This is a genomic window from Sulfobacillus thermosulfidooxidans, assembly GCF_001280565.1.
GTDB classification, from domain to species: Bacteria; Bacillota; Sulfobacillia; order Sulfobacillales; family Sulfobacillaceae; genus Sulfobacillus; species Sulfobacillus thermosulfidooxidans_A.
Genome location: NZ_LGRO01000001.1, coordinates 115,344 through 230,686, shown reverse-complemented (window position 1 = coordinate 230,686; position 115,343 = coordinate 115,344). Strand labels below are relative to the sequence as shown.

116 protein-coding genes, 2 pseudogenes and 2 riboswitches (2 of these 120 cut by a window edge) are annotated in these 115,343 nt (G+C 49.8%); of the genes and pseudogenes, 44 read left to right on the top strand and 74 right to left on the bottom strand.

Going from position 1 to position 115,343, the window contains the following annotated elements; all coding sequences use genetic code 11:
- The 5 genes and pseudogenes from AOA63_RS01155 to AOA63_RS01135 form a co-directional block, all read right to left on the bottom strand.
- Positions 1-77: the 5' portion of a carbohydrate ABC transporter permease gene (locus AOA63_RS01155; RefSeq protein WP_053957987.1), read on the bottom strand. Its footprint begins 784 nt before the window's first position; the window shows 77 of its 861 coding nt (coding positions 1-77); it begins with the start codon at positions 75-77; its stop codon lies beyond the left edge, outside the window.
- Entirely contained in the window at positions 74-1,402 is a 1,329-nt protein-coding gene (locus AOA63_RS01150) for an extracellular solute-binding protein (RefSeq protein WP_053957986.1), read from the bottom strand. The genes AOA63_RS01155 and AOA63_RS01150 overlap by 4 nt, the downstream gene beginning before the upstream one ends.
- A gap of 247 nt (positions 1,403-1,649) precedes the next feature.
- The gene (locus AOA63_RS01145) at positions 1,650-2,804 is read right to left on the bottom strand and encodes a hypothetical protein (protein WP_053957985.1); all 1,155 of its coding nucleotides are present in this window, start codon (positions 2,802-2,804) and stop codon (positions 1,650-1,652) included.
- Positions 2,805-3,543: 739 nt separating this feature from the next.
- The gene (locus tag AOA63_RS19185) at positions 3,544-3,675 is read right to left on the bottom strand and encodes a helix-turn-helix domain-containing protein (RefSeq protein ID WP_171822562.1); all 132 of its coding nucleotides are present in this window, start codon (positions 3,673-3,675) and stop codon (positions 3,544-3,546) included.
- Between the two features lie 445 nt (positions 3,676-4,120).
- Positions 4,121-5,440 (bottom strand): annotated as a pseudogene (locus AOA63_RS01135) (IS256 family transposase).
- Positions 5,441-5,911: 471 nt separating this feature from the next.
- Here AOA63_RS01135 and AOA63_RS01130 point away from each other — a divergent pair.
- Together AOA63_RS01130 and AOA63_RS19180 are read left to right on the top strand one after the other, a co-directional pair.
- Positions 5,912-6,637, top strand: coding sequence for a polysaccharide deacetylase family protein (locus AOA63_RS01130; RefSeq protein ID WP_053957983.1), 726 nt, complete (start codon positions 5,912-5,914; stop codon positions 6,635-6,637).
- A 66-nt stretch (positions 6,638-6,703) separates the two neighbouring features.
- Positions 6,704-6,883 (top strand): hypothetical protein, encoded by a 180-nt coding sequence (locus tag AOA63_RS19180; RefSeq protein WP_139061432.1) that lies wholly within the window; start codon positions 6,704-6,706, stop codon positions 6,881-6,883.
- A 54-nt stretch (positions 6,884-6,937) separates the two neighbouring features.
- Here AOA63_RS19180 and AOA63_RS01125 read toward each other — a convergent pair whose 3' ends face one another.
- The 3 genes from AOA63_RS01125 to AOA63_RS01115 form a co-directional block, all read right to left on the bottom strand.
- Positions 6,938-7,681 (bottom strand): glucosamine-6-phosphate deaminase, encoded by a 744-nt coding sequence (locus AOA63_RS01125; protein ID WP_053957982.1) that lies wholly within the window; start codon positions 7,679-7,681, stop codon positions 6,938-6,940.
- A 94-nt stretch (positions 7,682-7,775) separates the two neighbouring features.
- A complete protein-coding gene (locus AOA63_RS01120; RefSeq protein ID WP_053957981.1) occupies positions 7,776-8,696 on the bottom strand; it encodes an ROK family protein in 921 nt (306 codons plus the stop codon).
- Complete coding sequence (locus tag AOA63_RS01115) at positions 8,696-10,102, bottom strand: APC family permease (protein ID WP_053957980.1); 1,407 nt, start codon at positions 10,100-10,102, stop codon at positions 8,696-8,698. The genes AOA63_RS01120 and AOA63_RS01115 overlap by 1 nt, the downstream gene beginning before the upstream one ends.
- A 211-nt stretch (positions 10,103-10,313) precedes the next feature.
- Here AOA63_RS01115 and AOA63_RS01110 point away from each other — a divergent pair, with 211 nt between their 5' ends.
- From AOA63_RS01110 to AOA63_RS01095, 4 genes are all read left to right on the top strand, one after another.
- Positions 10,314-11,333 (top strand): SIS domain-containing protein, encoded by a 1,020-nt coding sequence (locus AOA63_RS01110; protein WP_053957979.1) that lies wholly within the window; start codon positions 10,314-10,316, stop codon positions 11,331-11,333.
- The gene (locus AOA63_RS01105) at positions 11,314-12,147 is read left to right on the top strand and encodes a DeoR/GlpR family DNA-binding transcription regulator (RefSeq protein WP_053957978.1); all 834 of its coding nucleotides are present in this window, start codon (positions 11,314-11,316) and stop codon (positions 12,145-12,147) included. Before AOA63_RS01110 ends, AOA63_RS01105 begins: the two co-directional genes overlap by 20 nt.
- Positions 12,144-13,016, top strand: a complete 873-nt coding sequence (locus AOA63_RS01100; RefSeq protein WP_053957977.1) for a 1-phosphofructokinase family hexose kinase — start codon at positions 12,144-12,146, stop codon at positions 13,014-13,016. The genes AOA63_RS01105 and AOA63_RS01100 overlap by 4 nt, the downstream gene beginning before the upstream one ends.
- Positions 13,017-13,204: 188 nt before the next feature.
- Positions 13,205-14,029, top strand: coding sequence for a class II fructose-bisphosphate aldolase (locus AOA63_RS01095; RefSeq protein WP_171822561.1), 825 nt, complete (start codon positions 13,205-13,207; stop codon positions 14,027-14,029).
- 18 nt (positions 14,030-14,047) lie between these two features.
- Here the strand turns inward: AOA63_RS01095 and AOA63_RS19175 are convergent, their stop codons facing one another.
- The 3 genes from AOA63_RS19175 to AOA63_RS20010 form a co-directional block, all read right to left on the bottom strand.
- Complete coding sequence (locus AOA63_RS19175) at positions 14,048-14,263, bottom strand: hypothetical protein (RefSeq protein WP_139061429.1); 216 nt, start codon at positions 14,261-14,263, stop codon at positions 14,048-14,050.
- A 31-nt stretch (positions 14,264-14,294) separates the two neighbouring features.
- Positions 14,295-14,432, bottom strand: a complete 138-nt coding sequence (locus AOA63_RS19505) for a hypothetical protein (protein WP_171822560.1) — start codon at positions 14,430-14,432, stop codon at positions 14,295-14,297.
- Positions 14,433-14,642: 210 nt separating this feature from the next.
- Positions 14,643-14,942 (bottom strand): hypothetical protein, encoded by a 300-nt coding sequence (locus tag AOA63_RS20010; RefSeq protein ID WP_139061428.1) that lies wholly within the window; start codon positions 14,940-14,942, stop codon positions 14,643-14,645.
- Between the two features lie 225 nt (positions 14,943-15,167).
- Here AOA63_RS20010 and AOA63_RS19940 point away from each other — a divergent pair, with 225 nt between their 5' ends.
- The 9 genes from AOA63_RS19940 to AOA63_RS01055 all read left to right on the top strand — a co-directional run bounded on the left by AOA63_RS19940 (position 15,168) and on the right by AOA63_RS01055 (position 23,110).
- A complete protein-coding gene (locus AOA63_RS19940; RefSeq protein WP_197648370.1) occupies positions 15,168-15,806 on the top strand; it encodes an RRXRR domain-containing protein in 639 nt (212 codons plus the stop codon).
- 15 nt (positions 15,807-15,821) lie between these two features.
- The gene (locus AOA63_RS19935; RefSeq protein ID WP_347474795.1) at positions 15,822-16,580 is read left to right on the top strand and encodes an HNH endonuclease; all 759 of its coding nucleotides are present in this window, start codon (positions 15,822-15,824) and stop codon (positions 16,578-16,580) included.
- 99 nt (positions 16,581-16,679) lie between these two features.
- On the top strand, positions 16,680-17,180 hold the full coding sequence (locus AOA63_RS01085; RefSeq protein ID WP_053957975.1) for a GNAT family N-acetyltransferase: 501 nt from the start codon (positions 16,680-16,682) through the stop codon (positions 17,178-17,180).
- Between the two features lie 554 nt (positions 17,181-17,734).
- Complete coding sequence (locus AOA63_RS01080) at positions 17,735-18,532, top strand: IclR family transcriptional regulator (protein WP_053960585.1); 798 nt, start codon at positions 17,735-17,737, stop codon at positions 18,530-18,532.
- A gap of 3 nt (positions 18,533-18,535) precedes the next feature.
- The gene (locus tag AOA63_RS01075) at positions 18,536-19,732 is read left to right on the top strand and encodes a CaiB/BaiF CoA transferase family protein (protein WP_053957974.1); all 1,197 of its coding nucleotides are present in this window, start codon (positions 18,536-18,538) and stop codon (positions 19,730-19,732) included.
- 23 nt (positions 19,733-19,755) lie between these two features.
- On the top strand, positions 19,756-20,568 hold the full coding sequence (locus tag AOA63_RS01070; RefSeq protein ID WP_053957973.1) for a hypothetical protein: 813 nt from the start codon (positions 19,756-19,758) through the stop codon (positions 20,566-20,568).
- Between the two features lie 67 nt (positions 20,569-20,635).
- Positions 20,636-20,836, top strand: coding sequence for a hypothetical protein (locus AOA63_RS20085; RefSeq protein WP_242848249.1), 201 nt, complete (start codon positions 20,636-20,638; stop codon positions 20,834-20,836).
- Positions 20,833-21,699: a hydroxymethylglutaryl-CoA lyase gene (locus tag AOA63_RS01060; RefSeq protein WP_053957971.1), complete on the top strand. Its 867-nt coding sequence runs from the start codon at positions 20,833-20,835 to the stop codon at positions 21,697-21,699. The genes AOA63_RS20085 and AOA63_RS01060 overlap by 4 nt, the downstream gene beginning before the upstream one ends.
- Before the next feature lie 76 nt (positions 21,700-21,775).
- A complete protein-coding gene (locus AOA63_RS01055; RefSeq protein WP_053957970.1) occupies positions 21,776-23,110 on the top strand; it encodes an MFS transporter in 1,335 nt (444 codons plus the stop codon).
- Between the two features lie 121 nt (positions 23,111-23,231).
- Here AOA63_RS01055 and AOA63_RS01050 read toward each other — a convergent pair whose 3' ends face one another.
- The 7 genes from AOA63_RS01050 to AOA63_RS01015 all read right to left on the bottom strand — a co-directional run bounded on the left by AOA63_RS01050 (position 23,232) and on the right by AOA63_RS01015 (position 31,692).
- Positions 23,232-23,480 (bottom strand): hypothetical protein, encoded by a 249-nt coding sequence (locus AOA63_RS01050; RefSeq protein ID WP_053957969.1) that lies wholly within the window; start codon positions 23,478-23,480, stop codon positions 23,232-23,234.
- An 89-nt stretch (positions 23,481-23,569) separates the two neighbouring features.
- Positions 23,570-24,616, bottom strand: a complete 1,047-nt coding sequence (locus AOA63_RS01045) for a hypothetical protein (protein ID WP_053957968.1) — start codon at positions 24,614-24,616, stop codon at positions 23,570-23,572.
- A 287-nt stretch (positions 24,617-24,903) separates the two neighbouring features.
- A complete protein-coding gene (locus AOA63_RS20510; RefSeq protein WP_139061427.1) occupies positions 24,904-25,266 on the bottom strand; it encodes a diguanylate cyclase domain-containing protein in 363 nt (120 codons plus the stop codon).
- A 359-nt stretch (positions 25,267-25,625) separates the two neighbouring features.
- Positions 25,626-26,450 (bottom strand): sigma-70 family RNA polymerase sigma factor, encoded by an 825-nt coding sequence (locus tag AOA63_RS01035; protein ID WP_139061426.1) that lies wholly within the window; start codon positions 26,448-26,450, stop codon positions 25,626-25,628.
- Positions 26,451-26,750: 300 nt separating this feature from the next.
- Positions 26,751-27,344: a DoxX family protein gene (locus AOA63_RS01030; RefSeq protein WP_139061425.1), complete on the bottom strand. Its 594-nt coding sequence runs from the start codon at positions 27,342-27,344 to the stop codon at positions 26,751-26,753.
- A gap of 227 nt (positions 27,345-27,571) precedes the next feature.
- The gene (locus AOA63_RS01025) at positions 27,572-29,785 is read right to left on the bottom strand and encodes an EAL domain-containing protein (RefSeq protein ID WP_053957964.1); all 2,214 of its coding nucleotides are present in this window, start codon (positions 29,783-29,785) and stop codon (positions 27,572-27,574) included.
- A 1,667-nt stretch (positions 29,786-31,452) separates the two neighbouring features.
- On the bottom strand, positions 31,453-31,692 hold the full coding sequence (locus tag AOA63_RS01015) for a GNAT family N-acetyltransferase (protein WP_139061423.1): 240 nt from the start codon (positions 31,690-31,692) through the stop codon (positions 31,453-31,455).
- Positions 31,693-31,738: 46 nt separating this feature from the next.
- Here AOA63_RS01015 and AOA63_RS01010 point away from each other — a divergent pair, with 46 nt between their 5' ends.
- Entirely contained in the window at positions 31,739-33,040 is a 1,302-nt protein-coding gene (locus tag AOA63_RS01010) for an IS256 family transposase (RefSeq protein ID WP_082343652.1), read from the top strand.
- Positions 33,041-33,058: 18 nt separating this feature from the next.
- Here the strand turns inward: AOA63_RS01010 and AOA63_RS01005 are convergent, their stop codons facing one another.
- The 4 genes from AOA63_RS01005 to AOA63_RS20075 all read right to left on the bottom strand — a co-directional run bounded on the left by AOA63_RS01005 (position 33,059) and on the right by AOA63_RS20075 (position 35,114).
- On the bottom strand, positions 33,059-33,562 hold the full coding sequence (locus AOA63_RS01005; protein ID WP_053957960.1) for a hypothetical protein: 504 nt from the start codon (positions 33,560-33,562) through the stop codon (positions 33,059-33,061).
- A gap of 301 nt (positions 33,563-33,863) precedes the next feature.
- Positions 33,864-34,121: an integrase core domain-containing protein gene (locus AOA63_RS20505; RefSeq protein ID WP_431607690.1), complete on the bottom strand. Its 258-nt coding sequence runs from the start codon at positions 34,119-34,121 to the stop codon at positions 33,864-33,866.
- Positions 34,111-34,629, bottom strand: coding sequence for an IS3 family transposase (locus AOA63_RS20500; protein ID WP_171822557.1), 519 nt, complete (start codon positions 34,627-34,629; stop codon positions 34,111-34,113). The genes AOA63_RS20505 and AOA63_RS20500 overlap by 11 nt, the downstream gene beginning before the upstream one ends.
- A complete protein-coding gene (locus AOA63_RS20075) occupies positions 34,518-35,114 on the bottom strand; it encodes a transposase (protein ID WP_242848248.1) in 597 nt (198 codons plus the stop codon). Before AOA63_RS20075 ends, AOA63_RS20500 begins: the two co-directional genes overlap by 112 nt.
- Positions 35,115-35,350: 236 nt before the next feature.
- On the opposite strand from AOA63_RS20075, the gene AOA63_RS00990 reads away from it, so the two are divergent.
- Positions 35,351-35,914: a putative glycolipid-binding domain-containing protein gene (locus AOA63_RS00990; protein ID WP_053957959.1), complete on the top strand. Its 564-nt coding sequence runs from the start codon at positions 35,351-35,353 to the stop codon at positions 35,912-35,914.
- A 140-nt stretch (positions 35,915-36,054) separates the two neighbouring features.
- Here AOA63_RS00990 and AOA63_RS00985 read toward each other — a convergent pair whose 3' ends face one another.
- A complete protein-coding gene (locus AOA63_RS00985) occupies positions 36,055-36,399 on the bottom strand; it encodes a hypothetical protein (protein WP_053957958.1) in 345 nt (114 codons plus the stop codon).
- Positions 36,400-36,956: 557 nt separating this feature from the next.
- Here AOA63_RS00985 and AOA63_RS00975 point away from each other — a divergent pair.
- The 13 genes and pseudogenes from AOA63_RS00975 (at position 36,957) to AOA63_RS00915 (ending at position 44,762) form a co-directional block, all read left to right on the top strand.
- Entirely contained in the window at positions 36,957-37,604 is a 648-nt protein-coding gene (locus AOA63_RS00975) for a hypothetical protein (protein ID WP_053957956.1), read from the top strand.
- A gap of 205 nt (positions 37,605-37,809) precedes the next feature.
- Positions 37,810-38,019, top strand: coding sequence for a hypothetical protein (locus AOA63_RS00970; RefSeq protein WP_053957955.1), 210 nt, complete (start codon positions 37,810-37,812; stop codon positions 38,017-38,019).
- Between the two features lie 53 nt (positions 38,020-38,072).
- Positions 38,073-38,414 (top strand): hypothetical protein, encoded by a 342-nt coding sequence (locus AOA63_RS00965; protein ID WP_053957954.1) that lies wholly within the window; start codon positions 38,073-38,075, stop codon positions 38,412-38,414.
- Positions 38,392-38,751, top strand: coding sequence for a hypothetical protein (locus AOA63_RS00960; RefSeq protein ID WP_053957953.1), 360 nt, complete (start codon positions 38,392-38,394; stop codon positions 38,749-38,751). The genes AOA63_RS00965 and AOA63_RS00960 overlap by 23 nt, the downstream gene beginning before the upstream one ends.
- A gap of 467 nt (positions 38,752-39,218) precedes the next feature.
- A pseudogene (locus AOA63_RS00950) lies at positions 39,219-39,602 on the top strand (IS256 family transposase); the annotation flags it as partial.
- A 91-nt stretch (positions 39,603-39,693) separates the two neighbouring features.
- Entirely contained in the window at positions 39,694-39,861 is a 168-nt protein-coding gene (locus AOA63_RS20495; RefSeq protein ID WP_082343649.1) for an acyl-CoA dehydrogenase family protein, read from the top strand.
- A 62-nt stretch (positions 39,862-39,923) separates the two neighbouring features.
- On the top strand, positions 39,924-40,664 hold the full coding sequence (locus tag AOA63_RS00945) for an MFS transporter (RefSeq protein ID WP_053957951.1): 741 nt from the start codon (positions 39,924-39,926) through the stop codon (positions 40,662-40,664).
- Positions 40,665-40,717: 53 nt separating this feature from the next.
- Complete coding sequence (locus AOA63_RS00940) at positions 40,718-41,194, top strand: hypothetical protein (RefSeq protein WP_053957950.1); 477 nt, start codon at positions 40,718-40,720, stop codon at positions 41,192-41,194.
- Between the two features lie 216 nt (positions 41,195-41,410).
- Complete coding sequence (locus AOA63_RS00935) at positions 41,411-42,157, top strand: hypothetical protein (protein ID WP_139061419.1); 747 nt, start codon at positions 41,411-41,413, stop codon at positions 42,155-42,157.
- Between the two features lie 81 nt (positions 42,158-42,238).
- Positions 42,239-42,529 (top strand): hypothetical protein, encoded by a 291-nt coding sequence (locus tag AOA63_RS00930; RefSeq protein ID WP_139061418.1) that lies wholly within the window; start codon positions 42,239-42,241, stop codon positions 42,527-42,529.
- A 4-nt stretch (positions 42,530-42,533) separates the two neighbouring features.
- Complete coding sequence (locus AOA63_RS00925) at positions 42,534-43,196, top strand: hypothetical protein (RefSeq protein WP_082343648.1); 663 nt, start codon at positions 42,534-42,536, stop codon at positions 43,194-43,196.
- Positions 43,197-43,295: 99 nt separating this feature from the next.
- Positions 43,296-43,544 (top strand): hypothetical protein, encoded by a 249-nt coding sequence (locus tag AOA63_RS00920; RefSeq protein WP_053957946.1) that lies wholly within the window; start codon positions 43,296-43,298, stop codon positions 43,542-43,544.
- Between the two features lie 729 nt (positions 43,545-44,273).
- Positions 44,274-44,762, top strand: coding sequence for a hypothetical protein (locus AOA63_RS00915; RefSeq protein WP_242848247.1), 489 nt, complete (start codon positions 44,274-44,276; stop codon positions 44,760-44,762).
- Positions 44,763-44,892: 130 nt separating this feature from the next.
- Here the strand turns inward: AOA63_RS00915 and AOA63_RS00910 are convergent, their stop codons facing one another.
- On the bottom strand, positions 44,893-45,429 hold the full coding sequence (locus AOA63_RS00910) for a hypothetical protein (protein ID WP_053957945.1): 537 nt from the start codon (positions 45,427-45,429) through the stop codon (positions 44,893-44,895).
- A 27-nt stretch (positions 45,430-45,456) separates the two neighbouring features.
- Positions 45,457-45,867, bottom strand: coding sequence for a hypothetical protein (locus AOA63_RS00905; RefSeq protein WP_053957944.1), 411 nt, complete (start codon positions 45,865-45,867; stop codon positions 45,457-45,459).
- A 660-nt stretch (positions 45,868-46,527) separates the two neighbouring features.
- On the opposite strand from AOA63_RS00905, the gene AOA63_RS00890 reads away from it, so the two are divergent.
- Positions 46,528-46,842 carry a hypothetical protein gene (locus AOA63_RS00890; RefSeq protein ID WP_053957941.1) on the top strand — a complete coding sequence of 105 codons (315 nt, stop codon included), beginning with the start codon at positions 46,528-46,530 and terminating at the stop codon, positions 46,840-46,842.
- 1,105 nt (positions 46,843-47,947) lie between these two features.
- On the opposite strand, the gene AOA63_RS00880 is transcribed toward AOA63_RS00890, so the two are convergent.
- The gene (locus AOA63_RS00880; RefSeq protein ID WP_053957939.1) at positions 47,948-48,619 is read right to left on the bottom strand and encodes a hypothetical protein; all 672 of its coding nucleotides are present in this window, start codon (positions 48,617-48,619) and stop codon (positions 47,948-47,950) included.
- 733 nt (positions 48,620-49,352) lie between these two features.
- Here AOA63_RS00880 and AOA63_RS19495 point away from each other — a divergent pair.
- Entirely contained in the window at positions 49,353-49,529 is a 177-nt protein-coding gene (locus AOA63_RS19495) for a hypothetical protein (RefSeq protein WP_171822555.1), read from the top strand.
- 702 nt (positions 49,530-50,231) lie between these two features.
- Entirely contained in the window at positions 50,232-50,852 is a 621-nt protein-coding gene (locus AOA63_RS18740; RefSeq protein WP_020373865.1) for a rhodanese-like domain-containing protein, read from the top strand.
- A gap of 69 nt (positions 50,853-50,921) precedes the next feature.
- Here the strand turns inward: AOA63_RS18740 and kdpC are convergent, their stop codons facing one another.
- The 4 genes from kdpC to kdpF are packed head-to-tail and all read right to left on the bottom strand — an operon-like array spanning position 50,922 to position 55,367.
- The gene (kdpC, locus tag AOA63_RS00865; RefSeq protein ID WP_082343647.1) at positions 50,922-51,509 is read right to left on the bottom strand and encodes a potassium-transporting ATPase subunit KdpC; all 588 of its coding nucleotides are present in this window, start codon (positions 51,507-51,509) and stop codon (positions 50,922-50,924) included.
- Between the two features lie 14 nt (positions 51,510-51,523).
- Positions 51,524-53,536 carry a potassium-transporting ATPase subunit KdpB gene (gene kdpB, locus AOA63_RS00860; protein ID WP_053957936.1) on the bottom strand — a complete coding sequence of 671 codons (2,013 nt, stop codon included), beginning with the start codon at positions 53,534-53,536 and terminating at the stop codon, positions 51,524-51,526.
- Positions 53,537-53,564: 28 nt separating this feature from the next.
- A complete protein-coding gene (gene kdpA, locus AOA63_RS00855; protein WP_053957935.1) occupies positions 53,565-55,259 on the bottom strand; it encodes a potassium-transporting ATPase subunit KdpA in 1,695 nt (564 codons plus the stop codon).
- Positions 55,260-55,286: 27 nt separating this feature from the next.
- On the bottom strand, positions 55,287-55,367 hold the full coding sequence (gene kdpF / locus AOA63_RS20490) for a K(+)-transporting ATPase subunit F (RefSeq protein ID WP_076007339.1): 81 nt from the start codon (positions 55,365-55,367) through the stop codon (positions 55,287-55,289).
- 272 nt (positions 55,368-55,639) lie between these two features.
- Between kdpF and AOA63_RS00850 the strand changes: the two genes are divergently transcribed.
- The 4 genes from AOA63_RS00850 to AOA63_RS00835 all read left to right on the top strand — a co-directional run bounded on the left by AOA63_RS00850 (position 55,640) and on the right by AOA63_RS00835 (position 60,462).
- On the top strand, positions 55,640-57,007 hold the full coding sequence (locus AOA63_RS00850; RefSeq protein ID WP_053957934.1) for a GAF domain-containing sensor histidine kinase: 1,368 nt from the start codon (positions 55,640-55,642) through the stop codon (positions 57,005-57,007).
- 48 nt (positions 57,008-57,055) lie between these two features.
- Positions 57,056-57,724 carry a response regulator gene (locus tag AOA63_RS00845; protein WP_053957933.1) on the top strand — a complete coding sequence of 223 codons (669 nt, stop codon included), beginning with the start codon at positions 57,056-57,058 and terminating at the stop codon, positions 57,722-57,724.
- A 48-nt stretch (positions 57,725-57,772) separates the two neighbouring features.
- Positions 57,773-57,873: riboswitch (SAM riboswitch) on the top strand.
- 91 nt (positions 57,874-57,964) lie between these two features.
- Positions 57,965-59,272 carry an O-acetylhomoserine aminocarboxypropyltransferase/cysteine synthase family protein gene (locus AOA63_RS00840; protein WP_053957932.1) on the top strand — a complete coding sequence of 436 codons (1,308 nt, stop codon included), beginning with the start codon at positions 57,965-57,967 and terminating at the stop codon, positions 59,270-59,272.
- Positions 59,273-59,301: 29 nt separating this feature from the next.
- Positions 59,302-60,462, top strand: coding sequence for a hypothetical protein (locus AOA63_RS00835; RefSeq protein WP_053957931.1), 1,161 nt, complete (start codon positions 59,302-59,304; stop codon positions 60,460-60,462).
- On the opposite strand, the gene AOA63_RS00830 is transcribed toward AOA63_RS00835, so the two are convergent.
- The 19 genes from AOA63_RS00830 to crcB form a co-directional block, all read right to left on the bottom strand.
- Positions 60,359-61,327, bottom strand: a complete 969-nt coding sequence (locus AOA63_RS00830; RefSeq protein WP_171822554.1) for a methyltransferase — start codon at positions 61,325-61,327, stop codon at positions 60,359-60,361. The genes AOA63_RS00835 and AOA63_RS00830 overlap by 104 nt on opposite strands.
- A 271-nt stretch (positions 61,328-61,598) precedes the next feature.
- Entirely contained in the window at positions 61,599-62,261 is a 663-nt protein-coding gene (locus AOA63_RS00825) for a hypothetical protein (protein ID WP_053957929.1), read from the bottom strand.
- Positions 62,258-62,965, bottom strand: a complete 708-nt coding sequence (locus AOA63_RS00820) for a type II secretion system F family protein (protein WP_053957928.1) — start codon at positions 62,963-62,965, stop codon at positions 62,258-62,260. The genes AOA63_RS00825 and AOA63_RS00820 overlap by 4 nt, the downstream gene beginning before the upstream one ends.
- Positions 62,958-64,175, bottom strand: a complete 1,218-nt coding sequence (locus AOA63_RS00815) for a CpaF family protein (RefSeq protein WP_053957927.1) — start codon at positions 64,173-64,175, stop codon at positions 62,958-62,960. The genes AOA63_RS00820 and AOA63_RS00815 overlap by 8 nt, the downstream gene beginning before the upstream one ends.
- A 105-nt stretch (positions 64,176-64,280) precedes the next feature.
- Positions 64,281-65,420 (bottom strand): cobalt-precorrin-5B (C(1))-methyltransferase CbiD, encoded by a 1,140-nt coding sequence (gene cbiD / locus AOA63_RS00810; RefSeq protein ID WP_053957926.1) that lies wholly within the window; start codon positions 65,418-65,420, stop codon positions 64,281-64,283.
- A gap of 115 nt (positions 65,421-65,535) precedes the next feature.
- Positions 65,536-67,110 carry a precorrin-3B C(17)-methyltransferase gene (cobJ, locus tag AOA63_RS19490; protein WP_171822553.1) on the bottom strand — a complete coding sequence of 525 codons (1,575 nt, stop codon included), beginning with the start codon at positions 67,108-67,110 and terminating at the stop codon, positions 65,536-65,538.
- Positions 67,111-67,123: 13 nt separating this feature from the next.
- Positions 67,124-67,987 carry a sirohydrochlorin chelatase gene (locus tag AOA63_RS00800; protein ID WP_053957925.1) on the bottom strand — a complete coding sequence of 288 codons (864 nt, stop codon included), beginning with the start codon at positions 67,985-67,987 and terminating at the stop codon, positions 67,124-67,126.
- Between the two features lie 44 nt (positions 67,988-68,031).
- Positions 68,032-69,129, bottom strand: coding sequence for a cobalt-precorrin 5A hydrolase (locus tag AOA63_RS00795; protein ID WP_053957924.1), 1,098 nt, complete (start codon positions 69,127-69,129; stop codon positions 68,032-68,034).
- Positions 69,126-69,932 carry a precorrin-4 C(11)-methyltransferase gene (gene cobM, locus AOA63_RS00790; RefSeq protein WP_053957923.1) on the bottom strand — a complete coding sequence of 269 codons (807 nt, stop codon included), beginning with the start codon at positions 69,930-69,932 and terminating at the stop codon, positions 69,126-69,128. Before cobM ends, AOA63_RS00795 begins: the two co-directional genes overlap by 4 nt.
- Complete coding sequence (gene cobI, locus AOA63_RS00785; protein WP_139061416.1) at positions 69,929-70,681, bottom strand: precorrin-2 C(20)-methyltransferase; 753 nt, start codon at positions 70,679-70,681, stop codon at positions 69,929-69,931. Before cobI ends, cobM begins: the two co-directional genes overlap by 4 nt.
- Before the next feature lie 156 nt (positions 70,682-70,837).
- A complete protein-coding gene (gene cbiE / locus AOA63_RS00780; RefSeq protein ID WP_053957921.1) occupies positions 70,838-72,100 on the bottom strand; it encodes a precorrin-6y C5,15-methyltransferase (decarboxylating) subunit CbiE in 1,263 nt (420 codons plus the stop codon).
- On the bottom strand, positions 72,097-72,723 hold the full coding sequence (locus AOA63_RS00775) for a precorrin-8X methylmutase (protein ID WP_242848356.1): 627 nt from the start codon (positions 72,721-72,723) through the stop codon (positions 72,097-72,099). The genes cbiE and AOA63_RS00775 overlap by 4 nt, the downstream gene beginning before the upstream one ends.
- An 11-nt stretch (positions 72,724-72,734) precedes the next feature.
- On the bottom strand, positions 72,735-74,672 hold the full coding sequence (locus AOA63_RS00770; protein WP_053957919.1) for an ATP-binding protein: 1,938 nt from the start codon (positions 74,670-74,672) through the stop codon (positions 72,735-72,737).
- Positions 74,665-78,399, bottom strand: coding sequence for a cobaltochelatase subunit CobN (gene cobN / locus AOA63_RS00765; protein ID WP_053957918.1), 3,735 nt, complete (start codon positions 78,397-78,399; stop codon positions 74,665-74,667). The genes AOA63_RS00770 and cobN overlap by 8 nt, the downstream gene beginning before the upstream one ends.
- Positions 78,400-78,408: 9 nt before the next feature.
- On the bottom strand, positions 78,409-79,836 hold the full coding sequence (gene cobA / locus AOA63_RS00760) for a uroporphyrinogen-III C-methyltransferase (protein ID WP_053957917.1): 1,428 nt from the start codon (positions 79,834-79,836) through the stop codon (positions 78,409-78,411).
- Positions 79,833-80,501, bottom strand: a complete 669-nt coding sequence (locus AOA63_RS00755; protein ID WP_053957916.1) for a precorrin-2 dehydrogenase/sirohydrochlorin ferrochelatase family protein — start codon at positions 80,499-80,501, stop codon at positions 79,833-79,835. The genes cobA and AOA63_RS00755 overlap by 4 nt, the downstream gene beginning before the upstream one ends.
- A gap of 94 nt (positions 80,502-80,595) precedes the next feature.
- A riboswitch (cobalamin riboswitch) is annotated at positions 80,596-80,735 on the bottom strand.
- Positions 80,736-80,775: 40 nt separating this feature from the next.
- Entirely contained in the window at positions 80,776-82,533 is a 1,758-nt protein-coding gene (cobT, locus tag AOA63_RS00745; protein WP_082343642.1) for a nicotinate-nucleotide--dimethylbenzimidazole phosphoribosyltransferase, read from the bottom strand.
- The gene (locus tag AOA63_RS00740) at positions 82,530-82,943 is read right to left on the bottom strand and encodes a fluoride efflux transporter FluC (RefSeq protein WP_053957914.1); all 414 of its coding nucleotides are present in this window, start codon (positions 82,941-82,943) and stop codon (positions 82,530-82,532) included. Before AOA63_RS00740 ends, cobT begins: the two co-directional genes overlap by 4 nt.
- Before the next feature lie 4 nt (positions 82,944-82,947).
- On the bottom strand, positions 82,948-83,325 hold the full coding sequence (gene crcB / locus AOA63_RS00735; RefSeq protein ID WP_053957913.1) for a fluoride efflux transporter CrcB: 378 nt from the start codon (positions 83,323-83,325) through the stop codon (positions 82,948-82,950).
- Positions 83,326-83,539: 214 nt separating this feature from the next.
- Here crcB and AOA63_RS00730 point away from each other — a divergent pair, with 214 nt between their 5' ends.
- The 3 genes from AOA63_RS00730 to AOA63_RS00720 all read left to right on the top strand — a co-directional run bounded on the left by AOA63_RS00730 (position 83,540) and on the right by AOA63_RS00720 (position 85,092).
- Entirely contained in the window at positions 83,540-84,211 is a 672-nt protein-coding gene (locus AOA63_RS00730) for a class II aldolase/adducin family protein (RefSeq protein WP_053957912.1), read from the top strand.
- A 43-nt stretch (positions 84,212-84,254) separates the two neighbouring features.
- The gene (locus AOA63_RS00725; protein ID WP_020373893.1) at positions 84,255-84,632 is read left to right on the top strand and encodes a carboxymuconolactone decarboxylase family protein; all 378 of its coding nucleotides are present in this window, start codon (positions 84,255-84,257) and stop codon (positions 84,630-84,632) included.
- Between the two features lie 61 nt (positions 84,633-84,693).
- Positions 84,694-85,092 (top strand): PadR family transcriptional regulator, encoded by a 399-nt coding sequence (locus AOA63_RS00720; RefSeq protein WP_053957911.1) that lies wholly within the window; start codon positions 84,694-84,696, stop codon positions 85,090-85,092.
- Here the strand turns inward: AOA63_RS00720 and AOA63_RS00715 are convergent.
- From AOA63_RS00715 to AOA63_RS00680, 8 genes are all read right to left on the bottom strand, one after another.
- Entirely contained in the window at positions 85,031-85,990 is a 960-nt protein-coding gene (locus tag AOA63_RS00715) for a hypothetical protein (protein ID WP_053957910.1), read from the bottom strand. The two genes, AOA63_RS00720 and AOA63_RS00715, sit on opposite strands and share 62 nt — an antisense overlap.
- Positions 85,987-86,523: a hypothetical protein gene (locus AOA63_RS00710; RefSeq protein WP_053957909.1), complete on the bottom strand. Its 537-nt coding sequence runs from the start codon at positions 86,521-86,523 to the stop codon at positions 85,987-85,989. Before AOA63_RS00710 ends, AOA63_RS00715 begins: the two co-directional genes overlap by 4 nt.
- Positions 86,524-86,579: 56 nt before the next feature.
- Positions 86,580-88,268: a VirB4 family type IV secretion system protein gene (locus AOA63_RS00705; protein WP_053957908.1), complete on the bottom strand. Its 1,689-nt coding sequence runs from the start codon at positions 88,266-88,268 to the stop codon at positions 86,580-86,582.
- 303 nt (positions 88,269-88,571) lie between these two features.
- Positions 88,572-89,147 carry a hypothetical protein gene (locus AOA63_RS00700; RefSeq protein ID WP_053957907.1) on the bottom strand — a complete coding sequence of 192 codons (576 nt, stop codon included), beginning with the start codon at positions 89,145-89,147 and terminating at the stop codon, positions 88,572-88,574.
- A 28-nt stretch (positions 89,148-89,175) separates the two neighbouring features.
- Positions 89,176-89,463, bottom strand: coding sequence for a hypothetical protein (locus AOA63_RS00695; protein WP_053957906.1), 288 nt, complete (start codon positions 89,461-89,463; stop codon positions 89,176-89,178).
- An 86-nt stretch (positions 89,464-89,549) separates the two neighbouring features.
- Positions 89,550-90,344 (bottom strand): hypothetical protein, encoded by a 795-nt coding sequence (locus AOA63_RS00690; protein ID WP_053957905.1) that lies wholly within the window; start codon positions 90,342-90,344, stop codon positions 89,550-89,552.
- A complete protein-coding gene (locus AOA63_RS00685; RefSeq protein WP_020373901.1) occupies positions 90,331-90,564 on the bottom strand; it encodes a pilin in 234 nt (77 codons plus the stop codon). Before AOA63_RS00685 ends, AOA63_RS00690 begins: the two co-directional genes overlap by 14 nt.
- Positions 90,565-90,890: 326 nt before the next feature.
- Positions 90,891-91,331, bottom strand: coding sequence for an acyl-CoA thioesterase (locus tag AOA63_RS00680; protein ID WP_242848246.1), 441 nt, complete (start codon positions 91,329-91,331; stop codon positions 90,891-90,893).
- Between the two features lie 175 nt (positions 91,332-91,506).
- On the opposite strand from AOA63_RS00680, the gene AOA63_RS00675 reads away from it, so the two are divergent.
- Positions 91,507-92,928: an amino acid permease gene (locus AOA63_RS00675; RefSeq protein WP_053957903.1), complete on the top strand. Its 1,422-nt coding sequence runs from the start codon at positions 91,507-91,509 to the stop codon at positions 92,926-92,928.
- Between the two features lie 181 nt (positions 92,929-93,109).
- Here AOA63_RS00675 and rlmD read toward each other — a convergent pair whose 3' ends face one another.
- The 5 genes from rlmD to gatC are packed head-to-tail and all read right to left on the bottom strand — an operon-like array spanning position 93,110 to position 98,572.
- Entirely contained in the window at positions 93,110-94,459 is a 1,350-nt protein-coding gene (gene rlmD, locus AOA63_RS00670) for a 23S rRNA (uracil(1939)-C(5))-methyltransferase RlmD (protein WP_053957902.1), read from the bottom strand.
- A gap of 4 nt (positions 94,460-94,463) precedes the next feature.
- Positions 94,464-95,357: a S66 peptidase family protein gene (locus tag AOA63_RS00665; protein WP_053957901.1), complete on the bottom strand. Its 894-nt coding sequence runs from the start codon at positions 95,355-95,357 to the stop codon at positions 94,464-94,466.
- A complete protein-coding gene (gene gatB, locus AOA63_RS00660; protein ID WP_053957900.1) occupies positions 95,341-96,816 on the bottom strand; it encodes an Asp-tRNA(Asn)/Glu-tRNA(Gln) amidotransferase subunit GatB in 1,476 nt (491 codons plus the stop codon). The genes AOA63_RS00665 and gatB overlap by 17 nt, the downstream gene beginning before the upstream one ends.
- Positions 96,813-98,273 carry an Asp-tRNA(Asn)/Glu-tRNA(Gln) amidotransferase subunit GatA gene (gene gatA / locus AOA63_RS00655; RefSeq protein WP_053957899.1) on the bottom strand — a complete coding sequence of 487 codons (1,461 nt, stop codon included), beginning with the start codon at positions 98,271-98,273 and terminating at the stop codon, positions 96,813-96,815. Before gatA ends, gatB begins: the two co-directional genes overlap by 4 nt.
- Positions 98,273-98,572, bottom strand: a complete 300-nt coding sequence (gene gatC / locus AOA63_RS00650; protein ID WP_053957898.1) for an Asp-tRNA(Asn)/Glu-tRNA(Gln) amidotransferase subunit GatC — start codon at positions 98,570-98,572, stop codon at positions 98,273-98,275. The genes gatA and gatC overlap by 1 nt, the downstream gene beginning before the upstream one ends.
- Positions 98,573-98,773: 201 nt before the next feature.
- Here gatC and AOA63_RS00645 point away from each other — a divergent pair, with 201 nt between their 5' ends.
- Complete coding sequence (locus AOA63_RS00645; RefSeq protein WP_053957897.1) at positions 98,774-99,133, top strand: hypothetical protein; 360 nt, start codon at positions 98,774-98,776, stop codon at positions 99,131-99,133.
- A 119-nt stretch (positions 99,134-99,252) separates the two neighbouring features.
- Entirely contained in the window at positions 99,253-99,675 is a 423-nt protein-coding gene (locus AOA63_RS20485; RefSeq protein WP_431607689.1) for a hypothetical protein, read from the top strand.
- A 53-nt stretch (positions 99,676-99,728) separates the two neighbouring features.
- Here the strand turns inward: AOA63_RS20485 and AOA63_RS00635 are convergent, their stop codons facing one another.
- The 6 genes from AOA63_RS00635 to AOA63_RS00610 all read right to left on the bottom strand — a co-directional run bounded on the left by AOA63_RS00635 (position 99,729) and on the right by AOA63_RS00610 (position 106,886).
- A complete protein-coding gene (locus AOA63_RS00635; protein WP_053957895.1) occupies positions 99,729-100,721 on the bottom strand; it encodes an ABC transporter ATP-binding protein in 993 nt (330 codons plus the stop codon).
- On the bottom strand, positions 100,718-101,728 hold the full coding sequence (locus AOA63_RS00630) for an ABC transporter ATP-binding protein (protein ID WP_020373911.1): 1,011 nt from the start codon (positions 101,726-101,728) through the stop codon (positions 100,718-100,720). Before AOA63_RS00630 ends, AOA63_RS00635 begins: the two co-directional genes overlap by 4 nt.
- A 174-nt stretch (positions 101,729-101,902) precedes the next feature.
- Positions 101,903-103,954, bottom strand: coding sequence for an NAD-dependent DNA ligase LigA (gene ligA / locus AOA63_RS00625; RefSeq protein WP_053957894.1), 2,052 nt, complete (start codon positions 103,952-103,954; stop codon positions 101,903-101,905).
- Entirely contained in the window at positions 103,954-106,086 is a 2,133-nt protein-coding gene (locus AOA63_RS00620; RefSeq protein WP_053957893.1) for an ATP-dependent helicase, read from the bottom strand. The genes ligA and AOA63_RS00620 overlap by 1 nt, the downstream gene beginning before the upstream one ends.
- Positions 106,087-106,240: 154 nt before the next feature.
- Entirely contained in the window at positions 106,241-106,540 is a 300-nt protein-coding gene (locus tag AOA63_RS00615) for a hypothetical protein (RefSeq protein WP_053957892.1), read from the bottom strand.
- Positions 106,541-106,589: 49 nt separating this feature from the next.
- Positions 106,590-106,886, bottom strand: a complete 297-nt coding sequence (locus AOA63_RS00610) for a YerC/YecD family TrpR-related protein (RefSeq protein WP_053957891.1) — start codon at positions 106,884-106,886, stop codon at positions 106,590-106,592.
- Positions 106,887-107,165: 279 nt separating this feature from the next.
- Between AOA63_RS00610 and AOA63_RS00605 the strand changes: the two genes are divergently transcribed.
- Complete coding sequence (locus tag AOA63_RS00605; RefSeq protein WP_053957890.1) at positions 107,166-108,890, top strand: peptide ABC transporter substrate-binding protein; 1,725 nt, start codon at positions 107,166-107,168, stop codon at positions 108,888-108,890.
- Positions 108,891-108,978: 88 nt separating this feature from the next.
- Here AOA63_RS00605 and AOA63_RS19480 read toward each other — a convergent pair whose 3' ends face one another.
- From AOA63_RS19480 to purF, 6 genes are all read right to left on the bottom strand, one after another.
- Complete coding sequence (locus AOA63_RS19480) at positions 108,979-109,701, bottom strand: hypothetical protein (protein WP_242848245.1); 723 nt, start codon at positions 109,699-109,701, stop codon at positions 108,979-108,981.
- Positions 109,702-109,766: 65 nt separating this feature from the next.
- Positions 109,767-111,056 carry a phosphoribosylamine--glycine ligase gene (purD, locus tag AOA63_RS00595; RefSeq protein ID WP_242848244.1) on the bottom strand — a complete coding sequence of 430 codons (1,290 nt, stop codon included), beginning with the start codon at positions 111,054-111,056 and terminating at the stop codon, positions 109,767-109,769.
- A 41-nt stretch (positions 111,057-111,097) separates the two neighbouring features.
- Positions 111,098-112,627, bottom strand: coding sequence for a bifunctional phosphoribosylaminoimidazolecarboxamide formyltransferase/IMP cyclohydrolase (gene purH, locus AOA63_RS00590; RefSeq protein ID WP_053957889.1), 1,530 nt, complete (start codon positions 112,625-112,627; stop codon positions 111,098-111,100).
- Positions 112,606-113,217 (bottom strand): phosphoribosylglycinamide formyltransferase, encoded by a 612-nt coding sequence (gene purN, locus AOA63_RS00585; RefSeq protein WP_053957888.1) that lies wholly within the window; start codon positions 113,215-113,217, stop codon positions 112,606-112,608. Before purN ends, purH begins: the two co-directional genes overlap by 22 nt.
- Complete coding sequence (gene purM / locus AOA63_RS00580; RefSeq protein WP_242848243.1) at positions 113,214-114,260, bottom strand: phosphoribosylformylglycinamidine cyclo-ligase; 1,047 nt, start codon at positions 114,258-114,260, stop codon at positions 113,214-113,216. The genes purN and purM overlap by 4 nt, the downstream gene beginning before the upstream one ends.
- A protein-coding gene (gene purF / locus AOA63_RS00575) for an amidophosphoribosyltransferase (protein ID WP_053957887.1) crosses the window boundary here: on the bottom strand, positions 114,247-115,343 show its 3' portion. The gene runs 325 nt beyond the window's last position; only the last 1,097 of its 1,422 coding nucleotides appear in the window; the start codon falls outside the window, past its right edge; the stop codon is at positions 114,247-114,249. Before purF ends, purM begins: the two co-directional genes overlap by 14 nt.

Genomic DNA, 115,343 nt, shown 5'->3' with positions numbered 1-115,343 from the left:
GTGGGCAGCACAATGAAGAGACCAAATAACGTCATTTTCGGAAGCAGTAGCTGATACCAAAACCGCGCGGTGTTCATTTAATGATCCCTGCCATTTGCCGTTTAACTTGGCTGAGCCCTTGTTGGGGAGATTCCTGTCCGAGAACGATCAACTGCAGTTGAGCATCCAAGGCCTTTTGCAGTTTAGGCCATGCAGGGGTTAATGGTGGATTTAACTGGAAAAAGCGCAAGTTGTTATGAAGCACTTCGTCATAGTCCGCGTTGCGAAAATATTGGGCTTGTATCGCGGCATCCTGGGGGCCTACCGGGTAAGCCCCGCCCCCGATACTCATGTATTTCCGTTGAATCGCGGCCGGCCACTCTGCGGGGTCGGAGAGAAATTTAGCAAATAACATCGACATCCGCAACTGACTCGGGTTGCTCTGTTTATACACGGTGTATCCAGCAATATCGCCAATGGTAATAGGATGTCCTAGTGCACCAATGGGATAATTGGCCACCGCATACGGAAAGGGAATCTGCGCTGATTTCGCCGCAATGCTCTTCTTGTTTAAAAAGTCTGCATAATAGGCTGTGACAGCGTATTTACCCTGCAAAAAATTCTCCCACACAGTTTTGGCGGAATCCGACGCAATGGATTTCGGGGCTACATGATATTTTTGAACCAGCGACGTCAATTTTTCGACTCCACTTACGGCTTGAGGCCCGTCAAACGTGTATTGCGTTAACGATGAATTCAATAGGTGGGCACCATCCGATAAGAGAATGCCGTATGACAACGAATTACCCGGCTGTAAATTGACACCGAATCCGTACACTTTTTGGCCATTTTTTTGCACGAAGGTCAACCGTTGCAAATCGTGAACAAACTCATTCCATGTCCACATTCCGTTACGCGGTAATGGCACATGCCGTTCGGCAAAGTAGGTTTTGTTTAAGTACAACACCGTTGCTGTTTGCACCGATGGCCAATAATACATCTTGCCATGAAATGTGGCGGCCTTGACGACGCGAGGATACAGTTGACTCGCATAATGTCCTAAATAAGGGTTAATGGGTTCAATCACCCCATCTTGAATAAACTGGGGCAATGTCCCGCCACCTGGGGCAACATCCGGGTAGTCCCCGGCAGCGACCGCAGTTTCCAATTTCACAGTTCCTTCGGACCACGGGATTTCAGTCAGTTGAATTTTCACACCGGGGTGCATTTTTTCAAATGCAGCAATCATCGCTTTATACCATCCGAAGCCATTGGGATGGTGCGGCGTTGGTGTGCCCGGAAACGCCCACAGTGTAATCGTACCGTGAAAGGTGCCCGTGGCGGTTGACGAGGGCGGAGAAGTGCCACATGCCGCTAACATTCCCGCCAATGCGCATGTTCCTATGACCCGTGCCTTACCCATCGCATTGCCTCCTTTAATTTAATTGATTAACTAAAAGCGAATTCGCCACCGCTTGAACAAATTCCTGCCTGTTTTCCAAAAACACTCTAAATTTGGGAATTTTTTAACTGTCGCCATGAACAGTATGAGTAAGAACTTCGTTTTCCATCGTAACACTGAGCCGCCATGCATGATCGTGCGCGGCACACAAAAATCCCTGGAAAGGCGTCCCGAGCACGGAAAAGTGCGGGAGTGGTCCCCTACAGGACTACGGCTTCCAACGGAACTGCGACAAAACATCCCAATATGCAGCAGTTAGCGTATGCCATTGGAACGCGGCAACACCGATTGCGCCATCCGTATTGGCACTTACTAGAGCATTATTTTCTTCCTGAACCGATGGATAGCCCACGGTTGAGTTGCCGTAAAATTGTAACGCTAAGTTTATGGCGATGGAGCTAACACGCGCTTGTTGTCGAGTTGTCAGAATTGCTTGTGAAATAAAGTTACGCACATATGAGTTAGTGTAATCAAAATCATCATGAACATAGTACTCGTGCCAATACGCCATCGGTTGGAGTACGTTTGAAAAATGAGCCACGACATTGTAAGGATAATAATGGCTCTGGCCAATCACAGAGGTTGGTCCGGTACGAGCAGGGTCGGGTACAATAGCGATGAGAGGATAGCCAGGACCAACCATGGCGCGCACTCCCTTTACATACTCTCCTAACGCCGTCGTGTTTCCATCGAAGTATAACGGACCTAACTCTAAATCCATGGCTAACCCAGATAATTGTCCTCCTTTCGAAGTCTTGTAGTGCACCAGGTAATAAGCGACCTGCCAGTCCCCCGCTAGTGATGTTTGGATCGTCTGTGCTGACTGGTTGTTGACATACGGGATTATCCACCCGATAACGCGAATCCCGTGGCGATGGGCTGAGTTCAGCAAATGATTAAACCATTCTTGTTGGGAACCTTGCGCAATTTGCAACCAATTTGAATACCCCAGTCGAATTTCAAGGTACTTCAATCCAGCCGTTTGTGCCCTGTTTACTATCACTTGCGGGGACATTTTAGCCCAATAAATCGGGGAAGTTGGCGCAAAACTATAAAATACGAACGCGCCTTTCCCTCGGGAAACTTCTGCCAGTCGCATAGCTGGCATGGGCTTGAAATGTCTGATTAATCGATCGGGCAGTGCTCGTGCTGGGGCATCGGTCTGTATGCCTTGTAAATTATTCGGGAGCGAATAGGATCTAAGCGTGCCCTCAATAGCCCGAGACCTCATCGGTGCTATTATTTGTTTTTGCGCATATGTCCTTTCGGTTGTTTTTATTACGCTTGAAGACGTCGGAGGAGTGCCACATGTCGATAACATCATCGCCAATGCGAATGTTCCTATGACTCGTGCCTTACCCATCGCATTGCCTCCTTTAATTTACTTGATTAACTAAAAGCGAATTCGACACCCCTTGAATATTCCTGCCTGTTTTCCAAAAACACTCTAAATTTGGGAATTTTTTAACTGTCGCCATGAACAGTATGAGTAAGAACTTCGTTTTCCATCGTAACACTGAGCCGCCATGCATGATCGCGCGGCACACAAAAAATTCCTGGAAAAGGTGCCCCGAACACGGAAAAGTGCGGCAGTGGTTCCCTACAAGACTACGGCCTTTTGGCGCTTGTTACAATAATTTATGAACATGGCACTCACATTATTTCACTTGTAGCAGTTCCCATCTTAGACGTCATTTCAGGCCTAAACGATACCAAACGACATTGCCTACTCTTTATTGTTTTCCAAGGTTTATTTTATTTTTATTGCTAGCGGAGTCGGTTATTTGGATTGTTTATCAAGAGCATAGCCTTGTGATCGTTATAACTACTGTCATCCACTTCTCAAGGTTTCTTCATACGTTTTTTAGAGGAGAAAAACCGAAAATATTTTTAACATTTTCTTCTAATCGAGAAAAGCATTGATGGTATAATGGTATCTTTCTTCGTGTAAATTCTACTAATTTTTCCAGTTGTTCCTCATATCGGAGGAAATAAAAAACGAGGGAACGAGAGTCCCTCTTTTGGTTGTCGGTCAATGGTGACCGCGAGCCACGCATCAATCGTGGCTTGATAACAGGCGATTTTCGCGGCTCGTGTGCGTTTCACAGGGGGAGCCGGGGAAAAATCCGTCGCTGTAGGTATGTCCGCACCGTCTTGCGATCACATCCGAGGGAGTCGGCGATATCCGATACCGTATATCCCTGCGCCTGCAAGACCTTCATTTGTTGAATCATCGACAGGGCCAACATTGCTTCCTCAACATCCTCCTCTCGGTCGGGGCCAATCGCCCCTCATGACTATCCGAGAAGGGTGAGGACAATGGCAATTTTCAATTGTCTGAAGCGCGTCCTGTACGGTGCCGTCTGGTCCCCCGATTGGACACGCATCACCCAGTCCAACCACGGATCGTCATCCAGATGAGAGCGTCTGGATCGGAGATTGGACGACTGCACCATATCTGGAAGTCCCAGGAACACATGATTCGTCATAGTTTTCCTCATTTCTTTTCGTGGACCAAAAACGCGGCCATCTTCCCACGCCGCGTATTACCAAACGAGAGCCCGCGCCCCGGACAGCCGTCAAATCTACCCGGAGACGCAACAGTAACACCGCCACATCTTCTCAATGGAGGTTGTCCCACGCTTCGTGGAATTTCGCTAGCGCATCCTTTCGCGTGATTTAACCGATTTGCTCGGTTTTTTGTTCCGGTGTTTTTGGACACGCGGCTTTTAAGGCCGTTTGCAACAAGGGGATCTCGCGATAGCCGGGGATCCGCGTCAAGGTCTCTTCAATGAAAAAACTTGCCGACGCCATCCACCGGAGGACTTGTTGCCCATTGGTCCAATGTTTGACATTTTGCGCATGGGTCCGCAATTGACTGTTGATGGATTCCATGGCATTGGTGTTCGCCAACGTTTGGCGCAAGAGGCCCGGGAGACCCAAACGATGCACGGTTAAGGTCTCGGCGAGCCCTTCCCGGAGGCTCCCGGCGGCGCCGGGATGATCCTTTTCGAGCTCTTTCGCGAGCGCTTCCAATGCCTGCGCGGCTTGATCCGCATCCGGTTCTTGATAGGCTTTCCGTAAGCGCTGGCGGACGCGATTTTCCGCCGATTTCGGCAGGTGGTCGAGCACATTCCGTTGCTTGTGGATTTGGCAGCGTTGAATGAGGACTTGATCCCCCCAGACCTCGCGCACCGCTTTGGCTAAGGCCTTGGCGCCATCGATGACCACGAGTAAACCGTGCGCGGCCGTCAGGCCGCGGGTGATGAGATCCTGTAATAATGCTGTCACCACCGTGTGGTTTTCTGTAGCCCCTTCGACTCATCCCAACACGCGTTTGTGACCGTCGGCATCAATGCCTAAGGCGCCAACCACCAGATGGTCGGCGACGCGCAACCCATCGATCATCACCACAACCCAGGTCCGATCGTCCAATCGGCGTTGCAAGAAGCGGTCCAGGGCTTGCTGCGTGGCCTGGATAAAACGGCGACTGACGGTGCTTTTGCTCGGGCCAGACTGCGGGACCGCGGCCTCAAAGGCTGCATCGGCATGGCTTTGTTGACGACTCGCTAAGCCATACAGCATCCGTTCGAGCACCGCTTGGGTCGCGAGCGTAGGGTCCTGAAACTGATGATAGGTGTCTAACGGAATTTCCTCCGAACCATCAGCCGCCCGCACCCGCGGGTGCGGGACGGAGATTTTGCGATCCCCCACAAAGACGCTGCCGACATCAGTCCCATGTCGGACCGCTTGGCGTTGCGGATCATGACGTCCTTTGGGACCGGCCAACTGCTCCACCTCCGCCGCCATCATCTGTTGCAACACCTGTAATCCGACCCGGATCGAGAGCGCCAATAAGCCGTCTTCCGCATCCTGGAGAATGTCCACCCACGGCACCGTCACAGGCTGTTCGGGCAGCGGTTTTTTCTTTATACTGGTAGTCACTAGCGATTCCTCCTCAAAATGGGTTAAGCACTCTCTATTCAACCAGAGAGCCATCAGGATCGCTAGTTTCAATTTCCACGAAAAATGGGGCATTCTCTCTCAATGAGCGTCCGACACCCGATTCACCGCACGATATCGTTCCCGCCCCGGCGATTAGAGCACACCTTAAACGCCTTTACAGTCTATTCTACCTATCGTGCGTCATCGTGTCCCCCTTGGGCTCGTGATGGATTGCTCGGTCTCTCATCACGCATGGGTAGTCGGTAACTAACCCCGTGACGGTGCGCCAACGGGATATCATGTCGTGCGGCATCCCCTACGAATTTGTTACTCCATGTCGTGGATCTCACTATACACACTTCTTACGGTTCGCATGCCTATGATTACCGTAGACACCAAATGCGATCCTACGATGTCGAACACAACCCATACCTTCACCAACGTCCGGGCCTATACCTCGGGAATCGGAATGCATAATCCGGTCTGTCAATCCGCATGCTAGGAAAAAAAGGAGGACCCCTTGCTATGATAATCGGATTCGGGGCGGCGGACGAGATCGCCGCTAGGCCCCATCCCGCTCCCGCGACCGCTGCGCCCATTATCCGTCAGGCGATGACGCCTCATAAGGTGGTCGCGCTCACCTTTGATGATGGTCCGAATCCCCGTTGGACCCCCAAAGTCTTAGCCGTGTTGCACAAAGATCACGTGCACGCGACGTTCTTTATCATTGGCTCTCATGCGTTGCGTCATCCTACCTTAGTGCGCGACGAACAGCGAGCGGGGATGGACGTGGAAAGCCATGGACACCAGCACCTCATTCTCCGTCATCGGACGGCGGCAGAGGTTCGTCAAGAAGTCGAGTATAACGCACACATCCTGGAATCCTTGGGCGTCCCTCATCCCACGTTGTACCGCCTGCCGGGCGGGGCAGCAAATCCTGTCGCGTTGCAGGTGTTGGGGCAAATGGGTTATCGCGTCATTGGCTGGAGCATCGATCCCCGCGATTGGCAACACCGGTATAGCGCATCCCAAATGGTTCATCGGATCGCAACCCAGATTCATCCCGGTGCCATAATCATCTTTCACGATGGGCCGAACGGTTCCCAAGCCACGGTGGATACCGTGACCCAGATTATTCCGGATCTCAGGCGCGACGGATACCGCTTTCTCACGGTTCCCCAACTGTTACAGGACGAAGCGCCAGCTCAACACCGTTCCACGGCAGTTCCGTCCGCTAGCGTGTTCCCATAACTTTCCAGACACTTTGGGAATGCCGTCACCATACCCTAGTTAAAACAGCCAAGGGAGGCACACAAGGTGTCCCATCCTAACGTGACACGCTGTCCCCGTTGCCCCTTAGAGCAGTTGGTGGCGGCGGCCTGTCGCGGTGATCTGCTCACGTGGTGGAAAATCTGGCATCAATGGCGAAAGACCGCCCCGTCTGCTACACCCTGTGACCAGTGTTCACGGCCGAACCGCGATCGCGGTCAAAGTTAATCGTCCCTACATCGGGAGGCTGGGAGGCAAACCTTGCGCAAGCCCCTTGCGTATTCAGGCCGTGAATGGGTCTGCGGTGAGCAGATGTTTCCCTGCCTCCGCGTCGGTAATCACCATCACGTTCGGATGGGTTTGCAAAACACTGGCAGGGCAGTCTTCCCCAACAGGTCCCCGCACAGCGCGGGTCAAGACGGCCCGCTTTTCGGGCCCCCACGCCATGAGCAGGATCTGTTTCGCCTCCATGATATTGGCGATACCCATGGTCAGCGCTTCGGAGGGGACGACCCCAGGGAATTGCCGGCTATTGCGGTGAATCGTCGAACGCGACAGACGCACTTTGCGTGTCCGACTCGCAAAGGAGGTCCCCGGCTCATTAAACCCGATGTGCCCATTCACACCCAGACCCAGTAATTGACAGTCCAAAGGCTGCGCATTCAACAGGGCCTCAAAGCGTTGACATTCTGTGTCCGGGTCCCGTGTGTTTCCTTGCAGAAAATGCACCTGGTGCAAATAGGGAGTAATCTGCGAAAACAAATACTGATGCATAAAAGCGGAAAAACTCCCAGGATGCTCCGGGGCAATCGGCCAATATTCATCCAAGTTAAATGTCTCCACATGTCTTGTCATGGGGCCTTTAATGGCCCCAAGTTGCTGAATCACAGCGTGATACACGGGAATCATCGTGTTCCCAGTAGCAAGGCCGAGACGCACCAATCTTTGTGTCAAAAAGAGCGGCACTACCATGGATGCCGCCCACTCACTAGCCTCATCTTGCGTAGAAAAAATAAGTATTTCCATTGCCAACATTCGCCTCTCAATAGCTATATGGAAGGGATAGTGCTCAAAGTAGAGTAACAGGTTGCATTAGACCGGAATCCCTGGCTAACGGGGATTATCCCCCCTGAACAGCTTGCGCTCCATCTAGTGCCAACGCAATCGCTCCCATCAATCCTGCATCCCGTGCAAAATGCGCTGTCACTAATTCAGGCGGAAACGGTACAAAAGAATTAAGGCTTTGCCTCAAATACGGAAAGATGACCTCATGCACCGTAGCCAATCCCCCGCCAATGACGACACGGGCCGGATCAAGGGCAATCACTAAATGCGTTAATTGGAACGACAATGTGCGTAATATCGGTTCAAGCCATATCCGAACGGATGGATCACGTTGGGCTCGACGCAAGAGATCACCGGCTCCGAGCCCCCACCCCAATTCATCGTGGGCTCGACGTTGAATCGCCCGGCCTCCCACTCGCTCCTCTAGAGGCGCCACGTCGTCGCGCACGCCATAGACGTCGTGTTCTGTCAGTGGATTATATGCAATTTCTCCGCTGGCACCATGAGCCCCTTGAATAATCCGTCCAGAGGCAATCAACGCCACGGCAATCCCTGTTCCCAGATTAACATACAGTCCCGGATCCATCCCTTGTAAAGCGCCCCATTTGAACTCGGCCAACGCAGCACTTTTAACATCGTTGGCAATCAGAACCGGTATGCCAGGGAATGCCGCATGCAGCAACTGAGGTAATCGCAATTCACGCCACCCGGCTACATTTGGTGCTAACAGCACTCCGCTATCCCGTGTAATCCCCATCGTCGCAACCCCGACACGCCGGAGTTGGGACTGGTATTGGGTTCTCGTACAATCAATCAGCTGGTGCGCTACCTCAAGGGCTCGCGATACCGCCTCTTGAGCATCGGGCAAGGTCGGAATATCCGCTCTGTGCAGGATCGTTCCGGTGTCATCAGCTGTCGCCAGTGCCATTTTCGTTCCCCCAAAATCCATCCCGAGCACAAAGGACCGTTCTCTCATCAGTCTTCCGCTCCGGCTGATGAGGAGGTCACATACATTTCTTTCACTTCGTCCTTTAGAGGATGAAAAGGCCACACGCGTTCATAATAGGCCCACACAACAAAGGCGATCAAACCAAGCACTGTCCATATGAGGGCCAGACGAATCGCGGGCCAGCCCGACGAGACAAACACATAGATCCACCCGATAAAGGCCACCAGACTTGGCAGAGGATACAGCCATTGACGGAACGGACGATGTAGCTCAGGTTGTTTGATTCGAAGGAGGGTCAGGGCAATCACTTGCCCAATAAATTGCACTACAATCGAAATCGCCATCAATGCATTAATGATGGCAGACAGACTGAAAAAGCTGAAAATCGCCGTGAATCCTCCCATTACTAATAAGGAAATATACGGAAATTTAAGGCGCGGATGCAGCACGCCGAAACTCTTAAAAAAGAGTTTGTCACGAGCCGCGTTATAGGGCAGACGGGATCCCCCCAAAAGTCCCGTGTAAACCGAGGCAAAAGCCGTCCACAAGATGAGAAGCGCAAGAATGGTGGCTCCGGTGGGCCCCCAAGCTTTTTCCATAAACAAAGTGCCAATCGTATTGGATTTCGCTGCTTCGTGCCACGGGACGACACCAATGATGCCGATATTCATGGACAAATCGATTACGCCCACGGCAAGAATGGCCAGAAGAATCGATCCCGGAATCACTTTGCCAGGATTTTTCACTTCATCCCCTAGATAAGCCGTCGTATAATACCCTAAGTAATCATAAATGGCAATCAATAGGCCCGCTCCTAAGCCTGCGAAGAATTTAGGTGTCAAAGCAAATGCTCCTGGTGGGTATGAAAATGCTAAGCGGGGATGAAAATGTGTGGCTGCCGCCACAATCACCATCAAGACAGTCAGAAGCATTCCACCCCAGAGAACCTGTGTAATGCGAGCGATAGAATCAATGCGTCGATATAACAACGCTACGGTAACAATCGTGATGCCCGCAGCCACCCATTTCGTATCTAAGGGCGTCATGCCATGCCAAAAGTACCCGAGATAATTTGCCATGCCGATCATTCCCGTCGACATAATCAAGGGGGTCGCGAGCAATGTCGACCACACAAAAAGAAACGGGACCAATTTCCCACTATAGTATTGATAGGCTTCGCGCAAATACACATACGATCCCCCGGTACCGGGCATTGCGGCCCCTAATTCGCTCCACACAAGTCCATCAGCCATGGCTAACAGTGCTCCCACAATCCACCCCAGGATGGCTTGAGGGCCCCCCATTGCCGATAAGATCAGCGGAATAGTAATAAACGGCCCAATACCCACCATTTGCGACATATTGACCGCCGTGGCTGAAAACAACCCGAGAGCGCGAATGAAACGGGGGGTCTCTTGGCTAGTTCGTGCCATTGTGAAAAATCTCCTTTCTATCATCATAAATAGACAAACAAGCGCGACAATTGACTATAATGATCCCTACGGGATTTTTACAACGAGTTTATGCGCTGATCCTAGCACACGCAGTTAATTTTGTGCATAATAGAATCATGTTTCTAAAAAATATTTGTGAAATATTCCATTTCGTGATCCTTTTCGATCATCAAAAAAGGAGAACCGTATTATGCGCGGTACACAGGTTTATCACCTGATTCACCATCAAGCCGAGGCCTGGCACGCCACCTTACCGTGGGCACAGCCCTTGCCGTTTTCTGGCCCCTATATCTTCAGCGGCAGCGGATCGTCCTATTATCTTGCGCAAACCGCGGCTCACTTTGCGCGGTTCTTAGGATTAGAGGCGCGCGCCGTCGCCTCCACGGACATTCTCTTAGAACCGGAAATTGCTTTACGCGGGACGGGGTGCCTGATCATCATTTCGCGGTCCGGAACCACATCCGAAGCTCTGTGGGCACTGCAGGCTGCACGGGAAGCCGACTGGCGAACCGTGGCCGTCACGTGCCACCCTGACAGTCCCTTGGCTGCGCACGCCGAACATCTCATCCTATCCCCGGAGGGGGAGGATGCAACCATCGTCATGGTGCAATCCTTTAGCAGTATGCTCTTTATCCTCCAACAGGTCTTGCAGTTAACCGCGACCGTCTCACGAGTATCGGAGGAGTTGGTCGCTGCCGTAGACGACATGGTGCAGCAAGCCGAAGCGGTTATCCCGCCCCTGCTGGCCGCACATCCTCCCCGTCGACTCTATGTGCTGGGCAGCGGGGTGCGCTATGGTATTGCCCAAGAAGGCGCCTTGAAGGCCCAAGAAATGTCGAATCAGTGTGCCATGGCCTATGCACCGATGGAGTTTCGTCATGGACCCTGGGGCAGCATCACCCCCGACGATCTGATTGTCGTCTTGGGCCAAACACGCCATCGATCCCATGAACGCACCGTCGTGCGTGATATCGCGCATCGGCAAGGCCAAGTGCTTGTGATTGCGCAGCCCGACTGGCATCATTCGGGGGCAGACTATTCAGCTATCCAGCTCCCGGCCTCCTGTCCCGATGTGGCCCTAGGCCCGTTAGCCGTGATTCCGTTGCAGTATTTAGCCTGGCAGTGGACTCTGCTGGTCAACAAAGACCCGGATCACCCGGTCAATATTACCCAGGTGGTGGAATTAGACCATGATGACTTCGCCCCGTGACCTCCCGAAAAACGCCCGGGAACGTCAACGCGCCATTTTGTCACGGCTCAAGCAAACCGGAACCGTCACGGTGCAAGAATTGGCCGAAACGTTTTCCTGTTCGCTCGCCACCATTCGGCGGGATATTCACGACCTGATGCAACGCGAACCCCAGATTCGGCGGTACCATGGGGCCATCGGTCTAGACCTGCAGGATATCGAACAACGCTTTCAGGATAAAACGGCCTTATTTCCCGAAGAGAAAGACGATCTGGCCGCTCTCGTCGTGGAATGGCTTCCCGAGGGTGCCGTGATTGGCTTGAACGGGGGCACCACCACAACGCGTGTGGCCACACAACTGGCCAAGAATCCCAAAGGACTCACGGTGGTTACCAATGCCATTAACATTGCCTACCAATTAGCCCAAACGGATATTCCAGTTGTGGTCGTGGGCGGTGATTTACGTCCCTACAACTATGAAACCACCGGGTCGATGGCCCTCCAAGGTCTGGCCGGCCTTCATCTCGATTGGGCCATCCTCGGGGCCAATGGCATCCATCCGCGCATTGGCATCACCACGACGGCCAGTGAGGAAGCGGTGTTGGGGCAAGGATTTCGCCGGGCAGCCGATCACGTGCTCATTGTAGCCGATCATAGCAAAATCCACCGCAACGCGCTTTACCGGATGCTGGAGTGGACCGACATCGACTATATGGCCACGGGGCTCCAAGCAGCGTCCGTGCTTCAGGAGTGGCCCGTGATGCCGGATCCGACCGTCAATGCAGCCCATACGGTTGGAATCTGGCAAACCCTCGTGCGGGAGGATCCCTCATGATTTATGCGGTCACCTTTAATCCCTCCTGGGATGTGGTCCTCCGGTTACCCACGGCCCTATATCGGGGTCATACGTACAACCGGGTGTCCTGGACAGGGTATGCCGGAGGCAAAGGCAACAACGTGGCCCGGGCCATTCAACAACTCGGTGGAGAGGTGACCGCTGTGGGATTTTATGGGGGAGCCATCGGGGACTGGATTCGGCACGCCTTAGCCGCACAACAGATCCCGTATCTCGCCGAACCCACGACAGACTCTTCCCGGATTTGTCTCAGTCTCTTAGACAATCAGCAGGTGACCGAAATTCGTGGAGAAGGTCCCTGGGTTTCTCCGGAAACGAGTCAGGCCCTGTTACGTCAGGTGCGTAATCGTTTGCAACCGCAAGACTGGGTCACGATTTCTGGCAGTCTGCCCCCGGGATTGTCGGCAGACGATATCACCCAATGGGTCCACACCCTCCGTCCACACTGCCAAGGGATTATCGCCGACCTCGCTGGAGACCCTTTAATCGCAGCGTGGGAAGCCGGGGTGAGGGCCATTTGTCCCAATCGGCAAGAATATGAGCAACTGCCCGCGGGTGTCTTAAGTTCCCGATCCCAACATCGCGTCATCACGCGAGGAGCCGAGGGCGTCCTGTGGTATCCTGCAGAGGGGGATATCCCGCAAACTATTCGGGCCCCTCACGTGCCCGTGCGGAATCCCGTGGGAGCGGGCGATGTGTTGGTCGGCGCGTTGGTGCACGCTTTGTCCCTGCAGCAATCCTGGTCGGACGCGCTCGTTTATGCGGTGAGGGCGGCATCCGCCAGTGTCGTCACCGAAGGCGTCGCCGAAATTGATCGGAATGTCTTGGCACAACTCGAGTCCCCCTGACGACAATCCGACCCGTAGCTGCACCAGACCCCATCGCCTCGCAGTTGTTTCGTAATAAACGCGGTAATCGGTGACGACTCTCCCGGTCCATCACCGAGCGAACAGGACATCCTCGCCCGTCATCCACCGCCGAAGTGGCACACTGTTTTGCGTTTTGCCATACCACTTTCATGCCCAAGGAGGCTTCCATGATGGCTCGTCACCCCTTACACGATGTGCTCTCCGACTTTGCCCAGACTCACCGTGTTCTCTTAGGCATCAACGCCGATAATCCAGAAATGGTCTTAGGGATTGCCCAAGCCCTGGAGACGGAACCGGTTCCCATGTTTGTCCAACTCACCCCCGAAACCCTGGCGATTTGGGGATACGATGTGCTCACATCCTTGCTGTCCACGGTCCTGGATCCCTTGCCGTCGCCGGTTTCGTGGCATTTGGACCATGCCACCACCCTCACGGACATCCGGCAAGCCCTGGATTGGGGATTCACCTCCGTCATGTATGATGGATCGGCCTTACCTTTTGCGGAGAATGTCCGCCACACCCAACAAGTGGTCGAATGGGCCCATGCGCGAGGTGTGTTAGTCGAAGCGGAAATCGGCCACGTACCAAAACCAGGAGAGCCTCTCGAATGGGCCCACTTGACCTCTCCCGAAGACGCCGTGGCTTTTGTGGAAGCGACGGGTGTGGATGTGCTCGCTGTCGCAATTGGGAATCATCATGCCACGCACGTTGCCACCTCCCACATTGATGTCGCCCGGTTAGCCGCCATTCATGCGGCATGCCCGGTTCCGCTGGTCCTCCATGGAGCTAGTGGGGTCGCGGTCGAGATGTATGATGCCATGCGTCACAACGGCATTGCGAAAATGAACTTTGGTACCGAACTGCGACGAATTTGGTGGCACACCGTCGAGCACATGCCGCATCAAAAACCACGGGATGTCCAGCGAGCAATCCGCAGGAAAATTCGCAATGCGGTCAGAGAAAAAATTCACCAATTATCCTTACCAGAATAGCACGGCGATCCGAAGCCCTTATACGGCTACCAGAATCGACATTGGCCCGTATTTGGACGGCAGCAGACCGGGCATTTCCCGTCCCCGATGAGATCGCGCCCGTCTGGCGGGCGCATCTCGCCATGTATAGGACCCACTCCGAAATCCCTGTAAGGGGGCGCAGCGTTCTTGATTGACAGCGCATTTCCCTGCCAATCGTTGGCGACGCAGCACATCGCTTTTTTCAGATCGCATTCCTCTTTTCCCAATCCCGTATCCGTCGCCGTCAGCCGCGGACTTCCTGGTCCGCGGACCGGAGTTTGCCGCCGGGGCAATCGGTTTCTTGAGTGCTGTGACTCACGGTATGGCTTGGTCCTTGAATTACGACCGGGTCAATTGTCCATGCTTCAATACCATCATTCATAAGGATCCTTCATCCTACCCCAGTAACCTTTGGGCATAACAGACCGACTTAAGTAATTGCCGAGCGCATCGATCCTCAACGTGCCAAACTATACCAGGCCCCATCAAAAATCAAAAACAGATGCAACCGCCATTCTTCTCGCTCTCCCAAGGCCAGATCCTTGGGTGATGTGCAAGCTGAGGTGGGAATTTTCCGTTTTGTTCGTCCGAGTTACGCTCGGCCAGGTCGATCCATGGTGGCATGCGAGAGGCGAACTCGAAGGATTGCGATGCCCTGCTGACTGAAATTTTGAAGACGGAACGATCCATTGGACGCCACTTCTCGCTTGGCGCGAGCAAACCCCAACGCGCTAACCCGGACGGATAGCGCGTGAGGCAAATACTCTGCGAGAACCCGAGAAAATGTTGATTTAAGAGGCCACACGCCGTATGATACGAAAAGCAAGCACGTGGTATGTCGCAGACTGTCAACCACCCCGCCCTCAAGGGCGAGGCTTGAAGTAAGCTTCAAACCCGAGGTTGACCAGTCCCAGCCAGGGGGCATTTGCCCCATCGGGCTACGTTATCCGGGTCATGACACCTGCGGATGCGCGATGCCAGTCCGCTGCCCTGTCGTCCAGAGTTAAACAGGCCTACGGGGTCGAAGCCAGTGCTCTGGATGCAAAAAGCCTGGGTAACATCGACGAGGCTCACGTTACCGGCGCAAGCCGAGTTGTTCCCGTAAGGAGATTCAACCATGCGCGTTTTCGTCCTTGACACCAACCGGAAACCTCTAGATCCCTGCCATCCGGCGCGGGCCCGAGAATTGCTCAAGAAGGGCAAGGCGGTTGTGTTTCGCCGCTACCCCTTCACGATCATTTTGCAGGACCGGACCATGGAGGAATCCATCGTCCACCCCCATCGGATCAAGATCGATTCCGGCAGCAAGACTACTGGGTTTGCGGTTCTCAACGAATCCACAAACCGTGTGGTCTGGGCTGCCGAACTGGAACATCGGGGCGAACAGATCCATTCCCGTATGCACGATCGGGCTTCTTTACGGCATGGTCGCCGCAACCGCAAAACCCGCTACCGTAAGCCCCGTTTCCGAAATCGGAATCCTGAGAAGTGTATTGTCTGCGGCAAGAATGCTCGCCATAAACACAAAACGTGTCGGAATCATGCCAAGGAGCCGTCTAACATGTCGGTTGGTTCAAGGTGGCTTCCGCCATCCCTGGAAAGCCGAGTGGCCAACACCGTCACCTGGACAACACGGCTGATCCGACTCCTTCCCGCAACAGCGATCTCCATGGAACTGGTTCGGTTTGACCTGCAGAAGATCGAAAATCCAGAGATTCAAGGTGTGGAGTATCAGCAAGGCACCCTCTTTGGATAGGAAGTCAAAGAATATCTGCTGGAGAAGTTTGGACATCAATGTGCCTACTGTGATGGGGCATCCGGGGATCCCGTGCTGAACGTCGAGCATGTCGTGCCCAAGAACCCCAAACACGGACCCAAAGGCACGGACCGCATCAGCAACCTAGTCATTGCATGCCGGACTTGCAACGAATCCAAGGACAACCTCCAACCTGAAGAATGGCTGTCCCAGTTGCAGGAATCCTCTCGGAAAATCGACCGGATCCGGGCTCAACGATTTCCTGAAGCCATGAAACAACTCAAGGTTTCGCTCAAGGACGCCGCTGCGGTTAACGCCACCCGCCGGGCTCTATTCCACCGGTTACGGGCCTTGGACCTCCCCTTGGAAACCGGGACCGGAGGGCAGACCAAATATAACCGGACCCGGCTGGGGTTGCCGAAGACTCACTGGCTGGACGCGGCCTGTGTTGGGGCTTCCACACCGGTTCGACTCACCGTTGAAAAGAGGCCTGCGTTCCGAATCAAAGCCACCGGCCATGGGAAACGTCAGCGGTGTGGCACAGACAAATACGGATTCCCAATCCGGCACGCGCGACGGCAAAAGAAGTTCATGGGTTTCCAAACCGGCGACATGGTTCGGGCTGTGGTCCTAAAGGGGAAACGCCAAGGCACCCACGTTGGGCGAGTCTTAGCCCGGGCAACTGGATACTTTCGAATTGGCAAGGCGGATGGCATTCCCTATCGATACTGCCACATCCTCCACCATGCGGATGGTTACCAATATGCCTATTGAAAGGAAGGGACGGCGCTCCTCCTCGCCCTGAAGGACGAGGCTTCCGCGCCGCGTAATTTTGGTGAAAGAATGATGTGAAGTGTGAGTGGGAGATGGAATATGGAGATTCGGCAAATCACCGAGGATGATGCAGAAGCCTTTTTGACCATGCAGCGCCAACTCGACCTGGAAACCGATTTCATGCTCATGGCACCGGGGGAGCGGCAAACAACCGTCGCACAGCAGCGGGACATCATTCATAAAATTCTCTCGGACGGTCGTTCTATGATATGGGTAGTGGCGGAGGGCCAACGTCTGGTCGGAGCCTTGACACTTCAGGCCATGGCCCCGCTCAAGATTCGCCATACCGGGTACATAGTGGTGGGAATTCTGGCTGCACACCGGGGCCAGGGTTTGGGATCCGCACTCTTTCGGACCATGGAGGCCTGGGCACATTGCCATGAGTTTCATCGTTTAGAACTCACGGTGATTTGCGAGAACCGCGCTGCACTGAATTTATACCTCAAACAGGGTTTTATGGTTGAGGGTCTTCGGCACGACAGCATACTGCAACCCAATGGGCATTGGGTGCACGAGTATACCATGGTTAAACTTCTATAAAATTCTTCGGATCCGTATATTGCAATCGGAAATTTTACGCACGTCTCCAACTGTCCATGATGTAGACTGGGAGTACTGCAACACGTGCAATGGAAAATTTGACACTTTAAGGGATAATGGAATTTTTCTGCGGCCTCCACCGGATGTTTCAGCCCGTGAGACAGGCCTCCCACGGTGTCCGTGTTTTTATGGAGTGCTCACCTTGCGCGTCAGGGTGCAAGCCACTGGCCATCGGTCGATCGTGTGTCAGTACTATGGGCATCTCTGCGTTTCTGATACCGCCCAGCACAATGCAAGAATTTCCTGCAGACACGATTCCCCCAACATCGTCCACCCCGTAACATTTTCCCCAGGTTAGAACCTACGACTGACAACGGATTAGAACAGGAAGCAACCTTGTGTCAGGCGGCTGGATAGTCACTCCTATCAGGCACCCCCGGGCCGAAATGGATCTCGGCGGGCAAAACTCTCTAAAATTTCTGCTTGTTGTATTGATTTTTATTTCTCCCATTTCTATAATAAAAGTGTCCGGAATATGGAAGGTGTTGTCCACAATGCGAACAGATTCAAGTCGAATTGCTGTCCTCTCCAAAATGGCGGAAATTCTCGATGTTTTAACCGAGGATTCCTCAATCACACTGCAGGCCCTGAGCCAGCAATTAAATTTGCCGCGACCAACCATTTACCGTATTGTCCAAACCCTTATTGACCAAGGCATTTTAACGTCGTCTCATCAACCGGGTCCCCGGCTTATCCACTGGGCGTCCCCTTCACGGAACACTCACGCCTTAGAACAGGCCAGTCAGGAAAGTTTACAACGCCTCGTCAGCACCTTTCGAGACACTGCGAGTGTTTACACCCGTGTTGGCTCCGCCCGCGTGTGCATTGCCCGGATCGAAGGGGTTGAATCCTTACGCCATACGATTCAAGTCGGGACGCCCCTTCCATTACATGCGGGTTCCGCGGGACGGATTTTACTCGCATGGCTCGACGATGAAACACGGGATCGTCTCATTCACGAGTCTCAAACCTTCTTTCCCGGACCGTCGCCACCAAGCTTCTCGGATTGGCAAGAAATTCGTGAAAAACAATGGGCCATATCTTTAGGAGAACGAGAATCGGCTCTCGGCTCCATCAGTGTACCGATTTTCACCGGAACCAACCACGTCATCGCGGCGTTAAGTATTTCGGGTCCCCAAGAACGGTTTGTGACAGACCGTCAAGACGCCATCATTTCCGCCTTACAGCAGGAAGCGCAAAAGATTACGCGACTTCTCTGTTCGGCAAAAAATGAACACGCCTTGGCCGCGACACCGCAACCATCACAGGCCATAGTAAATAAGGAAGACTAAACCATGGAGTCTATGAGCTTACAAGGCATTCGCGTATTGGAAATCGGCCAATTGGTCGCCGCCCCGTCAGCGACTCGCATCCTCGCGGATTTTGGCGCTGACGTCATCAAAGTGGAACCCTTAGAGGGCGATCCGCTGCGTCATTGGGGGGCTATGAGTCCTTACGGGCATTCATGGTGGTGGTCGATGCAATCGCGCAACAAGCGATTAGTTGCCATCAACTTGAAACATCCCACCGGTCAGCACATCATTCGCGAGTTAGCCAAACAAAGCGACGTCCTCATTGCGAACTTACGACCTGGACGTTTAGCCGAATGGGAATTAGATTATGAGCATCTTCATGCTCTGAATCCGCAACTCATCTATGTGGACATTTCGGGTTTTGGACTGACAGGTCCATACCGCGACCGTCCGGGGTTTGGAAATATTGCGGAAGCGATGGGAGGTATCCGCTATATTACGGGTTTTCCTGATCGTCCTCCGGTGCGCACGGGAGTCTCGCTCGGCGATGAATTGGCGGCGCTCTATGCGGTCATTGGGATTCTCATCGCTCTGGTTCAACGCGGTCGTGATGGATTAGGGGAGCACATTGATGTCTCGTTGGTCGAATCGGTTCTGGCCATTACGGAAGCGTTGATTCCCGATTATGTCAATGCCGGCATTATTCAAGAGCGCACTGGCAATCAACTTCTGCGAGCCGCTCCTTCGAACACGTATCCAACCCGCGACCAGCAGTGGATTGCCATTGGCGCCAATAGTTCGGCGACATTTGCGGCACTCACCACGGTTATGCAACACCCCGAACTGGTTCACGATCCCCGCTTCAGTTCCAATGCACAACGGGTGCGGCATGCGACCGAACTCGATACGCTGATCGCCGCATGGACCATCGAACACGACTTATCAGATTTGATGCAGCGCTTATTACAGGCAGGCATTCCAGCCGGTCCTGTCATGAGTGCCCGCGATATTGCCGAAGATGTCCACATTCAATCCCGCCAAATGATTACCTATGTTCCGCAGGATAATGGGGAACCCACGGGCATGCTGGGGATTGTGCCCAAGCTCACCCGTCATCCCGGAACCGTGCGTTGGGCAGGCGGCGCCATCGGACAACATACCGACGACGTACTAACCTCCCTTCTTCACATTTCTCCCACAGAGTTAGCCGTTTGGCGTGACCAAGGAATTATTCGCTAAAGGCCGGAAGGAGGAAACGCTCAGTGGGGACATGGCAATTTGAGGGCGGACTAAAATTTGATCGAAACGGCTCCCTGGTCATGAACAGCCAGTGGAGTATCGCAACGCCCGACGAGGATCGCGTGTTTTCCTTGCGTGATACGGATCTTCTTCTCCCCGGTCTCGCCGATTTCCATGTTCATATTCACTGGGGGCCCGATACGCTGGGAGTATCCCCGCCGGTGTTACTGCGCGCGGGCGTCTTGGTGGGAGGCGATGCGGGGACCCTGGGATGGCGCGACCCGGTTCCCACACGGAGATCGCCCCTGCCCCACATTAAACTTTGGATCTCCCTGCTTCCCCATGGCCTGAAACATCATCCCGCCCGGATAGCATTTCCCGGGTTGACCCCCCTGGATACCCAGCATATTGAGCACCTCATGGAACACCATGGCCACGATATCGCGGGAATTAAAATTCGACTGGGGCAGATTGACGCCGCCGATGACGCTCGACTCCTGACGACAGGGATTGCCATTGCCCAACAGGTTCAAGTTCCCTTGATGGTGCACGTCAGTGGATCATTTTTACCGCCTGAGTCCCTCGTCGAATCCTTAAGACCTGGTGATGTGATGACGCATGTCTTTCATGGCCTGCGTGGCCACTTTGCCCAGAGTGGCCTCAGCCATAAAAACCTTAGAAGAGGGCGTAAAACGCGGAATTTGGCTGGATGTGGGACACGGGTCCCGGCATTTTTCCTGGCGAACATTTCACCGTCTTACGGACGCAGGTCTCTTGCCTCATACCATAAGCACCGACCTCACCCAAGCCACCTGGCATCATCCGCCTGTTTATGACCTCAGTTATGTTTGCTCCAAACTGTACGCCGGAGGGTGGCCACTGTCAACGATTTATCACGGGGTGGTGACCCATCCCACACAATATCTCGGAATCCCACTGCCGCCTCATTCCCTGGTCGTTTGGCGCTACCGCTCTTCACGCACGAGATTTCCCGATGCTGAAGGCATGGTTGAAGTGGGACCGGGATACTGGCGTCCCATCGTGATCGTGGCCCATGGCCAGGTCGTCAAAAATCTGTTAAAGAAGGGGGCAAAGACGGGATGACGCCAGTCAAGATAGTGGATGTGACACCCCGCGATGGGCTTCAGGATGCCACGGGTTACGTTCCGGTTCCCGACAAAGTCGCCTTGATCCGCGCTCTGTTCCAGGCCGGTATTCACGCGATCGAAGTCGCTGCATTTGTACACCCCCGTTGGGTGCCCTTGTTAGCCGATGGCGAGGCCGTTCTGTCCCAGCTGCAAGACCTTCCGGGGGAGTGGATCGCCTTGGCCCCCAATCTCAAAGGCGTGGAACGCGCGATTGCCGCCGGGGCCAATACGGTGACGCTAGTCGTGTCCGCATCAGAACGTCACAACCAAGCCAACCTTAATCGTTCTCGCGATGAGACGCTGTCCCAACTCACAGCCGCTACGAGACGGGCGCACGAGGCGGGTCTCAAAGTCCGAGGCGCTATTAGCACCGCGTTTGAATGTCCCTTTGAAGGGGTTGTCCCCATCCATGCGGTCGCCCTGATCGCGGAACGTTATTGTGACATGGGGGTGGATGAACTCGGGATTGCCGACACCCTAGGAACCGCCACGCCCCTTCAGGTCAAAGAACGCATCCGTGTGGTTCAGTCCATCGCACCGACAATCCCCTTAGCCCTCCATCTTCATGACCGCATGGGATGGGGACTGGCCAATGTCGCGACGGCTTATGAGCTCGGAGTTCACACATTTGAATCGGCCTTAGCCGGACTGGGGGGCTGCCCATATGCCCCGGGAGCGGCGGGGAATCTGGATACGGAAAAACTTGTTGCCTTCTTTCAGTCTCAAGGCCTGGCCACCCACATTGACATCAGCCAGTTGCCTTGGATTCGGCAGCGCTTATTGAACGTGATTGCGCAACACCTGGCGCCCCCGCATTAATCATGGGGGGCGCAGCAAGCATGATTACGCATAAAATTGTCAGATAAATCGAAATCATGAAAGGAGTGGATGAAGTATGGCAACGGCTGCAAATACCCGCTTTACGATTGCCGACCGAATGAATCGATTGCCACCAGCGCCCTATTTTCAACGCTTAGTGGCAAGAGTCTCAACCGGAGGACTCTTTGAATTTTACGAATTGTTCATGGCGGGGGCCGTGGGGGCCGCCCTGGTTCATGCTCAAGTGATGCCCGTCTCCGGATTAGCCTATTTTGTGGGCGCGGGATTTTTGGGGATGTTTTTTGGCACATCGATCTTCGGCAATATTAGTGACAAAATTGGTCGCCGCAATGGTTATGTCTATTCGTTGCTCATTTATTCGTTTTTCACGATCCTTATGGCCTTTTCGCCCAATGCCGTCTGGATTGATGTGTTCCGTCTTCTCGCGGGGTTTGGGGTCGGTGCGCAGCTTGTTGTCATCGATACCTATGTCAGTGAAATGACTCCGGCCTCCCGGCGCGGCTATTATATTGCCTTCAGTCAATTTATCACCTATTGGGCGGTCCCGGTCGTGGCGTTTTTGGCCTATACTCTCGTCCCCACCCACGTGCTGATGGCTGGATGGCGATGGGTGGTGTTAATCGGTGCCTTAGGTTCGGTTGTCGTCTGGTGGATCCGCCAAGGATTACCCGAATCCCCGCGCTGGTATGAGAATCATGGCGATATGACCCAAGCTAATGCGGTGATGCAACACATTGAAACGACGGTTGCACAAGAAGTCGGAGCGTTGCCGCCCGTGCACCCGGGTGCGGAAGAACATGAATCCCGGGGTCACTTTCGCGAAATTTGGATCCCTCCATACCGTTCACGCACCATCATGTTGCTGATTTTCAATCTTTTTCAAACCATTGGTTTTTACGGATTCGCAGCGTGGGTTCCCACCTTGTTGGTGAGTGAAGGCATTACGTTAATTCATTCGTTGCTTTACACGTTTTTAATCGCGTTAGTCAATCCCCTGGGACCAATCATTGGCATGGTGATGTCAGAAAAGTGGCAAATTGTTGTCGTGTCCCTGAGTATCGGCATTGCGGGTTTAGTGTTTTCCCAGATGCGCAGTCCTGTCGGCATCATTACGCTCGGTATTGTCATTACGCTGCTTAATAACTGGTTTAGCACGTTGTTTCATTCCTATCAAGCCGAATTGTATCCGACACGCATTCGAGCAACCGGTGTGGGCTTTACGTATAGTTGGAGCCGCTTAAGTTCGGCGCTCGTCGGATTTATCATTGTGGCCTTATTGAAATCCTTTGGTGTCCTGGGCGTATTTGCATTCATTTCGCTCGCGATGGCAATTGTGGCATTGGTTATTGGTATTATGGGTCCCCGAACCAACGGCCGCAGTTTGGAATGACATCTCATCGGTATGAATGAGTGTCCTACTCTTTGTCATGTATCCCTTACAAACCCCCCGAGAACTCCCGGGGGGTTCCCTCTCTGCATTCCCTATTTCGTGATGTTTGGTCAGAGAAAATTTACATTCTTTGCGACAAAGCTTCTTGGTAGATGCCATCATACATGCTCACTTCCGATCCCGCAATGTCTTGACCAATCTCCAAAATATGTGGATAGGAGTCTGGTGATGTATATGCGAGGAGGACCGTCCGGCATAAGGCATAATGCCGGAGTTCATCGTGGCGAGCATGCACCTCCCAAAATGTCGTATTCACGGAAGATTGTTGTTGGTACCCGGGATGACGTAGACCTTGACCAATTGTTTCCATTGAATGTCAATCACCCTAAAAACATCTTGCCTGAGCATCAGTCCCACCCTATGACACATCGCCCCGTGCTCTCTCGGTCTCTACAAGACTTAAGGATGTTCAACATAACTAGGGGGAGTTAACGCGTGTTGGAAGGTTCCGGGCGCATAGGGGTCAGTGGTTGGATTGCTGGGGGGTGGAGAGATCATATGCCGTTGTGCCATCAAATGGAGCAATTTGAAGAGAATAGTGTTAGACCGACGTTGAGCAAACAGTGAGTCTTCATGGAAAAACGCATTGAACTGCGTAGGAACTTTTAATGCATTGTCAGAGATCGTGTTCCATTCGATGAAAGGGACGTGATTTGTTACGGAGGCTAAGGCCGATGGGTAATCGCCCGATTCGTCCACTTCATGAAATACTTTATCGCTGGCAGCAATTAATGCAGGATCCTTTAACCACATTTCACTGGATCCTTGCGTGCCAAATTTCATCACCCATGGATAGCGGCTTGAGTGCTCATCTAAGACACGAGCCGGGGTCTTTCCCAGACTATGAGGTATCGCCACTTGGGCGACCATATTGACCAGAGTTGGATTGCTGTACAAGTAGAGAAATTTTCCGGCTCCAATGCCGGGTTCTGTATTATGGAATTCGCCGGGGATCATGGCACCCGTGCGGGATGTAATGAAATTCCCAAAGTCGACAATACGGGCTGCAATAACCACATCACCAAAACTTAATGGTCGCAGATGCGATCCTGATGTTCCTTCATAAATGAATGTGCCAATATGAAAAATCGTTTCCATCCGTTCAGTAGCCAGTGATCGAATGGTAATCCCATCCAAAGGTGGTACATTGATAACGACGGGTTCACCTTCTAAAGTACCAACATCATACACAAACGGCCCTGAACGGATAATAGCTTCCATATGCATTTTGTGGATAACGCTAGAATAAATAGGCGGACCCACTGGCAATTCAATTCCAACATAGTGACGGGCCATCACCTGTGATAACAGAGTACCAGTTTTAAGATAAGACACCATATATGCTTTTGGTAACTTGGAGGGTTGGGCACTCGAAAGAGTCGCGCCGCAACCGGACATCAACATGGCAAACACTACCGAAATGACACGTAACAAACGAAACCGCATTTTTCTCCCCCACCTGTTAACCTTTCCATGGCATAAATACCAATACAGTTGTCATAATGCTCAGTTCAACAAAGTCGTACGAAATTCTTAATTAAGTTCCGTTAGAGTATCTTACACGCTGTGTAAAGAATTAAACCTTGACCTCGCAAGATCGTGCCATGTAGGATGGATTTGAATCCGATTATAACAAAATTCGGATCACTGTGATTTGGTTTCTGACATAAGAGATGTCAAACCTTCTGGATTTTTTAACAAATTCTTCGCGAGGGAACGGATACATGCGGTTGTCATCTCAAAAGCCAACACGCGGGTGTTTTTTCATTTCGACGATTTGTCCGATCCGAGGTGATCGAACAATAATGTATTTGACTCATAGTGACCATGGAGCATATATCTGTCCTCTCGGGATTGGGTTCCTCTGTTAGAATATTGGGCAATCGCTCCACAATCCCGGATGCATTACTGGGCATAATGTTTGGCAGCCACATGGTAAATTCCTCCCCACCCGGACACACTAAGACGTCTTCGGCCTGGGGTTTAGTCCGCATGCGGTGGGCAAAAGCCTGCACTACACGATCATCGACATGTGGATCGAACGCGAAGTGACAATTGGACCATCGACACAACGGTCTAAAGTCGTATGTATCCATCAAGGTGTTCAGATAAGCAATAAGGAGTGGGCGAATACAGGACAATATGGTATTGGATTGTGTTTGTTGGCCGTCCTGGCATTATTTCCCTTCTTCAAAATGTTAGTATAGTCAAAATAAAGGAGAGTGGTGTTATTCATGATGTCGAATCGTATTTTTTTCTTTGTTGCACTAGTAGCGAGAAAGTATTCTGAAGATTTTTGGCTCCAAAATCCACTAGGATCGAAGCCATGCATGAAATCATTCCAAACCGTTTGGCTGTTAATGCTCGCAGCCATGGAAGAAATACAAGTCCGGGTTCCCATCGTCAGTTGCCGGAGGGGTTACGGAGGAACGGTTCTGTTTTAGGGTTAGAATGATTACACCTTTTTGCTCGCCCAATACTGCCGGAGTTTGCGCCGAGCGCGTTGTAAGGCGTTGTCCACCGCCTTCGGGTGCCGTCTGCGAAGCCGGGCAATCTCGCCATAGGATAACCCGTCGGCCACATCCCATAGAACCTGCCATTCCCATGCCGTCAATGCCTCCATACCCGCGTACAAGTGGTTGCGTTCCTCTAGACGCTCTACCCATTGCAGGGGATCAGAACATGTGTCGGCAGCTAATCGGTGGTACCCCGTCACGAGAGGTGAGTTGGTCTCGCCTTCCGTTCCCCACGGACTATCCAACCGCAAAGCGTGACGATAAAACACCTGTTTGTGCCGGGTGGCCTGGCGCACGCCATCGGCGAGTCGTCGACGCACAACCCACCGCACCCAAGCACGCACCGGGATCTGACGGGTTGGCTGATACTGCATCACGGCTTGCCACACGCCGATCCGTGCAATTTGTTCTCCATCGTCCCTATCACTGTCGAACCCCGGCCAATAATAGCCCCGGAGCATGCGCCGAACGAATCCGTCGGCCGCCGCAAAAATCGACGCCCACACCGCTTCATCTCCTGCTTGCGCACGGGCTATCCACTGGTGCCACGTGGCCTCGTCCGGCTCCTCCGCGGTCTTTTGCGGAGAATCATCAGTCGGCAAGAGCGTCCGGCTCTGCCGAGACCCCCTAGCGGATCTTGTGTTGAGGTTATTGGTGTTATTGGTCATGTCGCCCTCTCCCCCGTTCTTCCAATATTCGCCTAGAGCATACGCCCACGACCACATGCCCTGCACCGTCGACGACGCCAGCGGATCACGCGTCACGCTGGCCAATTGTTTCGTTCATGCCGTTTGATCTCTCGGACAGCCCAACCAAACGCCTCCCGTGGTGTGTGATCCGGCGCGGGATGCGGTAACCCAGTAACCAGTTCCATTGATACCGTAAGCGGCCATCGAAATCGACACGCCACAATCCGATATCCAGACCACAGGTGTTTGGACGATACGAAAGCCTAAGGGTTCGCATTGACTTGGGGCGCGCGTCGGAGGCTATTGCGGCCCCCACAACACCAATTCTTCGCCATCCCACAAAATTCACCTCTTTCGTGTCCGGGGGGCTTCCCGTCATGGATGATCACTGGGCCACCCTGTTGCATCGGTGGAAAACGTGGCAATCTTTCGCCAGGGCGTCCAGTGGGCGATGATCCACCGATCAAGGCTATAGGCTGGCAATCCCTCCATATATTGCATGGCAGCCAAATAGACAAAGACTAAAAAATAAATAATGGACGTGCCAATATCGGTGGCGCCGGGGGTGTACGGACCGCCAAACCCCTCTGCTGTGCTCCATATCGCTAAACTAAAGAGGCTCCCGATGAGATATCCCAGTTTTTGAGCAAATCCGAAGATCAAGCCCAGCGCCGTTACCGTTTCTATTAGCGCAGTCAGAACGGCCCAAACATCCGGATGTGGCGAGACGAGTGCGATCCAACCATGAAACCAGGGCTGCAACCACGGAGGCTGTCCCACCGCGGCGGCTTTCAACAGACCCACGTACTCGTGAAAAAACGCCGGTGACCATTTGAGTCGGGCATCAATGAGCCAGAACACCCCGAACACGATGCGTAATCCCCCTACCAGTTTTTGTCTATATTTCCGCGTTGGATCATTGGGTCCTGACTGGGCTAATGACGGATTGGGTATTGAGTCCTTAAACATCGTAAAACACCTACCTTGACTAGCGTGTAATGGGTTTCGCCCCGGACGAGACGCTACCGCTATCCCCATGATGAGTAGAGTTGAACGTCCCGACGGTACGGTAGTAGTCCAACAGGCTTGTGGGGTCGACTTTATAACGGGTCGAGTTCACCACTGCCGGTCCAATGCGTCTGCACAGAGATGCGGAGGAGAGTCAGTTCCTCCTCGGACGCCACAACAGGCTCTCGTTAGCGGGTTATCTGCAAGATCCACTGCGGCATCGGATGCGCCCAGAAATAACCTTGAGCAGCATCCACCCCCCATTGGCGAAGCAGCGTGGCTTGAGACTCCGTCTCCACCCCTTCCGCAATGACCCGCATCCCTTGGTCATGCGCCCAGTCTGTCAATGTCTGGATAAGGGTTCGACTGCGACGATCGTCGCCAATCCGGCGCACTAGCGCGATGTCGATTTTGATCCAGCCCGGGTGCCAGCGTACCAGTCGTGCTAAATCAGATTCCCCCGCCCCCACATCGTCCTGAGCGAAGATCACCTCGGGATACGGTTGCGTTAACGTCTCCCAGTCAACCCCGTCGACGTGTCGCTCGGACACCTCGATGACCAATTGATTTGGCGGCACGATCTCACGAAGATCCTGCCAATGACGCCGAAAGCGTGGCGGATTCTTCAAGGTTGCGCTCACCACGTTGACAAAAAGCGTCTGACTCCCCGGCCAGGGCCCTTGCCCTTGGATTGCCTGAATAATCGTTTGCAGGCAGAGGCCATCCAGTTGCACCAGCACTCCGGCTCTTTGCGCCCTCGCAAAGACTGGGAGCGGAGACAATATCTGTCCATGATATCGCGGACGAATTAGAGCCTCCTGTCCTATCACCGATTCACTCACCAGGTCGACCACGGGTTGAAATACGGCCTGGAACGTGAGATGACGTAGAAAATCCCCCTCGGGGGTGTCAACATCCGACGCCGCATCGGATAGTGGGAATGCCACAGGCACCGGACTTTCTGCAGGACATTCCTGCACGGTGCCCCAATAGCCAATCACTTGGGAGCCGATAGCGATGGGAACCAGGGTCTCATAGGCCCACCATAGAGTGCCATCGGGCCGGCGATTTTTTAAATGCCCGTGCCAGGTTTTGCCGTCTTGTAGACGCTGCCATAACGCCTCATAGACGTGAGAGGGCGTCTCGCCCGCGCTGTTGATGCCGGGTTTCTGGGCAACCAGTTCGTCCCCTGTTCGTCCGGTTAGCTGTTCATACGCAGCATTCACAGCAACAATGGTCCCCGCGGCATCGGTCAAAACCGCTGCGGTAGACCATTGTGCCCAAAAGGCCTGGGCCGCGTCGGCGAGCCAACCGATTTGCGCCGTCGGGGTCTTTCGGGAACCGGCGATTTCTGACAGATCAGGAGCACTGATGACACGATTTTTGCCTTGGCGTTTAGCCCGCAGCAAATTTTGGTCGGCGATGTGCGCTGTGTCGTCGGAAAGCGTTCCAACTGCCCATCCCACCGAGACGCCCAAATCAAATGATCCCGTTGGGAATGTATAGGGTTCCTTCGTCACGGCATTGTGCAACCGTTCGACAATCCCGGATGCATCGCGGGGTGCAATATTTGGCATCCATATCGTAAACTCATCTCCCCCCGGACGCACTAACGCGTCTTCGGCCCGGAGTTCCGTCCGAATACGGTGGGCAAAAGCCTGCAATACTTGGTCTCCAACATCATGCCCCCAGGTGTCATTGAACCATTTGAAATCGTCGAGATCGCACGCTATAATCATGCCCGCGGATCGAGCGCTCGGTGACAAGTGGCCCATCCAGGTTTTGAGACCATATCGTGTGAAAGCCCCGGTTAACGCGTCATGCTCAGCTCGATAGATATCTTCTTCCCATTGCCGCATTCTGTCAGCGCGTTCGACAATATAGGCGACGGTAAATCCCGCAATAATAATGGACGTCAAGACATCAGACACGGCGTCCTGCCCGGGAATCAAGGGAAGCAGCGCCAGACTGGATACAATGACATACAATCCTATCCGTTTCTTTAAAGTTTTGAGATAAGGAATGAGTCGTGCAAAAGCGAGAGACAACAGGGTAATAGTAATCATTTCTAGAACTCGCTGAGCAGTCCATTGTGTGGCGGATGCGGCAAATCCAGCGATAAGCAGGGTACTGCCCAATAGTTGCCATAAAGAGTGGGGAATCATGACCCACAATGCGAGGTCTGCGACAAGAAAGATCATAAACGGAATTTCAAATGGTCCCCACCGACTTAAACCCACCAACACGACGGGAATACCGAGCGTTAAACAGAGCCGACTGCCTAAAAACCATCGCCTGCGCAATAGATCGTTCCATTCCCACATTCCTACCAACAGTCCAGCCAATAAGGTGCCGTTAATGATATCTTGTGACCAGGGAGTGAATGACAACTCCTGTCCCATCACAACCGATCTCCTTCTGGGATCGCATAAATTAGATGATAGAGTCACTCTTGCTTGCAAAGAGATGCAGGAATGAGGAGATGTGTTGGCGAGTGCTATGTCGGAGACAACAAATGCCTCTTGTTTACTCGCCGTCCTGGATGATGTCCTCTTTTATGTCTAGTATAGTCGAATAAAGCATAAATATGGTATATTTCCGGCATTCAGAACTCGTAGCGAGTACAACTTTTTACGATTTCGCTCTATAGTCACCGCAATCATGGCCATGATGGGAATCATGCACAACCAAACCATTCGGCTATGCGGCCGACTGTCATCAAAGGAAACCCCAATTCGAGTCCTCATCATGAGACACGGGGACGTGACCAGCAACTCAAAGCCTTCAGTGTGAGGTATGGGCCATGTATTTTAACCGGTTTTCTCTCACATTTCGCATCCTGAGCGAATCTTAGCGAAAGAAGTAGCCTTGAGGGTTGCCGATAGGCGAACTAGTCTCCCATGACTCATCATTGCAGGTCAGACGGTCCTCATCGCATAACGCATCACGAATTGGCGACAAGGGGCCGTCGTTCTACAAAAGTTTGGCTGGTACCTTCGGATGCACACGTATCCGCATGCGACACAAGGCCTTTTTGACGATGGTTATCGCCTTTAATCGTAGCCCCTACAATCCACCCGCATGAATAACAACAACACAACATCCTCCTTCTTTGCCAACAGACAAGTACTTCTGGCAGTAGTCCAAGTCCCGGTGGCGAACCAGCTCAATATGTTGCCGGCGAATTGGGTGTCGTGGAAGAATTAGCCACTACGGTATGCCCATCCTATGGCGCCTGTTCGATATTAATCCGTCAGGGACTCGACGATCAGCGATCCCCGATGGAGTCTAGTTCCATGTATACGGTGCGGAAAACACGGAATATTCCCACAGAATTCGTTGAATATCCCGAAGAATCGCAGTTATTGACCACCAGGTTAACCTTGGATACGTCAAGACCGATTTGCCCGGATCTTAGCAGGGTTACCAAAGGGCGGATATCCCTCGGGATACTCCATCTTATACTGCTGCCAAAGTCGTTTGAACGCAAAGAAAAAAGTTCCACGAATGCAACGTCCGGCATTGGCATTACCAGACGGCCTCCCACTACTGGGTGGGGAACCACTGCTCAAAAGACGATTAGGGCAACGATATAGAACATGTGGCTTCGTGACAAACGAAATCACGCGTTCCAATTGCGATTTCTCCTCACTCGGTCGAGCGAATACGAATGGATTGAGGGATCGGTCCGGACCCTTGTAGTGCTGGGTAGAGCCGATCCCTCTCCTCAACTCATTCAGGATGGAAACTTTGGCAATAACCTTCTCTAAGCAATCAATCGCTCGTTAGAGTCAGTAAAAAGAGACAGACCATCTGCATGAGTCCGAATGTGTTGAAATTCCATGATTCTTGTCAATCGCGATGCATGAACGAATAGCGAATCGGAGTTATGTCGGATGCAGATCTCCCGTTGGACTTTCGGTCCGCAGTACTGCGGGTTCCATGATTGTTGCGTAAGAAAAGATGCCTCATCACAGGTTCGCATGTCTAGGAACGTTGGGGGCTTAATCGCCATCCTCCATGATGCAGTGGCACACGTCCGACAGATATACCCGAACAAAAAGGCACTTTATTCCTGGGGCGGCAGTCCGGGGCTGGCATCACCGGATTTTCGGTCATTAGGGACATATTTTATCATCGGCACAAATCTTCGGATAACGTGAAATCCCTGATGACGATAGAGATGATAGGCCGGGCTCCCTTCCACGCAATGCAAAAAATAGGCTCGGGACACCGCATGGGCTCGCATATAGCGGAGCGTATAGTGGAGCAACGCTCGACCCCATCCTTGCCCGCGAGAATGCCCCATTTTTCGTGGAAATTAAGACTAGCGATCCTGACGGCTCTCTGGTTGAATAGAGAGGTCTACCCATCTTCAGGAGGAATCGCTAGTGACTACCAGTATAAAGAAAAAATCGCTTCCCGAACAGCCTGTGACGGTACCGTGGGTGGACATCCTGCGGGATGCCGAAAACGGATTGTTGGCCCTGTCGGTCCGGGTGGGATTGCAGGTCTTGCAAGAGATGATGTCCGCAGAGGTCGAGCAACTGGCCGGACCTAAAGGGCGGCATGATCCCCAGCGCCAAGCGGTTCGGCACGGGACCGAAGTCGGCCGCGTCTTTTTGGGGGACCGGAAAATTTCCCTGACGCATCCGCGAGTCCGTGCTGCCGATGGTTCGGAGGAAATTCCCTTAGACACCTATCATCAGTTTCAGGACCCCACGCTCGCGACCCAAGCGGTGCTCGAACGGATGCTGTATGGCTTAGCGAGTCGTCAACAAAGCCATGCCGATGCAGCCTTTGAGGCCGCGGTCCCGCAGTCTGGCCCGAGCAAAAGCACCGTCAGTCGCCGTTTTATCCAGGCCACTCAGCAAGCGCTGGACCGCTTCCTGCAACGGCGATTGGACGATCGTACCTGGGTCGTCATCATGATTGATGGTTTGCGCGTGGCCGACCATCTGGTGGTCGGGGCTCTCGGCATTGATGCCGGGGGACACAAACGCGTGTTGGGATTAGTCGAAGGGGCCACAGAAAACCACACGGTGGTGACGGCTTTATTACAGGATCTCATCACCCGCGGCCTGACGGCCGCGGATGGATTACTCGTCGTCATCGATGGGGCGAAAGCCTTAGCCAAAGCGGTGCGCGAAGTTTGGGGCGATCAGGTCCTCCTCCAACGCTGCCAAATCCACAAACAACGCAATGTCCTCGACCACCTGCCCAAATCGGCGGAAAATCGCGTCCGTCAGCGATTGCGTAAAGCCTATCAAGAACCCGATGCGGACACGGCCGCTCACGCCTTAGAAGCCCTGGCCAATGAGTTGGAACGCGATCATCCCGGCGCCGCCGGGAGTCTTCGGGAAGGGCTGGAAGAGACCTTAACGGTTCATCGTCTCGGCCTCCCGGGTCTCTTGCGGCAAACGTTGGCCAACACCAATGCCATGGAATCGATTAACAGTCAATTCCGCACCCATGCGCAGAACGTCAAGCACTGGACCAACGGGCAACAAGTCTTACGTTGGTTAGCATCGGCCAGTTTGTTCATCGAGGACACCTTGACGCGAATCCCGGGGTATCGCGAGATGTCCATATTGCAAAAGGCCTTAAAAGCCCACGTTTCTCAAAAACCTGATCGAAAAACCGAGGAAATGGGATAAATCTCACGAAAGGATGCGCTAGCGAATTTCCACGACGTGTGGGACAACCTCTTGCCCGCGCACGGCAGGCACCACGCCAATCGGCCCTAAGCGCCCCAGCGGTTCGCCGTAGCCCCCCACTACGCTGATGCCTAACACCTCGGTGGCCGTATAAAGTCCTAGCACCCGTTCCGGGATCACGGCACACTGCCACGTTTCCCGCACGGCCCGTTCCCATCCGGGGCCAAAGGACCGTGCGGTTTCCAATGCGCGATAACGAAGCCAACGGGGGAGCACCCCAACCTCAACGGTAGTCGCCACCTTCTGCGGTACGATGATGTGGTCCCTCGGTAAATCATCCAAGCGCCGCTCCATCGCCACGACCGGCAGTTGCGGTTGGCATCCCCGCCGTAAGAACCATGACCACGCAGCGGCATACTGCGTGCGATCCACTCCGGGAATAAATACATGCGGAAAAATGCCCTCCAATCGTAACGATTCGCCCGCGTCCAAGGTTGCACAGATCGCCGCCCAGAGGCGCATCCCGATTCCCTGTCCGCGATAAGCGGCATCGACGGCGATGGCTCCCAGTTTCCGGCCCGAGGATGTTGGCGGTTTAACCCCTAATATCTAGACAAATCGTCTGATCGCATGGGATCCCTCACAATAACGATGAGATGGAATATATTTCCATAAGCATGGGGGCGGGGAGCTTCCTGCGCTCGCGACGCGGAGGATACTGCCCGGAGCGGCCGGGCGTCCAGAGTCCGCTCTGCCGTGGCTTCGCAGCGCTTGGGACCCTCGGCCCTCCGGGCCATAATGCGTCGACAAGAGCGCAGAAGCGCTAACAGCGCACGACCCGAATCGTCGGCGCGGTGCCCATGCGGTATTGGACATAATATTGAGCTGGAGCCCAATCATGCAAACTCCCATGCAAGCGGCGCTCATTGTAAAACCGGATCCACTCGGTTGTTACCGTATACGCCTCGGCCCCTGTCTGAAATACCTGATTTCGCCAGCATTCGGCTTCGAGCACACTGTGCCACGATTCGATGTGTGCATTCTTATTCGGGGTCGCCACGGGAATGCGTTCATGCTGCATCCCTAAGGCCTGACATCCTGTGGCCCACGCTTGGGCCACAAATTGGGGCCCATTGTCGGTCCGAATGACCGGGACCGTCTTCCCCCAATCCGCTTGACGGGCTCGTACCGCGCCTTGCAAGGCGCGGACCGCCTGAACAGCGGAACCAGTGAGACCGAATATGGTAGGCGAGAATGGACCGATCAAAGACATCGATGACGCTACAGAGGTAAAAAAAGCGATCTTCGCCCGCGATGTATCCGTATTGCCCATCCATTTCCCCCAGTGGATTGGGGCCCGTGACCACGCGATTGGCGGCGATGACGCGAGGCGGCCGGTTGTCGGGCGACCGCAAGCGTTGTCCCTGCAAGAGATCAGCGGCTCGCAAGAGGCGATAGACCGTCTTTTTATTGATGATCAGGTCGTGCTCCCGACGGAGCCATGTGGTCCATTGGCGATAGCCATAGCATGGTCCCTCGCCGGCCGTAATAAACTCACTGAGCCATTCCAGGACTTGTTCTTCAGCCACTTTGGTGCCACTCGATGTCCACACATAGCCCCGACGGGGTCGACCTCCTCCCCGTTTCGGCGTCCATGACGCCGGACGCTGTAATCGCGCTCGCCAGGCCTAAGACGTCGCCCGGGCCACTCCAGCCCACGGACAGACGCGGGTGGCAGGGTATCCTCGTCGAATCCACCGGTGAGCTCCTGCACATCGGTCAGAGAGGCCCGGGGGGCTTTTTTTAGAAGATCCTGCAAAATAGCAATTTCTAAATCTTTTTCGCCTAAGAGTTGCTTCAATTGGTGATTTTCCGTGGTGGCTTGTTGGAGCGCTTTCTTTAAGGCCCGCGCTTCCTCTGGGGTCCCGCGCTGGGTCGCGGTCTGCACCCATTTTTGTACCAGCCGAATCGGGAGTCCATGCCGACGCGCCACCGCCGCGGCATTCTGGATGTCTAGCGCTTCTTGAATGCACTGGGCTTTCAATTCGGGTGTAATCGTTTTCGACTCACTCATGTCATCCCCATCCTTTCCTCAGGTAAATGATGCCAAAATTTTCCGCAATGGTAACTATCGGGGATTGTATCGCATGACGTCAGGGATGTCTAGAAGCATTTGGGGGCTTAAGAGCGGTTCTTTTGGCGGTTAGGATGAGATGGCTATGCCGCCGCCCAATGCGCCTCGAACCGGACAACCCATGGCAGGCGCAAGAGTTAAGAAATGCGATAGCACGAAGTAAGGAGATGCAGACGGTGACACACATCTTTTGGCGCCACACCCAGGGCCAAAGCCTAGAATACTGCCGGTTCACATTTGAACCCCACACGACCATCTCGGGAACCATCATTGGGGATCTCCAAGGTCTCCGGGGTGCCCTTACCTATACGGTTCAGTGCCGGCCCGATGGGAGCACTCATTGGGTGCAGTTCCGAATCCTCAGTGAACGTGAGGATCGATCCGGGACATTACGTCGCGGGGAGAACGGGAGCTGGCTGGTGAACGACACAGTTGACCCTCGCCTGATGCCATGCCATGACGTAGACATTGGAGTCACTCCCTCGACCAATACGTTGCCAATCCGCCGTCTGCGCTTGGACGTCGGTGCATCACAGGAATTATCGGCGGTCTGGATACGATTCCCTGATCTCACGGTTCATCCCTTGGTCCAACGCTACACCCGCATGGCCCCGAACCTCTACCGGTATGAATCACTGACCAGTGGATTTCAGGTCACATTGCAGGTCGATAGGCACGGCATCGTGCAGGACTATCCCGGCTTGTGGTGCCGAGTGTGGGACACAGAGGGATCATTATGAAAGACCTGACAGAATCGTGGACCGGGTGCTTTAGAAAATTGGGGAGGGTATTTCGCGTTTACTGCGTCCTTTAAAAGAACCGTTACGAGAGAATTTCGTGACGCGGCCCCTCTTATCCGTTTGACAATCCCTGTCGCAGTTCACGCCGACTCGTTCCGGAGCAGTGTCTGCCCCGCCAACCGCCGGAGAATCTTCAAATCGTTGCGTGGTTGACCTGCGTCCACCACCGGTTCAGCAACCATCGTCATTTCCGTGACGATATGCCCATCCACCAGGGTATACGCTAAGGTCAGGGCCACGACCCACATCGAATCCTGGCGATTGTCGGGCCAGGAAATTCCCCACCGTTCCCACGTGGATCCGTTCGATCCACGAATCACCCAAGGGTCTGTCAATCTCCCTTGCCCGGCGAGAATCTCATCCTCAATGTCTGTGACCACCTGCGCCCAGGTTACCCACGTCGACACCAACACACGTGTAATCATTCTCGACCCCTTGTCTGTCCCCAGATTTCACGGTGAACTCTTTTCGTCATCATCCCCATCGTTTCCTGCATTCACGAAAGCGCGAGGCCCGAAATCGTTCGCCAGAATGTGGCTGTTTACGACAATATATGGCTCTGGATGACACGACGATTGTGATGGGTCGATTTTTGAAAGATGATTTTGCGTGCCATGGCGCTTCCAAGGAGTAGCCGCGGCAGGAATTCTTGAAAACGTGTCGAATCGCTTAGGGTGATAATCCAGCGTAGACGTTTTGAATTGGCTAAGGAGGAGTTACAGTGCCCAATGACAACGCAAAGCATCTGTTACAGTTTGTTCCTAACAACAATGACCCGCCCACCATTAGTGCAGTGAGGGATGACTTACTATGCGCCTACAGCCATTTGTTCTCACAGCTACAGACTTTCCTTAAAAGCCTCTCCCACGACCAGTCTTTTTCAAACGACATACGAGCTTTCAAAAGACGTCTGGTAGATCTAAACCGGACAGAATTTAATCAAGAAAAGAATAATCAAGAAAAGGATAGCTAAGCTGAAAACTTGAAATATATCACAATCGGCAAAGATGAAGAATCCTTAGTGGAGTTGATTAATCAATTAGCGACGGTGGAGACCATGCTTGAGGTGCTAAACTATTTCAACAACTCAGATTCCGCTTATGCTGTACAGGAATGTCATCCAACAACCAGTTCGGGTTACCACACGAAAAAAACGCCTAACACCGAACAGAATACAGGAGATAAGGATAAAGGGCACGATCTCGTTCTTGTATCTAACATAAACAACACTAACCCAATTTATTATTACATTGAAATATCTGACGTAATGGGCAAGGGGAATAATGACAAAAAGATCGACAAAGATTTTTGCACTTTACTCAAGAAATACCAAAAATTGAACAACCCACCATCCGATTCACATCAATTCTTCATAGCTTGTTCAAATGAATCCAAAGAACACTTAGAAACGGGAAGAAAAAGACAAGAATGGAAAAACACTCTTATGGAGTCTATTATAAAGAATCCGGTGACAAACCTTTCTCCGAGTCCAGCGTGGATGATTAAACTGCCTATGGACGAACTGTGTAAGTCCTACCGCGATAAATGCTGGGAGAAATATTGTAGGACCCCAGGCGAAGAATCAAACGAAGTTCCCAATAATGCAAATACCGATGGGCCAACTGCTTAGTGTTGTATGGTGATTTGATTGACACGTTCCACCAGACATTTTTATTCGGTAATTATACGCCAATAGTCATGGGTGGGGATGGCATAAGAAGGTTTGTGAAAGGATAGCCCACGAAGCGATCTGCCGACCATCAAAGGACATGCATGCATCTTGAATCTTGATCTGAATTATGACAGTTATCGGATAACCATAGCAACCGTATACGATGGTGGGTCAGACGGGAATTCGTAAATTATCCATTGAGCCCATCAACGGTTTTTCTGGAGAAATCAAATTAGCGGGCAACGTCAATCACACGATGACACTCTGGATCATTATCGTAGTGCTCGCCATGATACTCCCGATCGAAGCCCTACGCAACGCGTTAGTGGGCGCGTTCAATCAAATCACCAGCAATCTCAATGCCATTCCCTAAAGCTGCCCCGTGTCGCCGCTATCGCCGGGAACAGCTTTATCGAAATCCTCTTAGTGTTACCCATTTTCCTTACCGTAATCCTAGGCAGTCTTAGCGTCTTTTTATGGGCGCAGGAAAGCTATGCGGCCGGACAAGCTGCTCAAGTGGGGGTCAACGAATGGGCGTCAACAGGCAATCTCCTTCTGGCCCGAAATGACATCGATCAGGCTCTCCAAGCGGAAGGATATTCTCCTCACCTTGCCTGGACCGCTTATACGCAGCAAGGGTCATTAGACGAGGTGACGGTCTCGTTACCTTTTCGCGCCACGTTGTGGCCCAAAACCTCCATCATTTCGTCAACACGCAGTGCGATCCAAGAAACGGGGACGCCAAATGGTTCACAATCGTGGTGGTAATATTTTGATTTGGACCGTATTTTGGCTGTTCTTGGTAGTCAGTGTTTTGCCGCCCTTTATTAATGTCTCCGCCATGATTGTCGCACAGCAACAAGTCGTGGATGACGCCCAGAGTGCTCTGCAAGCCGCGGTCCAAAGGGATCCTCACGCCCCTTGGATAGCCGGTAGACAATTTCAACTCTTGTTGGACGAGGAATTGCCTCATACCTCCATTCAGGTATTATCCTTCGTGGATCATCCTCAGGCGGCCCGGGCCCGGATTCTGATCACAATGCCATTACCCGTTCCTGTAGCCGGATGGTCCACCTGGCAGACTGAACTCACGATTCAGACTTAAGTCGCTCAGAGAGGTATGATGCCTCTCTGAGTTGTTTACATGCTTCCTGCGTCACTTCGGCTGTCTTCACTTGGGTTTAGTAATGTCTTGCATCGGTCGTTTCTCGCGATCCGATGCCGGGAATACCCGGTTCCCGCCATGCCAGGAAAGAAAATTGGTAAGTTCACCATGACAGCGGATATCAGTCCGGTGGGCCCTATGTTTATGGATGAAATGGGGCTTGAGCCCATTCGCGTCATGAAAGGCTTTAAATTCTACTAATTTTTTGAGTCTTTCCTCATTTCGTAGGAAATAAAAACGAGAGAACGAGAGTGCCCTTTGGGTTGTCGGTCAAGAGTGACCGTGAACCCTGGCCATCTGCAATCTTAATTCGGTCAAATCAATCACCGTTCTGATGGACTTATCCAAATCTGACCACTTCTGACCAAATCTGTCGCCACCTTCCTGGTTCATCGCGTCGCGGCTTACCCGATGCGGACACGGCCACTCACGCCTGAGAATCCCTGGCCAACGAGTGGGAACGCGATCATCCCGGCGCCTTCGGGAGCCTCCGGGAAGGGATCGCCGAAACCTTAACCGTGCATCGTTTGGGTCTCCCGGGCCTCTTGCGCCAAACGTTGGCGAACACCAATGCCATGGAATCCATCAACAGTCCATGGCGGCCACTTGCGCAAAATGTCAACCATGGGACCAATGGGCAACACGTCCTCCGGTGGATGGCGCCGGCAAGTTTTTTCATTGAAGAGACCTTGACGCGAGTCCCCGGCTATCGCGAGATCCCCTTGTTGCAAACGGCCTTAAAAGCCCTCATTTCTCAAAAATCCGACCGAAAAACCGAGGAAATGGGTTAGTCTCACGAAGATATGCGCGAGCGAATTTCCACGGCGTGTGGGACAACCTCTCCATGGAGTCAGCCATGGTTAAGTATAAGACCACACGTTATTGCGTCAGATAATAGAAGAGGCGTTGCAATTGCATGGGACCTACGGATACATGGTGGACTCTAGCCTTCAGAGGAGTTTTCGGGATTCGAGGGCGGCTTCGATTGCCGGGGGTACTGATGAGACGATGTTGTACCACATCAGCCAATACGCGACCCGCAAGAAGTAAGAAACTGGCTTACGCGTTGCGCACATAATCGCAGTCCATAGGATGGGAGCCATGGAAATCTAATGGGTGACAGGGTACCGGTGGGCCATCTGTTAGCCGACCGAAACTTCAGGCTATATTTGTTAAGTGGACTGGTATCGGGGCTCGGCGACGCGATGTTTATGTTGGCCCTAACCTGGATTATCGTGAAGACTACGGGTTCGAGTGTTCTCTTGGGGCTACTAATGGCATCAATGAGCATTCCGCAGATTGTGCTGAGTATGTTCGCAGGGGCTGTTGTTGATAGGTTAAATCCGCGGCTGTTGATGATTGTCTCAGACACAGTCCGACTTGTAGTGATGGTCTTTTTGTTTGTTATGTCGCTTAACGGTACTCCGCCGATTTGGTCCTTGTTTGCAATGGCAGTTGCCTTTGGTGCCATGGACGCTTTATTTTGGCCTGCCGCTTCATCTTTCGAGCAACGGCTCGTGGCCCCTGATTACTATATACAAGCGAGCGGGTTGGTGATGGCTGTGACCCAAGGCTCCGAAATTGTGGGTCCGGCCATAGCGGGCATTTTGATTGCATCGCGAGGCTCGTTTACCCTAATTACCATTGTAAATGCGCTGACATTTCTCGTTTCGGCGTTATGTTTAGTCAAAGTGCAGTCTGTGCAAGGATCGGATGAAGTTGAATCGGGTGAGCCACGTTCGCTATGGAAGGATATGGCGGTCGGGGTCAAATATGTGACAGGTACACCTCTGATTCTGATTACATCCCTATCCGCCTTTGTGTTGAACGCCTCGGTAGCGGCCCACTCGTAGCCATACCCCTTTTTGCTTACAGTCTGCCTGTTGGGTCAGAAGGATTCGGATTAATGACGGCGGGGCTTGCCGTCGGTGGGGCCATCAGTGCAGTGTTTTTTTCCATGGTCGTCATTAAGCGGCCAACCCCTCGAATGACATTCTTCGCGAACATGGCTGAGGGACTCATGCTGGTTGGGGTGGGAATTTGGCGCGGGTTATGGGGCATCATCGTCATGCTTGCGGTCATTGGTGTCTCGGAAGGCGTTGTCAATACAATCGCGCCCAGTGTAAACCGAACGATCATTCCGCGAAGAATCTTTGGCCGCGTGATTAGTTTTATGATCGTCCTCATGTCGGCCTCCGAGCCCTTGGCTAAGGCCGCAGCCGGCTGGGTCATTGGCAGAGCTGGGGTCAGTCGAGTGCTTGTATGGGGCGGAGTGATCGAAATCCTTGTTGTAGCTATAGCGTTCTTTCTCGCTCCCGTTAGAAACTATGCCCGAGCTGTCAATTCGGACAAAGATGGAGGTTGTCTGAGAGATGGCCAGTAATGCAGACGACTTGTGAATACGGATACTTCGAGAGTCCTTATCGGTGGATGGCCGGGAACGTTGGGGACCACGAAACAGAAGTTTCCGAGGCTCACGGTCTACCGCACATTCCGCAGCACACGCTCTTGATTCGTTTGCAGCGCGGCGCTCTTAGTACGTTCTTGAGCTAATGCTGACCAAATGAAAGGTGGTTTTTAGAACTTGGACAGGCCAGTCGTGAAGTTGGTGCCATTGGCAAAAGTACTTCCGCATGAAGAGTGCGAAATTAATCACTTAACTTCTATTAAGGAACAGCTACTGGCTACTCGAACCTTGTTCAATGTCCCGGTGGCGCTGCCCGCCAAACGTGATGAGGAGTATATCCTCCTGGATGGCACTCACAGAGTAGCTGCGATGCGCGAGCTGGGATATTCCTTTGTGCCTTTGCAGATCGCGAAAGATGAAGGAGTCAAAATAGGTACGTGGTCGCATGTTGTAAGTGGTCGGGAGTGGCTTCGCGAGTTGGCGCGGGGTACAGATACCGCAATAGTTTCAGATGTGCGAGACATAAGGGGGGTTTTCGTAAAGATTCAAACGCCGGCGGATGTGACCTTTCTTGTGGGCAAAGAGCATCACGCTGTCCGGTCAGATACGCAGAAAAAGATGTCGCTGTTCCGACGGGTGTCTCTAACCTATACGACCTACAAACGAGCGGATGCCCCCATACTAACCGCGCACGAGGACGCCTCGATGGTGTCGTTTGTACCAGGGTATTCGCTGTCCGATGTGAGGGAAATTGCCACATTCCGTATCCGACTGCCCCCCGGTATTACCCGAGTTCTCTATGGTGGACGAGTTCTTAATCTCAACGTTCCCTTGGATTTTTGCTTTCGGCTTCCTGACAGTACTGCATGGACCGACTTTTTAGAACAGAGGATGCAAAATGCGAGATTTTCCGCTGAGGAGGTTTTCAATTGCGAGTGAGCCACAGATAATTCTGTGAACCAAACCGTCTAGAAGACTTGTGGCATGTTCGATCCTTTAAACACACTAGAAGGTCGAATTTTGACTAACGATACATTTCTTTATTTGACGCGTGCTCATGTTGAATTGATTTGTCAACAACTTGATCCGGAGGCATTGGTTCAAGAGGTGTTTCTGTTGCACGCCGAGCAAGACACCACTTTGCCAGATGAAGCCTATCTTCACTGGGATAACAGTGCTGGCCAATCCGTTCGGAGTTTGGACATGCCAGGGTACCTCGGTGGGGCATGGAAAGTTGCAGGGACAAAAATTATCAATGCTAACCCTGCGAATGTCTCGAGACAGCCCCCCCCCCCCGAGCTGACGGTTTGACCGTGTGTTCAACGAGATTACCGGTCGCATCGAGTGTGTCATGAACAGCACGTTTATCTCTAGCTTACGCAGGGCCACTGTATCTTCTTTAGCAGCCCGGTTGTTCTTAAACGAGAACCCGGAGACTATCGTAATACTCGGCGCGGGGGCTCAGGCTGCCATGCAATTGCAAGTTTTCGCTTGCACGATGCCAACCCTTAAAAGGGCATACATCTATGATGTGGACCCTCAAAGATCGGACAGTCTCAGGAAACAAATGTCAGGGGTCATTGACATTACCATTTCGCAGTCTGCTCGTGAGGCAGTGGAACTGTCTACGCTGGTTATCCCGTTGACAACGGTCACCGAAGGTTACATCCAATTCGACTGGTTGCGTCCAGGTTCGGTTGTTATAAACGTGTCATGGGATGACGTTTTGCCCGATGTTGTCTTTCGGGCTGAAAAAGTAGTGGTCGATGATTGGAGTTTTGTCAAAGCTGATGACAAACGGTTGCTCGCCAGACTATTTCGTGCGGGGAAGGTTGCTGTTCCCTACGACGAAAATGTTCCCCCTGGCACCCGGCGAGTCGATGGTGAATTGGGGGGGCCTCTTACTACGGGGACAATCCCTGCGAACGAGCCCGGAGGACATTATATTGGTCAATCCATTCGGCATGTCCCTGCATGACGTAGCGATAGCACACCATGTACACGACATAGCCAAAACCATGCCGTCATTGGGACACAGAGTTCCTCGGTAGAACACTGTAGAAGCGGGATCTGATTAATGGCAATTCGCAAGAACATTCTATCGCTGACAGACATGTCATCGAACGACATCATTCAAATTGCGTCGCGTGCCGTCGAATTGAAGAAAGAACGCACGATATCTGGGAAACTTCTTAATGGCACGATTATTGGCACATGCTTTCTTGAGACCTCAACGAGGACCCGAACTGCCTTCACTGTAGCTGCGCTTCGTTTTGGTGCCGATGTAGTTGCTTATGGTCCCCGGGACTTGCAAGGCATTATGTGATCTCACAACACTTTTGGAATATTTTGGAGACATCCGTGGGCGTCGCATTCCGTCGGCGTTAGGTACCGATGATGGACCGCATTAACCATTTGTGTGATATGGTAGCTAAGGCGGTTAAGCTGCGCCGAACGCCTTTACCCCAACGTTTTGAGGGGTAGTTCGTTAACACAAATGCGACGCGACTAATGCACACAAACTTTTGAAAAAATATTCCAATGAAATCGAGAGACTTAAAATTCTTGTGATTGGGACTTCATTCCCCCGGTCTAAGGGACATTGGCGCGATTGGGCAGATCTAGACCAGTCATCGATTCGATCACGGGAACCAGTGAGTTTCCGCCGCGACGCGGAAAGCTTAGCTAAAGACCATCTTAGCGAACTAGATACGCATGTAATTACACTTTGGGCTTAGTAAGAACTGACGGGAATAACTGGCGCGGCTTTCATGCGAATGCTTCCGACAACGGGAATGTGACGTATGATTCTACTAGTGCCCAGTGGACTGTTCCGGCTGTCTTGGGCGATTCCTTTAGTACTTCCAATCCGATTTTTCTTATTGAGCGGACGAATGGAACAACCAAAACAACTCTCAATATTGGTATGCTGAAAATTACCGTCAGAATATTTAAATCAACGACATTACGGGAGATATTTTGGCAGAACCCACGACCAATACAGTACGATCATCAACGGCGGATCGTTTACTCTTAAGGGGGTAAACTGTTATTAATGGAACGCATTATTATCAATGGACAGGAATGGTGCCCTCATTCCGAGCAGAATTTCAAAACTCAGGCCGCGTTTATCAACGCGAGACCTTTGACAATTAATTCCGTCGGCAACTGGTCTCCATATCGCCAAGTTACCTTGTATTTCACCCATGCGCCAGAAGGTCTAAATGGTCATGCGTGGCGGACGGATGTCGATGTCGATGTCGAACGATACACCAATTTTGGCGCCGTTCTGTTCGGAGTCGCAGAAATTCAAAACGGATGCTTTTCCTGGTCCGGAATTTATCCCGCGTTTGTGCGATCGAAGCGGGTCTATGTGGTTCTTGCTATAGCCGACGACAGGAGCTATGGAAAGACCATCTGTATCTACGTCGACGGATCGGCCTACTGGCGACGCTCGCCGCGATGCCTCATAACCTTCTCACCAGGTAAGGTATCGGAGTATCGCGCATCACCTTCTGACACGATCAACCCTTGCGTCGCGTAATGCAGCCGAAAGCCGTGGTATCAAGTCGCGGCTGAACCGTCACTCGTACGGGTGACTTTTGGGACAGCTCCTTGCCTCCGGGCCATCGCCACCCAGGTGTAGCCCACTCCAGATAAGTCGGATAATCCCACTAGTTATGCCAGGAGAGGGTATTTGTAGTGATGTCATATACTCCTGTTCCTCCCAGGCTACCTTGGAGGGAAATCATATTCCCCTTAAAACCGGTAATAGTTATCTGACCCGCATTAGGAATGGCTAGAAAATTTGGGTAAAGATTATTCCGATAATTTTCCCGAATGATAATCCCAGTCTGAGGGGAATTAGCTACACTGCCCGTTAAAACGGCCCAATGAATTTGATCGGTATAGACCGGGGAGCTTAATTTATAATAAATCGTCACGGATCCAGGTTGAGGAATTGTTGGAACCAGCTGAGGAGTCGGAGTCATTTTTGGCCCAGTCCATTCCATGCCCTCTGGGATCTGGCCCGGAATATAAGGCGCGCCATTGGTGTGGTTGTGACGAGCGATGTCATTACGAATAATTTGTTGTTTCATCTGCAGGAAAGAAGTCGGTGTTAATTTTTGAGCGTATAAGAGGTGGATCGAACCTACGGAAAGAACCGTCAATGCGATGACTGTACCCGGAATCCCCCATCCCATTCGCATGAACATCATCCACCTCTCATAAAAATTTTAAATGTTATCAAGCCAATTAATGTCACTTTGACTTGTTGTCGAATTGCTATCGAAGTCGTTAAGAAAATTTTGCCATACTTCGGATACCGGAGAAATATGTGCGGCATACCGGTACTTATCCTGGGCACCCGAGAAATAAATCGATGATTGCCCATTGTTAACGCCCCATAAGCTGAACGGTTGCCATTCCTGTAATATCATCATAATTATTATCGTCATCATTTTCGCATAAATCTCAGGAAAGGCGTAAGAATATGTGTTCCCCCATGCCATATTGTAGATGGCTTGACCCGACGAATAGCCGAGAACGGCATTTCCGAAACCATATATCTGAAGGTAGAAGCCAGAATTGGCGACAAACGTATTCATGGCTTTATCGAAGGCGTTTGCGTTTGACTGACTGGCCATTGGGATTCGAAATCAACGTCACCCTCCAGATATGCATGGTTTCCTCCTGAAAGGTGGGCCACGATGTTCAACCAAAGAAATATTCAATCCGTAATTATTCAACCCACAATTTTCAACTTGATTATCCGACGCGATCAACAAAGCATCGACCTTTCACATAGGTTCCGATTGCACCTGGTTGCATTGCAGATACTTATACCCCGAAAATCGATTACTGAACACAAAGAACGTCACAAACTGGGATTTAACCACGGAATAGGTGCTATAGTAGTCGTTAAAATCATCACTATTGCAAGAAGCCAGTCAAAGACATAAGAATAACCAAAACCATTACGATATGAGAATGGTAATGCATTTGAATCGCCCACCACAGTACTATTGCGTAACCGTTAAATTGCCAGCATTCGTGTTTTTCGGATATGGAGGAAAACTACCCGCCCCTGACTTCCGATTTTTAATTGAGGGAGAAAAGATCCTCTTGAGAAAAATAGAGGCGAACTCGCCAAACTGCATACGTGATTTACCGAGTGCTGCTTCCCTCGCTAAAAGATTGTCACCTCTCATGGATGAACGGTTCGAAGAGATCCAAGGGCTCGTCACAAATTTTTAACACACAGTGATCCACCACTGAAATTAACAAATAAGGAGGAAAAGGATACTATGACCTCTGTAATCAAGGTGGTCCTCGGGGTAGCTGTTATCGCATTGCCAAGCATCTTCATAAAGAGGCATCTTCAAACGACTCTACAACCGACTTCACCGGTGGTTTCGTCGATTCCGGCTCCACCCAAGGGCTTTAATCCGTTGACTGCAACAGACGCGCAGTTAGCTAAATATGGCTTGCCACCTCGACCAACCCCAGTAGGATCGCCCCAGTACAAAGCCTGGGCTCAAGCTGTGACAGCCGCTAAAACTCCGATTACTCCCGTGTTTCACGAAGTCAAAGGAGTGAGCGATCCACCTCCCCCACAATGAAGCGCATGGTGGGATGTGATCAATTTGCCACACGAATAAAGTGCACGATTTCGCCTGTTTGTCCGATCAATCACCCTACGCGAAAAGAAATCGGAAAATGGGAAAGGGTTAAATGGGATATTGAGATTAAAGATGATTTGGGAACGCTCTACCATGGCGGAGAGGCAGCGGAGAATAATGAGGAAGTGCGGTCTATAGTGCCCTGCATTCCGAGGAAAGTCACATAGATCCAGGTAACTATTCGCCCATATAGGCATCACACCCCCACATTCGCGTTCAAAATGAAGGTCGCTGACATTTTGCGTGTATAGCCCGTTCGCTATGCATATCCGATCGACTAACGGTCGCATAATTATTGTCAGTATCTCAGAGTCGGCTTCTAAATACGGGCCCACTCCATACAACGCAGGAAATATTTGAGATGACGGGACACGTTTGGAATTAGTATCAACCATGAAAGAGCAGGTACCCATTAGTTCTGGTCGTAGTACGCGAGAGCGCCGTATTGGCTCTCGCGATCGGCCTGATGCAAGACGCCGGTCAGCCCATTCCCCGTCCATAAAAAAGCTCAATCGCTCGTCAAATGCCAAAGTCACCACATCGGGTTGTGGTTGCTGTGTGCGCAAAGCCTCTGCCATGACGGTTAGACCTCACAGATACAAACGATGAATGAAAGGGGCTTAAGAGCTAATAACCAAAGATCGACATTCAGGGACAATGCTCCAGGGGTTTGAAAAGTGTAACCACCCAGCCAAACAGGGGAATTGTTTACGCAATCCTGTGTCCGCATTTGCAAATTGCTCAAACATTTGCTGAACCATCTTCACGTTCCGTTCATAAAATACGACATTGTGTTAGATTACGAAACGGGTCGTGATTTTGTAATTGCAATTTTAAGATTCTCCCTGTCTTACGAGATCACCCTGGTGTAGTCGAAGGATTTAATCCTCAGGAGCTGCGACATGTTTTCTCTTGTCGCTGTGGATTGATGCTATCATCATGGTTAATCATCTCGCTGATTATCATTTTCATACACTGATCACATGACCTTGACCGCGTACAATTTTTGTGATGTTCCCGACCCGGAATCCCAACAATAGTTGCGTTATTGAACAGCCCGATTAATTTGGATAGATGACATATGTAGAACCTTTTCCCACACCGGTGCAGTGTAGCCACCGATGCCTGATGGTTCATTGTTACTTACTGGGATGACGCCCGCAAGAACAGCAGGTTTTAAGGGTACGAATTCGGCCACAATCGTCGTTGGCGGAATATCCGCAATGTCCCCGTCAGGACCCGGCCACTGGGTGCCGCTAAACGTCTGCGGATACAAAAACACCGTTCCTTGCAAAGTAATGTATAACGTTAGCGGAACGTTTTGTCCGGAATGGGTTTGAACATCTGAGGCAATTTTAATCTTCTCATTTTTATAGAGATAGGGAATCCATCCAGGGGGCACACGCCAATGATTAAAGGAATCTTGCCCATGCCACGATGCAGGGAATTGGTTTAAGGACGACTGGCCATAAAGAGGCCATGGATGGCTAGCCAAAGCAGCGGGGGGCAAATGGCTCGGTAATATCCAGGGAATAGTCAAAGGAGGATTCAGTGACATTGTCTGGTCAGAGACAGATGTCTTATGACTCGGAAGAGGGCGCGTTACATGGTGAGATTTTTTCCCATCGGTTGAACGGTGATGTTGGTAGACATCATACCCTGCCAAAGCACACATTACCAATACTACGCCCAACGTGTAGACAATGTAATGTCTCATGAGGATTCCTCCAGACGAAAACATAGAATGGAATAATAAATCGAATTTAATAACCATAATGGGACTCTTAGGGTTACAACAGGCATAAAAGCGGGTAGTTACAAGGTTGCCAACAGTATATACGGAACACCTTTTCGATTCGGCATCTTGTCATGCGGAATCGCGTCTTGCCCGTGGATGTGTTGCGGAAGTGTTAAGGATATTTCTTAATATATTCCCTTGTCTTCATCATCTTTTTGGGTATTACACATCTTCTTTTTGCTCCGCGATGTGCAATCGTTGAACCAGAGGATCACCAGAAGCGATCCTACAACATTTGTGAAATCGTCAATCCGCTTAATTCCGTGTTCTGGTTCGTTCGAGCTGGATAACGACTCTTTTCCCATAGCGAGTTCCTCGATCAAAACAGATTAGAGTCCTGATCTTCCCCCGATACTTGGAGCAAGTGGATTAGTCAACGAATAATCTACCGTCACAGGATTTTTATGGCAGATTAAATCTTAACCAATGATTTCGGAAATTAACCCTCAAACAGGGAGTTAAGATTGCTCGTTACTATAAGTTTTGTTGTTTGGTCTGGCCTTGCCAACGCCCAATCCGTCACAGCTGCGACACCACCTGCACGATTTTATCGCAAGCAGGCCCGCGACTCATTGACGGGGTCGCAGGGATTGGACCGCATAGTCCCGGACCATGGTGAAGGCGCTTGGTAGGCATTAGGTTTAGGGCGATCATGGTGGGACTGTGGATCATCGGAGCGTTGGGATTGGCCGACGCCACTACGTTCGCCGCATTTGTGCGGATTTTTGTGGTGACCGCCGCGACTTATGACGCCATGATTCTCGGCGCGATAAGATTGTGGAGCACGCATCGACCGACTCATTTTCCTTGTGATTATGAAGAGTCTTAGCATCTTTTTATGAGCGCAGGACAGTTATGCGGCCGACCATCTGCCTAAGGGGACCACAACAGGCAATCTCCTCCTGGCACGGAATGACATCGGTCAGGCTCTCTAAGTGGAAAGATATTCTCCTCACCGTTGCCCGGGAGCGCCTATACGTAGCAAGACTCATTAGACGTCGTGACCGTATCGTTAACTTTTCGATACCTGTTTTGGTCCACTCCCCCATCAGGCGCAAAGTGCCCTGCAAGCCCTGGTCCAAAGAGATTCTCACGCTTTTTAGATAGCAGGTAGACAATTTCAACTCTTGTTGGCCGAGAAATTGCCTCATACATCCATTCAGGTACTATCCTTCGCCTTCCTGTAGCCGAATCCTCCACCCTGGTAGACCGATCTCACGATGAAGACCTAAGTCACTCGGAGAGGCATTATGTTTCTCCGGGTTGTTTGTATGCCGCCCGCATCATTTCGGCTCTCTTCGATTGTCTTCCAGCCAACTGGGCATGCTACGACATAGGACAGAACGGCCAAAAAGTTCAGGATAAATTGTCCCAGGGTATGGTTGACATTGTCATAAAATCCTTCACAATATACCCTATGAGGTATATTGTGCCCTGTGACAATGTAAGTAAGCCGTTTCATGCTAGCTTTCGGATCCCTTTCTTGTGCACGGGCAGGGTATCAAATCAAATTTTCAAGGAGTGATCGACCATGGCAATTTTAACAGCCGAAGAATTTGTGTCTCAGGTCGAACGGGGCATGGCGCTATTTTTGGATATTAATCCGCCTCAAATTTACAGTAAGGGTCACCCAGCTGGCACCTATAACTTTCCGTTTCACCGCCGTGCTTGGGGTGAAGAGGTCAAACGAGCCTTAAACGGCCAAAATCCTCCTATTGGCCTTTATGCCGACAATCCGGCTGTAATTCAAGCCGCAGTCGAAAGTTTGGAACAGGCCGGTTTAAATGTCGTATTTACGTGGGATAAAGGACTTCAAGCATGGCAAGATGCCAAATTGCCTGTCGAACGCGTCATTGATCTCACCGTCGATGAATTGCGCCAAAATCTCGACAAGTACGTAGTTATCGATGTCCGTGAAGCTTACGAATTGCGTACTGGCAAGATTCCTGGTGCCTTGCACATTCCCATGGGACAAATTCAAAATCGTATCAATGAACTCGACAAAGACAAGACCTATGCTATCGTATGCGCATCCGGTGGTCGGAGCTCATCTGTCGCCGCTTGGATGTCCCAACAAGGTTACAATGTGGCCAATGTGGTCGGTGGAATGTCATTGTGGCTTGGCGGAGGGCACCCGGTAGAGCGCCCATAAGCGTATACCAGGTTCAAGTCAAAGCGGCTAGAGGTTATCTAGCCGCTTTGACTTGGTCGCGTGTTATACCTAACTGGATTTGTGCGCATGCAGGGCTTCGTAAACCGCTAAATTTAATTCAACGACATTGACCCGGTCTTTTCCGAAAATGCCGAACTGGGGTCCCAGAACATGTTGATCGACAAGGCGGGTCAAAAATCCTTCACTCAATCCTGTAGCTTTGGCAACCCGTGGAATTTGAATGAGAGCGGACTGGACGGTAATATCGGGATCTAATCCGGATCCCGAACTCTCTACCAGACTTATCGGAATTTGAGACACTTTAAGTCCCGGAATACTCTCCTGCAGGACCTTGATGCGCGCCTTGACATGTTCCAGAAGTAATTTGTTCGTGGGACCTAAATTACTCGGGCCAGAAGCTTCGGGATTATAGGGCGGCGTAGTCGCAGACGGTCTGCCCCAAAAATATTGTGGTTGATTAAAATACTGCCCCACATGCTGCGATGCCACAACTTGGCCATTCACTTTAATCGGAGATCCGTTCGCCTGATAGGGAAACAGAATCTGACTGATACCGGTCATCACCAGCGGATATCCTAATCCTACTAGCAACCATGTTCCCAATGTCACGCCAACAATCGGTCGCAACCATTTCATCACACGCATCTCCTTTATGCCAGCCCAAATAAGCCTAAGATTCGGTCAATGCCCCAAATTCCAATAAAGGGGATAATCACGCCAAGAATTCCCCAGTTAAAAATATTTCTTGCCAACATTTTGTCCGCACTTTCCGCGCGGTATTTTACTCCCTTAATCGCAAAGGGAATGAGTGCGGGAATAATCAGGGCATTAAAAATCAAAGCCGATAAAATTGCTCCATGGGGTGTTTTTAGTCCCATGATGTTTAAGGCTCGTAAGCCCGAAAGTTCAGGTACCGCAGCAAACATCGCAGGAATAATCGCAAAGTATTTTGCGACGTCATTAGCAATCGAGAATGTCGTCAAGGCCCCACGAGTAATCAAGAGCTGCTTCCCCACCATGACAACATCTAATAATTTGGTGGGATTCGAATCTAAATCAATCATATTCCCCGCTTCTTTTGCAGCCATAGTTCCGCTATTCATTGCCAGTCCCACATCGGCTTGAGCCAGAGCGGGCGCATCATTTGTCCCGTCTCCTGTCATGGCGACAAGTTTTCCTTCTGCCTGTTCCTTTTTGATAAGAGCTATCTTGTCTTCTGGTTTGGCCTCTGCAATAAAATCGTCAACTCCAGCCTCTTGAGCAATCACGGCAGCCGTAATCCGGTTATCGCCTGTGGCCATGACGGTACGTATTCCCATGGCACGAAAATCGGCAAAGCGTTCCTTTAATCCCGATTTCACAATGTCTTTGAGACGGATAATGCCGAGCGCCCGTCCATCGACTTCTACTGCCAACGGTGTGCCACCATCTTTAGCCACCACTTCCGCATTGACTTCTAACTCACTGGGAGCATCCTGGACAATGGCACGAATTGCGCTGACCGCTCCTTTACGCACCTGGCGACCATCAGCTAAATCAATTCCGCTCATCCGCGTGTGCGCAGAAAATGGGACAGGTTCTCCTGTGTATTCGGGCAGGGTATCCAAATGGAGAATTTTTTGAGCCAACTCGACCACCGATCGACCTTCTGGGGTCGTATCCGCTAGAGAGGAGATCAATGAGGCCTCCGCTAATTCTTCCACACTGACTCCTGGTACCGGCAAAAATTCCGTTGCCATTCGATTACCAATGGTAATCGTACCGGTCTTATCAAGAATAATGGTATCAATATCCCCTGCCGCTTCGACGGCGCGGCCACTTTTGGCCACAACGTTCACCAGTGAGACACGGTTCATCCCAGCAATTCCAATCGCCGAGAGCAACGCTCCAATAGTTGTCGGGATTAAACAAACCAGTAAAGCTACCATGGTGGTAATATTGGCCGCATGCGGTCCAAAATATCGGGCAATAGGAACCAAGGTTACAACCACCAGAACGAAAATCAATGTGAGCACTCCAAGCAATGCCGATAAGGCGATCTCATTGGGGGTTTTTTGCCGTTCCGCTCCCTCGACCAACGCAATCATGCGATCTAAAAACGTCTCTCCGGGATTTACGGTAATTTCAAGGACGAGCCGATCGGATAACAGCACCGTGCCGCCAGTCACCGCATCTTCCTTAGCTTTGACTACAGGAGCGGATTCACCCGTAATAGCCGATTCATCAACCGAGCCCACACCTTCCAGCACAACTCCATCACCCGGAATCATATCCCCCGCTTCCACCACAACTTTGCTCCCTCTCGTCAGCTGCGAGGAATCGACCAAAGTCATACTCCCATCAGGTTGCAATACTTTAGCCCGGGTCGACGATTTTGTCCGTCGCAAAAAGTCGGCCTGAGCTCGCCCACGCGCCTCCGCATAGGCTTCGGCAAAGGTTGCAAAAAGAATCGTCATCAACAAAATCACAGCCACCAGTGTGTCATAACTCCGGTCTGATGCATTTTTAGCCACCACGTCAAGCCAAATCACAACCGCAGTTCCCACTTCAACCACAAACATAACAGGATTGTGAATCATTTCACGCGGATCAAGTTTCCGGAAAGTATCTTTTAGAACACTGCCCACATAATTCTGTGAAACCGGGGCGTCTTGAACTGCCAAGATATCAAACTCCTCTCTTCACACACGCTCAGAATAAATGATGGGCTAACATGAGATATTGTTCGGCGATCGGACCGAGTGCCATGACGGGGAAGAACGTCAGGGCATTCAAAATAATAATGGCGCCAAATAAAATGCCACCAAACAACGGGGTATCCGTATGCATGGTACCCGACGTTTCTGGAACTGAGCGTTTGTTTAGTAAGGATTCGCCGATAAGAAGCATTGCAATGACAGATGCGTAACGGCCAATAATCACGACAATTCCCAGCGCGATCTCGTAAAAGGGTAGCGAGGCACCTAATCCCCCAAAAGCCGAACCATTATTGGCTGCTGCTGAGGTAAAACCATAAAGAATCTCTGATAACCCTTGGGGACCTGGATTAAAGACCCCGTGCAACCCTTGAGGAGTTGCCACAGCAATGGCACTCCCCACCAAAATAAGTAGGGGATGAAGTAAAAACGCGATAGACGCCAAAGATACTTCCCGGGTTTCAATTTTTTTGCCTAAGAACTCGGGCGTGCGTCCAACCATCAATCCCATTAAGAAAATGGTAATAATGACAAACATCAACATATTCAGGAGCCCAACACCCTTGCCACCAAAAACCATATTGAGAAACATGCCCAAAAAGAAGCTAAGCGAGGACAAAGGCAAATAGCTGTCGTGGGCACTGGCGACCGAGCCCGTGGTAAATGCCATGGTCGACGTTTCAAAAATACTGGTGCCACCAATGCCAAATCGCAACTCTTTGCCGACCATATTCGCATGCGAATGAAGGCCCAGGGCATTAATCACCGGGTTTCCTGCCATTTCCGGAAAATAAATAAGCGCTAACATGATGACATAGAAGCTGGCAGACACCCCAATTAATGTCCAGGCAAGACGCTTTCTTTTGGTCATTGCGCCAAAAGCATAAAAGAATCCTATGGGCAACAGGCCCATCGAAATGACTTCAATGACATTAGAGAAAGCAGTCGGATTTTCCAACGGATTGGCACTGTTAGCGTTGGTATATCCTCCGCCATTTTGGCCTAGATGTTCAATAGCTTCCCATGATGCAATAGGTCCTTGCGGAACGGTTTGAGTTTGGCCGGTAATCGTGTGGATATGAAGATACGGTCCTAGGGATTCCGGTACCCCTTGACCAACTAATATTAAGGTCACTATCACCGATAAGGGCAATAACAGCCTGGTCACCATTAACGTGAGATCCACGAAAAAATTCCCAATTTTTCGCCCACTCAGCATGCGAATAAATGCAATGCCAGCCGCCCCACCTGTTGCGGGCGTGACGAATTGCAAATAAGATAGCACCGCGAACTGCGAAAAATAGGACATGGTATTTTCGCCGGAATAGGCCTGCCAGTTGGTATTGGTTGTAAAACTCGCGGCGGTGTTAAATGCCAATCGGGGATTGATATCCGGAAAATGTTGGGGATTAAATGGTAATGCCCCTTGCATGCGTAGCAACAAATATGCCCCAATTAACCAGGCAAAGTTCGTCAGCAATAAGGCAATGGCATAATCCTTTGCCGTCATAGTACTATCTCTTTGAATCCCCATCACGCGAAATAGAGCATTTTCAATGGGTTTCAAGGGTTTATCCAACCATGTCGGTTCAAAAGTAAAGACTTTAACAATATAGTTTCCTACAGGTTTGACCGTTAGGGCAAAGACTGCAAAGATCACAACCCACGTCATCACTGTCTGAATAGACAAAAAACACCCTCCTAAATGATGACCTTATTAAAAACGTTCGGGATGAACAATGACATACAGCAAGTAAATCATCAACGCCACAGAAATACCCAAAAGAATCCAATCCATAAAATATCCTCCTGACCTTACAATTTGCTCAAAAATTGGGTCAGCAATACCAATCCGGCAAATAGGATAATACTTAGCCCGATCATTTCGATGTCCAACACGCTAAATGCCCCTTTCTTTGCTATCAGCGCTGGGGTTGCCTTAGTATAGCAGCCCCATCATAAAGAAATCCGTAAAAACTCGGGGATGCAGCATAAAAAATGCGTAAAAAAATTGCCGATATCCATGGTATAGTCAAAGATATTCTAGCTGAACATCTAAGAGGTCCTAATATGCGTAAATCATCTTATCGAACATTGAGTCTGTCCCCAAGGCCTTGGCGATGGACAGCCACTCTTTTTGCCATGGCTGGTGTTGCCATTACTATCCTGTTGTTTCATCAATTTCTCTCGCCCCATTTACCGGCGAAATGGCACGATCCAGCATTGGCCATTATTCTCCTCATTGGGACAGGGTTTTTTTCGTATTTAGTGTTTGGCATGTTATCCCAGCAACAGACAGCTGTTTTGGAAGCCAATCAGCGTTTAGAAAAACAGCGTGATGGTCTTAACGCGCTGCGCGAAGCGTCCTATGCCATGACGACGGTTGGTGACTGGACGGATATTGTGCAGAATGTAGTGGATGTGGCACGACGGCTAACCGGGGCAAAATATGCCGCATTAGCCGTTCTCGAAGATGACGAGACCTATACAATCCGGCAATTTTTTACATCCGGGGTTAGTGCAGATCAAATTCACCAGATTGGACAATATCCTACTGGTCGCGGCCTCTTAGGAGAAGTCATTCGCCACAGGCGCCCTATTCGCTTGCAGCGTCTACAAGACCATCCGGCATCCATCGGATTTCCTCCCCATCATCCACACATGGAAAACTTCTTGGGATTGCCCTTATTGTATCAGAGTCAAGTTATGGGGCATTTATATCTCACAGAAAAGGCGGATGGTTTCACCGCAGACGATCAGGCCATTGTGGAGTTATTTGCTAGACAAGCAGCCGCCGTTATTGCGAATGCCCGTTTCTATCAGGAACGAGAAGTGTTCGCAACCCTTAAGGAACGGGAACGCATTGGACGAGATTTGCATGATGGCGTCCTTCAAACGCTTTATGGCATCACGCTGTCTTTGGACAATCTTGTCGATAGCCACGATACACTGGATGAGGCTACTGCCACCGAATTAAATCGCATTAGCGAGACCTTAGGATTATTAATGACAGAGATCCGCTTCTTTATTCAAAGTTTGGAGTCCACCTCGATTGACTTTCGCATTGCTCTGGCCGATATGCTACGCCGGCTTGGGCCCATGGATGATATCACCATGACATTCAACGACGAACGCTATTTGGAATTACATCCAGATAGAATTCATGATTTGCTCTTAAGCATCCAAGAAGCCGTTTCCAATGCCCGCATTCACGGACATTCCCATCACATTGTGATTGAATGGACGAGTACAGAGGAATTTTATCAGGTTACCATTAAGGATGATGGAGAAGGTTTTGTTTATCATCCCGACACAACCCACACGCATTTTGGCATCCGCAATATGACCAAACGGATCGAGCGATGGCATGGACAAGTTCACATTGATAGCCAGCGGCATGTCGGGACAACTGTCACCCTCCAGATTCCATGGCTATAATGATAATTAATTAGGGTTTCATGACTGATTAAAGGAGGCCCATGACCTATGGCCAATGATAACGCGATACGCGTAGCAATTGTCGATGATCACGAAGTGGTCCGCATTGGCTTACGCAATATGATTGAGCGCCAGGACGATATGAAACTCGTACAAGAATGGGATTCGGGAAAGGACGCGATTGAGCATATTCCCGGCCAAGTCGATGTCGTCGTGCTCGATGTCCGGTTACCCGACGTTAATGGTCTAGAAGTTTGTCGAATTCTTAAGACTAAGGATCCGCACCTTCAAATTATTATGCTGACATCATTCGGCGGACAGGATTTGGTGGTGGATGCGGTCAATGCTGGGGCCTCAGGTTATTTGCTCAAAGAAAGCCGCGGCCGAGCGGTTATCGACGGAATTCGCACAGTTGCTCAAGGTGGAGCATTATTTGGCCCGGAAGTCACGTCTCAATTGCTTGATCGCCTCCGTAATCCCAAAACAACAGTCGATCCTGTGGCGACACTTACCGCTCAGGAACAAAAGGTATTAGAATTGATTGCCCAAGGGCGGACCAACAAGGAAATCGGCCAATTAGTTTTTCTCAGCGACAAAACCGTAAAACATTATGTGAGCAATATTTTGAGCAAATTAGGGTATACGCGGCGTTCAGAGGCCGCGGCTCATTATGCCCGTTATATCGCTCAGGAAACAACCGAACAAAATTCGAATTAATCTTGACTAATTTATTCATATTTCCTATTCTAATTATCAATTATTCACCTCTTATGGAGAGTGGCGGAGGGACTGGCCCAATGATGCCCGGCAACCGGCCTAGATGGTTATGGTGCCAATTCCTGCAGCAATTTGCTGAGAAATGAGAGGCCGACACGCATTGCCGGCTTTGCCGGCTATTTTTTTTACACCATATGGGATTTACCCAACTCTTTAACCATTAAGGGGGCCAGAGAACACATGGATGAGCAGCAATGGGATATTGAAACGATGGCAATTCGCGCAGGATACCGCCCGGACCAAGAGACCTCCGCTATTGCCGTGCCGATTTATCAAACCGTGGGCTATGCTTTTCACGATGCTTCCCACGCGGCACGATTATTTAATCTTGATGAACCCGGCAATATTTACACTCGCATCATGAATCCGACCACCGATGTTTTAGAAAAACGTATTGCCCTGTTAGAGGGCGGCAAGGCCGCTGTGGCTTTTTCTTCCGGAATGGCAGCCATAACCGCAGCAGTACTCAATTTATGCCGAGCAGGTGATGAACTCATTGCCTCCACGTCGTTATATGGAGGCACTTGGACATTATTTACCTCAACTCTGGTGGATTTTGGCGTCACGGTGCACTTTATTTCGGAAGATCAATTGCAGGACGCTGATCGCTTGATTAATGACCGAACCCGTGGGGTATATGTGGAATCCATTGGCAATCCCGCATTAAATGTCACGGATATCCAGGCATGGGCAGAATTCGCCCATCGGCACAATATTCCTTTACTGGTCGATAATACCTTCGCCACCCCCTATTTAGAACGTCCCCTCGAGTATGGTGCAGACATTGTTATTCATTCTTTAACCAAATGGATTGGAGGTCACGGCACATCTCTTGGTGGCATTGTAGTCGATGGCGGCCGCTTTAATTTTAACACGGAGAAATTTCCGCAGTTTTCGCGCCCGGACCAAAGTTATCATGGACTCGTCTTTGGAGACCAGCCTAATAGTTACGCCACACGGTTACGGACTAAATTACTCCGGGATACCGGCGCAGCACTCTCCCCACTTAGCGCATTTTTGATATTAGTGGGTCTGGAAACCCTTCCTGTTCGCATGAAAGCAGCATCGCAATCCGCCTATTATTTGGCCACACAGCTACAAAAACATCCCATGGTAAGTTGGGTAAACTACCCAGGTTTACCTGGTAACCCGTCTTATCCGTTAGCGCAAAAATACCTTCGCTCCGGTTATTTCGGAACTATGCTAAATTTTGGTGTAGTCGGCGGACGGCAAAATGCTGAAGCCGTCATCAATGCCCTCAAATTATGGCTCCTTGTAGCCAATGTCGGCGACGTTCGTTCCATGGCCATCCATCCCGCCTCCACCACTCATCAACAGTTGTCTGCTGAAGAGCAAGAACTCGCCGGAGCAGGTGGTGACTTGATTCGTCTATCTGTCGGGTTAGAAAGTGCCGAAGATTTATGGCATGACCTTGATCAAGCGCTATATTCCATTTCAGTTCCTGCAAACCCAATCCCTCACGCATAAGTTGTAAACTTCGGCACGAGAATAACGGCATGACACAGTCAAAACTTTGGCAGTCGACGCCGTTTTGGGCATTATCCCTTGGTCTTTTTCTCAATTCGTATATTTACGGTGTGGCCGCCTCTCAAGCGGTGTGGCTTAAAAGCCACACCGTCCTTCTTTTAGCTTGGGGCCCACTTCTTCTCGCATTGGGTATTGGCCTAGGAGGCGTGTTAGCCGACTATCTGGGCCGCTTAAAATTATTAATGGGAACACCTGTGCTGTATTTCAGCGGATCTTTACTAATTTTATGGCGTCCCCATATCATCGGCCTTTTAATCGGATCTTCCCTCCTCTTAATTGCTGGGGGAATAGAAAGTAATACGCTGTTAACTTACGCCCAAGAATTAATCACGCCCGGCTTACGCGTCCAGGCACTATACACGGAGCTCAATTTCGTCAATTTGGGGGGATTTGTGCTAGCTATTTATACCTGGATTGCGCCCAAATTACCGGCGTCTTTCCGTCAAAATGCGGTGGCCATTGTGCCACTTTTGTTGTCCGTACTCTCTTGGATCGTGAGATCACAACTCGTTGAGTCCGCCGCGTGGAAGCGTCACCGAGGTCAAAGCATTACCTATGCACAATGGGTCAAATTTTTCCCTCGTTTGCTGGTGTCATCCGCGTTTTCTCTCACCAACACGTCAGGCTTTTCATTATTGACGTATGCTTTTGGCACGGTCTTTTTCCCGCACATTTTTCCTGTCTTCCTCCTAATCAGTACAGGTACTGCGGTGGTGATTGGCCTAAGCGCACCGGTAGTGGCCAAATGGCCCGTAAACCGGTTTCTCGTCTATGCCTATCTATTATCTGCTGTGTCTGCTACCGTCCTACGTCTTCACCCTTATCCGAAGGGTGGGCTCTTTTGGTTTGTCATCATCACATTAAGCGCGGGAACGTCTTTGAGTTATCTCGGAGAGGACACATTTAAATCTGCCCATTGGCCCGATTTTTACCGGAGCCGCTTTACCGCGATTTCTCGCATCATCGGTCTCAGCGGCTATACCTTGATTCTTTGGGCTTTAAACCGCCAAGCGCTGAATATCTTTCTTACAGTAATTGCGGGACTTTGGTGGATAGGATTTTTGAGCGCGCTGATATGGCACGTCTTCTACGGGACAGATTGGGCACAGGAACAGGCTCCAAAATCGTAATACGGAATGAATCAACCTGATGAACTTGTTTAATGCGCCAACATGCTTTAGTAGCCAGGATTTTCAATAGACGCAAAGAATATAATCGTCCGTGATGAGTCGTCATCTGTACTTCAATGCTAAATAACTGGGCCCAGAGATCTAAATCAGCGTCGGTGGTCACCAACACCATCCGGGTGGATTTATGGCTAGCGTGCCTTAACCGCTTCAAAAGCGTTAAGGTTGTTTCAACCGAAAAATTTTCAATCAACCGAATCAGACTAATGACATCAAATGTGCCATTCGGCAAAGACTGGACAATATCTCCGGCCCATAAGGTAATATGGGGATGTTTTAAGTGCTTGGCAACGCGCGCAATGGTATCAGGCGTATCGGCCATCGTCACTTCGACCCCGGAATTGGCTAAAGTCTCTGCTAATGTCCCACTGCCGCCGCCAACGTCCATCCACCTCATGGGATTGGATATCGGCACATACTTCAAAACATACATATTGATTGGCCAGCTCGACTCTCGCAAACGGTCATTTTCTGAGGATTGAATACACGATGTGATTGCCGGATGTGAATCATGACTCGCCAAGTTAAGCCATCGTCTCATCGTATCCATACGATGGATCCGGCGTGCATGCCCTGATGTGCCGACCCAATACCATTTATCTGCCAATTTCCGGACATAGCCTAAATTGTTGAGAATTGAAAACAAGGATTGCCAAGAGATTGTGAGATGGCCCTGCAGTCTGTCTAAATCCTCGTATCTGGCACCATCCTGTAAAGCCTGGTAGAGTCCGGATGCAACCGCGGCATACAAGACCGCATCAATGTAAAATTCTTGTTCCATTAATGCCCATTCCGCTATCAATGTCATTCCCCTTTCCAAGACCGATTCCTCGACGTGTTCTTTACACATACGTTGGTACCGGTAAAACGTGCACGGTCACCACCATGACGAGTGAAATGAGAAGACCATGAAGTCTCTATGAAAGAGTTCATGACATTCACGGATGTTTGCTCTTGTTGTCTCTTGTTGTCTCTTGTTGTCTCTTGTTGTCTCTTAAGGTTGGAATTTTCCCAGTGTTTTTCAATTTTGACTTCCGAGAAGCCGTCCCCATCAACGGGTATATGGACTTTGAATGATCTTAATGAGCTAAGACTGACCAATTTTTTATAGCCATTAAAATCATCGGACCAACAAACATCATCAGCACATTGAGAAGCAATAGCGCGGGCAAAAGCGTCAACCATAAGGGATCTGATTGCTTTTGTAGGGCTTCTTCCAATGCGAGTTGTTCTTCCATATCCCATGCTTGAGAAATCGCATCTTCAGCTTGAATACCATTTTGATAACCGTAGGCCATCATCGTAGCTACCAAATCTCCTTCCGGTCCCGGATATTGGGTCCGAAACGTCAGAAGAGCAGATGAATCCGATCGCTGTGCTCCAATCAATTTCGCCAAGTAACGAATATCGAAAGCCACTTCTGGAACCGCTAACACAGCTTGGTCAACCGCTTGCCAAAAAGTCATTCCTGCCGTTAAGAAAAACGCCGTAGTCCGCCAGAATCGGACAAGGTTCCAACGCTTTTGGCGTATCATTTTCCGGCTTAGAGGTGCCTTCCGTCCGCCCAAGACACCTAATAGGCTTATCACCGTGAGTAACATCGCACCAGCGATAGTCGGGTGCCATAACCATGGGACAAACAAACCGACAGCCACCCATATCAGTGATGTCCACCGCAATGTGCGCGAATACCACACCATGGTCACAATTCCTAAGAATAAAGCCGAAATCATCGCGGTCATTGTCGCACCTCGTTGCGAATATGCCAAGCAAAAATGTGTAACACCAAAAAACTAATGAGCCCGGATAAGATCAGCATGACATGTCCTAATCCCGTCGCGATGAATACTTCATAAAATGTCGGAATAGCAATTTTCAATAAGAGAAGAACGGCATAAGGAGCCAGCGTGAGGATGACAACTGTTGATTCTAACGTCATTTCTTCCAACCGTCGTTGAAAACGCCACCGTCGCGTGAGCGCCATGTGTTTTATCACATGTTCTACAATGTTCTCTAAGGATCCTCCATAACGATCGGCCCATTTAGCAGAACTCGCCACAACCCGTATTGCATCGGTCGACCACTGTAATGACAATTCGTCGAGCACACGATCCGGCTCCGCATATAGATGAATTCGCGAATCCGCCCGTCCCAGGTCATCTAAAGCATAGGCCAAACTTCCCCGCGCTTTTAACATGCGGTTGAGACGTCGCAAGAACAGTTCAGTTTCCTGTTCATTCAATTCTTGTCGCCGACGGCTGAGACGACTTGTCCAAAATGTATCTAATCCCCAAAGCATTAACAAGGTGGATACTGCCACAATATGATTGGGAAGTATTAAGGATATAAGACTACCTATGGATAGCAAAACCGGTCGATAGGAGGATAAAAAGCCTGTGATACTAAGACCCAACAACCCGGCACTCAATAGAATAGAACTATGCATCAAATGCCCCTACCTTAACGAATCCGGGTTGCGGTCCTTGTTGATATTGCCAAATAATATTCATAGTATCTTGAAGCGGTTGTTGAATGGATTCCACACGGCGAACACCATCCGGGTAACGGCGAACATAAATGATCACGTCTAAAGTTTCTCGAATCTGCTGCACTAACTGATCAAACGGGATACCTAATTGACGTCTTGAACACATGCGAGCTAGGCGAAAAATCGTAGCCACGCCACCCGACTGACTGTGCACAGTAGACAAGCTCCCGGGATGTCCTGTTGACATCGCTTCAATGAGTTCCATGGCTTCCTCACCGCGTACTTCTCCTACAATAATGCGGTCAGGACGCATACGCAATGCGTTAATCATCAAATCATGAATGGAATAATTTCGGTGCGCTTCCAAACTTACCGTATTGGCATGGCGGAGGTTCAGTTCCCGCACGTCTTCAATAGTAATTAAGCGTTCCCTATCATCCACGACAGACGTGAGAAGGCGTAACAACGATGTTTTTCCAGAACCAGCCCCTCCCGCCACCACAATGTTGCGGCGTTCCCGAATAAAGGTCGCCAGTTCCTCCCATATTTCTGCAGTTAATGTTCCCCCTAACAAATAATCATCTAACGTTAAAGGTTTATGACGCGCTCGGCGAATAGTTATGGCTACTTGTTCCGATATAGGAGGAAGCACACAGTGAATTCGGGATCCATCCACCAATTGCGCATCACACACTGGAGATTCCGTGTTCAATACCCGGCCCGCACGACTCGCTAAGCGTTGGGCCAAAAGCGTAATATCTTCTTGACTGAGAAATTTTTGGTCGACCTGTTCAATATGCCCCGCACGTTCACAAAAAATCTCTTCCGGTCCATTGACCATAATTTCGGTCACCCGATCGTCAGTTAACAATGTATCCAAGGGGCCTAATCCTGTAAGCCGATTTAGCAGTGAACGGCGATACAGGGTCATGGACGCAATGTCCAATCCCTCTTCGGCAATCACCTGATTAATGGCATCTTCCAATTTCCTCAGCCGTTCGCGGTCCCAGACCAAATGTCTCAGCAATTCCGGATACCGGGATTGTATGGCTTGCTGCCAGCGGTCTACACGCACTCCCATTGAGGTGGCTTCTTCCTGAGCATGCGTTTCCCAGACTGTCGATGATGACCGGCTCGCATCTGTAGGTTTCCATGAGTACTGGTTCATGCCTTTACACTCCTCCGTCATGTGTTTTCAGCATTCAGCATAACGAAGGTTTATTCCATATATCCTGTCAGACTAAGACACATGGGACAGGGAACTTAAGGGAGATTATGAGACGCTGGAAGATAAAATATGTCCGTCACCATCCAGTAGATACACATCGACGACAACACCATCGCGCACCTTTGTGAGAATTTGATTCCGGGCGCAAAGTGTCAATTTCTTAAGAAAATGAGGATAATCGCGTGCGCGATTGACTATGCCTCCCGCCGTGGTTAACTGCTTAATGTCTTCCATAACCGAAGGCTTCACTCCGCTGTCTTGCGCTAAGTTCAGTAACCACGTTATGTCCACGGAAGATTCATAGGCATGAAGATCCATTGCGCCTAGCGCGACTTTAGTTAATTTCCCGGGCATGGCCGCAAAAATGACGCGTGCCACCTTCGGTCGGATATTAATAACATGTAAAGCATGTCCCAGAAAGCGGCCTATCTCCACGATAGACTCAGGGGCAAAAGATGTAAAATATTGCTCAGCCCACTGTTTCGAACGGGTTCCGGGAACTAAAACTACTTGATCGTGATTCTCGCAGGCCACTTTGGTCGCTAACACCACGGACGCTTTCCACGAAGACAATGAATACGGCCGAACCAAACCGGTTGTGCCCAAAATGGAAATCCCACCTAAAATGCCCAAGCGCGGATTGCATGTATTTTTAGCAATGTCTTCGCCATTTTCTACTGCGACCGAAATCTTAAGACCGGCGTATGACGAAAACCATGATTTATCGAATACCGTTTCCATCATCTGCTGGGCTTCATGCAAAATCATTTTTTGTGGGATACGGTTAATCGCAGGAGACCCAAGACGTAAACCCAATCCCGGTTTGGTCACACGTCCTACCCCCTCACCTCCCTCCACAACAATGCCAGGAAGGGAATTTCCTTGCACTGTCACCGTGATTAATGCCCCATGTGTAACGTCTGGATCATCTCCGCCATCTTTTTGAATCGTGCAATACGCACGCTCTCCATGAACCGATGCAGAATACACCGGGAGATGCGCTCTTTTGCCAATAGGCAACGTGATAGTCAAATCCGGAGGAAGGACGTGTCCTGCAAGCAACCATAAAGCTCCTTGTGTTGCCGCTGCAGCACATGTGCCAGTGGTAAAGCCCTGCCTTAGACGCTTTTTAACGCCATCGACATCAACGTCCTCATAAATCGCCCCGAGATATAAGTCGTCCACTAGGCTTTACCTCCTGTTCCGTCCGATACAAACTCAAAAAGATCTGAACGGCCTATACACCACCCTCATGTTACTATACAGGAGAAAAAGAATTTACACGCCCCTTTAATTCGTGTCAACTTTTCTTAGTTTCGGTCGGGATAGGAGTATGAGGAGGCTGCACGAGCATTTTGCTCAAAATGCGCTGCTCCAACGCATCTAATGAATAGACCCGGTCTTCCCCCACCTCTTCAGACTCGCCTAATTCAAGTGCCCGGCGAACGACCACTACGGGAATTCCCCGGTCTAATGCTGGCTGCACTTTGTCAGATAAATCATAACTTCCCGCCTTGGTAACGACTAGCTGAGGATGGAATTGATCATATAATGCCCCATTCACAGACTGCGAAAAAGGACCAACCATGGCGATGATTTGCTGCGGTGCGAAACCTAGCGTTTCCGCCTTGTGAATAGATGATGATTTTGGCAAAATCCGGATCACGGGATTCACTTGGGGTCTTGGCAAGAGGAACTGCGCATACACATCAAGAAATTTGCTCCCAACCATTAATAAAACGGTCCCAGACATCGTCGCTGCAATCTTGGCTGCGTCCTCATGGCTTTTTACGAATGAAATCAACGAATGCTCAGGAAGTGATGAGGTTCGGACATATCTCACATAATCAACATGCAGTGTCTCACTAACTGTCTTAGCAAGTTGATGAATGATCTGTGCATCAGGATGAGCCGCATCGACAATATAGTTCACACGGTGTTGCTGGATAAATTCAACTAAGCTGTGATAATCAAAGCTGCCGTAATGCACATCGACGCCAATGGGCCAATGATGGGAGCTCGGAGCATTCTGATAGGACAGCGTCACGGGTATCCGGCGAGCGGCAAGGCGTTCGGCAACTTGTCGACCCTCAATCGTGCCGCCCAGTATCAAAACCCGAAGATCCGGTGAGGAGTAGTAGCCCCGTGGCGTAATGAGACGCTCCTGCCACACGAAAGTTTGCGAATTCCCAATGAGGACAAGGCTAAACATGTCAATAGGATGTGTCAATAGATGTTCCAAATCTGTCAAAACCACCGATTCATCAGCCCGAGAAACGTTTCGGACAATAGCTGCGGGCGTTTTAGGACTACGGTAGCGAAGAAAGATATCTCTGGCTTCTTCAATCTGATGCTGACGCTTAGCACTCCTGGGATTATATAAAGCCATCACAAAATCCCCCTGGGCTGCATGCTCAAGGCGCTGTCTAATTGTGTTCCACGGCGTCATTAAATCACTCAAACTTAATACCGCAAAATCATGCATAAGGGGTGCACCCACACGAGCTGCAGCCGCCTGCACGGCAGAAATTCCTGGGATCATTTCGATGGGAGGCGGGTTTATTGGATCACGTTGGCTTAAATACTCAAAAATAACACCGGCCATCCCGTAGATCCCCGCGTCGCCACTTGACACCACCGCAACATCATATCCATCTACGGCATATTGCACAGCGATGGCTGCACGGTCAACTTCTTGTGACAGCTCTCTTGCGACAATGATTTGACGCTGTGGATCCAAAACCGACTTCAATAGCTGTAAGTAACCATGATAACCAATCACGACATGAACTTGCCCTAAAATTCGTGTCGCGATCGGTGTCATTAACTGAAGATCACCAGGCCCCATGCCAACAATATAAAGGGTTCCTGTCATTTTTCTTGTCCTCCTAATGATGATGAGCATGTCCATGGTGATGGTCATGAAGATGATGATGAGAACTAGGATAACGGTGCCCGGCCAAATCACGCATCCATTCAACATTGTAAGCGGTATGTTCTCCCCGAAGCACTTCGTGCACTCTTTGGGCAACAACCTGAATAATTTCTTCTTCCAGACCAAAATATTGGGTCACGGACACCATCACATCTGGATGTTGTGCAGCAAACTCGTATGAAACGCGTTCAATTTTTTTAAATAAGGCGCCCGTAAACAAAAAATAGGGAACAACAATAATCTTGCGCGCGCCTAATTGGTAAATCCGTTGAAGTCCTTGAGGCAAAGAAGGAAAGGTAATTCCAATAAATGCATTTTCTACCAGGGCATATTCCGTGCGTTCCCAAAGCATGCGGGACATTTGATAAAAATGCGCATTCGCTACGGGATCGGAACTTCCTCGGCCGACAAATAGAATCCCTGTATAGGGCTCCGCCGCAAAAGACGCTAAACGCTTTAAGATTACCGTCATAATATCGGGGTGAAATCCCAAATGATCGCCATACCGAATATGAAGATCAGGATAAGTCTCCGCCGCATGCGCTAATTCATGGGGAATATCCTGCATTTTGTGTCCGGCATCTAGTAACATCACCGGTATGGCCGCCAGATTTCTGATGCCGTTTGTGACCAGCTCGTGAATGGTCTCGTCAATGCTGGGCCGGGCAAATTCCAAAAATGCCCGGTACACGGGAATTGTCAAAGACGGCTTTAACACGTCCTCCACCTGTTTTACCATTTCATCAAATTGTCGGGAGCCTTCTTCATCTCGACTGCCATGCCCTATCAGCAATATTGCGTCGGTTGCTTCACTCATTATCCATTCCTCTTTTCTCCTTTTGAAATATCGGGCAATAGGCCTTAGCCAAATGCGCGCACCAGGCCAACAGCCATTGTCACCCGGTCTGACTTGACCTTTCGCACAATTAAATTCCCTCCTTGTGCCCCTAAAATGGCGGCCGGCTCAGCCACCGCCATGGCACCGGTGGCACGAAAAACATGGGGATTGTGCGTGGCCTGATCGAAAACAATCGCATTTAATTCCGCTGCCGAATAATATACAATGGGCCAACCATGCGACGTGGCAAATATCTTAAAGGTCAAATCTCCTTGCTTAATATCAATGGTTGCCACCTGCGCCACACTGTCCACGGCGAGATGATGTTCCCTAAATATTTGGACCAGGAGCTGTTCAAAATCCTCTAGTGGGGTATTACGGCTAAAACCTATACCTACTGTCAAGACCTTAGGATGATAAATGAGAATCGGTTTGTTCAACGTGGCATGAGGCGGAGAAACTTGACGATGGGTAATCCATATCCACCCTTTCATTTCATCCATGACGCTTTGGGGAACGGCTGTCCAACTATGGTAGATCCGGGAGGCAAAATAATCACGATAATTCCAGTGCATGGGCCCGCTTTCTTGAATCACACCTATCGGTTCGTTATCCAACATCATACGCGACATAACGGGGATCATGGCGGAAGAGTCAAGGGACCATTCCCATTCCTTTCCAATCATATCTAAGGCCGGCACTCCTAAACTCTCGGATCCGGTTGTCATGACTGGAATGGCCTGTAATATCTTAGCCACGTCATAAGTCGCTTGGTTTCCGCCCCGGACATGGCAAGACAAAAGACAAATCGCATATTGTCCTGCATCATCTAGGACGGTCACACTCGGATCGGAATACTTATCGCGAAGAATAGGAGCGATGAGCCGGACGACAGCTCCCAGGGACATCACAAATATCCAGTGGTCATAGGCATGAAATTTCTCTCTTACAACGTCTTTTAGCGGCCCGTTATAGGTGTAGGTGGGGCCAATTGAGCGAAGGACCGCATCACTGAGGCGATCCGGAACCCAAAGATCGAACACTTTATGGGGACGCAAACGCTCGATAAGCCGTAATCCCGCTCGCGAAATCAATACCGCTGCCCATGTTTCTTTCCTCATGTCGTCGTTCCTCGTTTATCCTCCTGGGGTTGTCGAAATAAATGAGAAAAGGCGGGATCATACAAACGTGAACGAATATCCTGAGCATACTCTTCAATCGCTGGACCCGCCAAAATCAAGGCATGCCGATGAATGCGGTGATGACGCAAATCTTCTGATAATGTTTTCACCGTGCTCCAAATAATCTTCTCGTCAGGCCATGTGACTTTATACGCCACAACTAGAGGATCAGACTCTTTAAATCCCGCATCAAGGAGCTCACGCGTTACCTTCCCCGCTAGTGCTGCACTTAAGAAAATCGCCAAGGTTGCCGGAAAACGAGCCAAATGAGATAAGGACGCGCCTTGAGGCAGTTCACTGGCTCGCCCCTCGACCCGTGTCAATATTAGCGTCTGTGATTTTCCGGGTATGGTTAATTCTTTTTTCAAAGTGCTTGCTGCGGCGAACACCGAACTTACCCCAGGAATGATTTCAAAGGGAATGTGATAGTTCGCTAATGCCCGCATTTGTTCGGCAATCGCGCCATAAACGGCGGGATCTCCCGAATGTAAGCGGGCCACAACATGATTTTGCTGGACAGCTTGCACCATCACCGCGATGATTTCATCCAAATGGTGATCACTACTGGTCACAATGTGAGTCGATGCGCGACAATACGAAAGAATTTGCGTGTCAATAAGCGAATCTGCGTAAATGACCGTATCGGCCTGTTGAAGAATGTGCATTCCTCGAACGGTTAACAACTCCGGATCTCCAGGACCTGCCCCGATGATGTAAACCATTCCCGCTTTAATCTCTTTCATGGGTTCCCTGCCTTCGTAGGTTTTTGACCGTTGGACGATACGATGAGAAGTGACATATAGGGTAAGGGCCTTTCTTTTAACATGGTAATATCCGCGATCATTTCTTCATCATTCAACCCAATATGAGATAAATAAACGGTATTGGTCAACAACTGGCGTGACGCCAATAAATTATAAATCTCATCAAATACCTGCGCTACCTTCAAAATCACGACGGTGTCACACAGATCAAGCGCTTTGGCAACTTTCTCGAGATTATGGGAAGCTGGAATAATAGCAAGGGACTGATGAGACTTTGTCAGCGCATGTCCCCACCGGGCTGGACCGGCAAGAATTGATGAAATGCCAGGCACTACACGGATCTTGATCTCAGGACATTTGGTTTCAACAGCCTCCGCGAGATAGGAAAAGGTGGAATAGAGGGACGGATCCCCTTCAGTCACAAACACGACATCCACCGGTTTTCGCAAGTACGACAGGGTTTCGTCAGCCGCATCTTCCCACGCCTGATGCAATAATTCAGGATTACGGGTCATGGGAAATTGTAATCGCAATAATGTTTTCTCCGGACCTAAATAAGGTGCAATAATCTGTTCAGCGCGGCCAGGATGACCATCTGCACCGTAAGGCAGGGCAATAATGGGAGCCTCTCGCAAAATCCTATCTGCTTCCAACGTCAACCATTCGCGATTGCCAGCACCGGCTCCTAATCCGTATAGGGTGCCACATAATTTCATTACACTTTTCAACCTTTCTATAGTTCTGAAGGCATAATTTCATCATCTTACTTTTCCGCGTGTTCTATTGCCATAACAGGATTGTCCGGTCGAGCGGTCCATTTTGTCCGCGCTGGCCGGATTCCGTATTCTCTCACTGGATATCCCCATCACGCGTAAAATTCTAAGCTACTCAGCTTGCATGCTTCTTTCGTTCGCCATACTATTAGCAGGAAGTGGCTGAACAGGTTTTTTTGCCGAAACAACAAAGACCGGATTATCGGGAAGAAATCGTGGAATTGTCATCTTATCATCCAGCAAGGCCGTTTGCACCATGCGCACGTTCCATGAATATCCCTGCGGAAACAGCTGTGATATTAGAGATAGATGATCAAAACGCACGACATTCAAGACCATCACGCCCCCGGGCTTTAACCGCTGGCTGACCGTTTCAATAATGTCGGTGAGCCGTCCTCCTGATCCACCCACAAATACCGCATCGGGATCAGGGAGAGGATCAAGAATCTCAGGTGCTTCCCCATAAATGGGCGTAACGGCCGCCTGATGGCTCCGGATATTTTCGCATAAAATCTGATAATCGCGAGCGTTTCCTTCAATAGCAAAAACTTTTCCGGTGACACCAACAATACGGCTGGAATCGATCGCCACCGATCCGGTTCCCGCACCGATATCCCACAGAATACTGTGCTGATGTAATCCAAGTTGGGCAATACTGATTGCCCTAACTGGCTTTTTGGTAATCATACCGGGTTGCTCGGGCCGATGTTGAAATGTATCATCCTCCATGCCAAAAGGCTGAAATCCGGCACGGTTATTAATCAAAATCACGACCGCATATTCTCCTAGACGTTGATTTTGAAAGTCCTCAGCAGTCCCCACGCTAATGTGTTCATTATCCCTATCGAGGTTTTCACAAACATACATAGACACCCAAGGCAAATCGGCCGCGACGAGAGTTTGAGCGATTTTCCCGGCGTGATGGTCGGGATCAGTCAGCACTACCACTTTGGGATAGCGGACGATCCAACCAATCACCGGTTCTAATGGGCGTCCATGAACGCTTCCAAAAAATGCATCGTGCCATGACATTTTTATTTTGGCAAAAGCGCGTTGGATGGAGGAGACATGGGGAATCACGACCAGCTGTTCAGCACCCAAAGACCGGTATAAAAACTCTGCAATGCCAAAAAAATTTGGGTCTCCCGTCGCCAGCACGACACGTTTTTGATCATAATGTGTCTTCAAATGCGTGGCCATTTGTTCAAGAGGCGCTGTGATGGCATACTTTTCAGCGTCACCCGGAACGTGTCGCAATATAAAACGACTGCCATAAACAATATCAGCTGTTTGTATAAGACGCTGTCCATTTTCATCCAATTGATCTAAACCTTGGGGTGGCAGGCCCAAAATATAAATCGGATTGGCTATCATAGGCCCTTCTTGTCCACCAGTGTCATGAAGGCGTTGACAATTGCAGCCCCCACGGGACTTCCTCCTTTCAGCGACAAATTGGTCACAAAGGGAATTTTCTGCTGCTGTGCCAATAGCTCTTTAGATTCCTTGGCCATGACAAATCCCACCGGAACGCCGATAACCAGATGAGGGGTCCACCCCTTTTCGTCAATCAGCCGCAAAGTTTCTAATAATGCGGTGGGAGCGTTGGCAATGACCACGATGGCCGCATTACCGTGCACATCAAATGCGTGTCGAATACCCCATGCTGAGCGTGTAATCCCAAATTTTTGTGCCATAGTATCTGCATGGGTATGATCCACATAACAAAAGCTCTTCAGCCCCAAACTCGTCATCATCGTCCGATTAAAGCCTACCTGTACCATATGGACATCAGTAATAATCGGTATATTGCGCGTTATCGCCTCGATCCCTGCATTTAAAGCCTGGGGGTGAAATTGCATCGTATCCCGATATTCCCAATCTGCTGTCGCATGAATAACCCGCTCAATGATATGACGTTCTTCATCCGAGCAGTTTAAGGTAGTTAATCCCTGACGAATTTGCCGGAAAGACTGCTCATAGATTTGTTGAGGTGTCATGGGCGTCACATCTAGGCCCCCTCTTCTAATGTGCCATAGTCAGCATGAAGAATCTGGGCAATTTTCTTTGCCCAATGCATCGCAATCCGACTCGTATCTGCATCAATAACCTGGATATGCACCGGACTTTGGTCTAACGCTTCTTTGCACTCCCTAGCCCGTAGGACATGCTCATCCCAATGGCTTGTAATCCCCGGAACTTTACCATCTGTCATCAGATAAAGTTGAAAGACCCATGGAGTCTTTGCATTCCACTTCTTTAATTGAAGAGCCGTCTCCTGCAATCCCTCCCACAACGGGGTATTGCCCCGAGCTGGCATCCTCTCAAGAATGGACCGCAGCCGTCCCAGTTTATTGGTAGGAGCCAAAACAACCCGCGCTTGATGATGACCAAAGGTTAACAACGCAAAATATGCGCGCTTACGATACGCTTTTTGTGCAATCTTCATGATGGTACCTTTCACCCGTCCCAAGCGCTTAATACTTCCCATCGACGCACTGGTATCCACGACAAAGACCACTGCAACCGGACGGGGATGTTTCGATTTGCGAAAAATCAAATCCTTACGACACCATGCTTGAGTGTGGGCGGTCCCATGTTGCCGTTTAATTTTTGCCGTTATTGTTCCGGGCCAGTCAATAAATACGGCATGGGGTTCATGAGCAAACTGTTTCCGGTTCTTCCCCCGTAAATAAGATAGGGATGGTTGGCCTAGCCGGCGTGAGATTAGAAGACGCGTTCCCGTCTCCTTCTTCATCCCGAGACTATACCGCCATGGTCCGAAATCCTTAGATACCATAAAATGATGGAACAAATTCATAGGGATAATCCGCTCGGCTTCTCCGCCATCACCAGGATTGTCGATGTCTTGATGATGAGCACTGCCACCGGAAGAGTGGGGCTCTGATGGCATCGACGACGCAGGCGAATGGAGTCCCTCTTGCCGGGATCGGTCTTGGCTGCCGCTATTTTGATGGCCGCGGGGCGGCGGAGGGGACGAGGGCCGGGTTCGGTGACCCAACACTAATGGTGCTACCACATCGACATCCATCGTATCGACCCATGTCTTGCCATTCAAGGCGGCGTAGGCTCGGCTCGCCTCGGCCATGACAATATCGGCTCGCAAACCTTCAACATGAGCTTGTACTGCGCGTTCTGCAATATAGCGTAAAATTGCGGTCGGCATTGAAATTTCCGGCAACAGCTGTCGGGCGTTGAGAAGGCGTTGCCGCCAATTTTGTATGGATGTCTCCCATTGTTCGATAAACAACTCCGGCTGTTGATCAAATGCGAGCCGCCGTTCTGTAATTAATACGCGCTCCTCAATGTTTTGAGGGGTGGTAATCTCAACCGAGAGCCCAAAGCGGTCTAAGAGTTGGGGACGAATTTCACCCTCTTCAGGATTCATTGTGCCCACTAGCACAAACTGCGCCGGATAAGCCAATGAAAATCCATCTCGTTCAATGTGGGCCATACCGGAACTGGCAGCATCCAATAACAAATCAATCAATTGATCGTCTAAGAGATTGACTTCATCAATGTATAAGATCCCCCGGTGTGCCTGCGCAAGCAGCCCCGGAACAAAACGGGTATGGGATCGCCTGAGCACTTCCTCCAAATCCAAATGGCCTAAAACCCGGTCTTCCGTGGCTCCCAGGGGCAATTCAATAAAAGGAGCTTGTCCCATGACCGTTTCCGATGTGCCATGTTCGCACACCGGACAAAAGGAAAACGGGTGGATCGGATCGCAATGGTAGGGACAATCTTTGCGCAAGGCAATTTGCGGGAGGATTTGGGCAAAAGATCGCACCGTGGTGGATTTGGCATTGCCGCGTTCGCCTTGTATCAAGACCCCGCCAATGCGTGGAGATATGGCTGTAAGGGCCAGAGCTAATTTTAGTTCGTCTTGGCCCACAATCGCGTCAAGAGGCATTACATAATCAGTCATCGTCTTCTCCCCACTCCTCTAACGTACTTTCGGTTTCCATTAACGCGTCTACAACGTTTTCATAGATGGTGGGATCAGGGTGTTCCCACATACCACGTTGATGTGCTTCAATAAGCCGTTCAGCAATGTCTTTTAAGGCCCAAGGATTGGATTTTTGGAAAAATTGACGTACGTCTTGATTGACAACATAAGCCTTAGCCACTTCGTCATACATCCAGTCTTCCAACAAATCCGCTGTAGCATCATAGCCAAATAAGAAGTCCATGGTGTTAGCCATTTCCAGCGCCCCTTTATAATCATGACGCATTGCCGCTTGAATCCATTTAGGATTGACAACACGACTACGAAACACACGGTAAGCCTCATCTTGAAAAGATCGTACCGTCGACCGGGTTGGATCCGAGGAATCTCCAAAATACAAATCAGGCATCGACCCCGTGAGAGAACGAATAGAGGCCGCCATGCCCCCATGGTCTTGGAGATAGTCATCACTATCAAAAATGTCATGTTCCCGGTTGTCCTGATTTTTGGTTGCAATCTGAACACGCATTAGGCGTGCAGACAATTCCGGGTAAGCAAATGTGCCATAATCCGTATCGCTATAGGCATAACTTGACCAGGTTAAATATAACTGGGCTAAGTCATCAGGATTTTGCCACTGTCCCGTGTTTAAAGCAGGAAGAATCCCCGACCCATAACTTCCCGGTTTACTGCCAAACACGCGCCACAACGCTTGATGAGCCGCTCGCTCAGCAGATTGTCCTTGGGCCATAGCCTTTTTCGTATCACTAAGCCAATGGGCCCGAACGGGATTGAACTCAAGGGGTTCGTCGGCTTGAGCCACTATAGTGACCGCCTGATGAATCAAATCGATGACATTGCGAAATGCATCGCGAAAGAACCCGCTAATACGTACCGTGACATCCACACGAGGGCGTCCCAATTCTTCTAAGGGGATAATTGCGAGGGATTGGATACGCCCGTTCGCTTGTTCCCATATAGGACGGACTCCCAATAAGGCTAAAATCTCGGCAATGTCGTCTCCCCCTGTTCGCATAGCAGCGGTACCCCAAACCACAATGCCAACAGACTTCGGCATCTGCCCGTGATCTTTTTGATATTTCTCTATCAATTCTTTGGCTAGGCGCTGCCCAACTTGCCATGCCGGAATGGAGGGAATGCTTCGCGGATCTACCGAATAAAAATTACGCCCAGTCGGTAAAACGTCAATCATTCCCCTAGTTGGCGCGCCGCTGGGCCCAGGAGGGACATATCCTCCATCTAAACCGTGTAACAGCGCCGCAGTTTCGGTTCGAAGGTCCTTCAGAAAGGGAACGATCCGGGTGTGCACGACTTCTATTACTGAGGTGGTTTGAGGTAACTGCTCTGGCCTGTTACCCTCCACACTCTCAGCTAATAAAGTTTTTGCAAGACGTTCTACGGCCATCTTCACGTCCCCATAAGTTCGCCTGACGCTCTTAGGCAAATGAAGCTCGATCAAGGAAGGAACCACGCCCCAATAAGGACGTCCTAAATTTTCCTGAAAATCCGCCCAATTAAGGCCCAAATCTTGACACAGTGCCTCGGGCATAGAAGGAACCTTATTGGAAAATGGCAGACGTGCCATGGCATAAAGAAGTTCTCCCCAATTCTCCGGGGTCTTTGGACCTTCCCCTAAAATGTGCAACCCGTCACGAATTTGCCGTGCTTCCAATTCGCAGAGATAGCCGTCAATATCGAGAAGATATTGCGGAAAATCCTGAGGCCGATCAGATTGATTAAGATCACGGTTTAAGTGAATGGATTCCGCCAATTCCCAAATTGCCTCTTGAATTATAGGCAATTTACTCGGGTCCAGCGTTTCTGCTTGATAATATTGATCAAGCAGTTGCTGCATTTTCACCAGGTCGTCGTAAAGACCAGCCGCCGTGACGGGAGGCACCATGTGATCAATTAACACCGCATGACTCCGCCGTTTGGCCTGGGTTCCTTCCCCGGGGTCGTCGACGATGAACGGGTAAAAGTTAGGTAAATCCTCTAAGACAATGTCGGGAAAACAGTCTTGGGACAATCCAATCCCTTTTCCTGGTAACCATTCCAAGGTTCCGTGTTTTCCTAAATGAATCACGGCATGTGCCTGAAATTTCTCTCGGATCCACTGATAATAGGCCATATAATGGTGCGAAGGCGGTAATTCCGGGCTATGGTAAATTCCCACCTCATCCTCACCATTACCCCGGGGTGGCTGAATGCCCACGAAAATGTTGCCAAAAACACACCCAGGAATCTTCATCGATATATGTCCATGCTCCCCTTGTCCCGGGGCAACTCCCCAGTGTTTTTCCACCTGTTCCCGCACTCCGGGATTGAGAGTCTGGTATTTCTTTGAATACATGGAAACCGGCAATTCAGCCATTTGTAGCCATTGTTCTTCAGTGAGGTAATCCTCATCGTGTGTTCCCCGGGCAATGAGTGTTTTCATTAGCTCATCACCATTCGCTGGAAGTAATTCACGCGGGCCTACATCATATCCGCTTTCCGCCATCAAGTGCAACAACTTCACTAAAGACTTTGGCGTGTCTAGGCCAACAGCATTGCCGATACGTGAATTTTTCGAGGGGTAGTTCGTTAAAACAAATGCGACACGCCGTTGGGGTAAAGGTGTTCGTCGCAGCCTGACCGCTTTAGCTACCATATCACACAACCGGTTAACCCGGTCCAAAATTGGTACGTAACGCCGGCTTCGAATCCCATGAGATGTCGATGGCTCCTCTTCCCGGAATGAAACCGGAATCGTAATAATTCGGCCATCAAATTCGGGAATAGCAACGTTCATAGCCGTTTCAAGAGGTCCAAGGCCCAAAGCACTGGCGCGCCATGTTTTCTCCGATCCCAAAGAAATCAGTGCTTGAAAGACTGGTACGTCCCATTGCATCAATAAGTTGGGCTCACCCTGAAGTGCCAATCGTCCGGACACCCCCTGCATCTCTTCTTGGAGTCCCACCGTCGCAAAACTCATTGTAATAATCACAGCATCAACCCCGTCTAACCATGCTGCTACTTGTTGGTCCGTTTTGAGGGATTGGGTAAAAACGGGCAAGGGGCGCATATCGCGGTGAATCAGTTCGGTGATAATCGCATCGATAAACGAGAGATTTCGGCTTAACCAGTGAGCACGGTAAAATAAAATTGCGACAGTAGGATGGCTATCATATTCTTGAGTGACCTCCTGCCACTGTTCTCGCGTCAAGGCTTCATCCATGGCAGGCCAATAAATCCCTGTCCATGCCTCTTCATAAGGAGGTTCATATCCATAGTGCGTGCCAAGAAAATGATCGGACACAAAACATAGAAGATGATAAAAATTGCGCTCTCCTCCGAGTGCTGCATAACGCATAGCTTGATCGGACAACACAAAATCCACATTGGTAACGCTTTGCAATTCTTCGCTGGGTTCAAGATCTCCAGGCCATGCCATCAGGGGAATCTTGTTCTGCCAACAAAGTTGCACAATGTTATCAAACAGATGAGGACACGCCTTCCGTCCCCCCAAAAGACGCATAATGACCAGTTCCCCGTGATGAGCAATGTGATGCAGAATATCATCCTCATTGACGACTTCGGTCAAATTGACGGCCATGACGTCCCAGGGACGTGATGAGTCACGTTCACAGGCTTTCGATAAACTTAGCAAATCGGTCTCAGCAGTCGTTAAATAAATGATCATGCGTTATTCTCAATCCTCACAATCTATTGCCATTAGGTGATAGGTACCCAGTAGGTCGGTCCAATAATCTGTGTTAAGCACCGAAACTTTTCCACAGGGTACTGACAGGCTCTCAAAGAATGCTTGCAAGTGGGGCGCAATGAGTATGCTCTGAGCACAGAGACCGCGTTCCATATACCAGTTGGCGGCCTGCTGCGACAAAATCAACGCGACATCGAAATCTGTCTGCAGGTGATAATCCCAGAGCGGATCCATCACGCGCTTTTTAGCAGCTCGGGTCCAGCATCCTTTTTGGGGCACCTTGGTGGTCGAAAGTTCCTGAGATAATTCCCAAGGCACGTATAAATCGACAAGATTTCCGATCGCTGGTGAATGCCATAATTCTTCAATGTCGACCGCTTTCACTTCGGTAAATCCTTTGGCCTGTAGTAATGGACGTATCTCAGTGGGACACATCAAGGAGGGCAAATGTCTAATATCCCTGCCAATTTTCTTCCACCCTGCAAGAAGGGGTTCTAGCAACGAAGCTTCATCAAGATATACTTGAGCATTAGAAGACAGCTCCTGCAAAAGCGGATCGTCTGCTACGGGTTTGAGATGGACAGACCAATTAAACACTTCCGCACCGTGCTCGCGCAGGTTCATCAATTGCGACCATGGCAACGGGTAAGTGCTGACAATTAAAACGCGTTGACCATAATGAGGCTCAGATTCAAACCACGACAATTTCGTGCCTACATTCACATTTTCACCAAAAACTAAAAGACAGGGCGATTGCAAGCCATGGTGATGAATCGCGTCGGGAAGATCTTGTAACAAAGCCTGTACCGTACGCTGATGTCCCCATGTTCCCCATTCAATCGCACAGGCCGGAAGCGTGGCCGGAAATCCCTGGGACAGCGCGGTATCAACAATTTGTTGAACATGTTCTAGTCCCATTAAGACAATCCATGCATGCTTGTCCCTCCACGGGTAATCAAATTCGCCACGAAATCCGCCGACAATGCTCACGCCTTGCACTATTTGACGATGCGTCACAGGTATTCCCGCATAGGCTAATGATGCCAATGATGAACTTAGCCCGGGAATAATCTCAAACGGAATATTTTGAGCGGCTAACACTTCGGCTTCTTCGCCACCCCGTCCAAATAATAGAGGATCACCCCCTTTGAGCCGCACCACATCTCGGCCCGCTAAGGCATGCTGCACGAGGAGTTGATTGATGGCGTCTTGACTGGTCGAAATTTTCTGATGTTCCTTACCTACATAGATTCTTTCAGCATCTTCTGCGCACAAGTCCAAAATATTGGGATGAATTAAACGGTCATAAACGACCACGTCTGCCTTCTTTAATACGCTTACGGCGTGAATAGTTAATAACCTGGGATCACCAGGTCCTGCACCTACCAGGTACACTCTTCCCGGATCTGCTCTCACAATTTGCCCTCCTGCTCGGCTCTCCACGATTCTAAGGCTTCTTGAATTTTTTCATCCCACGTCTCTTGCGTCCATCCTTCACGGTTCCCCCGCTCTAACCACGTCCACAATGGTAATGTGCTGATATACCCCCACAACCGCGATCGCTCTTCCAAAGAATAACGGTCAAGGATGTCCTGGCGCATTCGGTGCATCCCGGCAATTAAACGCGACCACTGAGGATTAACAGACGCACTGAGTTGTTCCAATAAAATGGGAGCTAAAAGGGGAGCCTGACCCATCGTCGATGCCGCGAGCAGGAAAGACTCACGGCGCAGAACCGCCATCATTTGAAAATCTCTTGGTCCCTGGGGAGAGACATTGCCGGCAAGAATTCCTTGACGGCGGGCTTCCAACACGATTTGCTGATTCAATGCCGGATCATTCGTGCAAGCCATCACACATTGTATGCCTTGCAAATCATGAGAGTGATAAGTTCTATTCCGCCATTTCACCTGCCCCGCCTCGATATATGGATATATCGCCTCGTGCACAGTGGGACTGACAATGGTAATAATGGCTCCGTTATCGAGGAACTCCGGCAGTTTGCGATATGCTGACTGTCCCCCGCCTACGAATAAAACCCGCAAATTGTTCACGTCCAGCAAAATAGGCACATAGCCCATATCAGTCTCCCACCTAATAAAAAATCCTCTCAACAGCACGAGAGGATGGATCTCTAGTAAACTAGAGCACCATCTCCCGTTTCCGCGAACAGAAGATGTCTCAACCCCAAAGGCAGGTCTCCTGACTCTTCCATCAACAGCGCTGATGGAATTACAGTGGCGGGACCGTTCAGGCCTTTCACCTGATTCCCTATTCTCTTGCCGGCGGCAAGCACCTCTGAGGCTAGATTGAGCATGTAAACCGTTACCTGATTGTGCCTATCATATCATGGAATTAATGATCCGAACACGACCACCGATTAAAATAAACCATGTCGTCAAATGGTCGTCGTTGTTCCCATCCGACGCGTTCTAATAATGGTATCTCAGGAAAATAGGGCGTATAGCCTACAGTCATTAAGGCAATTGGATCGATACTCTCAGGAATCCCTAAAATCTCACGAACATCTTCCTTGCGGAAAATGCTGACCCAGCCCATACCCAGTCCTTCAACCCGAGCTGCCAACCACATATTTTCAATCGCACACGCTGTCGACATCAGATCCGTTTCAGGAATCGTATTCCGGCCAAGAACATGTGGTCCGCCCCGCTGAGAGTCGTTAGTCACACAGATTGTAACGGGCGCGTCTAATAAACCTTCCACTTTTAGCCGTAAATAATGTAATTGACGCATATCGCTGTAATTTTGAGCCGCAACCAACCGTTGTTGCTCGACAACCTCGTGCAATCTCTTTTTAATGTCGGGATTGTCAATAACAATAAAATTCCAGGGTTGCATAAATCCAACGGACGGGGCATGATGAGCTGCCATAAGAACACGTTGCAGCACGACCTGAGGAATGGGATCCGGCAAATAGACGCGAATATCACGCCTGCCCTCAATTACGCGGTAAAAACTCTCACGCTCGCTCTCAGAAAAATCGCCACGTACGGGTTGTTCAAGCGGCAAAGGCTTCGGTATTAATGATTCCTTGGCATGAGGATTTGATACTCGTGCGTCGGCAAATGTTGCCGTTTCTTTTAAAATCACGCACCCTTGTTGTAGCAAGGGAAATACCAATAACGCCGCTGACGCTTCTCCGAGACCCATATCCCATTTTAATAATGGTTTGAGATCCATTGCCGCCAATAATGCATGATGTGAGGGCTCGTGGGATTCATGTGCCGCAATAAAATATTGCCGGCAATCGGTATTAACACGAACAAGCCCCAATGCCGCCACGGTAGTGATGAGACCATCTAATATAATAGGAATTCCGGATTCCACCGCTTTGGTATAAGCTCCCACTAGAGCAGCAATTTCGAGGCCGCCTAACTTGGTCAGAACATCCCAATAATCCTCCGGATTAGGATGGTTTACCGCTAACGCTTGGGCGATTATATGCACTTTGTGTATCCGGTGGTGATCATCAATACCACTGCCCATTCCCGTCATCTCGTCTGGATCACGTTGTAACAAAGCACAAGTCATAGCCGTAGACGCGGTGGTATTACTAATGCCAAGCTCCCCTGCAATCAATACATCCATTCCCTGCGAGATGAGCGCACTAGCTATTTCATAACCGACATGAAGAGCTTGGTCGACGTCTTCCAAGGTCATGGCTGGTCCGTTAACAATATTATGCGTACCCGCTCGGATCTTTTGAACGATGACTTTGGGATGGCGTACAAGGCTCTTAACGCCCACATCGACAATTTCCAAAGGAATCTGGTTATAACGCGCTAAAACACTGCTCACAGCCGTTTCCATGGCAATATTGACGGCCATTTCTTCGGTCACGTGCACGTCATATCGCGACACATGCTCGTTGGAGACGCCGTGATCCGCTGCAAAAATCAGCGCGTGCGGTTTACGTAATTCGGGGATAATTTTGCCTTGAATAGCAGCCAATTGCACAACGAGCTGTTCTAATAGGCCAAGACTTCCTAAGGGTTTGGTCAGATTGTCCATGCGTTCTTGGGCTCTTTGGCGAAAGGGCATTGAAGGCGGTGTGACTTTATTGAGTATAGTTTCAATTTCTTGACGGTTCATACCTCATCCTCAGTATCTTCTAATTGAGTTCGCGATGCCGCGATGCGAGCTACTTCGCGAATCACCACCAAGCCCGCAAACGCTGCCGCCAAGCCGGTGAAAAGCGTCCCGGTCAAATACAGCACCGCCAAGCCTTTCGTGCCCTGCCATAACGTATGCACTCCTAACATAAACGTCGAAAACGTCGTAAATCCCCCTAAGACGCCCACGCCCCAAAACAAACGCCATTGATTGGCTAAGACACCCAGTTCCGCACTGAGGGCCATGATGATCCCAATGAAGAAGCTGCCCAAGACATTAATGAGAAAGAAATTGACGGGCAGTTGATGATACGTTCCGATTAGCTCCAGACCCGTCCGCGCTAACGCGCCGAGACCGCCGCCTAGGCCTACCCAGATCCAATTTTTCATGGGCTTAAACCCTCCCCAGCAGGAGACCGATTTCGACTCCCGCCAGCCCGAGACCGACATTGAAAAAAACATTCAAAAACGCCAAACCCAGTAATTTTTCTTCGATAAGCCGCCAGGTTTCATAGCTAAAGGTTGAAAACGTGGTAAAAGCGGCAGTAAAGCCCACATCCAAGAAATTAAAGACGGCTCCTGAGGAAAATCGGGACACAATGAGCCCAATGAAGAGACAACCCAGCGTATTAATGACTAACGTGCCATACGGAAAGCCCCCGCTCGTGCGCTGTCCAACCCATTGTCCAACCTGAAATCGCGCCACCGCTCCCAAAAATCCGCCGATAAAAATAATGATGTCGTTCAGCGCAGTTCGCTCCTTTCCTAACATCTTTTATACCATAACGGGAAAACTTTTTTGGCGTCGTCATATACTGAATCTTGCACTATAGTTAATATTGTTGTATGATGTATCTAGATGGTTGGTAAATATCTCATGCATAAGTTCCTCAGTTGCAAGGGAAGGTATGACTATCGTTTTGGGGAAAAACGTGATTTCATAAAAAAACATTACGATTCTAGAACTAGAAAAGGAGGGTATTATTATGGCTCAGTTAACAAAAGAAACAGCCAAAGAACAATTAGTTCAAGCGGCACATTACTTAGCATCTCACGGTCTCTTATTTCGGGGTAATCATGCCAATTTATCTGCTCGAATTAGCGACGACCAAATTGTCATGACAAAGGGCGGAAGCATTGCTAATCTTTCTGTGAACGATTTTGCGATTGTCGGGTTGAATGGGAAGGTTCTAGAAGGCGACATGGAACCGACGATGCAAGAAATCATTGACATGCACGTTGGGATTTACAATGTTCGCCCATCGGTGGGATCAGTTATTCATACGCATGCCCCTCACGTTACTGCATTTTCGGTAGCGCAAAAAGCTATCCCATTAGTGTATGAGCCGTTGCTGCGCTTTGGCGTCAGCGAACCCGTTCCCGTTGTTCCGTGGGCACCTCGTGGATCCAAAGCGTCAGTCGATGCTATTGTTGATATTGCGAAGAACCATCCGGGCCTTCCCGCGGTGCTTATGGCTAACCATGGAGTATTAGTCTTCGCCGACAATCCCATGTCCACCGCCAGTCTGTTAGGAACTTTGGATGAAGCTGCCGAGCTTTATATTCTGGCCGAATCGTTAGGTGGGGCCAAAGTATTGCCAGAGCTTGCTATCGAGCAAGTCCGCGAACGGATGATGGCTTTTGGGAGCAAGCACTAATTTTATCGTAAACAAAGTGTCTGACAAATGGAGGAATCATATCGTGAATCTCGAAAAGAAACAACGCATTTTGGAACAAATTCGTCAAGAAGAAATCAAATTGGGCCGTCCCATTAAGTTACGACGTTATTTGGCTGAAGTAAACCCGAACATTGCAGAGGCCCAGGCAACAGTTAGTAAACTATACCGGGAAGACAATCCTCTTGATGCCAAAACAATCGCCATGGTCAATTTGGCTGCGGCTTTAGTTACTCGTGTGCCGATGTGCATTCGCAATAACATGCAAGCCGCTTTAAATGCCGGAGTAACACACGAAGAGATCGGTGCGGTGATGGCCCATGCCCAATTTATTGCTGGGACCGCCGTCTTTTCAGCCTCCTTAGAAGGACTCGAAACCATTTTGCAAGAACAGCAAGCTTAACAAGCACCCAAAAAAGGAGGCAACTACTGCCTCCTTTTTGCGGATTCAGGAGGTGATACCCATGCCGAATCTAAAACGCTATCAGACCGGAAAACATCTTGAAGCTTTTGTTCTTTTACTGCTATATCAACAACCGGATCATGGTGGCCATCTTCTTTCCCGTCTGAGTACCATGTTGCCAAAAGAATGGACCGTCGATAGCGGACGCATCTACCGGTTATTACGCGAGCTGGAAGAAGATGGTTGTCTCACGTCATCGTGGGTTACAGAAGATAATGGGGCCCCCACGCGTCAATATCAAATTACCCCAGACGGAAAATCCCGATTGGACGCGTGGGCTCAAGAGATGGAAGTCAAACAAGCCTCTTTGGCAACGTTTTTAGCCAAATATCATGAAATTACCGGTTTATCCTCGGCTGACGACGCAGCCACCGTCTCAGCAAGCCAGAAGCAACCATAGGAGATTGTGAAGAGGTTAAGGACGGCAATCCATATTGGCGTCCCATTCGAGAAGCTTGATCTCCGACCAGTATGATTTCACATTGAGGATTGAGTTCTTTGATCATCAATAGTCCGTGACGAAATACGTCGCCAGAACCCTCTTCACTGGTAAAGATCAAACCTGTTGGCAACGCCGAAATGACAAGGCTGGCAAGAGGATCGCGCAAATTCATTCCTAGGTCCCATGCCATCCATGACTTGGTTTGCGCTAATGTCCGTTTCACATCGGTAATCTCAGGCCTATAAAAAATAGGCATCCACGGCATCGGAGCGGGTACAATCCATCCCCACGTTGCAACTTGAGGCGTAAGCTTGGCATAAGGAAAATTGTCATTGGAAAAATTTCGCGATTCCCATAGCCGGGTGACAAGAGCTTGTTCCCAATCATAGTCTATCAGCATCCCCTCTTGATATTGAGTTTTCATCTGCTCAAGAAGATCGCGCCATAGGAGCTGGCGATGAAAAGTTCCAGAAGTCGACCATAAGAACCACCGGCGCGGAATGTGAATGCGTGGGGCTGTGGGTATCACTTTAAGCCATTTTTTTAAGTCATCAGGACCTAAAGTTTGTTCCCACACTTCCACATGTTCACCCAAAAGGGTGCGCCAATATTCCGCATCACTCGTCCACACAACCCACTGTATCATTGGTTCCTGTTCAATCAGTTTGACAAGTTGCTCGGCAGACACGTGCCGAATAACGCGTTCTCCCAATAAAACTTTTTGGGCCCGCCTGGCCAGTTTCCGAACTTCCTCCCAGGAATGGACGATAGTCACCCGGTCAAAGTCCTCATGATTCACAATTTCCTCTTGTATAAAATGTTCAAGACCAGCGTGTTCCACCGCCACGATAATCACGATTGAATCCCCACCACTGAAACACTTCCGTGAACACTGAGCTTTTCAAATGTTAGTGCCTGGGACCATGACATTTCCACGAGTAAAGATCCTCCTCCCGTCCCCATCAATCCATTGCCATGAGGAGCATCAATGACGGTTACAGGACCCGAAGACCACAAATGTCCCGATGCACTGATTACTAAAATGCGCACCTTTTGTCCATCCTGCGCGAATGTCGAGGATGAGGGAATATCGACTAAAATTCCTCGCGATGATTGGGGTTGGCGCGAGAACATAGCCGGTGACACAATTTCACCGGGACTCAGCGCAATTTTTAAATATCCGGGGGATAGGTTCTCCATATGCCGGTTCATCGGTATCCAATGGATATCAGATGGCCGTAAAAAAGTGCCCTGTGCATAAGATTGTTCCACCACCGGTACCCGAGGTAAAGGACGTAACCAGGGCAGCACACTGAGTCCCCCATAGACAAGTCCAGCCACTAACATTCCCCACAAAGCCGACGATTTAACGGATAAGACAGATTTCAAGGCAATACCTCCTATTGGCTTACGCTACGTTATATCCCAAAATGTCTTCAGAATTTTTAAACTGTTTCCTTCCGATATGCTGTATGAAGAAGTCGGGTTTCAGATGGCGCACCCATAATTCGAATGGGCACATGGTCCTCGCCCACCATCAACACCCCTTCTCCCACCCCGGCTTGGGCAATCCGGCTAACCTCTCCTTCATGTAATCGTAAAGACGCGGCCAGTTGCTGCAGGCTTTCGGGATGTTGTTTGAGCAGCAACACTATCGGGGCATTTCGTAGACATACTTCTGCAGTTTGAGACCGAACAAAGTCATTCATATCCTGCGTAATCAATGACAAGGCTGTTCCCCATTTTCGAGCTCGTCGAAATAGGGATTCAAGATATTTGGCCGATTCTTGATCCGTTAGCAGATGCCATGCTTCATCAAAGATAATGAGCCGTCTGGAACCTGAAAATGTTTGACGTGTGAGCCATTCACTGATCGCCAGATATGCGGCATTTTTCATAGACGTTGTGAGATGACTTAAGTCGAAGACTTGAAAGTGGGGATTAATCGATTCCCGTGCTTCAGTCCCCACTAACGTACGCCACCGGGTAATCGCCATATCGAGTTGTTCAGCAAGTTCTTTATCACGGCTTAAAATCTCTTCGAGAACGTCGGAAATGTCCACTGTCAAGGGTGTGACAGACCACGTGGGAGAAGATGCCGATTTCCAATGTGACCACAAAATGGGCGGTAAAATCATTTTCAACCGATTCTCTAAATGGGGCAACAACCGGGACAAGAAACGGATCAGAAAATCGCTGTCATGCTCGAAATCGTGCGTTTCTCGAGACATCGATAACGGATCGAAAGGAAAGCGGTTATCGTGCCCCTGGCCTATGGACCATACATCCGCCCCTACCTCGCGGAATACCGTGTATTCTCCTTCCGGATCAATGATATAGACAGGCAATTCCTGATAGCGCGCACGCAAAACCTCCAATTTTGCCGCGTAACTTTTGCCCGCTCCGGACCATGCAATCGTAATCGAATGAGGCGCGGGCATAAGAAATCGGTTGACCAAAATCAGGGAATGGTTTTGGGGATTTGTCCCCCATAATATTCCTTGGTTGTGAATAATCTCTTCCGAGACCAAGGGAAAAAATGTCGCCCAGGTGTCACTTTCCATTTCCCGAACCAATGAAGGATGCTCTCCAAGTGGCCATGTCCACTTAAAACCTTGCAAATGCTGAAAATGTAACGGGCGAATCGTTATAAGCATACTCTCGCACAGGTTTTGTAACATGGCCGTCGCTTCGTTTAATTCATCCCGTGTTGCCGCCCATAACGTCATAAATAATGAGGTTTCCAGAATGCGTGCATCCCCCCGGGCAAGCTTTTGTCGAATACGTTCGGCATCTTCAATCGCCGTTTCTCTGGAGGGATCACTCAAATGCCCTTGGGCTTTTCCTGCATTGTCTAAGCCTCGGCTCCACAAAAGATGACGCTTCATCGAGCGCAAAACTATCTGTGGCGGTAAAGGGCCTTGATAAAAAGCAATAGTAAGTGGATAGGGAAACCGTAAGAGTGAGTCAAACCATCCGGGATAAACTTGGCGGGGATAACTTACCGCCATAAAGGAACGTGTAAAACGATTGCCGACGCGAAGCTCTCGTGGTCCCACTTCAATAAAATCTGGCCAAATAATGTCAATATCTTGAATCACGCGGCGACGGCGGTATAAACGTCTTAACTGCAATAGTTTTTCCCTGGTTTAGATTCCCATGAATTCGATTTCGGATGAATTCAATAGGTTCGCGGCCGGTCCTTATGCCTTTGCAATGACCTTTTGTATTATCCCAAGACGCACGCCGTTAGTGAGACGCCAAACTACTGTCCAGCGAGCCATCACGAGGGTATAACGCCATTTTGCGCGAGGATTCGGCACACCAGGTGCCCTCCTTTCTCAGAGTTCTTCTTATTTCGGCTCTGGGTTTGAAACACCCGTTACAAGCCAGAGAGTATTCGACCAGGAAAGAAAAGACCTGGGAACATTCAGAGTTCAGGACCCTTCATTGGCAGTTTGGCCTTGACCAAAACTGGATTGCAAAAAGTGCAAGGTATTCACTTGGTCAAGTGTTTGCAGCCGGATACCTAACGGTCTTAATCCTTGAATGAGGATTTCCCGTCGCCGGATCAATTCTTGTTCCGCTTCGTCCCAGAGTATTTCCCCACGAATGCGTGGTATTTTTCGCGATTCATGCCCTTGCCACGCCATCACAATATAAAATCGACGTTTAACTAATCGGTTGACACTGACTGTCTCCCGTAAAAATTGAATATAATCGCCGAGGGATGGGCGAAGATGCGCTTCAATGGCGTCTTCATGACTTTTGAGGTCGGCAAGATATTCATCCACGCGTAAAAAATCGGAACGGACAAAGAGCTGAACAGGAAAGTTGAGTCCATTAAGGAAATTAGCATATCCCTTTATTAACCGTTCTTGCTCTTGGGGGGCGCGCAAAGCAAAATTTATGGGAATCGCTTCCAAAATCGCCACATACCGATCTTTATGCACCAGACAGATGCCTGGCCCAATGGCCCGAATAGGAAATAACCGATTCAGGTAAATATCCATCCCCTTTTTCCTCCTCGAATTATTCTTGTTATGGCAAATAACGCCGGGGCCGGCAAAGAAAGAGACCAATCACCATCAACCACACCGGCAGGGTCCGAGATTGAATGCGCACCATTGCGAGTGAAATCCCTCCGATGAAAATTAATGCCCGTTCCATGTCCAGTGCCGCCTCAGACCATTTCCCGTGCCGCGATAATAAAATGTCAAGGGCAATGGATGCGGCGGGCCAAATCAAATCCTGAAGCCGCATTCCGGCCATAATTGGAGGATCAGCCTGTAAAGGAATAGCAACAATCCGGTAAGGTTCTTTAGACATTTTGAAATCCTTTCGTGCCCCGCACTCAGCACGCCTTATACGAACTTTCAAGTTGCCTTAACACGCAAGACCCTATTGGAAAGGCTCTATGGTCCGGCCGTGCCTACTAAACGGCGTAATTGTTGGGGCAATTTAATCATGTAATAGAGCAACCCGATTTCTTCGATTTGGCCCATGAGAGTATCAGAACTAGCAGCAACCATATGAACAAATAAATAAAACACCATAGCCTGAATGCTTTGAATAAAGATGGCTATCAAAAGCTCTTTCATTAACTTGAGAAGCGATGACATACTCACTTGTGTCATCCCAAATAATCCAAACCATGGCAGAAGTGCTAATAATACCACGATTTCCACGTTACGAATCACATAATAGGCTCCTAAGATGGCTAATAACGCGACAATAGCAATCGTTAGCACGACAATGGTTATCGGATCGGTTAAAGATGCCAGGTGAGATGACAGATGAAACGAGAGCACCACGGGCACCCGTAATGCTTGCACAATCGCATTATTGAATGCGAGAAGTGCATTGATGAATGGCACCGACAAGATAGCCCAAATAATTTGTGTCAGGCTCCGGTGCAATATCACCACCGGTGACAATCCCAAGCCTTTTGCATGCAATTCTGGCCACTGGGACTGGATCAATGCGATAACAATAAACGCAGTACTTGCCATGATCGCTAAATTTCGACTCAAATCAAATAACTGATAAGCCGATGCGGATAACACAAAGGGGTAAAACACACTGTGTGTGAGCACGATTTGACTAAATTTAATCAAACTATGATTTAATCCATTACCCGCCCATACTAACAACGACTGTAAGGGGCTAAATGACGATGAGGGTACAGGATGGATATTAGCTGGCAGCATATTGAAGAACCTGACGAATCACATCGACCAGTAAAATCAGGACGAGACCTGTAGCTGCACGAGTCATCAGTTCTTTCGCCGCTTGAACACTACGAGGACTTTGGGCAATCATGAAACGAATCCCTCCATATACCATTACCAGGGAAAATAATCCCCCAGCGATATCAACTAAAAGCGTGGTCAGTTTGGTTATTAACGACAATACATGTGCTGTAGGCATGTGAGATCCTCCCGTCTGGTCGTACCGAATTAGGCGGCCCGGCTGCTCCGGCTTTAACAATGAGGTGGACTGATGATGCTGTAAGACTTGGGATTATCATAGCGAAGAACTCTTTCAGATTTCCTGTAGAACTTCATGGGGCGTAAAGGGCAAATTGTATTTAGCGAATGCCAAGTCCATTTGTGATGAAACAATACTAGTCGGACGGGGGGTAATCCATGGGGATGCCCATTAAAACAGACTTGAAGCATTCTCAGGGATCCAAGCAGTTTGAGTTAACCAAAAAATGAGGCTGGGTCGGTGATAACCCAGCCTCGTGTCATATCTTATTCTTTAGCACGTTGACGGTGTTTGAGTCGTTCTTGTCGCCTTTGCTCGGCTTGATGAAAACGCTCAATTTCTTCGGGCGTTTCGAGAATCAAGCGCGGTACCTCAATGGGTTTACCGTGATCATCTAACGCCACAAAAGTGAGATAGGCTGTGCTGGTTTTTTTGATGTCATCATCATGCATGTCTTCCCGGTACACATCCACGCCAATTTCCATAGATGTTCGTCCTACCCAATTGACTTGAGCAATCAGCCGAACCACTTGACCGACTTTTACCGGGTGTATAAATTCCAACGAATCCATTGACGCAGTAACAGCCACATGGCCTGCATGACGAGCTGCAGTAATAGCAGCTGCCAAATCAATCCAGTGCATGAGGCGCCCACCTAAAATATTTCCCAGTTGATTGGAATCTCCGGGCAGGACCAATTCGGTCATTTCTGTTCGAGAAAACGATGGCGTGCGTCCCTTATCCAATTCAATCGTTCCTTTCCTTTTGTCCTCTTGCCCTCTTGTCCGCGTATGCGCGACCGTTATGGGGTGATAACCAGATGGTATAAGCGTGTCCTCAAATCAACATCCTACCATCAGGATTGGTAAGGAGGGAAATTGTGTGAGTATTAAGTCGGGACGGATTCACCTTCGGCAAAATGTTTCCAAAATTCACCAGAGTTTTCAAAAAGATCTCGGAACGTTTACACTGACCCTTTTGACGATCGGCGGCATTATGGGTTCGGGACTTTTTATGGCCAGTGGTCTCGCGATTAAACGGGCCGGTCCTAGCATTCTCGTCCTTTATGCCATTGGATGGATTGCTATGTACCTCGAAATTTCCGCTCTTGGCGAAATGTCTATTGCCTCCCCCACTCCTGGGTCATTCTTAAACTACACCAAAGTGGTCTTAGGTCCCGGGTGGACATTTGTGGCCGGTTGGATTTTTTGGTTTTCCAGTGTTTTAACCATGTCCAGCGAAGTCACGGCCGCGAGTCTTTTCTCACGACTATGGTTTCCCCAGGTAGCGTTATGGATTTGGTCGTTATCTTACTCAATATTTATCGTCTCAATCAACTTCATTAGTGTCCGTGGATTTGGCACGATCGAAGGGGTCATGGCCGGCGTGAAATCCATTGCTGTGCTACTTTTTGTTGGCGTTGGAGCTTTAGCGGTAACTCACATTCTTCCCCTCACCCCTCACCACATTGCTCCATGCGGTTTTTCCAGCTTCACGCACTATGGAGGTTGGATACCTCATGGATGGCTTGGTGCAGCCCCAGCGTTTTTACTAGTATTATTTGCTTATGCTGGAACCGGAGTTATTGGGTTAGCGGCTGCAGAAACCAAAAATCCTGGAAAAACCATTGCCCGTACCATTCGCTGGACCATTGGGCTCGTGTTTGTCATGTACTTGGGATCCATGATACTGATTTTAAATTTGGTACCATGGAATCACATGTCATCATCCGTCTCTCCTTTCGTGTTAGCCATTCGAGCAACGCATATACCTTATGGCGCGGCAATTATGAATCTCGTCTTACTGTTCGCCGTATTGTCAACGATGAACGCCGCCCTTTATTCCAACGTACGCGTATTATATGGGTTGGCCCATGCTAACCAAGCGCCTAAACTCTTAGGAAAGTTAAACAAAAAAGGGGTGCCTGCCAATGCCATTTGGATGAGTGCGGGACTGCTTGCCTTAACAATTGTTCTTGCTTATGTATTACCAGCCAAAGCCTATGGCTATTTAGTCACCGCAACGGGATTTCAAGCCATGTTTATCTGGTTTATGGTTCTCCTTACCCAGCTCTATTACCGGCCGTATCTGAAGCGACACCATCCCGAGCGTCTCACCTATACATTGTGGGGTTTTCCATATACCACGTATTTGGTCATTGCCATCATTTTCATTGGTCTTTTGGCTTCCCCATTCGCTCAGGGGGAAGCGATGGGGGCTATCGTCGGCTTTGCTGGCATTCTGGTGGCCTGGATCGCTTGGCTGTTCTTACGTCATCGCCTCAAAGAGGCGATGAACGAGTAAGCACGAAATTGCTTCAAGATGGACGGTGTTCAATATTCATTGCGTACAACCTTAGCTATGTGATTTTTGCATAAGTCGTGAACCGCTCCCGTCTTCGCTTAGAAACGGGAGACTTCTGCCACAAGTACGGCAAATAGTTTTTTGCCAAAATCCGTTTGAATAGCGGCAGGTCATGCCCTCTTTAACGTGTTTTAATGAGCAGCGAGCAGGACTCTACATGGTCAGTTCGCGGAAACATATCGACGGGTGTGACGCTTTGGAGTTCATAATCGGGACGTAATAAGGCAATATCCCGAGCCAATGTATCAGGATTACAACTGACATAAATAATCCGTTCAGGTGCCAACTGCTTCAAGGTATACAATACGCTGGCATCAACACCTTTTCGTGGAGGATCCATCACGACCACTTCTGGATCGGGAAGCTGGTGGTGTGTCGCAATCTCTTCGACAGGGGCGGCGATAGCCGATACATTGTTCAAATGGTTAAGAGCAAAATTTTTCTTAGCATCCGCGACTGCTTGCGCATTAATTTCAATGGCATAAACGGCTTGGCTTTTCGGACTCATCAATGTGGCAAGAGTACCTACCCCGGCATAAAGATCCCATACAATTTTAGCCTTCTCGGGCACATGCTTTAACGCTAGCTGGTATAATGTGCTGACTTGTTCGGGATTGACCTGGAAAAACGATTCAAAAGACACGTAAAACGACATGTCCAGGATTTTATCGATGATGGTTGACGTCCCAGCCAATAACTCGGTATGGGTTCCGAGAATTCGATTAGTCCGTTCAGGGTTAATATTTATTCCGACGCCAGCGATATGCGGGTATTGCCGCATTAATTCCTCGGCAATGTTTTTGAGTCGGGGATCTTGGTTTGTCGCGACAAAGAGTACCAGCATATCCCGGGACCATTTTGACGTGCGGATAAGCACATGCCGCAACAATCCTTTGCCCGTGGACTCATCGTACGCGGATAAACGGTACGGCGCAACTACTCTGGGCAAATCTTCCAACATATCACTAATAGCCTGGTCTTGGATCAGGCAATTGTCCAAAGGAACGAGGTGATGACTGCGCGATTGATAAAGACCTAACTGGAGTTTGCCGTCAACATATCCCCAGGGAAATTGCCCTTTATTCCGGTAATGATCGGCTGAAGGTGCCGCCACTATTGGTTCCACCGGTGGGCTCTCCAGTTTGCCAATCCGTTTCAGGGCTTGTTTCACCCAGTTTTCCTTGTACTGCAATTCTTGTTGATAATCCCAGTGTTGAAAGGCGCAGCCGCCGCACTGTTCAAAATAAGCACAACTAGGCTCAATCCGACTGGAGCTCGCTTGAATCACCTGATTTAATGTTCCCCGGGCATATTGTGATTTTACTTGAGTCAGCTGAGCAAGAACCCGTTCCCCCGGTAATGCGCCGTCTACAAAGAAAATGCGCCCATCAGGCAGGTATGCGATACCTTGACCATTTTGTCCCATTCGCTCAATGTGAACCTCAATCTGCTTCGGTAAAGTTACGTCCATCCGTTTATTCACCTGCTAATAAGACGTGATTATCAGATATTGTCAACGGCTCTCCCAAAGGGACAGTCCAATTATTCACACCATGGCCAGCGGGAAAGTTATACCATGCCGGAACTCCACATTCTAACGCCATCTGGTATACAATCTGTTTCACTGTCAAAGGGTCCGTATCATTGCCGCATCCCACCCCTTCTCCCCATACAATACCCCGAATTCCTTCCAGACAACCCGATAATAGGAGCTGGTGAAACATCCGGTCGACGCGGTAAGGAGCTTCATTTACGTCTTCGACAAAAAGAACCGCGTCATTCAGACTGGGAAAATATGGTGTCCCAACCAGGGAGGTTAATACCGTTAAGTTACCCCCATGCCAAGGAGCCGTAATCGGGGCGTGAGATGGGTTTAACACCTCCATCGCCCGTGTTGGCCAACATGTCTTTGTCCCAGCGAGGACATCAAGTGCTATTTGCCCATTCTCATGGGTCCAATCGGATTCCATGACGGGGCCATGATATGTAACCCATCCATAACGTGTAAAAAAATAGGCATGCAAAGCGGTAATATCGCTATAGCCTAGCAAGCACTTGGGATTAAGATGAGAAAGATCAATCTGATCTAACAACGGTAAAAGGCGAACACTTCCATAACCTCCCCGTGCAGTAATCACAGCATCCACGTGAGGATCGGATAAGGCGTCCACCAAATCTTGGACCCGGTCGGTTTCTTTGCCCGCAAATATTTCATGTTGGTCCAAGACATGGGCACCTTGACTCACCGTATATCCACGGTGAGTCAAGAAATCTTGAGTGATCTGCAAGTTCTTTGGATTCACTATGCCCGCAGGAGCAACAATGCGAATGTGAGCGCCAGGCTTTAATGGTTTAGGCTTTTTCCGCATAGGCCTGAATAACTTCTTTCAAAATCGCGTTGACCATATCGGGTTTAGCCTGTCCATTGGTCTTTTTCATGACTTGACCCACTAAGAAGCCCAAGGCTTTTTCTTTTCCACTAAGGTAATCTTGAACAACTTGGGGATGGTGAGCCACGGTTTCTTCGACGACCTGCGTAATCGCATTGTGGTCCGTAATTTGACTCAAGCCCAAGTCCTTAACTACCGTGCGTGCTGGTTGTTTGCTTTGGTACATATGGTCAAGAACTTCTTTGGCCATGCGTCCTGACAGGGTACCTTCATCGATTAATTTCAGTAACTCCACAAGATTCGTTGGAGATACGGGGGATGTCGCAAAACTATCGCCATGGGCATTCAGCAAGCGTGACAAATCCGACAGCATCCAGTTTGTGATTTGCCGCGCATCACCACCGTATTGCGATGTTGCATCCTGCCAAAAAGCCAGTGCTCCTTGATCGGCTAAAATGATCTCGATATCCTTGGGCTGGACTCCTTGCGCCTTTAATTCTTCACGAATACTCATCGTGGATGGCGGCAACCTATCAGCTATCTCTTGGATAAATGCCTCATCTAATACCAAGGGAGGCAAATCCGGTTCGGGAAAATAGCGATAATCGTTCGCTTCTTCTTTGCTACGCTGAGAATAGGTTCTGCCACTTTGATCGTCAAATCCGCGCGTTTCTTTCACAATACGTTCGCCACGAGCCAACAATTCCGCCTGGCGTTCCACCTCATATTCAATGCCCCGTTGCACATTGCGAATGGAATTGACGTTTTTGATTTCAACACGCGGCAAATCTTCTAACGATCCTGTGTAGTCTTTCGGGCGTAGGGATACGTTAGCATCACACCGCATCGAACCCTCTTCCATGCGCAAATCAGATATATCTAGATAACTTAAGATATTGCGTAATTCCGTGAGATAGAGTCTCGCTTCCTCGGCTGAGCGCATATCAGGCTCCGATACGATTTCAATGAGGGGAACTCCGGCCCGGTTGAGATCGACTAGAGAACCTTTTGCGTCCCCAAGTCGTTGACCCATGTGATTTAATTTCCCGGCATCTTCTTCCAGATGAATACGCCGTACCCCGATCGTCTTGACGACTTCGCCATTCTCAACAATGGGCACAGACCCATGTTCGGCTAAAGGCTGATCATATTGTGAAATTTGGTAGGCTTTGGGTAAATCGGGATAAAAGTACTGTTTGCGATCAAACTTCGAGTACGGATGTACCGTGCACTGAAGAGCCAATGCTGCTTTGGTTGCATATACCACTGCTTGTTGATTCAAAACTGGCAATACCCCAGGCATCCCTAAACAAATAGGACAGGTATGGGTGTTAGGTTCTGCACCAAATTCCGTAGAACAACTACAGAAAAGTTTTGACTGGGTCTTGAGTTCAACGTGCACCTCTAATCCGATGATAACCTCATAATTGTTGTTCATAAGTCGCCTCCTAAAGACGGCCAAGGCCCTGATGGCCAAAGTTCTTCAAATCCACGGGCAATTTGCAATAACCGACTCTCTTGTAAGGCAGGTCCAAGCCACTGGACTCCGACAGGAATCCCTGAAATCAAACCGGCCGGCGTGGAAATCCCGGGAATCCCCGCTAAGTTGGCCGTCACCGTGAATACATCAGAGAGATACATTTGGAGGGGATCTTCGCTCTTTTCCCCAAATTTAAATGCAATGTCGGGGGTTGTCGGGGTCAAAATCACATCCACTTGACCGAAGGCCAATTCAAAATCTTGGCGGATGAGCGTCCGAACTTTTTGCGCTTTAAGGTAGTAAGCATCATAATAACCAGCCGACAGAGCATGCGTACCCAGTAGAATACGGCGAATGACTTCGGGACCAAATCCTTCAGCTCGAGTCCGCTCATACATTTCTAGTAAGTCGTTTCCCTGGGCCCGGAATCCATAACGAACCCCGTCAAAGCGCGATAAATTACTCGATGCTTCTGCAGGGGCCACTAAATAGTAGGTGGCAATGGCATAATGCGTGTGAGGCAAGGAAATTTCGACCAGTTTCGCTCCTTGCGCCTCCAATGTTGACAAAACTTGATGGTAGCGCTCCTGAACACGGGGATCCAGGCCCTCTCCGTCATATTCTTTAGGAATCCCTATCCGTAATTGATTCCACTGAACCGGTTCGGCACTTCGTGGCTCTATGGGTTGTGTCAAAGATGTGGCATCCAAAGGATCATGCCCAGCGATGACTTGATATAATAACCAGGCATCATCCACACTCCGCGTCAATGGACCAATTTGATCCAAACTAGAAGCAAAAGCAATTAAACCGTAGCGGGACACACGCCCGTATGTGGGCTTAAAGCCTGTGACCCCGCAATAACTAGCTGGCTGGCGAATAGAACCTCCGGTATCCGAACCCAAAGCGGCTGGAACCATTTGTGCGGCAACTGCTGCGGCCGATCCCCCACTAGAGCCGCCCGGCACCCTCTCCAGGTCCCACGGATTACGTGTCACATGGTAGGCCGAATGCTCTGTCGACGAACCCATGGCGAACTCATCCAAATTGGTTTTTCCGATGATGATAGCCCCGGCAGCTTCCAGCCGGTTAACGACAGTCGCATTATAAGGCGCCATGAACCCTTCTAGAATCTTGGATCCGGCGGTTGTCGGCATGATCGTCGTTGTCATATTGTCTTTGATGGCTATAGGAACACCGGCTAAGGGCAACCGTTCTAATTCGTGTGCAGGCAACTGATCAATTCTCTTTGCCTGGGCCTTGGCGTATTCCAAGTCGATGTGTAAAAATGCTTGAACTTGCGGCTCGACGTCCTCTATACGGTCACTAATCGCCGCGACCACATCGCTTGCCGATAATTCTTTATCGCGAATGCGGTAGGCGAGCTCATTGACCCCTAATTCATGAATCACCATTATTCCTCGCCTCCATCCATGATCCTCGGCACACCGAACATGTTGTCGCGGGGATCGGGGGCGTTTTTCAAAGCCTCTTCCACGGGCAAAGAAGGACGGACAATATCCTCCCGCAAAGGCATAGTCATCGGTATAACGTGCATTGTGGGTTCAACTTGATCGGTATTTAATTCATTGAGTTGAGACATATATTCGAGAACTGCGCCTAAATGAACCGTCATTTGCGCAACCTCTTCCGGTTTTAGCTGAATTCGAGCAAGACGCGCCACATGCTTCACTTGTTCTTCAGATAAAGACACATTTCACCCCTCCATAACCTACCAATTATAACATGGCTCAATGCGCTTTTAAAAATGTCGTGGTCATCTCCCTCTTGCCGGTTCCCAAAGAAATCGCAACAATACGGAATAGGCTACGTCATTAGCGGGAAAACGGAAAATAACGGTATTGACGCTTTGGATTCTACAGCATTTGAACACGATGACTAAAGGTGGGAAACAATGATCTCAGTCTCCAAGCGAAAATTTTGGATCGTGGGCATATTGATGGTATTGGCACTTTTGCTCGTGTATCCGCAAAAAACCCGTGAATATCACATTACGAAAACTGGCACGATTAGTTATATAGGACAAGGATTTGATGGTGGATTCATGGAAATTAAGGTCGGTTCGACTATTTTTGATAATCCCGTTATTAATACTCCCTCAAATTTGATGGTCACCTTGCCGCCTCATCTGCATATTGGGCAATATGTGAGGGCCTCTGGCAAGTGGGTTGCCAAGGTGCCTTGGTGGACATTTTATCGTCCCGCTCCTCCCCACGTCGTGACATTGACCGCGATAAAAAGCCTTACGCACTGAAGAGACGAAGGGCCAAGTCAACTACCCCGGCCTAAAGGCCGGAGCTTGCGACTCCCCGGAAGTGCAAGCGACAGCCGAAGCCCTCTCCTTCCTTGCATTGGGGTCGCATCGTAGAGTGGTTGACCCCACCCTTACGATCGGGAGCTTGCCCCGGTCGTGCCTGTCCCCCGGTACTCGATTCCCAGACGGTGCAGGTTCATGGCGCCAATGCGGTCATCGTTCGGCCGGTACTGGCATTGTTGACACGTAAAGCGGTGTCGGCGCTTATCGCGATGGCTTCGGCCCACGTGTCCGCACTGTGGACAGGTTTGCGAGGTCTAGCGCGGATCCACGGCCACCGTGCGCGCTTGCTGCAAGGCGGCCTTATATTCGATCATCTGACGAAGCGGGTAAAACCCCCACGACACGGACCCATACCGATCGCGTCGCCGAACTCGCTCCGTCGCCCCGCGAATCCCCGTCAGATCCTCGAGCACGAACAGCGTCTGGGCACCATACGGGTTCACGAGTGCCTTACTGACCTGACGGTTGTATTTCGATAAAAAACACAGGACAGCGATATAATCCGTCCTGTGTTTTTTCAGGTGATGTCCCCTTACCGATAATGGCAGGCCACCCAGTGACCTGGAGCCGACTCTTTAAGAATAGGACGATCCACTTTGCATTTTTCCTGAGCGATTGGGCAACGCGTGTGAAACCGGCATCCTGAAGGAGGATTGACTGGGCTTGGCACATCCCCTTGTAAGATAATCCGTTCCCGCTTGATATCCGGATTGGGAATAGGTATAGCTGAGAATAAGGCTTCGGTATAGGGATGTAACGGTTTATGATAAATTTCTTCAGAGGTTGCAATTTCGACCATTGCGCCTAAATACATCACACCCACACGATCTGAAATGTGACGGATAACATTCAGCCCATGGGCAATAAATAAATAGGTCAGGCCAAATTCCTTCTGCAAATCCTCAAGGAGATTCAAAATCTGTGACTGAATCGATACATCCAAAGCCGATACCGGTTCATCAGCCACGATTAATTTAGGATTCAAGGCCAAGGCTCTGGCGATCCCGATACGCTGACGCTGACCGCCAGAAAATTCATGGGGATACCGTCTTTTGTGATAGGACGCCAACCCCACAACCTCAAGCAACTTCCGAACACGCTCTTCCCGTTCCTTGCGGTTGCCAATGTGGTGAATAACTAACGGTTCTTCAATAATTTCCCCAACAGACATGCGAGGATTTAGGGACCCAAAGGGATCTTGAAAAATGATTTGCATTTCTTTGCGTAGGGCACGCATTTCTTTTTTGCCGAGCCGCGTGATATCTCGGCCCTCAAATTTTATGGTGCCTGAGGTGGGTTCAATGAGTCGCAACACGGCACGACCTGTGGTCGTTTTTCCACAGCCCGATTCACCCACCAATCCTAAGGTTTCTCCCCGGCGCAAATCAAAGCTAACCCCGTCGACGGCCTTAACTTGCCCGACAACGCGGGAAAACAATCCACCCGTAATAGGGAAATACTTGGTGAGATCCCGTACTTCCATCAAGATGTCGTTAGCCTTTTGATCTTGTAAAACGGCGCTCATGAAGCCGCCTCCTTACCACTCGGTTGTTTTTGGGGATCTACATGTAACCAGCAACTCACTTTGCGACCTTCAGATACCTCTGTTAACACCGGAGCTTTCTCACGACAAATATCCATAGCCTTGGGACAACGGGGAGCAAAAGTGCATCCCTTAGGCAAATGCAAGGGGTTCGGAACCGTGCCTTCAATAACATGTAATTTTTCCGTCGTCGGTTGATCCAAGCGAGGAATCGAATCTAACAAGCCCTGAGTGTATGGATGAAGAGGCTCCCGGAATAGTTCCGCTGTCGCACTCTCTTCCACAATTTTTCCCGCATACATAACCACGACCCGGTCCGCCATTTCCGCTACCACACCCAGGTCATGCGTAATCAACATAATGGCGGTATGAAATTCCCGTTTCAGCTTCCGCATTAAATCGAGAATCTGAGCCTGGATTGTCACGTCAAGCGCTGTGGTCGGTTCATCAGCAATCAGCAACTGCGGATTACACGACATCGCCATAGCAATCATGACCCGTTGACGCATACCTCCAGACATTTGATGGGGATATTCTCGCGCCCGTTTTTCCGGTGAAGGAATACCAACTTCACGCAGCATGTCAACAGCGCGTTTCCATGCCTCTTTCTTATCAACCTTTTGATGTAAAATGACAGCTTCTGCAATTTGGTCCCCCACGGTATAGACCGGGTTAAGAGAGGTCATAGGCTCCTGAAAGATCATGGCAATATCATTACCCCGGATCTTTCGCATCTCTTCAGGAGACTTCTTTAACAGATCTTCCCCATTGAAGAGAATTTCTCCTCCCACAATTTTACCAGGCGGGCTGGGAATCAATTGCATAATTGAGAGCGATGTCACACTCTTGCCACACCCTGATTCCCCCACAACGCAGAGCGTCTCTTCCGCATTAATGTAAAAGCTGACTTGATCGACGGATTTCACCGCTCCATCTTCGGTGAAAAAATGGGTGCTTAAATTCCGGACATCCAATACTCTCTGCGGCACTCCGTTCGCTCCTTCCTCGCTCACGCGGTTATCAAACTAATGGTAATAATGACGACATAATCCGACAATTAACTAATCTCAATCATTATAAGGTCTGATAGAAACTGCTGCAATGGTCGCAGCTTCCTGCGACGAAGTTTGGACAATTATCCAATGTCGCCTCCCCCATTTGGATCATTGGGAATATCTGATGCCTAAATTCGCCATGCGTTCATAAAATTCCTGCTCACTAAGGATTGGCACCTGCAACTCTTTAGCTTTTTCTAATTTTGATCCTGGCTTATCGCCGGCAATAACCATTGCCGTCCGTGACGATACCGATGAGGCGACTTTGCCACCCAGTTGTGCAATCCACGCTTCCAGATTTTTTCTAGGCATCTGCACAAAACTTCCCGTAACAACAATTGATTGCCCACTTAAAACCTTCTGGGTACTGTTCTGATCGCTTGAGACTGTATCATCAATCATATTGAGCCCCAAACTCTTAAGGTTTGCAATCACTTCTTTGTTCAAAGGTTGCGATAAAAATGTCACCACACTATCCGCGATGCGTTCTCCCACATCAGGAATCGCCAAAAGGTCTTCATAGGGTGCGGCTTCCAATCTTTCCATGCTTCCAAAATGACTTGCTAACAATGATGCGACGCGTTGGCCTACATAACGCATTCCTAATGCAAAAATAAGGCGACTGAGCGAGCGCGACTTACTTTGCTCAATACTTTGAGCCAGTTTTTTCGCAGACAATTTCCCAAATCGAGGCAGCTGCAGTAGGTCTTCTTCTTTGAGCCGGTAGATATCATCCACCCGTTTGATTAACCCCGCATTGAGTAAGAGATCAACGGTCTTTTCTCCCATCCCTTCGATGTCCATAGCGTCACGGGATGCAAAATGGATGAGTGCTTCCCGCAATTGAGCCGGGCATGCCATGCCTCCGGTACAGCGATAAGCAGCCTCCCCGGGTAGACGCACAACATCTGAACCACATGCTGGACATTTTTTCGGAAATTCAAAGGGCACAGTGTGAGGAGGACGCAACGTCTTTTCTACCCGAACCACTTCTGGAATGATCTCGCCGGCTTTGCGGATAAAGACATAATCCCCAACACGGACGTCACGTTCCCGAATAATGTCTTCATTGTGAAGTGACGCGCGGCTCACGGTAGTACCCGCAACGTGAACGGGTTTCAAAATGGCTGTCGGTGTTAATACTCCGGTTCGACCTACCGAAATTTCAATCGCAAGAACTTCAGTTAAAACCTCTTCCGGAGGAAATTTATAAGCTACCGCCCATCTCGGTGCTTTTTGTGTTTCTCCCAAGATCGCTTGTTTGGATAAATCATCTAATTTAATGACCAGACCGTCGGTGTCGTAATCCAATGTGTGCCTGTTATTATCCCATTCCCGCACATAATCCATAATCTCATCAAAATTCTCGCAATAGGCAAAATGTGGTTCAACTGGCAATCCCACCGTTCTCAGAAATTCAAGCGCTTGATGTTGCGTAGTAATTTGTGATGAGAAATCATTGGCTTGGTTCCATTGCCTTATTTGATAAAAGAATGCGGACAGTTCCCGACTAGCTGTGACTGCCGGATCAAGTTGGCGTAAAGATCCCGCCGCCGCGTTGCGGGGATTTGCAAATACGCTTTGTCCTTCCTCTTCGCGTTTGGCATTTAACGCCATAAAAGCACTGCGAGGCATATAGACTTCACCGCGAATTTCAAAGCTTACGGGTTGATGAAGTATTTGCGGGATGGTTCGAATCACACGCACGTTTTGGGTAACATCTTCGCCGCTTAATCCATCTCCACGAGTTGCCGCTTGGACGAGTTTACCATTCTGATAACGGATTACCACACTGAGTCCGTCAATTTTCAATTCACAGGTGAACTTCGGCGTGTCTTCTGCCAGCATCTGGCCAACCCGGTAATAGAATTCGTGCAGTTCATCGGCATTGTGCACGTTGTTTAAACTCAAAACCGGAGGGGAAAATGATACGACCCCCATAGCCGGGTTGACCTGACCGCCAACCTGATTAATTACCGATTCCGTGCTCTTAAACTGCGGATATTGCTCTTCCAACCGCATCAATTCCTGAACGAGCGCATCATACTCGGCATCGGTAATTTCAGGCTGGTCTAAATCATAATAACGATGATTATGATAGGCAATGCTCTCCCGCAGTTCTTTAATCCGTGCGGCAATGGCCTCTTCATTCGACGTCATCAGACCGATTCGGCTCCTTCACGAGTCAGTTGTGCAAACCGTGCCAAAAAGGACCGGACCCCACCGCCAGGAAACGCAATGGTTAATTCCAGGTCGTCAGCTTCGCCACGCATAGCCACAATAGTCCCCCAGCCAAAACGCGGATGTCGAACTTTTTCGCCGACAGAAACATCCGTTAAGACATGGTTGCGGGCACTGACGGCTCTATCAGCAGGCGCCGCTCTTCTCGGCCGTTCCACAAGATTTTCCGGAATTTCATCCAAAAACCGCGAGACCGGATTTTGTTGCGTTCGCCCTAACATGGTCCGAGTTTTCGCATAGGATAAATATAATTCTTCTTGAGCCCGGGTAATTCCCACATAAATAAGCCGGCGCTCCTCTTCTAATGTGCCCTCGTCAATGGAACGCATGTGCGGGCAAATCCCTTCTTCGAGACCGCCGATAATCACAACAGGAAATTCCAGTCCTTTGGCACTGTGCAAGGTCATCAACCATACACCGCCCTGATCCTCTTGAGTTTGATCCCAATCGGAAACTAACGCGACCCACCCTAAAAATTCTCCCAAATCATGGATGCCTTGTTCTTCTTCAAACCGCTTGGCTTCCGACAATAATTCTCCAATATTTTCTACCCGATCTTGAGCTTCTCGGCTCCGGTCTTGCCGGAAAAGCGGCATAATGCCACTTTCTTCCGCCACGCGCCGGGTCAGATCCGCGAGCGAGTTATCCAAATAAGACCGCCAGGATTCGAACAAATCATGAAGTTCGTGACAAGCTTTTTGAGCTTGGGCCGAGAGTCCAGGGATATTTGCAGCCTGACCAAGCGCATCATATAACGATAGCTGATTGGCGTCTTGGTATTGTCGGATTTTATCCAAGGCGACATCGCCAATGCCTCGCCTGGGAAAATTGATGATTCGGGATAGCGAAAAATCGTCTTGAGAATTAAACAAAACTTTCAAGTATGCCAGAACGTCTTTAACTTCTTTGCGTTCATAAAATTTCTTGCCGCCAACCAGACGGTAAGCCAACCCTGCTCGGGCCAAAGCCATTTCATAGGCTCGCGACTGGGCATTAGTCCTGTATAAAATCGCACAATCGGACAGCGAATGCCCCCGTCTTACGGCTTCATGAACCATTTCTGCAGCAAACCATGCTTCCGATTCCTCTTCTGGGGCTTCGTACACGCGTATTTTTTGGCCCTCTCCCTTTGTCGTCCACAAGTTCTTTCCTAATCGTTCCTGGTTGTGGGCCACAACAGCATTGGCGGCATCCAAAATATTTTGCGTCGACCGGTAGTTTTGTTCGAGTCGGATCACGCGAGCGCCCGGAAAATCTCGTTGAAATTCAAGAATATTGCGCATATCAGCACCGCGCCATCCATAGATCGCTTGATCATCATCCCCGACAGCACATAAATTTCCGTGCTTTTTGGCGAGATGCTGAATCAGACGGTACTGCGCTAAGTTGGTATCTTGATACTCATCAACAAAGACGTAACGAAAACGATCCTGATAGTGTTCGAGCACCTCAGGAAATTGATCAAACAACCGCACCGTGAGATAAATCAAATCGTCAAAATCTAGAGCATTGAGCGCTTTTAAGCGTTTTTGATATAGTTGATAGACTTGTTGCACATGTTGGTCTTGGTAACTTTGGCTGGGGTATCGCTCGGGTGAAATAAAGGCGTTCTTGGCCCGGCTAATGGCGTGTACAAACTGCGCGGCCGGCCATTGTTTATCGTCCCAACCTAATTCTTTTATAATTTCTTTTATAACCGCTTTGGCATCATCGGCATCATACACCAAAAATTGTGGCCCATATTCGAGACGCTGAATATCTTGCCGCAATATTCGCACAGCAACAGCGTGAAAGGTTCCTACCCACATGCTGCGAGCAATATCCCCAACGAGTCGCTCAATGCGTTCTTTCATTTCTCGGGCGGCTTTATTGGTGAACGTAAAAGCTAAAATTTGATGTGGATAGGCTAAACGTTGATCGAGTAGATAGGCAATGCGGTATGTTAACGTTCGAGTTTTCCCACTACCTGCCCCAGCTAACAGCAAAAGTGGTCCCTCGGTTATTTCACAAGCTTCGCGCTGACGGTCATTTAATGCGTTCAATAAATCCATGATAGCCTCCCGTGATGTCCTCATTATCTATTATATCACGGGAGTATAAGGGCCTCTTCAGCAGTTCTTTATCCACGTCTTTGATTGTTAGGCCACCAGATCAGCTTGAAGTCCCTTCTCAATCCGTAGAGCTCTTGATCATTGGACCCGCGACTTAGTGCACGCTTTCTTCTCGCATAAACATCGGCTTCAGATCATGGGGCCATTGGTTAAAATGCACATGCACCGCAAGAGGATGGTGATCTTTCTCCACCGTGAAAAACCCGCCGCCGTCTGCTTTTGAAGACACAATGCGGAGCAAGGATTTAGCTATTTGAACCAATTCTTTCTCGGCCACAAGTTCATTGGGCAATCGGTACCATAAAGTCAGAACATGGTCATTCCTCCGGGCAAAGCCCTTGATGCGGTCTTGCCAAAAGAATCCCGACTCGGTCAGCAACTGCAGAGAATTCACCGCATTACCCTCCTGACGCATTACCGTATTAAAGAGCGCATGCAAAAAATTATTGGTCTGCCGAATTCAGCTTGTCGAGGACCCGCCGATATCCATCAGCCCCAAACGCTAAAGCCCGCTTCACCCGTGAAATTGTGGCCGATGATGCACCAGTAACCCGGGCAATGTCATCATAGGTTTGACCTTGATCAAGCATTTGCGCTACAGACAACCGTTGAGCGATGGATTGAATTTCTTGCACCGTCAAAATATCTTCAAAAAACGCAAAACACTCATCTTCAGTCTCCAAAGACAACACTGCACGGCATAGTAATTCGGTCTCCGGTGTCTTTAGCTTCACGTTCATAACGCGCCTCAACCTCGATTTCGGTATTAAATTTAGATTTTAACTACACTATACCGAATTGGGGACTAAAGAAAAGAGGGCATTTTCATTCGAAAATTGTCGTAAACTGATGTCAGTTTATGATATTCCACGATTTTTGCATAAATTATCGTCAATTTGCTGGTCGACGCTTCAGGCATTCTGCGTTATGGTATCTCCTGTTTCAATGAGACCGGCCGGTATTGCTCAAAACAAAAAATCCAAAAAGACGTGCTCAATAGGTAGGAGGACCATTTTCGAATGCGCAAACAATCTGTGGCTTTAATATCGACTGCCATTATCATTCCAGCACTTTTGGCGGGATGTGGAGCCTCATCGGCAGGCAGCCAATCCCCGTCTACCGTCTCCAAAACTATTACCGTCGCGTTACCTGCTCAAGTCAGTCCGAACTGGTGGTTTCCCATTGAATCCAGCCAGGCTTTTTCTACAGTTAATGGCCAAATTAATGCCCTAATGTATAAACCCTTATTGGACATTTCACATACGGACAGCATTGATTATGCAAGATCCCTAGCATCACAGGTAACCTGGAATAGTAACGGCACCGTTTACACCATTACACTCAATCCCAAATGGCATTGGTCCAATGGGCAACCTGTCACCGCTCAAGACGTGGTATTCACCATTGACTTGATGTTGGCAGCGGCTGGTGCCAACGGTCAAACGCCTCCTTGGCAATATGGTGCAGCAGGAATTGGTGGCATTCCCAGTCGTTGGAAGAGTGTCAAAGCCCAAGGACCGGATACTGTTATCGTGACGTTAAACCAGCCGTCAAACCCACAATGGTTCTTGCATAATGGGTTGGGGCAGATTGACGTCGTACCGGCATCAATTTGGGATGTTCACAAAAACATGACTCAAGAACTAAAGTTCATTCAATCCGTAGCCAATGATCCGGCTTCACCATATTACCAAGTCGTGGATGGTCCTTTTGAATTTTCTGCAACGGAATCTAAAACCAACAATCAGTATTGGACATTTATTCCCAATCCCCGTTACGATGGACATAAGCCCAGCATCACCAAGCTGGTTTACATGTACGAATCATCGCCTGCAGCCGTCTTTGCGGGGCTCAAGACGGGCTCATTAACGGTCGGATATCTTCCCCCATCACTATGGAATTCTCGCAATCAACTCACAACCGACGTGATGGACATTCAGTATCCGTTTGGATTTAACTATATGCTGCCCAATTTGAGTGTCAAAGCACCAGGTGATTTTGGACAAATATTCAACCATCTCTACGTCCGTCAAGCCTTTCAAATGGGCATTAATCAACAAGGCATCATTCAAGCCTTATATCATGATGGCGTACCAGAATATGGGCCGATTCCCTCCAAACCGGCAACCATATTTTATGATCCGCAATTGAAAAATCCGTATCCCTTTAATCCCTCGGCGGGAAAAAAACTTTTGGAAGAACATGGTTGGAAGTTGGTGGATGGGGTCATGACCAAAAATGGTCAAAAACTCGAATTTACCGCGGATTACGTCAGCGGCAGTAATACCGTCACCCATGAAATGGAACTCATCAAAAGTGATCTCGCCCAAGAAGGTATTGTCATCAATTTGGTTTCTCAACCCTTTAATACCATTATTGCTACCGCCACTCAGCAAAATGCGTCCCATTGGCAACTTGCCAATTGGGGAGGGGGCTGGACTTATGAACCGGATTATTACCCCACGGGTGGCGGACTCTTTAGCACCAACGCCGCAGCGAACTACGGAAGTTACAACTCTCAGGAGATGAATCAATTAATCCAAAAGACCTATCAACCGGGAACCCCTGAGCAAATTCAGGCTCGGATGAACGCTTACCAACAATTTGCGGCGAAAAATCTCCCTGTAATCTGGCTTCCGTGGATTCCCACCTTTACGGAACATGCATCCTATCTTCACGGTGTCAACCGTCACTTTAATCCAGTGACAGATCTGGAGTCGCCGAATTATTGGACCGTTAATTAGGCTGACAGGTGGAGCAGCAAGAGCCTGTCAAGAGAGTTTGACTCTTGATGGGCTCTTTCACCGCAATCACTAAACAATGTCACACCAGTTAGGACGATGACTTTGACGAGGACCCTCCGCTCGATCCCGAACTGCCTCCACTCGATCCACCACTGGAACCACCACTTGACGATGATCCCGATGATGAGCTGCTCGGTGAGGATGAGGAGGATTGGCCGCCTGACGAACTTGACGATTTACTGCTACTGGACGATGATGCCATTTTCATCAAGCTTGTTTTTACTGATGAATCAATCATGTCCATAATTTGTGGTGAACTTAAGGCCTTGCTCACATCGGTCTCTAAGGTTTTTTGAAAAGTAGGACTGTTGACAACCATCATTAACGCTTTCTCTAGCGTCGACTGTCCCATGGGGGTCATAAGTGCTTGTTGTAATTGGCTAGTGGAAATGGTTTCGGCAATCATTTTCTGCATTTTGGGCGTCTCCATCTCATCACGAACAGCCTTTTGAATTTCCATGGACGGTTCCTGGCCTGATGAACTCGACCCGCCTGAGGAGGAACCTCCCGAGGATCCTCCTGAAGACGAACTCGAGCCCCCTTGAGACGAAGACCCGCTACTCCCTTGCGATCCTGATGACCCTCCACCTGACGAGGAGGAGCTCGGGCTATGGGATCCTGACGTTCCTTCCGTTTGATTTGTTGAGGCGGTACTTCCGTGCTCTGGAGCAGGAGCTCCCATGGTGAAACTGCAAGCCGGGACAAATGTCAAAAAAAGGCCCATCATTGCCAAACTCAAAATTTTACGCACCTGTTATGCCTCCTCCGAACACACATTGTCATGTGTTCAGAGTGCCCCAAGCGGACCAAATTTACTCAATTGGCCTCAATATTCGCCGCAATATCCAAACGGTGTTGGCTATGAGGAAATGTAATGGTAGACACTTGCGCATAACTTTGCTTCCGGGCACGCTCAATATTATCACCGAGACCCACCACGGTTAGCACGCGCCCGCCCTGAGCCTTTAAGTGCCCTTGCTCACGCACCGTAGCCGCGTGGAAAATGAGGCTGTCGGCAATGGGTTCAATATGAATAGACTGACCCGTCATGGGCTGTTTCGGATATCCTTCCGACGCCAAGACCACTGCTACAGCCGATCGATTCGGCTGCGGCAATTGCGTTTCCAAAAGGCGGCCTTGTCCCAAGAACCACCACCATTCTACCCACGGAATATCCACAATGGGAATGAGAACTTCGGTTTCAGGATCGCCTAAACGCACATTGAATTCCAAAACTTTAGGACCATCTGGAGTCATCATCAAACCGACATACAAAATACCCCGGTATAGCAAATTTTCTTCTGCTATGGCCTTCACAACGGGTTGTAAAATGTGTTCATCGATTACCTGGCGTTCTTTAGCACTAAGCCAGTTAACAGGAGCATAAGCTCCCATGCCTCCGGTATTGGGACTGTGAGGTTCGGGCGTGAGCCGTTTATAATCTTGGGCGAGGGGCAACCACACATAATCTTGTCCATTTGTCAGAATATGTACCGAGACCTCTTTACCTGTCAAACATTGTTCAGCAATAATCCCATCGGCAAATACTGCGGGATCATGAGACCATTCCGTAATAGTCTGAAGAGCTTCTTCGCGGTCAGCAGCCACAACCACACCTTTGCCCTGGGCCAACCGGCTTTGTTTGAGCACAAGGGGAAACGTATCATGCTGCATCACATAATCCCCCAAACTCTTACGGTCGCGAAATACTTGCCATGCGGCCGTCGGAATCTGATAGCGATCCATAAACCGCTTGGCAAAGACTTTACTGCTTTCCAATTGCGCCGCTTGTCGGGACGGTCCCACCACGACGTGCCCCTGTTCTCGCAAGAGATCGGCAATTCCTTCGGCCAAAGGCGCTTCAGGACCGACCACCACTAATAACCGCCCTTTATCCCGCGCCCAGGCAGCAACCTCGGCAGCTGAATATAAAGGCAGGCAGGTGGCGAGGTTTTCAATGCCCGCATTCCCCGGCGCCGCATAAAGAGGAACACCAGGAGAGCTTTTGGCCATCCCCCAAATAATGGCATGTTCACGTGCACCACTGCCCACAACCAAAATGCCGGTCATCTGCGATAACGGTAATTGACTTGACTCCTCATACATGCACCCAAGCCCTCCTCTAACCTTTTCACCTTTGGCTCTTTTTAATGACGGAAATGACGCTGACCGGTAAAATACAAGGGAATTTGATGGAGATTAGCGGCGTCAATAGACTCATTGTCTCTAAGAGACCCCCCTGGTTGGATAACCAGGCCGACTTGATACTTGGCTGCTTCAGTCATAACATCGCCGAATGGAAAAAAGGCATCCGATGCCAGAACTGCTCCTTGGGCCTTCTCCTTGGCCTGTTCTAAAGCTTGACGCGCAGCATCAATACGGTTTGTTTGCCCACCACCAATGCCTACGGTCATCCCATCTTTAACCACAACAATAGCATTAGACTTGACAAATCCCACCGTCGTCCAGGCTAACGTAATATCTGGCTTAAATTTCTCAAGATCTGCTTCGGGTCCCGCCACATGTTGGAGGCGATCCCAGGGAACACTCACCTTATCACGTTGCTGAACTAAAAAGCCCCCGGTAATCGTACGGATTTCTTCGGAATAAGGAGGCAAATTGAACGGCATCGCAAGCACTCGAAGATTTTTCTTTTTCCCCAAAATCTTTAAAGCCTCAGGGCTAAAAGATTCAGCGATCACCACTTCGAGAAAGAGCGTATTAAGCCGTGTTGCGAGAGATTCATCAACTCGGCCTTTTAAAGCCACAATCCCGCCAAAAATCGATACAGGATCGGCTTCATACGCTTTGACATAAGCCTCTTCTAATGTTGTACCCAGTCCTACCCCGCAAGGAGTCTGGTGCTTGACAGCAACTGCATTCGGCGCCGGAAGACTAGCTGACAGCCGCCAGGCGGTATCAGCGTCGGCCAAATTGTTATAGGACAACGCTTTGCCTTGATAGAGCGTTGCACTCTGGAAACCCTCTTGTCCTGGCACCGCGTAAAATGCCGCATCTTGATGCGGGTTCTCGCCATAGCGCAGTTCCCCCCATTTGCGTCCTGACAGAACATAAACTTCTTCATGAACCGGCTTTACGGGAGGATTGCACCATTGGCTAACGGTTTGTGCAATAACCGCGTCGTAATGGGCAATATGGAGAAAAGCTTCTTGTGCAAAGCGTAACCGGTCATCCCAAGTCAATGCTGTAATAGGGGTTTTCAAGGCTTCGGGATATTGTTTGGGATCGACTAAAACCAGTACCTGCGAAAAATTTTTCGCCGCTGCCCGAATTAAGGACACGCCGCCAATGTCAATTTCTTCGATTAACGTCGCTTGATCGGCTCCTTGGGTTAAACGGTTTTCGAATGGATATAGATTCACCACCACCGCAATGATCTGTGGAGCCCCAATGGTGTTCCGGTCGCGAATATCTTGATCCGTTTCGCGGGATAAAATTCCGGCGTAAATGCGGGGATGCAGTGTTTTCACTCGCCCCCCTAATATCTCACTAAAACCGGTTAAGTTCTCTAAAGGTGTGGCCTCGATACCCTGTTCTTGTAAAAATCGGTAGGTTCCTCCACTAGCCAAAAGCTTAATGCCTTGTGAGAGGAATCCTTGTGCCAATTCGGTCAATCCCGTTTTGTCACTGACACTTAATACTGCCCATTGATCCATGATTTTGACTCCTTCCAAATGACCTGTGTTCCCTCCAAGACCACAATGCCTTGATCAACTGCTTCCACAATGCGGGGATAGAGGTGATGTTCATGATATTGAATACGTTCTCGGAGATCTAAAAGCGTGTCTTCTCGGTAACGGGGTACAGCGGCTTGAGCAATAATAGGACCGGTATCATGGCCGTCATCAATAAAGTGCACGGTAACACCTGTCCAAAATACGCCGTGTTCGAACGCCTGTTCGATCGCATTGAGGCCAGGAAATGAGGGCAAAAGCGCAGGATGAAGGTTAATAGCACGCCCTTTATATTCGCGGACAATAGCGGGATCCAACCAGCGCAAATATCCCGCCAATGCTAAAGCCTCAATTCCTTCATCGCGTAATATTTTCAAAAGCGCTTGATCGAAGGCTTCACGCATGGGAAACGCTTTAGGCAATAACGTCACTGTTGGCACATGAAAGCGCTTCGCCACCTCCAAGGCGCGCACATTGGCTTTATGGGATATGACCAGACTAATGGGATTACCATATTCCAGCATAGCCTCTAAGTTACTGCCATAGCCGCCGACTAACGCCGCCCATTTCATGCCCATATCACTCCTCGCTTGCCTTGCCTGGCTGCAATGTGACCAATAACAAAAGAAGCCAGGCCGTGCTGCGCCAAAATCGATTGGGCTAACGTGATATCCGTTGGTGCCAGAACCACTGTAAAACCAATACCGGCATTGAACGTCCGGTACCATTCCTCATCGGTGACCGGACCCAGTTCTTGAAACCACCGCATCAAAGGGCTCATTGTCCATGAGGATTTGTCAATCACCGCTGTCAGATCAGGTGGTAATGTGCGCGGCACATTTTCAATCAGACCTCCCCCGGTAATATGCGCCATGGCTTTAATGCTCACCCTTTGCCACAAATCCTGTACGGCTTTCACATAAATTCGCGTGGGGGTCAATAAAGCTTGTCCCAATGTCTCTTCCCCGGTCGCCGGATAGACCTGATCCCACTGCAAATGCCGTTCGCTGATGATTCGCCTGAGCAAGGCATATCCATTAGAATGAAACCCGCTTGATGCGATACCCAAAATTTGGTCTCCGGATTGCACCGGACCTTTCGGCTCATGCACCAGGCGTCCCACACAAAAACCTGCTAAGTCAAAATGATTAGGCTGATAGAGATCCGGCAGTTCCGCCGTTTCTCCGCCTAGCAAAGCACAACCGGATTCAAGACACCCTTGGACGATGCCTTTAACGAGAAGTTCTATCTGTTCCGGGATAATTTGATGTGTGGCAATATAGTCCAAAAAGAACAGCGGCTCACCGCCTTGTGCCAAAATGTCATTCACATTCATGGCCACCAAATCAATGCCAATGGTATCAAATTGTTGTAGCGCCTCGGCAATAATCAATTTTGAACCTACCCCATCGGCCCCGGCTAATAACACACCGCTCTCTTGCAGTTCAAATGCGCCAGCAAATCCTCCCACTCCAGAGAGGACTTCCTTTCGAGCCGTTTTCAATGCCCAGGGCCGTATTCGGTTCACCGCTTCGTTACCCTTGTCGATATCTACACCAGCATCTTGATATCGTAAAGGCCGATTTTCGCGTGTCATATCTTTATCGGAATTCATGGGATTTGGGTCCGCCTTTCGTCGCACTGACAGAAACATTCAGATCGTTACTTAGAGGTACAGGATATCCCGCCCCAAAACACGCCATGCACCATCCTTCTTGCGATAATCCGCGGCGCAGCCCATCAATCGACAAATATGCCAAAGAATCGGCTCCCACCATGTCCCGGATTTCGTCAATGCTCATATTCCGGGCTGCTAATTCGGTGGCTCGTGAGGTGTCAATCCCGTAATGACAAGGATCGGTATAAGGCGGCGAAGCGATGCGCATATGCACCTCCGTTGCCCCCGCATGCCGCAAGATTTGCACCAGGTGGCGGGATGTGGTTCCCCGGACTAAACTGTCGTCAACCAAAACCAGGCGCTTTCCTTCCACCACTTCTCGGACGGCCGATAGTTTCAGTTGAACCCCTGATTCGCGCAATGCTTGATTGGGCGCAATGAAAGTACGCGCCACATAGCGATTTTTGACCAAACCAAAATCAAAAGGCAGATGGGCTGCCTGAGCATATCCCATCGCAGCGGGGATACTGGAATCTGGAACGCCAATCACTAAATCTGCTTGCGCCGGTGCTTCATGTGCCAAGATTTCTCCGAGGCGTCGCCGCACAACATGCGTACTCTGCCCTTCCATATGCGAATCGGGACGGGCGAAATAAATCATTTCGAAGCTGCAAAGAGCTCTCGGTCCTTTAAAATTCACAAAGCGATCGGTTTCGATGGTTTTGTCACGAATCGTGATTAATTCCCCGGGATCAATTTCGCGAATATACCGGGCTCCAATCACATCAAAGGCACACGATTCCGACGCCAGTAAGTACGCACCATCCTCTGTTTGGCCGAGGGCCAAAGGACGAATCCCGTGCGGATCGCGAGCCCCATACAAGGCATCATCGGTTAGGACAGTAAACGCGAATCCTCCTTGCAACTGTTGAAGGGAATCCCGCAGGGCCTCATAAAAAGAGCTTTGATGACTGCGTGCGATCAAGTGGGCAAGCACTTCACTATCGGTTGTGCCTTGAAATATGGCTCCTTCCGCTTCCAAACGCTGACGTAATTCGGGGGCATTGACCAAATTTCCGT

Coding starts and splice junctions, on each gene's coding strand:
- AOA63_RS01150 (WP_053957986.1), bottom strand. CDS start 1,402: ATGGGTAAGGCACGGGTCATAGGAACATGCGCATTGGCGGGAATGTTA.
- AOA63_RS01145 (WP_053957985.1), bottom strand. CDS start 2,804: ATGGGTAAGGCACGAGTCATAGGAACATTCGCATTGGCGATGATGTTA.
- AOA63_RS19185 (WP_171822562.1), bottom strand. CDS start 3,675: ATGATTCAACAAATGAAGGTCTTGCAGGCGCAGGGATATACGGTATCG.
- AOA63_RS01130 (WP_053957983.1), top strand. CDS start 5,912: ATGATAATCGGATTCGGGGCGGCGGACGAGATCGCCGCTAGGCCCCAT.
- AOA63_RS01125 (WP_053957982.1), bottom strand. CDS start 7,681: ATGGAAATACTTATTTTTTCTACGCAAGATGAGGCTAGTGAGTGGGCG.
- AOA63_RS01120 (WP_053957981.1), bottom strand. CDS start 8,696: ATGAGAGAACGGTCCTTTGTGCTCGGGATGGATTTTGGGGGAACGAAA.
- AOA63_RS01115 (WP_053957980.1), bottom strand. CDS start 10,102: ATGGCACGAACTAGCCAAGAGACCCCCCGTTTCATTCGCGCTCTCGGG.
- AOA63_RS01110 (WP_053957979.1), top strand. CDS start 10,314: ATGCGCGGTACACAGGTTTATCACCTGATTCACCATCAAGCCGAGGCC.
- AOA63_RS01105 (WP_053957978.1), top strand. CDS start 11,314: ATGATGACTTCGCCCCGTGACCTCCCGAAAAACGCCCGGGAACGTCAA.
- AOA63_RS01100 (WP_053957977.1), top strand. CDS start 12,144: ATGATTTATGCGGTCACCTTTAATCCCTCCTGGGATGTGGTCCTCCGG.
- AOA63_RS01095 (WP_171822561.1), top strand. CDS start 13,205: ATGATGGCTCGTCACCCCTTACACGATGTGCTCTCCGACTTTGCCCAG.
- AOA63_RS19175 (WP_139061429.1), bottom strand. CDS start 14,263: ATGCGATCTGAAAAAAGCGATGTGCTGCGTCGCCAACGATTGGCAGGG.
- AOA63_RS19505 (WP_171822560.1), bottom strand. CDS start 14,432: ATGAATGATGGTATTGAAGCATGGACAATTGACCCGGTCGTAATTCAA.
- AOA63_RS19940 (WP_197648370.1), top strand. CDS start 15,168: ATGCGCGTTTTCGTCCTTGACACCAACCGGAAACCTCTAGATCCCTGC.
- AOA63_RS01085 (WP_053957975.1), top strand. CDS start 16,680: ATGGAGATTCGGCAAATCACCGAGGATGATGCAGAAGCCTTTTTGACC.
- AOA63_RS01080 (WP_053960585.1), top strand. CDS start 17,735: ATGCGAACAGATTCAAGTCGAATTGCTGTCCTCTCCAAAATGGCGGAA.
- AOA63_RS01075 (WP_053957974.1), top strand. CDS start 18,536: ATGGAGTCTATGAGCTTACAAGGCATTCGCGTATTGGAAATCGGCCAA.
- AOA63_RS01060 (WP_053957971.1), top strand. CDS start 20,833: ATGACGCCAGTCAAGATAGTGGATGTGACACCCCGCGATGGGCTTCAG.
- AOA63_RS01055 (WP_053957970.1), top strand. CDS start 21,776: ATGGCAACGGCTGCAAATACCCGCTTTACGATTGCCGACCGAATGAAT.
- AOA63_RS01050 (WP_053957969.1), bottom strand. CDS start 23,480: ATGGAAACAATTGGTCAAGGTCTACGTCATCCCGGGTACCAACAACAA.
- AOA63_RS01045 (WP_053957968.1), bottom strand. CDS start 24,616: ATGCGGTTTCGTTTGTTACGTGTCATTTCGGTAGTGTTTGCCATGTTG.
- AOA63_RS20510 (WP_139061427.1), bottom strand. CDS start 25,266: ATGGATACATACGACTTTAGACCGTTGTGTCGATGGTCCAATTGTCAC.
- AOA63_RS01030 (WP_139061425.1), bottom strand. CDS start 27,344: ATGTTTAAGGACTCAATACCCAATCCGTCATTAGCCCAGTCAGGACCC.
- AOA63_RS01025 (WP_053957964.1), bottom strand. CDS start 29,785: ATGGGACAGGAGTTGTCATTCACTCCCTGGTCACAAGATATCATTAAC.
- AOA63_RS01015 (WP_139061423.1), bottom strand. CDS start 31,692: ATGGGGCATTCTCGCGGGCAAGGATGGGGTCGAGCGTTGCTCCACTAT.
- AOA63_RS01005 (WP_053957960.1), bottom strand. CDS start 33,562: ATGCGCCTCTGGGCGGCGATCTGTGCAACCTTGGACGCGGGCGAATCG.
- AOA63_RS20505 (WP_431607690.1), bottom strand. CDS start 34,121: ATGCAGCATGAACGCATTCCCGTGGCGACCCCGAATAAGAATGCACAC.
- AOA63_RS20075 (WP_242848248.1), bottom strand. CDS start 35,114: ATGAGTGAGTCGAAAACGATTACACCCGAATTGAAAGCCCAGTGCATT.
- AOA63_RS00985 (WP_053957958.1), bottom strand. CDS start 36,399: ATGATTACACGTGTGTTGGTGTCGACGTGGGTAACCTGGGCGCAGGTG.
- AOA63_RS00970 (WP_053957955.1), top strand. CDS start 37,810: ATGGTGGGTCAGACGGGAATTCGTAAATTATCCATTGAGCCCATCAAC.
- AOA63_RS00960 (WP_053957953.1), top strand. CDS start 38,392: ATGGTTCACAATCGTGGTGGTAATATTTTGATTTGGACCGTATTTTGG.
- AOA63_RS00945 (WP_053957951.1), top strand. CDS start 39,924: ATGGGTGACAGGGTACCGGTGGGCCATCTGTTAGCCGACCGAAACTTC.
- AOA63_RS00940 (WP_053957950.1), top strand. CDS start 40,718: ATGACGGCGGGGCTTGCCGTCGGTGGGGCCATCAGTGCAGTGTTTTTT.
- AOA63_RS00920 (WP_053957946.1), top strand. CDS start 43,296: ATGGCAATTCGCAAGAACATTCTATCGCTGACAGACATGTCATCGAAC.
- AOA63_RS00915 (WP_242848247.1), top strand. CDS start 44,274: ATGGAACGCATTATTATCAATGGACAGGAATGGTGCCCTCATTCCGAG.
- AOA63_RS00910 (WP_053957945.1), bottom strand. CDS start 45,429: ATGCGAATGGGATGGGGGATTCCGGGTACAGTCATCGCATTGACGGTT.
- AOA63_RS00905 (WP_053957944.1), bottom strand. CDS start 45,867: ATGGCCAGTCAGTCAAACGCAAACGCCTTCGATAAAGCCATGAATACG.
- AOA63_RS00890 (WP_053957941.1), top strand. CDS start 46,528: ATGACCTCTGTAATCAAGGTGGTCCTCGGGGTAGCTGTTATCGCATTG.
- AOA63_RS00880 (WP_053957939.1), bottom strand. CDS start 48,619: ATGAGACATTACATTGTCTACACGTTGGGCGTAGTATTGGTAATGTGT.
- AOA63_RS19495 (WP_171822555.1), top strand. CDS start 49,353: ATGGTGGGACTGTGGATCATCGGAGCGTTGGGATTGGCCGACGCCACT.
- AOA63_RS18740 (WP_020373865.1), top strand. CDS start 50,232: ATGGCAATTTTAACAGCCGAAGAATTTGTGTCTCAGGTCGAACGGGGC.
- kdpC (WP_082343647.1), bottom strand. CDS start 51,509: ATGAAATGGTTGCGACCGATTGTTGGCGTGACATTGGGAACATGGTTG.
- kdpF (WP_076007339.1), bottom strand. CDS start 55,367: ATGGATTGGATTCTTTTGGGTATTTCTGTGGCGTTGATGATTTACTTG.
- AOA63_RS00850 (WP_053957934.1), top strand. CDS start 55,640: ATGCGTAAATCATCTTATCGAACATTGAGTCTGTCCCCAAGGCCTTGG.
- AOA63_RS00845 (WP_053957933.1), top strand. CDS start 57,056: ATGGCCAATGATAACGCGATACGCGTAGCAATTGTCGATGATCACGAA.
- AOA63_RS00840 (WP_053957932.1), top strand. CDS start 57,965: ATGGATGAGCAGCAATGGGATATTGAAACGATGGCAATTCGCGCAGGA.
- AOA63_RS00835 (WP_053957931.1), top strand. CDS start 59,302: ATGACACAGTCAAAACTTTGGCAGTCGACGCCGTTTTGGGCATTATCC.
- AOA63_RS00830 (WP_171822554.1), bottom strand. CDS start 61,327: ATGACATTGATAGCGGAATGGGCATTAATGGAACAAGAATTTTACATT.
- AOA63_RS00825 (WP_053957929.1), bottom strand. CDS start 62,261: ATGACCGCGATGATTTCGGCTTTATTCTTAGGAATTGTGACCATGGTG.
- AOA63_RS00820 (WP_053957928.1), bottom strand. CDS start 62,965: ATGCATAGTTCTATTCTATTGAGTGCCGGGTTGTTGGGTCTTAGTATC.
- AOA63_RS00815 (WP_053957927.1), bottom strand. CDS start 64,175: ATGAACCAGTACTCATGGAAACCTACAGATGCGAGCCGGTCATCATCG.
- cobJ (WP_171822553.1), bottom strand. CDS start 67,110: ATGACAGGAACCCTTTATATTGTTGGCATGGGGCCTGGTGATCTTCAG.
- AOA63_RS00800 (WP_053957925.1), bottom strand. CDS start 67,987: ATGAGTGAAGCAACCGACGCAATATTGCTGATAGGGCATGGCAGTCGA.
- AOA63_RS00795 (WP_053957924.1), bottom strand. CDS start 69,129: ATGAGGAAAGAAACATGGGCAGCGGTATTGATTTCGCGAGCGGGATTA.
- cobM (WP_053957923.1), bottom strand. CDS start 69,932: ATGAAAGAGATTAAAGCGGGAATGGTTTACATCATCGGGGCAGGTCCT.
- cbiE (WP_053957921.1), bottom strand. CDS start 72,100: ATGATAGCCAATCCGATTTATATTTTGGGCCTGCCACCCCAAGGTTTA.
- AOA63_RS00775 (WP_242848356.1), bottom strand. CDS start 72,723: ATGACACCTCAACAAATCTATGAGCAGTCTTTCCGGCAAATTCGTCAG.
- AOA63_RS00770 (WP_053957919.1), bottom strand. CDS start 74,672: ATGACTGATTATGTAATGCCTCTTGACGCGATTGTGGGCCAAGACGAA.
- cobN (WP_053957918.1), bottom strand. CDS start 78,399: ATGATCATTTATTTAACGACTGCTGAGACCGATTTGCTAAGTTTATCG.
- AOA63_RS00755 (WP_053957916.1), bottom strand. CDS start 80,501: ATGGGCTATGTGCCTATTTTGCTGGACGTGAACAATTTGCGGGTTTTA.
- cobT (WP_082343642.1), bottom strand. CDS start 82,533: ATGAACCGTCAAGAAATTGAAACTATACTCAATAAAGTCACACCGCCT.
- AOA63_RS00740 (WP_053957914.1), bottom strand. CDS start 82,943: ATGAAAAATTGGATCTGGGTAGGCCTAGGCGGCGGTCTCGGCGCGTTA.
- crcB (WP_053957913.1), bottom strand. CDS start 83,325: ATGTTAGGAAAGGAGCGAACTGCGCTGAACGACATCATTATTTTTATC.
- AOA63_RS00730 (WP_053957912.1), top strand. CDS start 83,540: ATGGCTCAGTTAACAAAAGAAACAGCCAAAGAACAATTAGTTCAAGCG.
- AOA63_RS00720 (WP_053957911.1), top strand. CDS start 84,694: ATGCCGAATCTAAAACGCTATCAGACCGGAAAACATCTTGAAGCTTTT.
- AOA63_RS00700 (WP_053957907.1), bottom strand. CDS start 89,147: ATGGATATTTACCTGAATCGGTTATTTCCTATTCGGGCCATTGGGCCA.
- AOA63_RS00695 (WP_053957906.1), bottom strand. CDS start 89,463: ATGTCTAAAGAACCTTACCGGATTGTTGCTATTCCTTTACAGGCTGAT.
- AOA63_RS00690 (WP_053957905.1), bottom strand. CDS start 90,344: ATGCTGCCAGCTAATATCCATCCTGTACCCTCATCGTCATTTAGCCCC.
- AOA63_RS00685 (WP_020373901.1), bottom strand. CDS start 90,564: ATGCCTACAGCACATGTATTGTCGTTAATAACCAAACTGACCACGCTT.
- AOA63_RS00680 (WP_242848246.1), bottom strand. CDS start 91,331: ATGACCGAATTGGTCCTGCCCGGAGATTCCAATCAACTGGGAAATATT.
- rlmD (WP_053957902.1), bottom strand. CDS start 94,459: ATGGACGTAACTTTACCGAAGCAGATTGAGGTTCACATTGAGCGAATG.
- AOA63_RS00665 (WP_053957901.1), bottom strand. CDS start 95,357: ATGCGGAAAAAGCCTAAACCATTAAAGCCTGGCGCTCACATTCGCATT.
- gatB (WP_053957900.1), bottom strand. CDS start 96,816: ATGAACAACAATTATGAGGTTATCATCGGATTAGAGGTGCACGTTGAA.
- gatA (WP_053957899.1), bottom strand. CDS start 98,273: ATGGTGATTCATGAATTAGGGGTCAATGAGCTCGCCTACCGCATTCGC.
- AOA63_RS00645 (WP_053957897.1), top strand. CDS start 98,774: ATGATCTCAGTCTCCAAGCGAAAATTTTGGATCGTGGGCATATTGATG.
- AOA63_RS00635 (WP_053957895.1), bottom strand. CDS start 100,721: ATGAGCGCCGTTTTACAAGATCAAAAGGCTAACGACATCTTGATGGAA.
- ligA (WP_053957894.1), bottom strand. CDS start 103,954: ATGACGTCGAATGAAGAGGCCATTGCCGCACGGATTAAAGAACTGCGG.
- AOA63_RS00620 (WP_053957893.1), bottom strand. CDS start 106,086: ATGGATTTATTGAACGCATTAAATGACCGTCAGCGCGAAGCTTGTGAA.
- AOA63_RS00610 (WP_053957891.1), bottom strand. CDS start 106,886: ATGAACGTGAAGCTAAAGACACCGGAGACCGAATTACTATGCCGTGCA.
- AOA63_RS00605 (WP_053957890.1), top strand. CDS start 107,166: ATGCGCAAACAATCTGTGGCTTTAATATCGACTGCCATTATCATTCCA.
- purD (WP_242848244.1), bottom strand. CDS start 111,056: ATGTATGAGGAGTCAAGTCAATTACCGTTATCGCAGATGACCGGCATT.
- purH (WP_053957889.1), bottom strand. CDS start 112,627: ATGGATCAATGGGCAGTATTAAGTGTCAGTGACAAAACGGGATTGACC.
- purN (WP_053957888.1), bottom strand. CDS start 113,217: ATGAAATGGGCGGCGTTAGTCGGCGGCTATGGCAGTAACTTAGAGGCT.
- purM (WP_242848243.1), bottom strand. CDS start 114,260: ATGAATTCCGATAAAGATATGACACGCGAAAATCGGCCTTTACGATAT.